103 protein-coding genes are annotated in these 114,591 nt (G+C 59.2%); 36 read left to right on the top strand and 67 right to left on the bottom strand.

What is annotated here, in order from left to right; genetic code table 11:
• The first annotated feature begins 32 nt into the window (after positions 1–32).
• Both BN4575_RS06290 and yciA read left to right on the top strand, forming a co-directional pair.
• A complete protein-coding gene (locus BN4575_RS06290; protein WP_068977557.1) occupies positions 33–866 on the top strand; it encodes an NAD-dependent epimerase/dehydratase family protein in 834 nt (277 codons plus the stop codon).
• A gap of 59 nt (positions 867–925) precedes the next feature.
• Positions 926–1,330: an acyl-CoA thioester hydrolase YciA gene (gene yciA, locus BN4575_RS06285; RefSeq protein WP_068977556.1), complete on the top strand. Its 405-nt coding sequence runs from the start codon at positions 926–928 to the stop codon at positions 1,328–1,330.
• Here the strand turns inward: yciA and BN4575_RS06280 are convergent, their stop codons facing one another.
• On the bottom strand, positions 1,331–1,555 hold the full coding sequence (locus BN4575_RS06280) for a hypothetical protein (RefSeq protein ID WP_033138934.1): 225 nt from the start codon (positions 1,553–1,555) through the stop codon (positions 1,331–1,333).
• Positions 1,556–1,661: 106 nt separating this feature from the next.
• Here BN4575_RS06280 and BN4575_RS06275 point away from each other — a divergent pair, with 106 nt between their 5' ends.
• A complete protein-coding gene (locus BN4575_RS06275; RefSeq protein ID WP_068977555.1) occupies positions 1,662–2,507 on the top strand; it encodes an endonuclease/exonuclease/phosphatase family protein in 846 nt (281 codons plus the stop codon).
• Between the two features lie 105 nt (positions 2,508–2,612).
• Here the strand turns inward: BN4575_RS06275 and BN4575_RS06270 are convergent, their stop codons facing one another.
• From BN4575_RS06270 to BN4575_RS06230, 9 genes are all read right to left on the bottom strand, one after another.
• Complete coding sequence (locus tag BN4575_RS06270; RefSeq protein WP_256028911.1) at positions 2,613–2,909, bottom strand: GrxA family glutaredoxin; 297 nt, start codon at positions 2,907–2,909, stop codon at positions 2,613–2,615.
• A gap of 97 nt (positions 2,910–3,006) precedes the next feature.
• Positions 3,007–4,443, bottom strand: a complete 1,437-nt coding sequence (gene dacB, locus BN4575_RS06265; RefSeq protein ID WP_042018747.1) for a D-alanyl-D-alanine carboxypeptidase/D-alanyl-D-alanine endopeptidase — start codon at positions 4,441–4,443, stop codon at positions 3,007–3,009.
• 123 nt (positions 4,444–4,566) lie between these two features.
• Positions 4,567–6,327 (bottom strand): DEAD/DEAH box helicase, encoded by a 1,761-nt coding sequence (locus tag BN4575_RS06260; RefSeq protein ID WP_068977600.1) that lies wholly within the window; start codon positions 6,325–6,327, stop codon positions 4,567–4,569.
• A 114-nt stretch (positions 6,328–6,441) separates the two neighbouring features.
• Complete coding sequence (locus BN4575_RS06255; protein WP_042018748.1) at positions 6,442–7,479, bottom strand: HlyD family secretion protein; 1,038 nt, start codon at positions 7,477–7,479, stop codon at positions 6,442–6,444.
• Between the two features lie 3 nt (positions 7,480–7,482).
• The gene (locus BN4575_RS06250) at positions 7,483–7,821 is read right to left on the bottom strand and encodes a DUF3302 domain-containing protein (protein WP_042018749.1); all 339 of its coding nucleotides are present in this window, start codon (positions 7,819–7,821) and stop codon (positions 7,483–7,485) included.
• A gap of 214 nt (positions 7,822–8,035) precedes the next feature.
• Positions 8,036–9,457: a carbon starvation CstA family protein gene (locus tag BN4575_RS06245; RefSeq protein ID WP_068977554.1), complete on the bottom strand. Its 1,422-nt coding sequence runs from the start codon at positions 9,455–9,457 to the stop codon at positions 8,036–8,038.
• 140 nt (positions 9,458–9,597) lie between these two features.
• Complete coding sequence (btsR, locus tag BN4575_RS06240; protein WP_042018752.1) at positions 9,598–10,302, bottom strand: two-component system response regulator BtsR; 705 nt, start codon at positions 10,300–10,302, stop codon at positions 9,598–9,600.
• On the bottom strand, positions 10,299–11,969 hold the full coding sequence (locus BN4575_RS06235; RefSeq protein WP_068977553.1) for a sensor histidine kinase: 1,671 nt from the start codon (positions 11,967–11,969) through the stop codon (positions 10,299–10,301). The genes btsR and BN4575_RS06235 overlap by 4 nt, the downstream gene beginning before the upstream one ends.
• Positions 11,970–12,322: 353 nt before the next feature.
• A complete protein-coding gene (locus tag BN4575_RS06230; RefSeq protein WP_068977552.1) occupies positions 12,323–13,558 on the bottom strand; it encodes an HD-GYP domain-containing protein in 1,236 nt (411 codons plus the stop codon).
• A 230-nt stretch (positions 13,559–13,788) separates the two neighbouring features.
• Between BN4575_RS06230 and BN4575_RS06225 the strand changes: the two genes are divergently transcribed.
• Entirely contained in the window at positions 13,789–15,405 is a 1,617-nt protein-coding gene (locus BN4575_RS06225; protein WP_068977551.1) for a phosphoethanolamine transferase, read from the top strand.
• 98 nt (positions 15,406–15,503) lie between these two features.
• Here the strand turns inward: BN4575_RS06225 and BN4575_RS06220 are convergent, their stop codons facing one another.
• Genes BN4575_RS06220 through nagB form a run of 3 tightly spaced genes read right to left on the bottom strand, consistent with a single transcriptional unit; the run spans position 15,504 to position 18,678 of the window.
• Positions 15,504–16,718, bottom strand: coding sequence for a DNA-binding transcriptional regulator NagC (locus BN4575_RS06220; protein ID WP_068977550.1), 1,215 nt, complete (start codon positions 16,716–16,718; stop codon positions 15,504–15,506).
• A 4-nt stretch (positions 16,719–16,722) separates the two neighbouring features.
• Positions 16,723–17,868: an N-acetylglucosamine-6-phosphate deacetylase gene (gene nagA / locus BN4575_RS06215; protein WP_068977549.1), complete on the bottom strand. Its 1,146-nt coding sequence runs from the start codon at positions 17,866–17,868 to the stop codon at positions 16,723–16,725.
• Positions 17,869–17,877: 9 nt separating this feature from the next.
• On the bottom strand, positions 17,878–18,678 hold the full coding sequence (gene nagB / locus BN4575_RS06210) for a glucosamine-6-phosphate deaminase (RefSeq protein ID WP_042018761.1): 801 nt from the start codon (positions 18,676–18,678) through the stop codon (positions 17,878–17,880).
• 273 nt (positions 18,679–18,951) lie between these two features.
• Between nagB and nagE the strand changes: the two genes are divergently transcribed.
• The 3 genes from nagE (at position 18,952) to glnS (ending at position 25,225) form a co-directional block, all read left to right on the top strand.
• Positions 18,952–20,430 carry an N-acetylglucosamine-specific PTS transporter subunit IIBC gene (gene nagE, locus BN4575_RS06205; protein ID WP_042018764.1) on the top strand — a complete coding sequence of 493 codons (1,479 nt, stop codon included), beginning with the start codon at positions 18,952–18,954 and terminating at the stop codon, positions 20,428–20,430.
• Positions 20,431–20,551: 121 nt separating this feature from the next.
• Positions 20,552–23,215, top strand: a complete 2,664-nt coding sequence (locus BN4575_RS06200; RefSeq protein WP_068977548.1) for a beta-N-acetylhexosaminidase — start codon at positions 20,552–20,554, stop codon at positions 23,213–23,215.
• A 348-nt stretch (positions 23,216–23,563) separates the two neighbouring features.
• Positions 23,564–25,225 (top strand): glutamine--tRNA ligase, encoded by a 1,662-nt coding sequence (gene glnS / locus BN4575_RS06195; RefSeq protein WP_068977547.1) that lies wholly within the window; start codon positions 23,564–23,566, stop codon positions 25,223–25,225.
• Between the two features lie 122 nt (positions 25,226–25,347).
• Here glnS and fur read toward each other — a convergent pair whose 3' ends face one another.
• Entirely contained in the window at positions 25,348–25,776 is a 429-nt protein-coding gene (gene fur / locus BN4575_RS06190) for a ferric iron uptake transcriptional regulator (protein ID WP_042018769.1), read from the bottom strand.
• A gap of 242 nt (positions 25,777–26,018) precedes the next feature.
• Between fur and BN4575_RS06185 the strand changes: the two genes are divergently transcribed.
• Positions 26,019–26,492: a DUF4442 domain-containing protein gene (locus BN4575_RS06185; RefSeq protein WP_042018770.1), complete on the top strand. Its 474-nt coding sequence runs from the start codon at positions 26,019–26,021 to the stop codon at positions 26,490–26,492.
• Positions 26,493–26,557: 65 nt separating this feature from the next.
• Here the strand turns inward: BN4575_RS06185 and fldA are convergent, their stop codons facing one another.
• The 4 genes from fldA to BN4575_RS06165 are packed head-to-tail and all read right to left on the bottom strand — an operon-like array spanning position 26,558 to position 28,498.
• Positions 26,558–27,082: a flavodoxin FldA gene (gene fldA / locus BN4575_RS06180; RefSeq protein WP_042018772.1), complete on the bottom strand. Its 525-nt coding sequence runs from the start codon at positions 27,080–27,082 to the stop codon at positions 26,558–26,560.
• 39 nt (positions 27,083–27,121) lie between these two features.
• Positions 27,122–27,418, bottom strand: a complete 297-nt coding sequence (gene ybfE, locus BN4575_RS06175; RefSeq protein WP_042018773.1) for a LexA regulated protein — start codon at positions 27,416–27,418, stop codon at positions 27,122–27,124.
• Positions 27,419–27,438: 20 nt separating this feature from the next.
• On the bottom strand, positions 27,439–27,660 hold the full coding sequence (locus BN4575_RS06170) for a DUF2788 domain-containing protein (protein WP_042018776.1): 222 nt from the start codon (positions 27,658–27,660) through the stop codon (positions 27,439–27,441).
• Positions 27,661–27,715: 55 nt separating this feature from the next.
• The gene (locus BN4575_RS06165) at positions 27,716–28,498 is read right to left on the bottom strand and encodes an alpha/beta fold hydrolase (RefSeq protein ID WP_083221004.1); all 783 of its coding nucleotides are present in this window, start codon (positions 28,496–28,498) and stop codon (positions 27,716–27,718) included.
• Positions 28,499–28,772: 274 nt separating this feature from the next.
• Between BN4575_RS06165 and seqA the strand changes: the two genes are divergently transcribed.
• A complete protein-coding gene (seqA, locus tag BN4575_RS06160; protein WP_068977546.1) occupies positions 28,773–29,282 on the top strand; it encodes a replication initiation negative regulator SeqA in 510 nt (169 codons plus the stop codon).
• A gap of 58 nt (positions 29,283–29,340) precedes the next feature.
• A complete protein-coding gene (gene pgm / locus BN4575_RS06155) occupies positions 29,341–31,005 on the top strand; it encodes a phosphoglucomutase (alpha-D-glucose-1,6-bisphosphate-dependent) (RefSeq protein ID WP_068977545.1) in 1,665 nt (554 codons plus the stop codon).
• Between the two features lie 145 nt (positions 31,006–31,150).
• Here the strand turns inward: pgm and BN4575_RS06150 are convergent, their stop codons facing one another.
• The gene (locus tag BN4575_RS06150; RefSeq protein ID WP_042018784.1) at positions 31,151–32,668 is read right to left on the bottom strand and encodes an HD domain-containing phosphohydrolase; all 1,518 of its coding nucleotides are present in this window, start codon (positions 32,666–32,668) and stop codon (positions 31,151–31,153) included.
• Between the two features lie 323 nt (positions 32,669–32,991).
• Here BN4575_RS06150 and BN4575_RS06145 point away from each other — a divergent pair, with 323 nt between their 5' ends.
• From BN4575_RS06145 to BN4575_RS06120, 6 genes are all read left to right on the top strand, one after another.
• Positions 32,992–33,795: a siderophore-interacting protein gene (locus BN4575_RS06145; RefSeq protein ID WP_068977544.1), complete on the top strand. Its 804-nt coding sequence runs from the start codon at positions 32,992–32,994 to the stop codon at positions 33,793–33,795.
• 278 nt (positions 33,796–34,073) lie between these two features.
• Positions 34,074–36,041 carry a TonB-dependent receptor domain-containing protein gene (locus tag BN4575_RS06140; protein ID WP_068977598.1) on the top strand — a complete coding sequence of 656 codons (1,968 nt, stop codon included), beginning with the start codon at positions 34,074–34,076 and terminating at the stop codon, positions 36,039–36,041.
• A 108-nt stretch (positions 36,042–36,149) separates the two neighbouring features.
• A complete protein-coding gene (locus tag BN4575_RS06135; RefSeq protein ID WP_064339787.1) occupies positions 36,150–37,166 on the top strand; it encodes a FecCD family ABC transporter permease in 1,017 nt (338 codons plus the stop codon).
• A gap of 7 nt (positions 37,167–37,173) precedes the next feature.
• Entirely contained in the window at positions 37,174–38,211 is a 1,038-nt protein-coding gene (locus BN4575_RS06130; RefSeq protein ID WP_068977543.1) for a FecCD family ABC transporter permease, read from the top strand.
• A complete protein-coding gene (locus BN4575_RS06125) occupies positions 38,211–39,014 on the top strand; it encodes an ABC transporter ATP-binding protein (protein WP_068977542.1) in 804 nt (267 codons plus the stop codon). Before BN4575_RS06130 ends, BN4575_RS06125 begins: the two co-directional genes overlap by 1 nt.
• 83 nt (positions 39,015–39,097) lie before the next feature.
• A complete protein-coding gene (locus BN4575_RS06120; protein WP_068977541.1) occupies positions 39,098–40,015 on the top strand; it encodes an ABC transporter substrate-binding protein in 918 nt (305 codons plus the stop codon).
• Positions 40,016–40,133: 118 nt separating this feature from the next.
• Here the strand turns inward: BN4575_RS06120 and BN4575_RS06115 are convergent, their stop codons facing one another.
• The 4 genes from BN4575_RS06115 to BN4575_RS06100 form a co-directional block, all read right to left on the bottom strand.
• Positions 40,134–40,493: a copper-binding protein gene (locus tag BN4575_RS06115; protein WP_068977540.1), complete on the bottom strand. Its 360-nt coding sequence runs from the start codon at positions 40,491–40,493 to the stop codon at positions 40,134–40,136.
• A 44-nt stretch (positions 40,494–40,537) separates the two neighbouring features.
• Positions 40,538–43,666 (bottom strand): efflux RND transporter permease subunit, encoded by a 3,129-nt coding sequence (locus tag BN4575_RS06110; RefSeq protein WP_068977539.1) that lies wholly within the window; start codon positions 43,664–43,666, stop codon positions 40,538–40,540.
• A 73-nt stretch (positions 43,667–43,739) separates the two neighbouring features.
• Positions 43,740–45,272 (bottom strand): efflux RND transporter periplasmic adaptor subunit, encoded by a 1,533-nt coding sequence (locus BN4575_RS06105; protein ID WP_068977538.1) that lies wholly within the window; start codon positions 45,270–45,272, stop codon positions 43,740–43,742.
• Positions 45,273–45,574: 302 nt separating this feature from the next.
• Positions 45,575–46,081, bottom strand: a complete 507-nt coding sequence (locus BN4575_RS06100) for a hypothetical protein (protein WP_068977537.1) — start codon at positions 46,079–46,081, stop codon at positions 45,575–45,577.
• A gap of 399 nt (positions 46,082–46,480) precedes the next feature.
• Here BN4575_RS06100 and BN4575_RS06095 point away from each other — a divergent pair, with 399 nt between their 5' ends.
• From BN4575_RS06095 to BN4575_RS06085, 3 genes are all read left to right on the top strand, one after another.
• Positions 46,481–47,680 carry an OmpP1/FadL family transporter gene (locus tag BN4575_RS06095; RefSeq protein WP_068977536.1) on the top strand — a complete coding sequence of 400 codons (1,200 nt, stop codon included), beginning with the start codon at positions 46,481–46,483 and terminating at the stop codon, positions 47,678–47,680.
• 186 nt (positions 47,681–47,866) lie between these two features.
• A complete protein-coding gene (locus BN4575_RS06090; protein ID WP_068977535.1) occupies positions 47,867–48,322 on the top strand; it encodes a hypothetical protein in 456 nt (151 codons plus the stop codon).
• Positions 48,319–49,404, top strand: coding sequence for an HlyD family secretion protein (locus tag BN4575_RS06085; RefSeq protein ID WP_068977534.1), 1,086 nt, complete (start codon positions 48,319–48,321; stop codon positions 49,402–49,404). Before BN4575_RS06090 ends, BN4575_RS06085 begins: the two co-directional genes overlap by 4 nt.
• A gap of 57 nt (positions 49,405–49,461) precedes the next feature.
• On the opposite strand, the gene BN4575_RS06080 is transcribed toward BN4575_RS06085, so the two are convergent.
• The 11 genes from BN4575_RS06080 to BN4575_RS06030 all read right to left on the bottom strand — a co-directional run bounded on the left by BN4575_RS06080 (position 49,462) and on the right by BN4575_RS06030 (position 62,246).
• Entirely contained in the window at positions 49,462–52,566 is a 3,105-nt protein-coding gene (locus BN4575_RS06080; RefSeq protein WP_068977533.1) for an efflux RND transporter permease subunit, read from the bottom strand.
• A 9-nt stretch (positions 52,567–52,575) separates the two neighbouring features.
• The gene (locus BN4575_RS06075; protein ID WP_068977532.1) at positions 52,576–53,775 is read right to left on the bottom strand and encodes an efflux RND transporter periplasmic adaptor subunit; all 1,200 of its coding nucleotides are present in this window, start codon (positions 53,773–53,775) and stop codon (positions 52,576–52,578) included.
• Positions 53,776–53,979: 204 nt separating this feature from the next.
• Complete coding sequence (locus BN4575_RS06070; RefSeq protein ID WP_083221007.1) at positions 53,980–54,732, bottom strand: energy-coupling factor ABC transporter ATP-binding protein; 753 nt, start codon at positions 54,730–54,732, stop codon at positions 53,980–53,982.
• Entirely contained in the window at positions 54,719–55,537 is an 819-nt protein-coding gene (locus BN4575_RS06065; RefSeq protein WP_068977530.1) for an energy-coupling factor ABC transporter ATP-binding protein, read from the bottom strand. Before BN4575_RS06065 ends, BN4575_RS06070 begins: the two co-directional genes overlap by 14 nt.
• Entirely contained in the window at positions 55,534–56,235 is a 702-nt protein-coding gene (locus tag BN4575_RS06060) for an energy-coupling factor transporter transmembrane component T (protein WP_068977529.1), read from the bottom strand. The genes BN4575_RS06065 and BN4575_RS06060 overlap by 4 nt, the downstream gene beginning before the upstream one ends.
• Complete coding sequence (locus BN4575_RS06055) at positions 56,235–56,813, bottom strand: ECF transporter S component (RefSeq protein ID WP_042018813.1); 579 nt, start codon at positions 56,811–56,813, stop codon at positions 56,235–56,237. The genes BN4575_RS06060 and BN4575_RS06055 overlap by 1 nt, the downstream gene beginning before the upstream one ends.
• Positions 56,814–56,821: 8 nt before the next feature.
• Positions 56,822–57,253, bottom strand: a complete 432-nt coding sequence (locus BN4575_RS06050; protein ID WP_068977528.1) for a PPC domain-containing DNA-binding protein — start codon at positions 57,251–57,253, stop codon at positions 56,822–56,824.
• Positions 57,254–57,396: 143 nt separating this feature from the next.
• Positions 57,397–58,203 (bottom strand): exodeoxyribonuclease III, encoded by an 807-nt coding sequence (gene xthA, locus BN4575_RS06045; RefSeq protein WP_068977527.1) that lies wholly within the window; start codon positions 58,201–58,203, stop codon positions 57,397–57,399.
• A gap of 138 nt (positions 58,204–58,341) precedes the next feature.
• Complete coding sequence (locus BN4575_RS06040; protein WP_068977526.1) at positions 58,342–59,304, bottom strand: ion channel; 963 nt, start codon at positions 59,302–59,304, stop codon at positions 58,342–58,344.
• Between the two features lie 67 nt (positions 59,305–59,371).
• The gene (locus tag BN4575_RS06035; protein WP_068977525.1) at positions 59,372–61,018 is read right to left on the bottom strand and encodes a tetratricopeptide repeat-containing response regulator; all 1,647 of its coding nucleotides are present in this window, start codon (positions 61,016–61,018) and stop codon (positions 59,372–59,374) included.
• Positions 61,019–61,193: 175 nt separating this feature from the next.
• Positions 61,194–62,246: an FAD:protein FMN transferase gene (locus BN4575_RS06030; protein WP_068977524.1), complete on the bottom strand. Its 1,053-nt coding sequence runs from the start codon at positions 62,244–62,246 to the stop codon at positions 61,194–61,196.
• A 335-nt stretch (positions 62,247–62,581) separates the two neighbouring features.
• Between BN4575_RS06030 and azu the strand changes: the two genes are divergently transcribed.
• Positions 62,582–63,022 (top strand): azurin, encoded by a 441-nt coding sequence (gene azu, locus BN4575_RS06025; protein WP_042018827.1) that lies wholly within the window; start codon positions 62,582–62,584, stop codon positions 63,020–63,022.
• Positions 63,023–63,139: 117 nt separating this feature from the next.
• On the opposite strand, the gene BN4575_RS06020 is transcribed toward azu, so the two are convergent.
• The 6 genes from BN4575_RS06020 to alr form a co-directional block, all read right to left on the bottom strand.
• Positions 63,140–63,697, bottom strand: coding sequence for a HutD family protein (locus BN4575_RS06020; RefSeq protein ID WP_068977597.1), 558 nt, complete (start codon positions 63,695–63,697; stop codon positions 63,140–63,142).
• An 84-nt stretch (positions 63,698–63,781) separates the two neighbouring features.
• Entirely contained in the window at positions 63,782–64,441 is a 660-nt protein-coding gene (locus BN4575_RS06015) for a YceH family protein (protein WP_068977523.1), read from the bottom strand.
• Between the two features lie 138 nt (positions 64,442–64,579).
• A complete protein-coding gene (locus BN4575_RS06010) occupies positions 64,580–66,718 on the bottom strand; it encodes a GGDEF domain-containing protein (RefSeq protein WP_068977522.1) in 2,139 nt (712 codons plus the stop codon).
• Entirely contained in the window at positions 66,715–67,902 is a 1,188-nt protein-coding gene (locus tag BN4575_RS06005) for a sugar ABC transporter substrate-binding protein (RefSeq protein ID WP_068977521.1), read from the bottom strand. The genes BN4575_RS06010 and BN4575_RS06005 overlap by 4 nt, the downstream gene beginning before the upstream one ends.
• A gap of 162 nt (positions 67,903–68,064) precedes the next feature.
• Positions 68,065–68,280, bottom strand: a complete 216-nt coding sequence (locus BN4575_RS06000; protein ID WP_068977520.1) for a YdcH family protein — start codon at positions 68,278–68,280, stop codon at positions 68,065–68,067.
• A gap of 522 nt (positions 68,281–68,802) precedes the next feature.
• On the bottom strand, positions 68,803–70,029 hold the full coding sequence (gene alr / locus BN4575_RS05995) for an alanine racemase (protein ID WP_042018836.1): 1,227 nt from the start codon (positions 70,027–70,029) through the stop codon (positions 68,803–68,805).
• 173 nt (positions 70,030–70,202) lie between these two features.
• Between alr and BN4575_RS05990 the strand changes: the two genes are divergently transcribed.
• Positions 70,203–70,652: a methyltransferase family protein gene (locus BN4575_RS05990; RefSeq protein WP_068977519.1), complete on the top strand. Its 450-nt coding sequence runs from the start codon at positions 70,203–70,205 to the stop codon at positions 70,650–70,652.
• Between the two features lie 125 nt (positions 70,653–70,777).
• Here BN4575_RS05990 and tapW read toward each other — a convergent pair whose 3' ends face one another.
• Positions 70,778–71,917, bottom strand: a complete 1,140-nt coding sequence (tapW, locus tag BN4575_RS05985; protein ID WP_068977518.1) for a type IVa pilus ATPase TapW — start codon at positions 71,915–71,917, stop codon at positions 70,778–70,780.
• Positions 71,918–71,977: 60 nt separating this feature from the next.
• Positions 71,978–72,334, bottom strand: a complete 357-nt coding sequence (locus BN4575_RS05980) for a DMT family protein (RefSeq protein WP_033137992.1) — start codon at positions 72,332–72,334, stop codon at positions 71,978–71,980.
• Positions 72,335–72,447: 113 nt separating this feature from the next.
• On the opposite strand from BN4575_RS05980, the gene BN4575_RS05975 reads away from it, so the two are divergent.
• The 3 genes from BN4575_RS05975 (at position 72,448) to BN4575_RS05965 (ending at position 75,137) form a co-directional block, all read left to right on the top strand.
• Entirely contained in the window at positions 72,448–73,179 is a 732-nt protein-coding gene (locus BN4575_RS05975; RefSeq protein WP_068977517.1) for a substrate-binding periplasmic protein, read from the top strand.
• 102 nt (positions 73,180–73,281) lie between these two features.
• A complete protein-coding gene (gene btuC / locus BN4575_RS05970) occupies positions 73,282–74,289 on the top strand; it encodes a vitamin B12 ABC transporter permease BtuC (RefSeq protein ID WP_068977516.1) in 1,008 nt (335 codons plus the stop codon).
• Positions 74,290–74,342: 53 nt separating this feature from the next.
• Positions 74,343–75,137: an ATP-binding cassette domain-containing protein gene (locus BN4575_RS05965; protein ID WP_068977515.1), complete on the top strand. Its 795-nt coding sequence runs from the start codon at positions 74,343–74,345 to the stop codon at positions 75,135–75,137.
• Positions 75,138–75,159: 22 nt separating this feature from the next.
• Here the strand turns inward: BN4575_RS05965 and aac(6') are convergent, their stop codons facing one another.
• Positions 75,160–75,624, bottom strand: coding sequence for an aminoglycoside 6'-N-acetyltransferase (gene aac(6') / locus BN4575_RS05960; RefSeq protein WP_256028903.1), 465 nt, complete (start codon positions 75,622–75,624; stop codon positions 75,160–75,162).
• A complete protein-coding gene (locus BN4575_RS05955) occupies positions 75,625–76,689 on the bottom strand; it encodes a 3-deoxy-7-phosphoheptulonate synthase (protein ID WP_068977514.1) in 1,065 nt (354 codons plus the stop codon). It abuts the gene before it with no gap.
• Between the two features lie 144 nt (positions 76,690–76,833).
• Here BN4575_RS05955 and BN4575_RS05950 point away from each other — a divergent pair, with 144 nt between their 5' ends.
• On the top strand, positions 76,834–77,214 hold the full coding sequence (locus BN4575_RS05950; protein WP_068977513.1) for a diacylglycerol kinase: 381 nt from the start codon (positions 76,834–76,836) through the stop codon (positions 77,212–77,214).
• Between the two features lie 215 nt (positions 77,215–77,429).
• Here the strand turns inward: BN4575_RS05950 and serA are convergent, their stop codons facing one another.
• From serA to BN4575_RS05930, 4 genes are all read right to left on the bottom strand, one after another.
• Complete coding sequence (gene serA, locus BN4575_RS05945; protein WP_042018849.1) at positions 77,430–78,662, bottom strand: phosphoglycerate dehydrogenase; 1,233 nt, start codon at positions 78,660–78,662, stop codon at positions 77,430–77,432.
• A gap of 207 nt (positions 78,663–78,869) precedes the next feature.
• Positions 78,870–79,523 carry a ribose-5-phosphate isomerase RpiA gene (gene rpiA, locus BN4575_RS05940; protein WP_068977512.1) on the bottom strand — a complete coding sequence of 218 codons (654 nt, stop codon included), beginning with the start codon at positions 79,521–79,523 and terminating at the stop codon, positions 78,870–78,872.
• A gap of 161 nt (positions 79,524–79,684) precedes the next feature.
• A complete protein-coding gene (locus BN4575_RS05935) occupies positions 79,685–80,281 on the bottom strand; it encodes a 5-formyltetrahydrofolate cyclo-ligase (protein WP_005337635.1) in 597 nt (198 codons plus the stop codon).
• Between the two features lie 135 nt (positions 80,282–80,416).
• Positions 80,417–81,751, bottom strand: coding sequence for a Na+/H+ antiporter NhaC family protein (locus BN4575_RS05930; protein WP_068977511.1), 1,335 nt, complete (start codon positions 81,749–81,751; stop codon positions 80,417–80,419).
• Positions 81,752–82,082: 331 nt separating this feature from the next.
• Between BN4575_RS05930 and dapB the strand changes: the two genes are divergently transcribed.
• Positions 82,083–82,895: a 4-hydroxy-tetrahydrodipicolinate reductase gene (dapB, locus tag BN4575_RS05925; protein ID WP_068977510.1), complete on the top strand. Its 813-nt coding sequence runs from the start codon at positions 82,083–82,085 to the stop codon at positions 82,893–82,895.
• Positions 82,896–83,229: 334 nt separating this feature from the next.
• Here the strand turns inward: dapB and BN4575_RS21655 are convergent, their stop codons facing one another.
• The gene (locus BN4575_RS21655) at positions 83,230–83,556 is read right to left on the bottom strand and encodes a hypothetical protein (RefSeq protein ID WP_141689727.1); all 327 of its coding nucleotides are present in this window, start codon (positions 83,554–83,556) and stop codon (positions 83,230–83,232) included.
• On the opposite strand from BN4575_RS21655, the gene carA reads away from it, so the two are divergent.
• The 3 genes from carA (at position 83,548) to BN4575_RS05910 (ending at position 89,380) form a co-directional block, all read left to right on the top strand.
• Positions 83,548–84,684, top strand: a complete 1,137-nt coding sequence (gene carA, locus BN4575_RS05920; protein ID WP_068977509.1) for a glutamine-hydrolyzing carbamoyl-phosphate synthase small subunit — start codon at positions 83,548–83,550, stop codon at positions 84,682–84,684. The two genes, BN4575_RS21655 and carA, sit on opposite strands and share 9 nt — an antisense overlap.
• A 16-nt stretch (positions 84,685–84,700) precedes the next feature.
• Positions 84,701–87,925 carry a carbamoyl-phosphate synthase large subunit gene (gene carB / locus BN4575_RS05915; RefSeq protein WP_042018859.1) on the top strand — a complete coding sequence of 1,075 codons (3,225 nt, stop codon included), beginning with the start codon at positions 84,701–84,703 and terminating at the stop codon, positions 87,923–87,925.
• A 303-nt stretch (positions 87,926–88,228) separates the two neighbouring features.
• Positions 88,229–89,380 carry a DUF1615 domain-containing protein gene (locus BN4575_RS05910; protein WP_068977508.1) on the top strand — a complete coding sequence of 384 codons (1,152 nt, stop codon included), beginning with the start codon at positions 88,229–88,231 and terminating at the stop codon, positions 89,378–89,380.
• A gap of 57 nt (positions 89,381–89,437) precedes the next feature.
• On the opposite strand, the gene BN4575_RS05905 is transcribed toward BN4575_RS05910, so the two are convergent.
• The 3 genes from BN4575_RS05905 to BN4575_RS05895 all read right to left on the bottom strand — a co-directional run bounded on the left by BN4575_RS05905 (position 89,438) and on the right by BN4575_RS05895 (position 92,166).
• Positions 89,438–90,295: a nuclease-related domain-containing protein gene (locus tag BN4575_RS05905; RefSeq protein ID WP_068977507.1), complete on the bottom strand. Its 858-nt coding sequence runs from the start codon at positions 90,293–90,295 to the stop codon at positions 89,438–89,440.
• Between the two features lie 27 nt (positions 90,296–90,322).
• Complete coding sequence (locus BN4575_RS05900) at positions 90,323–90,784, bottom strand: hypothetical protein (RefSeq protein WP_083221003.1); 462 nt, start codon at positions 90,782–90,784, stop codon at positions 90,323–90,325.
• A 419-nt stretch (positions 90,785–91,203) separates the two neighbouring features.
• Positions 91,204–92,166 carry an autotransporter domain-containing protein gene (locus BN4575_RS05895; RefSeq protein ID WP_068977506.1) on the bottom strand — a complete coding sequence of 321 codons (963 nt, stop codon included), beginning with the start codon at positions 92,164–92,166 and terminating at the stop codon, positions 91,204–91,206.
• A 223-nt stretch (positions 92,167–92,389) separates the two neighbouring features.
• Here BN4575_RS05895 and BN4575_RS05890 point away from each other — a divergent pair, with 223 nt between their 5' ends.
• The gene (locus BN4575_RS05890) at positions 92,390–93,265 is read left to right on the top strand and encodes a flagellar protein MotY (protein WP_176716420.1); all 876 of its coding nucleotides are present in this window, start codon (positions 92,390–92,392) and stop codon (positions 93,263–93,265) included.
• Between the two features lie 84 nt (positions 93,266–93,349).
• On the opposite strand, the gene gloA is transcribed toward BN4575_RS05890, so the two are convergent.
• The 11 genes from gloA to BN4575_RS05835 all read right to left on the bottom strand — a co-directional run bounded on the left by gloA (position 93,350) and on the right by BN4575_RS05835 (position 106,451).
• Positions 93,350–93,763 carry a lactoylglutathione lyase gene (gene gloA, locus BN4575_RS05885; protein WP_068977505.1) on the bottom strand — a complete coding sequence of 138 codons (414 nt, stop codon included), beginning with the start codon at positions 93,761–93,763 and terminating at the stop codon, positions 93,350–93,352.
• A gap of 170 nt (positions 93,764–93,933) precedes the next feature.
• Positions 93,934–94,575, bottom strand: coding sequence for an endonuclease III (nth, locus tag BN4575_RS05880; protein ID WP_068977504.1), 642 nt, complete (start codon positions 94,573–94,575; stop codon positions 93,934–93,936).
• Between the two features lie 13 nt (positions 94,576–94,588).
• The gene (locus BN4575_RS05875) at positions 94,589–95,341 is read right to left on the bottom strand and encodes an electron transport complex subunit E (protein WP_068977593.1); all 753 of its coding nucleotides are present in this window, start codon (positions 95,339–95,341) and stop codon (positions 94,589–94,591) included.
• Positions 95,342–95,365: 24 nt separating this feature from the next.
• On the bottom strand, positions 95,366–95,998 hold the full coding sequence (gene rsxG, locus BN4575_RS05870) for an electron transport complex subunit RsxG (RefSeq protein WP_021230643.1): 633 nt from the start codon (positions 95,996–95,998) through the stop codon (positions 95,366–95,368).
• Positions 95,999–96,041: 43 nt separating this feature from the next.
• Complete coding sequence (gene rsxD, locus BN4575_RS05865; protein WP_005337606.1) at positions 96,042–97,094, bottom strand: electron transport complex subunit RsxD; 1,053 nt, start codon at positions 97,092–97,094, stop codon at positions 96,042–96,044.
• An 11-nt stretch (positions 97,095–97,105) separates the two neighbouring features.
• Positions 97,106–99,847 carry an electron transport complex subunit RsxC gene (rsxC, locus tag BN4575_RS05860; RefSeq protein ID WP_068977503.1) on the bottom strand — a complete coding sequence of 914 codons (2,742 nt, stop codon included), beginning with the start codon at positions 99,845–99,847 and terminating at the stop codon, positions 97,106–97,108.
• A gap of 14 nt (positions 99,848–99,861) precedes the next feature.
• Positions 99,862–100,440, bottom strand: a complete 579-nt coding sequence (gene rsxB, locus BN4575_RS05855; protein WP_005350799.1) for an electron transport complex subunit RsxB — start codon at positions 100,438–100,440, stop codon at positions 99,862–99,864.
• A gap of 2 nt (positions 100,441–100,442) precedes the next feature.
• Positions 100,443–101,024 (bottom strand): electron transport complex subunit RsxA, encoded by a 582-nt coding sequence (gene rsxA, locus BN4575_RS05850; protein ID WP_005337600.1) that lies wholly within the window; start codon positions 101,022–101,024, stop codon positions 100,443–100,445.
• A 202-nt stretch (positions 101,025–101,226) separates the two neighbouring features.
• On the bottom strand, positions 101,227–103,641 hold the full coding sequence (locus BN4575_RS05845; RefSeq protein ID WP_068977502.1) for a DUF2357 domain-containing protein: 2,415 nt from the start codon (positions 103,639–103,641) through the stop codon (positions 101,227–101,229).
• Positions 103,642–103,651: 10 nt separating this feature from the next.
• Positions 103,652–104,899 (bottom strand): McrB family protein, encoded by a 1,248-nt coding sequence (locus BN4575_RS05840; protein ID WP_218060764.1) that lies wholly within the window; start codon positions 104,897–104,899, stop codon positions 103,652–103,654.
• 478 nt (positions 104,900–105,377) lie between these two features.
• Entirely contained in the window at positions 105,378–106,451 is a 1,074-nt protein-coding gene (locus BN4575_RS05835) for a DNA cytosine methyltransferase (protein WP_068977501.1), read from the bottom strand.
• A gap of 168 nt (positions 106,452–106,619) precedes the next feature.
• On the opposite strand from BN4575_RS05835, the gene BN4575_RS05830 reads away from it, so the two are divergent.
• The 3 genes from BN4575_RS05830 to BN4575_RS05820 all read left to right on the top strand — a co-directional run bounded on the left by BN4575_RS05830 (position 106,620) and on the right by BN4575_RS05820 (position 108,269).
• Entirely contained in the window at positions 106,620–107,114 is a 495-nt protein-coding gene (locus BN4575_RS05830) for a very short patch repair endonuclease (protein ID WP_068977591.1), read from the top strand.
• Between the two features lie 152 nt (positions 107,115–107,266).
• Positions 107,267–107,734 (top strand): hypothetical protein, encoded by a 468-nt coding sequence (locus tag BN4575_RS05825; protein ID WP_068977500.1) that lies wholly within the window; start codon positions 107,267–107,269, stop codon positions 107,732–107,734.
• 166 nt (positions 107,735–107,900) lie between these two features.
• A complete protein-coding gene (locus BN4575_RS05820; RefSeq protein WP_068977499.1) occupies positions 107,901–108,269 on the top strand; it encodes a VOC family protein in 369 nt (122 codons plus the stop codon).
• A gap of 313 nt (positions 108,270–108,582) precedes the next feature.
• Here BN4575_RS05820 and BN4575_RS05815 read toward each other — a convergent pair whose 3' ends face one another.
• On the bottom strand, positions 108,583–110,163 hold the full coding sequence (locus BN4575_RS05815) for an alpha/beta hydrolase (protein WP_068977498.1): 1,581 nt from the start codon (positions 110,161–110,163) through the stop codon (positions 108,583–108,585).
• Between the two features lie 345 nt (positions 110,164–110,508).
• Here BN4575_RS05815 and BN4575_RS22430 point away from each other — a divergent pair, with 345 nt between their 5' ends.
• Complete coding sequence (locus BN4575_RS22430) at positions 110,509–110,631, top strand: hypothetical protein (RefSeq protein ID WP_256028901.1); 123 nt, start codon at positions 110,509–110,511, stop codon at positions 110,629–110,631.
• A complete protein-coding gene (rluF, locus tag BN4575_RS05810) occupies positions 110,621–111,646 on the top strand; it encodes a 23S rRNA pseudouridine(2604) synthase RluF (protein WP_068977497.1) in 1,026 nt (341 codons plus the stop codon). Before BN4575_RS22430 ends, rluF begins: the two co-directional genes overlap by 11 nt.
• A 68-nt stretch (positions 111,647–111,714) precedes the next feature.
• Here the strand turns inward: rluF and BN4575_RS05805 are convergent, their stop codons facing one another.
• Both BN4575_RS05805 and BN4575_RS05800 read right to left on the bottom strand, forming a co-directional pair.
• Positions 111,715–112,821, bottom strand: a complete 1,107-nt coding sequence (locus BN4575_RS05805) for an MFS transporter (RefSeq protein ID WP_068977590.1) — start codon at positions 112,819–112,821, stop codon at positions 111,715–111,717.
• Entirely contained in the window at positions 112,814–113,329 is a 516-nt protein-coding gene (locus tag BN4575_RS05800; protein ID WP_068977496.1) for a nucleoside deaminase, read from the bottom strand. The genes BN4575_RS05805 and BN4575_RS05800 overlap by 8 nt, the downstream gene beginning before the upstream one ends.
• 109 nt (positions 113,330–113,438) lie before the next feature.
• Between BN4575_RS05800 and BN4575_RS05795 the strand changes: the two genes are divergently transcribed.
• Positions 113,439–114,281, top strand: a complete 843-nt coding sequence (locus BN4575_RS05795) for a LysR family transcriptional regulator (RefSeq protein ID WP_068977495.1) — start codon at positions 113,439–113,441, stop codon at positions 114,279–114,281.
• 68 nt (positions 114,282–114,349) lie between these two features.
• Here BN4575_RS05795 and rsmS read toward each other — a convergent pair whose 3' ends face one another.
• Complete coding sequence (gene rsmS, locus BN4575_RS05790; RefSeq protein ID WP_068977494.1) at positions 114,350–114,505, bottom strand: pleiotropic regulatory protein RsmS; 156 nt, start codon at positions 114,503–114,505, stop codon at positions 114,350–114,352.
• Between the last annotated feature and the right edge of the window lie 86 nt (positions 114,506–114,591).

The following is a 114,591-nucleotide window of genomic DNA, read 5'->3' as shown; positions in this document are numbered from 1 at the left end:
GGGGCAAATAGCGTCAAGCAGGAGAAGGGACGATGACAGAGCAAGATGTAGCCGGGACGATCGGCATTCTGGGGGCGGGGTGGCTCGGGCTGCCGCTGGCGCGTGCTCTGCTGGCGGCAGGTAAGCCGGTGGCGGTGACGGTCAGCAGCGCCGAGAAGGCGGCCCGTCTGCAGGGGGAGGGGATCGCTGCCCATCCGCTGATGATTTCTGCCCATATGCCCGCCGCTGATAACAAAGAGCAGTGGCCCATTCCCTGCGAGAGTCTGGTGATCTGCGTGCCGCCCAGCAAGACCGATGACTATCCGCAGGCTGTGGCAAAGGCCTGTCAGCTTGCCAAAGCGAATGGCACCCGGCGGGTATTGTTTGTCAGCGCCACCTCGGTATGGGGCGCGGGGCAGCAGGAGGGGGAAGAACCCCAACCCCGCCATGCCCGTGGCGAGCGGATGCTGGCGGCGGAGCAGGCGGTGCTGGCGGCCGGTTTCAAGGCGGTGATGATAGTGCGCCCCTCCGGCCTTTATGGCCCGGATCGCCATCCCGGTCGTTTCCTGGCAGGCAAGACCCTGGATGGCGGCGCCCAGTCGGTCAATCTGGTTCATCTGGACGATGTGGTGGCGGCTTGCATGCTGCTGCTGGAGCGGGGTAAGGACGGGGATGTCTTCAACCTGAGCGCGCCTGTGCATCCGCGCCGCGAGCAGTTCTACCCCTTTGCAGCCCGCCAGCAGGGGCTGCCTGTGCCGGTCTTTATCGAGCCTGCCGGTGAATTTCAGCCCATCGACGGTCAGCTGATTTGCCAGCAGATGGGATTCAACTATCGCTGGCCCGATCCGGCCCACTGGTTTGCCGAGCTCGCCGCCTCGGGCAATTGAGGTTTGCCAAGGGGGTGATCGCCCCCTATCATGCCGCCATCCATGAGAGAGAGGCGGTAATGATGGTAGATACAAAACGTCACCCCGATGGGGAGTTGTTGCTGAGAACCCTGGCAATGCCAGCCGATACCAACCCCAATGGCGACATCTTTGGTGGCTGGATCATGTCCCAGATGGATATAGGTGGGGGCATCATGGCCAAGGAGCTGGCAAAAGGACGTATTTGTACCGTATCCGTCGAAGGCATGACGTTTCACAGTCCGGTCAAGGTGGGCGATGTGGTCTGCTGCTACGGCCGCTGCATCAAGATTGGCCGCAGCTCCATGAAGCTCAAGCTGGAGGTGTGGGTCAAGCCGGTACTGCGGGAAAACGATGCCCAGCGTTACTGCGTGACCGAGGGGGTCTTTACCTATGTCGCCATCGACGACTGCGGTAAATCCCGCCCGGTTCCGGTCAGCGTCTGATCAAATCAGCCGGGCATTGATAATGGATATTTCCTGCTCAAGCCCGGTTTTTTGCCGTATCATGCGTTCCAGTATCTCTTCCGACCCCACGTATTGCAGGGTGTCAAACAGGCAGAGATCGCATTGAGAGTCCCGTCTTATCTGATAGACGGTGGCAAGCTCCACTTGATGACAATTTCCTTGTTGATCATAAAACGTCACGCAATACCGAAGTTCTCTCGCCATTGCCAGGTTCCTTCTGGTTGGGTGGAATAGGGACTATCAGCGTAGTCGGCGCGGATGACGTTTGTGATGGTCGCAACAAAAAGCAAAGGCGGGCGGTTGTTAGCCAATGAAAAATAGTTATCGCATTCTTGGCACCTCCCTGCTGACCCTGGGGTTGGTAGGCTGTTTTGAGGTGCCGGATCAGAATCATCTGGTCACTGCTCAAGGGATTGTGCCGGGAATCGACTGCCAGCGTCCGCCACTGGTAGCGCTGGCGACCACGGCGCTGCCCCGGGAGTTCGGGGTGACGGTGTGGAATCTCTACAAGGGTCAGCGCAAGAACTGGCGTGAAGGGATGGACAGTTATGCCAAGGGGCAGGATCTGGTGCTGCTGCAAGAGTCGGCCACCCGTCCCGAGATGCTCGACTGGCTGCGCGCCGGTGATTTCCAGTGGCAACAGCTGCAAGCCTTCACCCAGGGCGGCGTCTCGTTCGGGGTGATGACGGTGGCCAAGACCCCGCAGGCGTTCGTCTGTGGCGTGCGCTCTCCAGAGCCCTTGCTGCGCATCCCCAAATCCGGGCTGGTGAGCCTCTATCCGTTGCAGGGCGACCCTGACGGCGTGCTGGTGATCAACCTCCATGCGGTCAACTTCGAACTGGGGATGGCCACCTTCCGCGAGCAGCTCAACGATTTGACTGCCTTGGTGCGCCGCCATCAGGGGCCGGTGATCCTGGCCGGTGATTTCAACACCTGGAGCGACAAGCGCCAGTTCTGGTTAAGCAAATTGGTGGACGAGCTGGGCCTGCAAGAGGCCGTGCCGGTGCCAGATCTACGGCGCACAGCTTTCGGCCGTCCGCTCGATCACCTCTACTACCGCAATCTGGATTTGGTCGAGGTGAGCTCACCGGCCACCGACAGTTCGGATCACAACCCCATCATTGCGCGCTTTGCTGCCCAGTCGGTGACCCCCTGATCGGGATGATGTGCGCGTGTTGCCCATAAAAAATCCGGCGCCTGATGGCGCCGGATTTTTTTATACGCTGCTGGCGGTTAACCAGCTCGGGATGACCCGCAGGCATTACTGGTAGAGACCCAGATTCGCTTTGGCGTAGGCTTCGAAATCGGTGCAGCCACCGATGTGCTGCTCGTCCAGGAAGATCTGCGGCACGGTATTGACCGGCTTGCCGGCGCTCTTGGCCAGATCTTCTTTGGTGATGCCTTCGGCATGGATATCCACGTAGCGGAATTTGAAGTCATCGCGCTGCTCGGTCAGCTGCTCGGCGACCTGTACGGCACGGACACAGTAGGGGCAACCCGGGCGACCAAAAATCACTGCAAACATATTTTCTCTCCGTTCTTTAAGCCGTTTTTGTATGGCCGTTGATATGAGGCAGGCAACAGCATAGCCCTGCCTCGTGGCGACTTGAAGCCGAAATTATCGATACCCTGATCCGAGTGGGCCAATTGCGGCATCACTGCGGCTCGGCAATCTGGATCGGTTGCTGCTGATAGATGCCCTCCAGCACCCCCTTCTCGAATACAGTCCAGGGCCACGGTGCCTTGCTGGCACGGTAGCGCTCATGAGTGGCAGGGTCTTGGGACAGGCCACGCTGGAACATCACGAACGCCTTGCGCTGGCCGCCCGCGGTATCGATAAAGCCGGCCAGATTGGAGGTTCCGGTGATGGTCCCCGTCTTGGCGTGGACCTTGTTCTTCATCATCGGGGCGGTGACGCTGCGGCGCCACGCCAGGGTGCCATCCACCTGAGAGCTTGGCAGCAGCTTGATCAGGCCAAGCTCTGCGTCATTTTTCTGGATAAAGTTCAGCACCGACAGCATCTGACGGGCACTGATGAGATTGTGAGCGGAGAGGCCGGAGCCGTCGGCCAGGGTGGCGTTGCCCAGATCGATTCCGTTCTTGGTCAGGATGGCGCGCACCGCCATGGTGCCGCTGCGATAGCTGCCCGGCTTGTTGTAGTAGTGACGGCCCACGGTTTTGAGGAAGGTGTCGGCGTAGAGGTTGTCCGATTTCTTCAGCATCTTGGCCAGCATCACCGGCAGGGAGACCGAGTAGTGGGTGCCCAGGGTCTCGGCACCGATCGGTGCCTTGTGGGTGACCCGCAGCAGGCCATCATGCTTGATGCCCGCCCGGTTCATCGCCCAGCGGATGTTGTCCCAGCCCCAGGCTTCCACGTCGTGGATGGCAAACCGCAGCCCCTGCGGCTCCTTGTTGGGGGTGATGCAGCCCTTGAGCTCGTAGAAGTTGCCCTTGGCCATGTCCACTTCCAGCGCACAGAACTGACGCGCCATGTCGCCGTAGCTCATCACTTCCACATTGTCAGCGCCGATGCCGATGGCCACGCCAGTAGCCACGTTGCCGGTGGCAGGTTTGCCAATCTGGGTGGCGGTGACGGTGCCGTAGGCGCAGTTTTTGTCGATGATCACCGACGAGACAGGGGCGGCGAAGCAGAGGGTCTGATCCCCCCACGACCAGCCGTTGCCGCGTTCGTAGCCATTGTAGGCGCCGGTATTGACGTAGACATTGCCCTTGATGCTGGTGACGCCGAGCTGTTTGAACAGGGCCAGCAGGTCCATGCGGGAGAGGGTGGGGTCGCCGACGAAGTTGATCCAGATATCGCCGTTGATGGTGTCACCCTGTTTGGCGCCGGGCTGGGCCTGAATATCGGTGGCGAAGCGGAAGTCGGCACCCAGCTCAAGGCGGGCTGCCAGTGCGGTGAGCACCTTCATGGTGGAGGCGGGAGCGATCATCTGATCGGCATGGCGGGCGAACTCCACGCCGTTATTGCCCTGCACTATGATGGCGTACTGGCCACCCTGAGGGGGCGTCAGCGGGGCGGCCTGAGCCGCCAGAGAAAAGAGAGCACAAAAACCAATCAACAGCCGCTGCATAACATCCTCTAACGTGACGAAGGGGTCTGGCAGTGGTGCCAGTCCTGATAAATCAACCTTGTTTCACCTGTCGATGGAGCATCGACAGTCGTAAAGCAATCCATTCTGTGATGCCGGTCGCCATCACGCCATCGAGTTGGCGGTGCGATAGCGGCCGTCATAATCAAAAATCTTCTCTTTTATCTGCCAAAAACGGCCCGATTTGCGGGCGATGACAAAATCCGGATGACGGAACTGGCTTTGCGCGGCCAGCACGCTCGCCAGGGTGGTGAATTCGGGCTCCAGCCCTGGGGCGGGCCAATGATGACGCACAAAGCGCTGTTGAAACAAGCGTTGTGCGCCCGCGGAGTGAAAACCGAAGTATTCGCTGAGGGTCAGCCCATCCTCATCGTGGTAGGTCACCTCCAGCCGCTCCCCCTGTTTGCCGCGCCCGGCGGTGAGGGTCAGTCCCGCGCAGCGAATGACCATGCAATCCTTGAGATTGAGCGCCTCCTTGAGCTTGTCGTCAGGGTCTACCAGCAGCTGATCGCAGCTCTGGCAGCGGCGGGCGGCGATGTCGTTCTCCGCGCCGCAGGCGGGGCAGATCTTGGCGCGAAAGCGGTAATCGCACTCCTCGCGGTTGCCTTCGTCATCTTCAAACAGCCCCTGACAGCGGCGACCGTAGTGCTCGATCACCTTGCCATCCTCGTCGGTCTTGCCCCAGAAGGTGTTGGCAAAACCGCAGGCGGGGCAGGGCACCTGCACCGGCTCGGTGCCCGCGTGGGGCCGTGGTTCCCCCACCTCGGGGGCAAACAGGTTGAAGTTGTTGCCCGCATAATCGAGCACCAGACAATCCTCTTTGCCCGGCGAGAGGCGCAGGCCTCGCCCCACAATCTGCTGATAGAGCGACACCGACTCGGTGGGGCGCAGCATCACGATAAGATCGACATGGGGGGCATCGAAGCCAGTGGTGAGCACCGCCACGTTGACCAGAAACTTGATCTCGCGGGCCTTGAAGGCGCTGATAAGGGCATCGCGCTCCGGCCCCGGGGTTTCGCCGGTGATCAGGGTTGCACTTTGGGATTGGGCCTGCAGCAGTCCCTGAATTTCCCGGGCGTGCTCGACGGTGGCGGCGAAGATCATCACCCCTTGCCGGTCGGCGGCATACTCCAGCACCTGGCTCAAGATATGGGGGGTAACCCGCTGCTGGCGCTTGAGCTCGCCGTTGAGATCCGCCTCGCTGAACAGGCCGTTCTCCCGCGCTACCAGCTTGCTGAAGTCGTAGTGGACTATGGGGGCATCCACCATGCGCGGCGGCGTCAGATAGCCGTTTTTGACCATGAAACGCAGGGGCAGTTCGAACACGCAGTCGCCAAACAGCCGCTCGCCGTGACTCTTGACCATGCCGTGGTAGTGGCGCCGGTAGATCCAGCCCAGCCCGAGCCGATAGGGAGTGGCGGTGAGACCGAGGATCTTGAGGGCCGGATTGGTTGCTTTGAGGTGGTCTAACACCTGATGGTACTGGCTATCGTCATCGAGCGAGACCCGGTGGCACTCGTCGATGATCAGCAGCGAGAAGGCGCTGTCGAAGGCCGCCAGATTGCGGGCGACCGATTGCACCGAGCCGAACACCACCTGGGCACTCGCCTCCTTGCGGGCAAGGCCGGCGGCGAAGATGTCGGCCTTGAGGCCCCAGGCTTCGTACTTGCCGTGGTTTTGCTCCACCAGCTCCTTGACGTGGGCCAGCACCAGCACCCGACCGCGCGCTTTGCGGGCCAGTTCGGCGATCACCAGACTCTTGCCTGCGCCGGTGGGCAGCACCACCACGGCGGGATCCGGGTGTTTGCGAAAGTGGCTGATCACGGCGTTGACGGCGTCGGTTTGATAGGGTCTGAGAACGAACATGAGGGTGTGGCGTTTGGGCATGGTGCGGCGCAGGATGGCGCCATTATAGGGATCTTGCTGCCACAAAAACAGCGGGCCGGCATGATGCCGGCCCGCTGGGAGGGATTGTGCTGATTAATGGAACGGGAAGATGTAGTTCATCCAGCTTGCCATGCGCAGCAGGATCTTGCGCATGATGGATACGTGATGGAAATGTTCGGTATAGATGGCGGCCTGGCCACTGGCACCGGCAATCACCTGATACTTGGCCCACTCGGGGTCGGTGATGGAGATCAGCACCGGCAGACGGCCAGGGCGAACGGCAGTGGTTTGATCCAGCAGACCGACGTTGGCTTGCACGTTACCGGCGGCAATGGCCGGGATCACCGAGGTCACTGTTGCTTTGAAGATCTTGCCGGGCACACCGTCGATCACTACTTCGGCTTCATCACCGACAGCGAGGCGCTGCATGCTGTTCTGCCAGAACCAACCGACGTAGGCGGTGTCATCCTTGTGAACAAAGGTCATCACCGGACGGAACATGAAAGGGGTCGCAATCATGCCCGGGCGCAGGGCCAGCTGCACCACATGACCATCTGTCGGGGCATAAACCACGGTTTGGGCCTGCTGATATTTGGCTTCCTGCAGTTGGGATTGCAGATCGTTCAGGTTGGCTTTCTGCTGGTCAATCTGGGCTACGATGTCGTCCACATTGGCCTGGCTCACGTCCAGATCACGCTGTTTACCGACACCGCGCTGCATCAGTTCTCTGGCGCGATCCCGATCCAGCTTGGCGGAGCGCAGTCTCGCCTCGATCGATTTGAGGTGTTCGCGATTGGACTCGAGTCGTGCGGTGAGGCTGTCCGCTTTCAGGCGGAACGGTTCATCATCGATACGAAACAGCACATCCCCTTTCTTCACCGGCTGGTTTGGCTGCACCGGGACTTCGGTAACCCGGCCCTTGACCAGCGGTACTATCGGGGTGGAGACGTAGTAATTACGCGCCATCTCTGAGTAGGGGTGGTTGTAGTTCATCAGCATGATCAGGGTGCCGATGAGGATGATGCCACCCAGTGCTGCGGTCGGCACTGTCCACTTGTTGAGCGGGATACGGAAGATTTTAAATACGGCTACGCACAGTGCCGTATAGGTCAGGATCAATAGCAGGTCCATGGTTTACCCCTGTTGCTCACTCTGTTCGATAGTGTTGATACGGCTCTTCAAATCGGCCAGTTCTTGCTTGAGGGCTGCCAAATCCTCTTCATCTTTTTGCAGCCGCTGGCTAAAGCCCCAGCCACGATCGGGACGGTAGAGAGTGGCCCAGATCCAGAGGAATGGCCACAGCACATGCAGGGTAAACAGGCTGACCCAACCGGCGACGTGAATGGCATCCTGATGAGGATGGTCGCGATGTTTGGCAATCTCGTAAGGAATATCGTGGATCACGATAACCCCATAAAAAATGACCAGCCCGACAAAGACGAGCAGGCCAAGAGCAAAATATTCAAGGGCCATATATAACCTCCACTGGCTTGTTGCGCAGCTTGTTCATGGGTATTAGCAAGGTCTAAAGTGACTAATAATCACATGTTTATCGTCAATTCGCACCAAATCTTAAGGCTTTTGGCTGTATCAGGGCTGAAGGGAGTAAATGGTTATTTTGTTTGTGGTTTTATTATTAAAGAAAAGGCGCCATAAGGCGCCTTTTCTTTTATTTTTGCATGCAATATCACCCTTCACTGGTACTGCTGACCAGCGGCTGGCGGAATTTCACCAGGAAGGCCACGGTAATCGCTGCTGTTACAGTCAGACCTATGATGGTGGAGATCCCCATCTCCAGCCCGAACCCGATGGGGGCGTTGGCCAGATAGGTGAATACCACGGCGGTCATGAACATGGCGGGGATGGTGCAGACCCAGTGCAGCTTGCCCTCTTTGATGAGGAAGGCGGCTGCGGCCCACAGCATGATGACGGCTGTGGTCTGGTTGGCCCAGCCGAAGTAGCGCCAGATCACCCCGAACTCGGCCTTGGAGATGATGAAACCAAGGATGAACATGGGGATTGCGATCAGCAGACGCTTCATCAGCGGCTTCTGGGTCATCTTCAGGAAGTCCGCCACGATCAGGCGGGCACTGCGAAACGCGGTATCGCCAGAGGTGATGGGCAGGATCACCACGCCGAGGATGGCCAGAATGCCGCCCACTGTGCCGAGCAGGCTGGTGGAGACTTCGTGTACCACAGCCGCCGGGCCGCCGTTGGCCATGGTGGCGTTGAGCGCTTCGGTGCTGTCGTAGAAGGAGAGACCCAGGGTGCACCAGATAAGCGCAATAACACCTTCACCGATCATTGCGCCGTAGAAGATGAAACGGCCGGATTTCTCGTTTTGCATGCAACGCGCCATCAGCGGTGACTGGGTGGCGTGGAAGCCCGATACCGCGCCACAGGCGATGGTGATAAACAGCAGCGGCCAGAGCGGCAGCTCGGTCGGGTGCAGGTTGGAGAAATCCATCCCGGTGTTGTAGAAGCCTTTACCGGAGACGATCAGGCCAATGATGAGGCCAACTGACATGAACACCAGTAGGGCGCCGAAAATGGGATAGAAGCGGCCGATGATCTTGTCGATGGGGACAATGGTCGCGAGGATGTAGTAGGCAAAAATCGCCATGATCCAGTAGACCAGATCGGTAGAGGTGAGGTTGGCCAGCAGGCCTGCCGGGCTCAGTACGAACACCACGCCCACCAGCATCAGCAGCACCACGGCGAACAGGTTCATAAAGTGCTTGGCGACCGTGCCAAGATGCTCACCGACCACGGTCGGTACCGAGGCACCTTTGGCGCGTACCGACAGCATGCCGGAGAAGTAGTCGTGCACCGCGCCAGCGAAGATACAGCCGAAGACGATCCACAGCATGGCGACCGGGCCGTAGAGGGCTCCCAGAATGGGGCCGAAGATGGGGCCGACGCCAGCGATGTTGAGCAGTTGCACCAGATAGACTTTCTTGTCCGACATGGGGACATAGTCCACCCCGTCAGCCATGGTGATGGCGGGGGTTTTCAGCTCAGGTTTCGGGCCGAATATCCGTTCGATGAACTTGCCATAGATGAAATAGCCGGCGACAAGTAAGCCGACACAGAGGAAGAACCAGATCATTGCTACGCTCCTGCATTGTTATTTTTTGATTTGCGCAACGAGTCTAAAACTATTGCTCTGCTCTGGCAGGTGAAACGGCCCGAGCGGCGGCATGGCGCGCCGAGTGGTCGGCGGCTGTGATCCGGCGCACACTCCACGGCTCAGTCCAGCCCCAGTTGATCCTTGAGCTCCTTGAGATAACGACGGCTGACCGGCACCCGGGCACCGCTTGGGGTGACGATCTCCGCCAGCTGGTTATCCAGCAGCTGGATCTCGAAGATGGCGTTGGGGGAGACCAGATACTGGCGATGGCAGCGCAGCAGCGGGCTCTTCTCTTCCAGGGATTTGAGGGTGAGCTGGGTGTGGAACAGCTCCCCCTGACAGGCCACATGGACGCCGCCAAGATCGGAGAAGGCATACTCCACCTGTGCGATGGGCAGCAGCCTGACTCGGTTGTGCAGATAGCCCGGAATGTGTTCGATGGTGGGGGCCAGCCGCTCGACCGGCTGCGGGGAGATATCCTGCTTGAGGCGGGCGAGGGTTTTGGCCAGCCGGGCGGGCTCCACCGGCTTGAGCAGGTAGTCGAAGGCATTCTCCTCGAAGGCCTGAATGGCGTACTCGTCAAAGGCGGTGACAAAGACGATGCGGGGCAGGGGGTCGAGCATGGCCACCAGCGCCATCCCGCTCAGCTTGGGCATCTGGATATCGAGGAACACCACGTCGGGCCTGAGCCGCTGGATCAGCGGCAGCGCTTCGATGGCGTTGGCCGCTTCCCCCACGATCTCGATGGCGGGATCGCAGGCCAGGTGCAGCTTCAGCTCTTCGCGGGCGTAATGTTCGTCATCGACAATCAGGGTGCGGATCATGGTTGCTCCTTGGGGATGGTGAACGACACCCGGGTCCACTGCTCCGGTTCGCACGTAATGGTCACGCCGTAGCGTTCGCCAAAGGCGCTCTTCAGTCGCCGGTCGACGATGGTCATGCCAAGACCGTCACCGGCAGGGCGCGCTTGCCAGGTGCCGGCATTATCCTCCACATGGATAGTGACGCTGGCGGGCTGCTCCTCGGTATAGAGGCGAATACGCCCCTGCTCCAGCAGGGTTGAGGTGCCGTGCTTGATGGCATTCTCGATCAGCGGCTGCAGGGTGAAGCTCGGCAGGCGCAAACTGGCCAGATGGGGCGGGATCTCGTTGATCACCGTCAATCGGTCGCCAAAACGGGCCAGTTCGATCTCCAGATAGGATTGGCAGTGCTCCTGCTCCTCCTGCAGGGTGGCAAGGCCGCTCTGGCGCTTGAGGTTCTTGCGAAAGAACAGCGACAGATGCAGCAGCAGATCCCGCGCCTTGTCCGGATCGCGCCGGGTGATGGCACTGATGGTATTGAGGGTGTTGAACAGGAAGTGGGGGTTGATCTGCGCCTGGATCAGCTTTAGCTCGGATTGCACCAGCAGCCGCTGATGCTGCTCCAGTCGACCGGCCAGCAACTGCTGTGACAGCAGGTTGGCAATCCCTTCTCCCAGGGTGTGGTTGATCTTGAGAAACAGCCGCTTCTTCGGTTCGTAGAGCTTGATGGTGCCGATCACCCCCTTGTCTCCCTGCAGCGGGATCACCAGCACCGAGCCCAGCTGGCAAGCGGGCGAAAGGCTGCAGCGATAGGGCTGGCTGTTGCCATCGGCAAACAGCACCTTGTTGCGGGCGATGGCCTTCATGGTGATGGCCGACGCAATGGGGGTGCCCGGCAGGTGGTGATCTTCCCCGGTGCCGATAAAGGCGAGGATCTTCTCGGTGTCCGTGATGGCAACGGCCCCTACGCCGGTCTCTTCCTGAATGATGCGGGCAATCTTGCTGCTCGCCTCCGGCGTAAAGCCCTGACTCATGATCCCCACGGTGCGGTTGGCAATGTTGAGCGCCTTGGCGGAGAAGACCCGGGAGAACTTCTCATACATCTGCTGCTGGTCGCGGATCATGCTGATAAAGAGCGCGGCGCCGCAGGAGTTGGCCAAAATCATCGGGGTGGCGATGGTGCGCACCAGCAGCAGGGATTTGTCGAACGGGGTGGCCACCAGCAGGATGATCAGCATCTGCATGATCTCGGCATAGAGGGTGGTAAAGAAGGCGATGCGGGGTTGAAACAGGGCATCCGTTCGCCCCGCGCGCATCAGCCGCCAGTGCACCACTCCTCCGAGCAACCCCTCGCAGGTGGTGGAGATGGCGCAGGCGAGATCGGTAAATCCTCCCAGCGTGTAGCGGTGCAGGCCACCGGTCAATCCCACCAGAAATCCCACCAGCGGGCCCCCCAACAGCCCTCCGAGCACGGCGCCGACCGCTCGGGTGTTGGCGATGGCATCGTCGATATCGAGGCCGACATAGGTGCCGAGGATGCAAAAGCTTGAAAAGATGATGTATATCAGTATCTTGTGAGGTAGTCTCACCGAATAGTTGGCAAGCGGGCGCAGCAGCGGACTTTTCGAGAAGAGATAGGCGATCACCAGGCTGACGCTCATCTGTTGCAGCAAGGAGAGGACCAACTGCATAAAAAACGTTCCTCATAAGGCGGGTGGAAAAATAACCAGCCCGTGAATAAGTGTGATCAAGATCTTGTTCTGTTGGCCAAAAGGGCTGCAACGGGCCGTCAGTTTGCCAGAACAGGTGGATAAAACCATATTAAATCAGCATGTTAAATTGATATTTGTGTAAGCTGCCGCGGGTTGATATTGATGGGTAGAGCATGGAAGTATCCGCTGGATACGCCACACGGAGGTGGCATGCTCCGCCCAGCCCCATGGCTGGGCGTTTTTTATACATGGTCAGATGGCAACCTTGGGATAGGGATTCGAGCAATTATTCCGGTTTGTCCAATGAGTTATCCCCAGCTTCTGGGGATAACTCAGAATGCAAAGTAGTAGCAGAAGCGGCGGGTCAGATTGAAGAACTGCCGTTGTCCCTCATCCAGCTCTTCCTGTTTGATAAAGGCAGTGATGGTGCGCTCGTCTTCCCGCAGGTCGATCATCGGTACCGCTTCCGGGCGCTGGGCCTTGATATAGGGCAGGATCTTCGGCTTGAGGGGCATGGTGGGCTCGGTGGAGAGCACCAGCGCGATGCTCTCATCGGAGAGTTTCACCAGAGATCCCGGCGGATAGACCCCCAGCACCTTGATCAGCAATTTGACCAGATTCTGGTCGAATTTTTTCTGGGATAGCTTGTAGAGCTGGCTGATGGCCTGGCTCGGTGCTGCCGGGTTGCCGCTGCTGCGGGGGTGCAGTAGCTCATCGTAGTAATCCACCAGTCCGATGATCCGTGCCAGCGGCGGGATCTCTCCCCCCTTGATCCCCAGTGGATAACCGCTGCCATCGAGCCGCTCGTGGTGCTGATGGGCGACCTGACGGATTTTCGGTTCAAAGGCGTTGAGATGGGTCAGCATCTCCAGCCCGTACTGGGGGTGCATATTGAGGAAGTTCTGCTCTGCCTTGCTGAGATCTCCGCGCTTTTGGGTGATCTGGCTCGGGATTTTAAGCTCGCCGATGTCGTGGATAAGTCCCGCAAGCCCGGTCTCCTCCAGTTCGATGGGGTTCATGCCCAGTTCGCGCGCCATCAGCATAGAGATAAAGGCGACGTTGAGGCTGTGCTGCAGCAGGATATCGGTGTGAGGGCTGCGAATAAGGTGCAGCCCGAGGGGGCCTTCGTGTTGACTGAGGGCGGCAGCGGCGTTTCGGACAATTTGCGCCGTATTGGCCAGCCCCTCATCCGGTTTGAGGTTCAGGGCTCCAAGCGCATCGCGCAGCTCGCTCATGGACTGGCCAAAGGCCTTGTCGGCAGCGCGCATGGATCGGCGAAAGGCTTTCTCGTCAAAAGGGGGCGGGCCCGAGGCAATCAGCTCTTCCAACTCGTCAAGATCGGGCCCTGCATCGGGAATATCGCCACGCAGCAGCGGCTCGATCGGCAGATCGCTCTTGTCGGGGTCAACCATTAACAGGGTGAGATCAAGATGACGGATAATGTCGAGTTGCTGCTGATCCTTGATTTTGAACGTATTGAACATGAACGGATGGTTGGTCCAGCCGGTCGGAAGGTGGATAAAGTGGCCTACTCTCAACTGCTCTATCGAGGCTTGGATCAGTGCCATCAGTGAACCTGCATTTCGTGAATGCCTACTCAACAAGCTAGCAAAATCCAAGGGATAGACAACTAAAAATCCATTGTGAGTGAGGTGATTACCCCACGCTGTGATGGCGCGCACTAGCACCGTGCTTCCCTTCTTAATTCGCTCTTAAGTTTGACTTCCTACGCTGGCCCCGTCGTTTCTGTTGGCTTGACCGCGCCCTCTCTCTGTAGGCCGGTATGTAGGAGTTGTTTATGCGAGTGACCCTCGGTGTACTGCAGACCAATCTGTTGCTGGTGCTCTTTTTCGCTCTGGTACTGAACTGGCCAATCTTTTTGCATTTCTATACGGTGCTCAGTGGCTTGTCCCATGTCAAAGCCGGGTTTGCCATCTCGATCCCGTTGGTATTGATCGCGGCACTTAATGCCGTGTTTATCCCTTTTACGTTCCGTTTTTTGCTCAAGCCATTTTTCACCGTGCTGATCCTGAGCGGCTCCATCGTCAGCTACGCCATGCTCAAATACGGCGTCATCTTCGATGCCGGCATGATGCAGAACATAATCGAAACTAACAGCGGTGAGGCTGGGGCCTATTTGAATGGCTCGGTTGCGCTCTGGTTTCTGCTGACCGGGCTGCTGCCCGTGCTGGTGCTTTGGTCACTGCGGATCCGCTATCCCGCTCGCTGGTATCAGGGGCTGGCGTTGCGGGCCGGTGCACTGGCCATCTCCCTGCTGTTTATCGGGGGAGTTGCCGCACTTTACTATCAGGATTACGCCTCGGTCGGGCGTAACAACAAGTCGCTGGCCAAAGAGATTGTGCCCGCCAACTATGTCCACGGCCTCTACAAATATGGGCGGGATGTGCTGTTTGCCACCCCGATCCCCTATCAGCATCTGGGGACCGATGCCAAGGTGGTGGCCCGGGGAGGCAAGCCGACCCTGATGTTTTTGGTGGTGGGGGAGACGGCGCGCAGCCAGAACTACTCCCTCAATGGTTATGGCAAGGCAACCAACAGTTTCACGGAAAAAGAGCAGGGGGTGGTGTCGTTCAAGGATGTACGCTCCTGCGGCACGGCCACCGCAGTCTCGGTGCCCTGCATGTTCTCCAACCTCACCCGCCGCGGCTACGATGATCAGCTCGCCAGCTCCCGTGATGGCCTGCTCGATGTGCTGCAGCATGCCGGGGTCTCGGTGCTGTGGAAAGAGAACGATGGCGGTTGCAAAGGGGTGTGCCGCAATGTGCCGACCATCGAGATCCTCCCCAAATCCTACCCGGCGCTCTGTCAGGGGGAGTCTTGCTATGACGAGGTGCTGCTGGAGGGGCTGGATCAGCAGATTGCCGGGATGAAGGGCAACAAGCTGGTGGCCTTTCATCTGATGGGCAGCCATGGCCCGACCTATTTCCGTCGTTATCCCGCCAGCGAGCGTGCCTTTATGCCGGATTGCCCGCGTAGCGACATCGAAAACTGCAGCAATGAAGAGCTGGTCAACACCTATGACAACACCATTCGCTACACCGACAAGGTGGTGGGGCAGCTGATCGACAAGCTCAAGTCGCTGGAGAGCCAGTACGATGTGGGACTGGTCTATCTCTCCGATCACGGCGAATCCCTCGGTGCTATGGGGCTCTATCTGCACGGCACCCCCTACAAGTTTGCGCCGGATGACCAAACCCGGGTGCCGCTGCTGACCTGGTTCTCGCCCCAGTTGCAGGCCGATCGCCAGCTGGATATGGGCTGTCTGGCAGCGGAGGCGGGCAGCAAGCGTTTCTCCCACGACAACCTGTTCCACTCCATGTTAGGGATCATGGACGTGCAGACCCGCGTCTACGACGGTGCGCTGGATCTGTTCAAGCCGTGCCGTGCGGGGTGAATGGGCAAGAGACGCACCATGCAGACTAAGCCTCCAGCGAATACACAATAGAAAACGGCAGCCACTGGCTGCCGTTTTGTTATTCGCAAGGGGTAGTCTTACCGCTGTTCCATGATGATCTGCAGCAGATCCCCTTCCAGCAGGGCTCGCTTGACCAGCGCAAAACCGCCGTAGGTCGGCTGGTTCTGGAAGCGAGCCTTCACGATGGGCAGGCCACGGTGGAAACTTGGCAGAGATTGATGCTCGACGCAGCGGCGGATGGCCGGGAACAGGATCTCTTCTGCTGCGGTGATTTCGCCAGCGATCAGCACCTTCTGCGGGTTGAACAGGTTAACCGTGATGGCCACCGCTCGTCCCAGATGCTCACCTACGTTCTCGATCACGCTGCGAGCCAGTTCGTCCCCAGCCATGGCGGCCTTGCACACCTCCTGGATGGTGATGTGCTTCTCCTGTAACGCGCTCTGGTGGCCGCGGCTGATGAGCTCCTTCACCTTGTCAACGATGGCTTCGTTGGAGGCGATGGTCTCGAGGCAGCCGAAGTTGCCGCAGTGGCAGCGTTTGCCGAGTGGTTCGACCTGAATGTGACCGATCTCGCCGACGTTGCGGTTCTGACCGAGGAACACTTGCCCCTTGGTGATGATCCCCGAGCCAGTGCCCTGATGGACGCTGACCAGAATGGAGTCCATACAGTCGCGGGATTCGCCGAAGAAGTGTTCGGCCAGCGCCAGCGAACGTATGTCGTTGCCCACGTAGCAGGGGAGGTTGAAGTGATTTTCCAACAGCTTCGCCAGCCCCAGATTGCGGATCTGGTATTTGGGGGTGTAGATAACCATGCCGGATTCCGGGTTGACCAGACCCGGCATGGTCAGTGCGATGCTGATCAGGTTGCGGCTACGCTCACGGTTGGCATCGATAAAGGCGCCAATTTCACGCAGCAGCATGTCGACCACCGGTTGCTGGTCGATTTCACTCACCTGAATGACGTGCTGGTCGAGCTCCTTGCCATCGAGATCATAAAGACTCAGTTGCAGGTAGCCGCGGCCCAGCTTGGCGGAGACAAACTGAAAGCGCTGTTTGATGGTGGTCAACGAGATGGCGCGCCGCCCGCCGGTGGAGGCTTGCGGAGAGGTCTCCTTGATCAGGCCATGCTCGATCAGTTGCCGGGTTATTTTGGTCACGCTGGCCGGGGCCAGCTGACTCAACTCGGCAATTTTGACCCGAGAGATGGGGCCCTGCAGGTCGATGAGCCGATATACGGCTGCACAATTGACCTGCTTGATAAGATCTACGTTTGCTATTTGTCCGCCAGTCATGATGTCACTGTTGTGTGTAGTGTCCGTTAACCACGGTCCCTTGGACCGTGAAGTCCTGATCGAAGACAGTGAGGTTGGCTAGTTTACCGACCTGGATACTACCGAGACGTGAGTCCCATCCAATGGCGCGGGCAGGGTAGAGGCTGGCCATTCTCAGTGCTTCATCGAGCGGTAATCCGACCTGCTTGACCAGATTCTCTACCCCCTCAATCATGGTGAGGGAAGAGCCGCCGAGTGTACCATTCTCGTCGATACACTGACCATCGCGTAAAAACACGGTGGTGCCACAAAAATCAAATTTCTCAAAGCCTTCTGGCGCACCAGCCGCTGCGGTGGCATCGGTGACCAGCACCAGTCGTTCCCCCAGCATCTTGTGAGCCAGCCGCACATTGGCCCAGTGCACATGGTGGCCATCGACGATGATGCCCGCATAGACATCTTTGCGGTCATAGATGGCGCCCACCACGCCCGGCTCGCGACCGTTGAGGGTCGGAGTCATGGCGTTGTAGAGGTGGGTGGCAAAGCGGATGCCATTGTCAAAGCCCGTCATCGCCTGATCGTAACTGGCGGCGGTGTGACCGGCCGAGACCAGAATGCCCGCGTCCACCAGACGGCGGATATGGACCGGGTCGTTGCGCTCCGGTGCCAGGGTGATCTTGGTGATGGCATCCGCGTTGGCGCAGAAGAAGTCGATCATCTCGTCCGCTGGCTGGCGAATTTGCGCAGCAGGGTGGATCCCCTTGCGTTTGAGATTGGTGTAAGGCCCTTCCAGATGGACGCCCAGCACCTCGTTGGGATTGGCCGCCATATAATCGCGCGTCACCGCGACTGCCTGCTTCATGTCGGCATCCGGACTGGTGATCAGGGTCGGCAGGAAGCTGGTAGTACCGGATTTGAGGTTGGCTGCCTGCATGGTGGCCAGGGTCTCGGTGGTGATGTCGGTGTTGAACATCACCCCGCCACAGCCGTTGAGCTGCACGTCGATAAAACCGGCGGTCAGGTTGGCGCCCTTGAGGTCAATCAGCTCAATGCCCGCTGGCAGCTCGGCCAGATGAGAGATGGCGACAATCTGGTCGCCCTCGATCAGCACCCCGTAGCCGGTCAGCACGCAGCTGCCGGTGTAGAGGGTGCAGTTGGTCAATGCGTACATGACGACTCCTTACAGACGGCCGATGTTGGCGGCTTCCAACTGCTGGAAGTAGCGAACGGTCTTGACCTTGAGCTCCATGGTGGAGGGCTCGTCGCACACCATCATTCCCTTCGGATGCAGTTGCAGGGTGGAGATGGTCCACATGTGGTTGACGCTGCCTTCCACTGCGGCTTGCAGGGCGAGTGCCTTGCCGTGCCCGGTGACCAGGATCATGATCTCTTCGGCATCCATCAGGGTACCGACACCCACGGTCAGGGCCAGCTTGGGCACCTGCTCCATGTCGCCGCCAAAGAAGCGGGAGTTGGCGATGCGGGTATCTTCGGTCAGGGTCTTGATCCGGGTGCGGGAAGCAAGCGAAGAGGCCGGTTCGTTGAACGCGATGTGGCCATCATTGCCCACGCCGCCCATGAACAGCTGGATCTTGCCATAGGACTTGATTTTGTCTTCGTAACGCTTGCATTCGGCCAGCAGATCCTCGGCGTTGCCGTTGAGGATATTGATATTTTCCGGACGAATGTCGATGTGAGAGAAGAAGTTGTTGTGCATGAAGCTGTGGTAGCTCTCCGGGTGATCTTCCGGCAGGCCGACGTACTCGTCCATGTTGAAGGTAACCACGTTCTGGAAGCTCACTTCACCGGCTTTGTGCAACTCGATCAGGCGCTTGTAGGTATTGAGCGGGGTACCACCGGTGGGCAGGCCCAGCACGAAAGGGCGATCGCTAGTCGGCTTGAACGCGTTGATGCGGTCAACGATGTAACGGGCAGACCACAGGCCTACTTGGCTGGCAGATTTCAACGGGATCAGGCGCATGAAGGATACCTCTGTTTCGGGTTGCTACCGGTTTGGCGGTGGCAATGGGCTAAGACGGATTCAAGTTGTTTTATAGCGTAAATAAAGATTGCGAACTAAGCCACATCTATCCACCACCTTTATCTTGTTTGGGTGATAACGATCACGATTATTGGTTTATTAATTTGCGCAGCGAAATAAAAGCCCTAGACTGCCAATCAAGCCTTGATGGCTTATGCGTCAAACGTGATAAGCACTTAATTTCTAGAAAAACATTAACTAAGGAGAGGAACCGTGAACATTCTCGGTTATTTGCAAAAGATCGGCCGTGCCCTGATGGTGCCGGTAGCGGTATTGCCTGCCGCAGCGATCCTGATGGGGGTTGGCTACTGGATTGACCCGAATGGTTGGGGTGGTGACAGCGCGCTGGCTGCCTTCCTGATTAAAGCGGGTGCAGCCATTATCGATAACATGTCCGTACTGTTCGCAGTCGGTGTTGCTTACGGTATGTCCAAGGATAAAGACGGTTCTGCTGCGCTGGCAGGTCTGGTCGGCTTCCTGGTCGTTACCACCCTGCTGAGCCCGGGTGCAGTTGCCCAGATCAAGAGCATCCCGCTGGAAGAAGTTCCTGCCGCGTTTGCCAAGATCAGCAACCAGTTCGTGGGTATCCTGTGTGGTGTTATCGCCGCTGAGCTGTACAACCGCTTCAGCAGCGTCGAGCTGCACAAGGCACTCTCCTTCTTCTCCGGTCGCCGTCTGGTACCGATCGTAACCTCCGTCGTGATGATCGTCGTCTCCTTCATCCTGATGGCGGTATGGCCAGCCATTTACGGTGGTCTGGTCTCCTTCGGTGAATCCATCGTGAGCCTGGGCTCCACTGGCGCCGGTATCTACGCCTTCTTCAACCGTCTGCTGATCCCGATTGGTCTGCACCACGCCCTGAACTCCGTGTTCTGGTTCAACGTGGCCGGTATCAACGACATCCCGAACTTCCTGGGTGGTCAGGCTACCATCGATGCCGCTCTGGCTGCTGGCAAGAGCCTGGATCAGGTGAAAGGCGTAGTCGGTATGTACCAGGCTGGCTTCTTCCCAATCATGATGTTCGGTCTGCCGGGTGCAGCGCTGGCCATCTACCACTCCGCCAAGAAAGAGAACAAAGAGAAAGTTGCTTCCATCATGATCGCAGCTGCCTTTGCCTCCTTCTTCACCGGGGTAACCGAGCCGCTTGAATTCTCCTTCATGTTCGTAGCGCCGGTACTGTATGTCATCCACGCTGTGCTGACCGGTATCTCTGTGTTCATCGCTTCCTCCATGCACTGGATGGCTGGTTTCGGCTTCAGTGCTGGCTTGGTGGATATGGTGCTCTCCAGCCGTAACCCGCTGGCGACCAACTGGTACATGCTGATTGCTCAGGGTCTGGTGTTCTTCGGTATCTACTACTCAGTGTTCCGTGTAGTGATTGCCAAGCTGAACCTGAAAACCCCGGGTCGTGAAGATGACGAAGACACAGCTCCGGCAGTGGCTCAATCTACCAACCGTACCGAGCTGGCCAAGCAATACCTGGACGTGCTGGGTGGTCAAGAGAACCTGGTCTCCATCGATGCCTGCATCACCCGTCTGCGTCTGACTCTGAAAGATCGCAGCATCGTCGATGAGCGCAAGCTGAAAGCCCTAGGTGCGGCCGGTGTGGTCAAACTCGGTGAGCAGAACCTGCAGGTGATTCTGGGCCCATTGGCCGAAATCATCGCCGGTGAGATGAAAGCCCTGCGTTAATCGAGCGACTCGCTCACCTCAAGTCTAAGTCCATTGTTGACATAATTAAGGGCCCCGCTCAGGGGCCCAATATAAAAAAGCCAAGAAAATCCAACCTTTACTTCAAATGAGAGCAGCAGTTATGAACTTGAAACATTCTCTGTTAGCCATTGCCATGTCTACCGTTTTTGCAGGCCCCGCCCTGGCAGCTGATGCCGCCAAGCAAGCCGTGGTTGACTCCCTCGCCAGCAATCTGGTGGTCAAGTATGAAGTGGTCACCAACGACGGTGCCGGCGCAGGCCTCGATTGCCAAGCGCTCGGTTCCGAGTGGGCAAGCTGTGGCGTTGCCAAGCTGCATCTGACCAATACCGGTGCGGATGTGGATTCCAAAGACTGGAGCATCTACATCTCCTCCATTCGTCGTATCCAGCGTGTGGATAATGACCAGTTCACCATCACCCCCATGACTGGCGACCTATATCGTTTGACGCCAACCGATAAGTTCCAGGGTTTTGCCAAGGATGCCACCGTCGAAGTGCCGCTGGTGGTGGAGTACTGGGTATTGTTCGAATCTGACATCATGCCGAACTGGTATGTTGCCAGCGAAGGTGCCGAGCCGAAAGTACTGGCCAGCATGAGCAATATCAATGATGCCAGCACCTATGAGAAGCCGATGCCGGCCGATGGCTGGAAGCGCACCAAGGATGACAAGAACATCCTGATGAACAGCGAAACCCGTTTCGCTGCCAACCAGACCAGCACCCTGCTGCCCGCTGGCAAGATTGACAACCAGATCCTGCCGACCCCGCTCAAGCAAGTGGTCAAAGCTGGCCCGCAGGTTGACTTCTCTACCATCAAACTCAATGCTCTGGACTTGCCGAGCGATCGCGCCGAGGTTTTGAAGGCTGAACTGACCAAGCTGGGTGTTACCCTCTCCGACACCGGCTATCCAGTCACCATCAAACTTGGTAGCAAGCTCAAGCAGGCCGAAGGGTATGACATGACCATCGGCAAAAAAGGGACTGTGATCCAGGGTCATGATATCGACGGGGCTTACTGGGGTGCGCAATCCCTGATCTCCCTGCTGGGTGTTGATGACAAGCTGGTGAGCCAGATGACCGTCGAGGATGCGCCGCGCTTTGAATACCGTGGCATGCAGACCGACGTGGCCCGTCACTTCCGCAGCCTGGATACCATGAAGAAGCTGGTTGATCAGATGTCTGCCACCAAGCTCAACGTGCTGCATCTGGGGCTGACCAACGATGAAGGCTGGCGTCTGGAGATCCCGGGTCTGCCGGAGCTGACTCAAGTCGGTAGCCAGCGTTGCCACGACGAGTCCGAAACCAAGTGCCTGATGCCGCAACTGGGTTCCGGCCCGACCAGCGACAACCAGGGTTCCGGTTTCTACAGCAAGTCTGACTACGTGGATCTGGTGCGTTATGCCAAGGCCCGCGGTGTGACCGTGGTGCCCGAGATCAACATGCCGGCTCACGCCCGTGCTGCCGTGGTCTCCATGGAAGCGCGCTACAAGCGTCTGATGGCGGAAGGCAAAGAAGCCGAAGCCAACCAGTTCCGTCTGACTGACCCGGCTGACACCTCCAACGTTACCTCGGTCCAGTTCTACGACAAGATGTCCTTCATCAACCCTTGCCAGCCGGGTGCTGCCACCTTCGTTGCCAAGGTGATGGATGAAGTGGCCCAGATGCACCAGGCCGCCGGTCAGCCGCTGACCGCATGGCATTACGGTGGTGATGAGGCGAAGAACATCATGCAGGGTGGTGGCTATCAGGATCCGGCCGTCACCAAGAAAGAAGAGCTGGTCGCCTGGAAAGGCAACGTCGACTCCAGCAAGCAGGATAAGCCGTTTGGCAAGTCCCCGATGTGCCAGAAGATGATCGACGATGGCAAGATCAAGGAAGTGGGCGAGCTGCCGGTTTACTTCGCCAAGGAAGTGGGCCAGATGGTCAAGGACCGCGGCCTGTCAACCCTGCAGGCATGGGAAGATGGTCTGAAGTACGCAGCCAACTCCAAAGATTTTGCGACCGACAATACTCGTGTCAACTTCTGGGAGACCCTCTATTGGGGTGGCTTCAACGAAGCGATGAAGTGGGCGCACAAGGGTTACGAAGTGGTCCTGTCCAACCCGGATTACCTCTACTTCGACTTCCCGAACGAAGTACACCCGGCTGAGCGTGGCTACTACTGGGCAACCCGTTTCAACGACACGCGCAAGGTGTTCGCCTTCGCCCCGGAAAACCTGCCGCAGAACGCCGAGACCTCGGTTGATCGCGACGGCAACGCCTTCGTGGCCAAGGGTGACCAGGATCCGGTCAAGTTCAAGGGGATCTCCGGTCAGCAGTGGAGTGAAACCGTGCGTACCGATGCTCAGTACGAGTATATGGTCTACCCGCGTATCTTCTCCGTGGCCGAGCGTGCCTGGCACAAAGGTGGCTTCGAGCTGAACTATGTGAAGGGTCGTGAGTTCTCCGGCGAGACCAAGCATGTCAACAAGGCCACCCTCAACAAAGAGTGGAACCAGTTTGCCAACCTGCTGGGTCAGCGCGTGCTGCCGAAGCTGGATCAGAGCGGCGTTGAATACCGTCTCTCTGTACCGGGTGCCAAGGTAGTCAACGGTGTGCTGGAAGCTAACGTGGATCTGCCTGGTCTGCCTATCCAGTACAGCATGGATGGCACCACCTGGACTACCTACGATGCTGCGGCCAAGCCGAGCGTAAATGGCAAGGTCTACCTGCGTACCACCAGCTTCGATGGCAAGCGCACCAGCCGCGTCACCGAACTGAACTGATAGCCGTCAACCGTTAACATGAGGTGGGTCGCAAGACCCGCCTTTCCCAAGGGCGATGGATGATGTATCGGGTTTGGGAAAGGTTGACTGTGCGTGTGAGCCTTTGTTGTGTGTGTGTATTGTCTGTTTGTTTTTCATCACTTTCTGCCCCGCCTTGTGCGGGGCTTTTTTATGATGCCTGCTTAAAATTGGGCAAACCTCGGTTTTTTTAGCTGCTCAATGGCTGGTAACGGCCAAATTCAGGTTGAGGCAGGACGCGTAATGAGGGATCATATCCGGCTTGACGGCGGGGGTATGAGGGTGCCAACCGGCACGACTTCCGCCAGTGACGCATTTTTGAGGTGAGCCATGACTCAGGCGAACAGCCCAACTAACTTTATTCGTCAGATCATTGATGAAGATCTGGCCAGTGGTAAGCACAGCAGCGTGCATACCCGTTTCCCGCCCGAGCCGAACGGTTATCTCCATATCGGCCATGCCAAGTCCATCTGCCTGAACTTCGGCATTGCCCGTGACTATCAGGGCCAGTGCAACCTGCGTTTCGATGACACTAATCCGGTGAAAGAAGACATCGAATACGTCGAGTCCATCAAACAGGACGTACAGTGGCTTGGCTTCGAGTGGAGCGGCGAGATCTGCTACTCCTCTGACTATTTCGACAAGCTGCACGGTTATGCCATCGAGCTGATCGAAAAAGGTCTGGCCTATGTGGACGAGCTGACCGCCGAGCAGATGCGCGAGTATCGCGGTACCCTGACTGCGCCGGGCAAAAATAGCCCGTTCCGCGATCGCAGCGTGGCCGAGAACCTGGCGCTGTTTGCCAAGATGAAGAACGGCGAGTGTGCCGAAGGCACCGCTTGCCTGCGTGCCAAGATCGACATGGCGTCCCCTTTCATGGTGATGCGTGATCCGGTTATCTACCGCATCAAGTTTGCTCACCACCACCAGACCGGTGACAAGTGGTGCATCTACCCGATGTATGACTTCACCCACTGCATCTCGGACGCCCTGGAAGGGATCACCCACTCCATCTGTACCCTGGAGTTCCAGGACAACCGCCGTCTGTACGACTGGGTGCTGGACAACATCAGCATCGACTGCCACCCCCGTCAGTACGAGTTCTCTCGTCTGAACCTCGAATACACCGTCATGTCCAAGCGCAAGCTGAATCTGCTGGTGACCGAGCAGCATGTTAATGGCTGGGATGACCCGCGCATGCTGACCGTCTCCGGTCTGCGCCGCCGTGGCTACACCCCGGCCGCCATCCGCGAGTTCTGCAAGCGCATCGGCGTGACCAAGCAGGACAACATCGTTGAGATGAGCATGCTGGAAGCCTGCATTCGCGAAGATCTCAACGAGCATGCCCCGCGCGCCATGGCCGTGCTGCATCCGGTGAAAGTGGTGATCGAGAACCTGGCCACCGATGAAGTACTGACTGCCCCGGCCCACCCGAGCAATGCCGAGATGGGAACCCGCGAGCTGAACTTTACCCGCGAAATCTTCATCGACGAAGCGGACTTCAAAGAAGAAGCCAACAAGCAGTTCAAGCGTCTGGTGCTGGGCAAGGAAGTGCGTCTGCGCAATGCCTATGTGGTCAAGGCTGAGCGCATCGAGAAAGATGCCGATGGCAAGGTCACCTGCATCTACTGCTCTTACGATCCCGAGACCCTGGGCAAGGATCCGGCCGATGGCCGCAAGGTGAAAGGGGTGATCCACTGGGTCAGCGCCACTCACTCCCTGCCAGCCGAAGTGCGTCTCTACGATCGTCTGTTCAAGGTGCCGAACCCGGGCGCCGAGGATGACTTCGAAGCCGCGCTGAACCCGGATTCACTGGTGATCATCGAGGGTGCCCGTGTCGAGGCCTCTCTGAAGAGCGCCAAGCCGGAACAGGCTTACCAGTTCGAGCGTGAAGGCTACTTCTGCGCCGACAACAAGCTCTCCAGCCCGCAGCATCTGGTGTTCAACCGCACCGTTGCCCTGCGCGATGTTTGGGGTAAGGCCGAAGGCTAAGTGGCGACAAGGGCAGGGGAGACCCTGCTCTTCTCTGCTGCCAATCGGACAACAAAAAAGCCAGCTGATGCTGGCTTTTTTGTTGTCCGTCTATTGTCCGTTATCGAGTGTGATAGCCCGATTTAATGGTCGTGCTTGCAATCACCTGCCGCGCAATGACCGTAGAGGTAGAGGCTGTGGTTGGTGAGACGGATATTGAATCTCTTGGCGATCTCACGCTGGCGCTGCTCGATCACTTCGTCGGAAAACTCGATCACCTTGCCGCAGTCGAGGCAAACCAGATGGTCGTGGTGCTCCTGAGTCGCCAGTTCGAATACCGACTTGCCACCTTCGAAGTGGTGACGGGTCACGATACCAGCATCATCAAACTGGTTCAGAACGCGATAGACGGTGGCGAGACCAATCTCTTCACCCAGGTCGATCAGTCGTTTATAGAGATCTTCGGCGCTGGTGTGCTGGCAGTCCGGCTGTTGCAGGATTTCCAGGATTTTGACCCGGGGCAAGGTGATCTTGAGCCCGGCCTTTTTTAACGCTTGGTTGTTGTCTGCCATATTCTACTTATTCGCATTCTCGAAGGTGAGGTTATTCTGATGGACTGCCACTGGAATGGCAACCTTGAACTCGCTTGGCCTGTCATTATAGGTCGCCCTATCCCTAAAAATAAACCCAGTAATTCAAAGGCTTTAGCCATGAATGGGGGGCTGGATTGAAATAATCTATCGTGTGATCCGACTTGCTGGTATTGGAGATGTTGATAGTATGTAACTTTCACACATCTGGTCGGATGAGAACCATGGATTGGCTTTTTGGCAATGCGGCCTGGGTGCGCCGCGCACTCAATGCCTGGCCCCCCTTCTGGGGCGCCGGTATCAAGATAGAGACCCTGAGCGATGACTTTCGCTACTGCCGGGTGACCCTGAAATCCCGTTGGTGGAACAAGAATGCCAACCGCACCCAGTTTGGCGGCAGCATGTTTGCCATGACGGACCCCATCTATCCGCTGATGTTGATGGGCTACTTCAAGAATCGCTATTACGTTTGGGACAAGGCGGGCAGCATCAACTACATCAAACCGGGCAAGGGCAAGCTGGTGGCTGAGTTCAATCTGACCGAGGGCAAGCTGGCCGAGATAGTGGCGGCGACCGAGGGGGGTAACAAGCACTTCCCCGAGTTCGAGGTGACGGTACAGGACAAGAGTGGTGAGTTGGTAGCGCAGGTGAAACGGACGCTGTATGTCAGATCCAAACCGGAGCACAGGGGGGGATAAGCGGCCACATCACAGATACAACAAGGGCCCCATCGGGGCCCTTAAGAGAGGTAAGGGTGAGCGGATTACTCCAGCTCGCCCAGGCACATCTCTTCGTGTAACAGCTTGCACCAGCCTTTGACGCGTTCGGCGGTCAGCTCGGGTTGACGATCTTCATCGATACCCAGACCGACAAAGTGCTTGTCATCGACCAGCGCTTTGGAAGCTTCAAACTCGTAACCGGCAGTAGGCCAGTGACCGATGATGATGGCGCCTTTGGCTTCGACGATGTCACGCAGAGTGCCCATCGCGTCGAGGAAGTACTCGGAGTAATCTTCCTGATCACCGCAACCAAAGATGGCAACCAGCTTGTTGGTGAAGTCGATTTCACCCATATCAGGGAAGAAGTCGTCCCAGTCGGCCTGAGCTTCACCGTAGTACCATGTCGGGATACCGAACATCAGCAGGTCAAAGCTCTCGATATCGGCCTTGCTACTCTTGGCAATATCTCGGACTTCAATCAGTTGCTTGCCCAGCTCTTTCTGGATCATCTTGGCGACAGCTTCGGTGTTACCGGTATCGCTGCCAAAAAACAGACCTACACTTGCCATAGTGTTTAGTTACCCGTATTTGGTGTTAATGCTTAACGCTCAGACTGAGGTCTCCACCGCAAAGGCGGATTCAGTCTGTTGTTTCAGAATAGATTGGATCAGCTCGGCTCGGCTGATGTTCTGTTGTAACGCAAGTTGGTTCAGGCGCTCCAGCAACTCGGCCTCCACCTTTAACTCTACCCTTTTGAGCCCATTGTCTCGATCGCGCTTAAGCTGATTGCGCTTGTTGATCTTGAGCTGGGTCTCGCGGGGGAGTGGATTGGTTTTTGGCCTGCCGGGGCGCTTCTCAGTTGCGAACAGATCCAGTGTTGTTCGATCAGTTTGCTGTTTGGCCATACATCACAGATGAAAATAAGTTAGCCGAGTCCTGAGCCTTCCCAGCCCAGTTCGATCAGCCCCTTGGCGACAAAACCCGCACAACCCAGAAACAGTACCAACCAGACGACAAAACGGCCAAAACGGGGCACATTGCCGCGCTTGAGTACGTCATGAATGGCAAGACCAATCAAGATGAAGATGGCCAGAAAAAATAATTTCAGGCCTACACTTTCGATCAGGTCGATATGTTCACTTAGCATGGATTGCGCACACTCCTTATGACCGGCGCACTATATCACAAAGGATTTGAAACTGTTAACCGCCTATCGACAGGAAATCCACAACCAATTTGTTGAACAAGGCCGGTTTTTCCGCATGTAGCCAGTGGCCCGCACCCGCGATGATTCGCACCTTTGCCGCCGGGAATTGAGCCAGCGCTGTTGCGCTGTATTGCGGCTGCATATAGTCAGAATCCCCCCCTTTGATAAAGAGCACCGGGCCCTCGAAGCGGTGTTCATCCGCTGGCCAACCCATGATGTTGGCGTAGTTTTGTTCAAGGGCGGGGACGTTGAAGCGCCAGCCCCAGCCATGCTCGCCTTTGGCGAAGGATTTGAGCAGGAACTGGCGTACCCCAGGGATCTCGATGTGCTGCGCCAGCATGGCTTCCGCTTCGCTGCGGCTTTGCGGCGGCGTGTTCAGGGTGGCATTCAGCCCGGCAAAGACATTCTGGTGGCGGGAGTGGGGATAGGCGACCGGCGCCATGTCAGCCACCACCAGCCTGGTCACCCGCTCTGGCGCCAGCTTGGCGACCTGCATCGCGACTTTGCCCCCCATCGAGTGGCCAATCAGGGTGGCCTCGGCAATCGCCAGCCGATCCATCAGGGTCAGGATATCGGCCGCCTGGGCCGGATAGCTCATCTCGCTGCTGTGAAAGGAGGCGCCGTGGTTGCGCAGATCGACGCTGATGACCCGGTACTGCTCGCAGAGGGGGCGGGCCAGCAGGCCGAGGTTGTCGAGGCTGCCAAACAGGCCGTGGATCAGAATGACCGCCGGGCCCTGACCCTGCTCCTTGAAGTTCAATATGCTGTTTTGTTGCAAAATGACACCTTGTCGGTCGTGGGGGCGTATCGCGATTTTATTTAACGCACTGGAAAGAAAAGGATTTCGTCCAACGGATGAGAAATAAATGTGGTTTTTTTTCTAAAAAATCCCGTCCAGATCGGCTATCAGTGCGGCTGATCACACACTTGGCCCGCTATTATGCCGTATTCTCGATGAGATTCATGTACATCTGCCAGCCCCTTGCTTGGGCTGTCGGGTTTGCCTATGTATAATCGCCGCATCCGAATTTCGACGAGTCCAGCGCATCCCTATGAAAACCATCGAGCTTGATGACGATCTCTACTTCTATATCGCCAGCCAGACCCGGCACATTGGTGAGAGTGCCTCCGATATCCTGCGTCGCCTGCTGGAACAGCCTGCTCACGCACGTGTGCCCGCTGCCGAGCCAGTGGCTGTGGCACAGCCCAAGGTGGTAACCGCGCAGCAGGGGCTGCAACTCCTGCTTGATTCTGGTGAGCTGCAAAAAGAAGAGAAGTCTATCAACCGCTTTATGCGGGTGCTCAGCACCCTCTATGGGGATGACCCCGCCGGGTTTACCCAAGCGACCGAAATCAAGGGCCGTACTCGGGTCTATTTCTCGCGGGATCCTGAGGCTCTGCGCGCCAGTGGCAGTACCACCAAGCCCAAGCCGGTACCGGAAACCCCATTCTGGGTGATCACCAATACCAACACTCGTCGCAAGCAAAACATGGTGGCTCAGATGATGGCCAGCATGAGCTATGGCGAAGAGGTGATCGCGCAGGTGTGTGGCGCTATTTAACGACTTATCAAGACTCAGGCCTTGCCCGCCAAGGCCGCCATTACGCAAGGAACACGCTATGGCTCAGCATTCCCACGCCGGTCAACCGGCCCGCTTAAGCGACCTGACCAATATCCCCCGTCTGGTCAGCGCCTACTACCTCAACAAGCCGGACATGAGCCGCCCCGAACAGCGGGTTGCTTTTGGCACCTCCGGTCACCGTGGCAGCGCCCTGCACAACGCCTTTACCGAATCCCACATTCTGGCGGTGACCCAGGCACTGGTGGAGTATCGCCAACAGGCCGGTATCACTGGCCCGCTGTTTGTCGGCATGGATACCCACGCCCTGTCTGAATCCGCCTTTGCCAGCGCGGTGGAAGTGCTGGCGGCCAATGGTGTCGAAACTCGCATTCAGGCTGGCCTCGGTTTTACCCCGACCCCGGTCATCTCTCACGCCATCCTGCGCTACAACTCTGGCAAAGAAGGGGCCAGCAAGCCTGCTGCCCGTGCTGACGGTGTGGTGATCACTCCGTCTCACAACCCGCCGGAAGATGGTGGCTTCAAGTACAACCCGCCCCACGGTGGCCCCGCTGAAGGGGAGATCACCAAGTGGGTGGAAGACCGTGCCAACGCCATTCTGGAAGCGGGCCTGGCTGGCGTGAAACGCATGCCGTTCGCCGAAGCCCTCAAGAGCCCGTTCGTGGTGGAGCACGACTATGTCACCCCTTACGTGGATGACCTGAAGAACGTGCTGGACATGGATGCCATCAAGAACGCGGGCATCAAGATCGGTGTCGACCCGCTGGGCGGCTCCGGCGTCGCCTACTGGGACGTTATCGCCAAGACCTATGGCCTGAATATCGAGGTGGTGAACTACAAGGTCGATCCGACCTTCTCCTTCATGACCCTGGATAAAGACGGCAAGATCCGGATGGACTGTTCCAGCCCGTTCGCCATGGCGAGCCTGATTGCGCTTAAAGACAAGTTCGACATCGCCCTTGGCAACGACCCTGACTACGACCGTCACGGCATCGTCACCAAGTCCGGCCTGATGAACCCGAACCACTATCTGGCGGTGGCAATCCAGTATCTGTTTACCCATCGCACCGGCTGGTCTGCCGATTCTGCAGTCGGCAAGACGCTGGTCTCTTCCTCGATGATCGACCGGGTTGCTGGCGAGATTGGCCGTACCCTCAAAGAGGTGCCGGTTGGCTTCAAGTGGTTCGTGGATGGTCTCTACAGCGGCGAGTTCGGCTTTGGTGGCGAAGAGAGCGCTGGCGCCTCCTTCCTGCGCAAAGACGGCACAGTCTGGACCACCGACAAGGATGGTTTCATTCTGGCGCTGCTGGCGGCCGAAATTCTGGCGGTGACCGGCAAGGATCCCCAGGCCCACTACGATGCACTGGAAGCCAAGTTTGGCCGCTCCAGCTACCGTCGTATCGACGCCCCAGCCAATAGCGCCCAGAAAGCGGTGCTCTCCAAACTGGATCCGGCACTGGTGGAAGCCTCAACGCTCGCCGGTGAGCCCATCATCGCCAAGCTGACCAAGGCACCGGGCAACGATGCCGCCATCGGCGGTCTCAAGGTGGTGACCGAGAACGGCTGGTTTGCGGCTCGTCCCTCTGGCACTGAGTCCATCTACAAGATCTACATGGAGAGTTTCAAGGGCGAGGCACACCTGGATCTGATCCAGCAAGAGGCCCAGCAGATCGTCTCTGCGGCACTGGCCAAGGCTGGCGTCTAATTAGTAGCCTTGCCTCCAGAACGAGGCAGGGCTCAATATGTTAGCTATGGGCAGACATTAGCTCATCTTTGTTAGATAAAAAAAACCGAAACCCATCAATGGGTTTCGGTTTTTTTATTGAGCTATCGCTGGCAACGATCCAGCTTTAGTGTTCGCCAATATAGACGTCTTTGTGCTGTTCACGGATCTCTAAAAACTTGTCCAAATTGCTCATCATCAGCTCGACCAGCTGTGGATCGAAGTGTTGCCCTTTCTCTTCTTCTATCAGGGCCAGCACCTTGTCCAGCGGCCAGGCTTTTTTGTAGCAGCGATCCGAGCCCAAGGCATCGAACACATCTGCTAGCGCCACAACCCTTCCCTCCAGCGGTATATCATCCCCTTTCAGACCACGAGGGTAGCCGCCACCATTCCACTTTTCATGGTGGTTGCCTGCGATGGTGGCACCAATTTGGAACAGCGCCAGATCACTGCCGGAGAGCATATCCTGCCCGAGCTGGGCATGAGTTTTCATTACCTCCCACTCTTCAGGTGTTAATTTACCCGGCTTGTGCAAGATGGCATCAGGAATGCCAACTTTGCCAATATCGTGCAAAGGGGACGCCCGTTTAATCAATTCGCTTTGTTCTTCACTCATACCAAGCAGCTGACAAAAGAGCTCGGTATAGAGCGCCACACGTTTGACGTGCAGGCCCGATTCCTTGGATCGGGTTTCAACCAACTCACCGATGCGGTAGATAATTTCCCGCTGGTTATCGGCGATCACCTCGTTAAGACGGATGTTCTCAAGCGCCACAATGATGTTTTCGGTGAACAGGGTCAGCAGCCCGGTATCCATCTGGCTGAGTTGCCGAGTGGTCTCGATATGGAACAACAGATGGTGGCGTGGGTTCTGGCAATAGAGCACCATCTGGTTGATGCCATAGATATTGCATTGCATGTGCATGGCTTGACGGAGGATCTCGGGCGCTTCCGTCAGCAATATGGCTGCATGGCCCGGCAGCAGTGGCTCCAGCAGTTGATCCCTGACCTCATAGGCGTACTGCTTGACATCGTATATCTGGGTCTCGCCAAGGTGGAGCAGGGCGCTAAGCTGTTCTTGTGCCCCCTCGACAAACTGGCGTAACGCCCGTTTCTCAAATATCCCCTTGGAGGCTTCGATGACTTTTTCCAGCCCCTGACGGTTGCTCTCCAGGGTGCGGATATCACGATAGGAGCGCAGACTGGCTCGCAGCAGAGTGCGCAGCTTCTGGGAAGTTAGTTCGGTTTTATCCTTGTAATCGTTGATGTCGTAGTTGGTGACCACATCATCTTCCGGCGCCTGGCCGGGCTGGCCAGTACGCAACACGATGCGTACCATCTTGTTTTGCAGCTCTTCACGGACATACTTCACGACATCGAGACCCGCGTGGTCGACCTCCATCACTACATCCAGCAGCAACAATGCCACGTCCGGTGTTACGGCAAGTAACTCTTTGGCCTGGGCCGCAGAATAAGCATGCAGAAAATCGATGGGACGATTGTCAAACTCGAATTTGTTCAATGTGATTTTGGTGATGCGATGCACTTCGGGCTCATCGTCAACAATCATCACCTTCCAGCCTGCTTGCTGCGTGCTTGGAAGCGCGAGATCATCATCATCAATAATCAGGATTTGGTCATCCATCATACAATCCTGTTTGGCATCCTGTGCTTACATTAACTGCTTAACTAAGGATAGGAAACTTATTGAGAAATTATATTTGATCTCGAAAATCTATGGTCGAAATAAGCAAATGGAACCCTTTGTGACAGTTGCGTTGTCCGGCAGCTTTCTTTGCCCAATCATGGGGCTAGCGTGCATAAAGCCTATTTCTGGATTGGGGTGTTAGCGGTAGTGGTTGGTGATGTTTGAATCCTAACACCCCTATTAGACGAGAAATAATCTTATTTGATAGTAATTCCTATTTGCGTGTAGCATGGGTGACACACTCAACGAGGAGCCCCATCGTGTCCCCATCTCTGCCTCCCAATCGCCCCCGTCTGCTGACAGTCAAGGCCGTTACCCGGATTACCCCCCATTTGCGTCGCATCACTTTTGGTGGCAGCGAGCTGGCTGACTATCCCTTTACCTGCGGCGGGGCCCATATCAAGGTGATGCTGGCCCAGCCCCATCAGGTGGAGCCGGTGCTGCCTGCCATGACCCCGAGCGGCCCGCGCTGGAGTGACCCGGCTGACAAGCCGGTGATCCGCACCTACACCATCCGCGCGTTTCGCCGCGACGCGCAGGAGCTCGACATCGACTTCGTGCTGCACGGTGACGGCGGGCCAGCCAGCGCCTTTGCCACTCATGCCAAGCCGGGAGATAAGGTGATCCTCTCCGGGCCGGGTGGCCCCAACCCCATGCTGCAACCGGCCGATCACTACTGTCTGGTAGGGGATCTCACCGCCTTGCCCGCCATCATGGCGATGTGCGAGGTGATGCCTGCCGATGCTAGAGGGGAGATCGCCATACTGGTGCCGGATCAGGCGGATGCTCAGCCGTTGACGCTGCCGGTCGGGGTGCGCTGTCACTGGTTTGTCGGCGAGCCCGAGCCTAGCGGCCTGCTGGAGCATGTGGTTGCTCTGCCGCTGGTGCGCGATGGCGGCTTCTTCTGGCTGGGTGGGGAAGAGGCGCTGGTGTTGCCGCTGCGCCGCCATTTTCGGTCCGTGCTCGAGGTGGATCGCCAGTCGCTCTACGCCGTGCCGTACTGGCGGCGGGGCAAGAGTGAAGAGGCCTATCACCAGACTCGTCACGATGTGATGGATAATTAAGCGGATGCGAAAGAATACCTGATTTACGTTTGCAAATAAAAATGATTTGCATTTAGTATTGCGCCGTCCCGATGTCAGTCGGCACGGCGTTTTTGTTATTGATGGCTGCGAGTGGCATAGCACAACGCAGGCCCTGCCGTAATGCACTGATGTTCGGGGTGATGGGGCATGGACAACAGTTCATGCCAATGAACTCCATCACTTTGCACCGGGTCTGGCGAGGTCAGACAGGGATGTCGGTGGTGTTGGCCTTGGTTGTTTTATGTGGAGTGTTGATGATGCGTACATCATCCCGACGATTTGCAGTGCATCCGCTGGTGTTGTCCCTTTTTGCCCTGCCAGTTCTGGCCCAAGGGACAGCGCCTGCCGCCGCTCATGAAACCATGGTGGTGACGGCGACCAAAACCCGGCACAGCGAGCTGACCGCCCCGGCCAGTGTCTCGGTGGTGACCCGGGCCGAGCTCGACAAGCTCAATGTCAATGATCTCACCGGTGCCCTGAAACAGCTGCCGGGGGTTAATATCAGCCCCGCCACCAGCTACGGCCGCAGCGAGATCAAGTTGCGCGGGCTGGAGGGGGATTACACCCTGTTGCTGGTCAATGGCCGGCGCATCAGCTCCCGCGACGCCCTTACCTCCGGTTATGGCAATGATTTCGATCTCTCCGCCATCCCGATGGCGGCCATCGAGCGTATCGAAGTGATCCGTGGCCCTATCTCCTCCCTCTACGGTGCCGATGCGCTGGGTGGGGTGGTCAATGTCATCTTGCGCCAACCCGGGGAGAAGACCGAAGCGGCGGCCACCTATACCTTCAGCGATCCCACCGATGGTCACGGCGGGACTATCAACAAGGCGAGCGCCTATGTGGGCGGGGCGCTGATCGACAACAAGCTGCTGGCCAACCTGGTGGTAGAAGGGAATCACCGGGATGCCTGGCAGAGCGAGCAGAGCATCAACCCCAAGGCCGATGCCATCGAGCAGCGTGAAAAGCTGGGGATCCTCTCCAACGTCAAATGGTTGATCGATGATCGTCAGGATCTGGATGTAGGGATGAACTACGCCAAAGACGATCGGGAGGCCCACTGGAACAACTACGGCCAGACGCCGCGCAATATCCAGCAGATGGAGCGACTGGGGCTCAATGCCACTCACGTCGGCCGTTGGGATCAGTTCGACAGCCGGGTCGGCTATGCCTTCGAGCAGGTTGACCTGTTTGACGACTCCGAACTGATGACGGCGCTGAGCAAGACCAGCGGCGATGTGAGCCAGACCAACCACACCTTCGATGGCCAGCTGAGCGGTAATCTGGGCAGCCACCTGCTGACCAGTGGTGCCGAGTACCGCATCACCGAACTCAAGCATAACGTCAACCTCAAGGGGGGCGATGTCAGCGTCAACCAGAGCGCGCTCTATCTGCAGGATGAGTTTGGCTTTGGCGATCTGGCGTTGACCCTGAGTGGCCGGGTCGATCACCACGAGACCTATGGCACCGAGTTCAGCCCCCGCGGTTATGCCCTCTACAGCCTGACGGACAACTGGGTGGTCAAGGGCGGGATTGGCAAGGCGTTCAAGGCGCCGACCATTGCCCAGTCCAACCCGGATTATGCGGTAGCCGCCTGTCGCGGTCGCTGCGCCGTAGTGGGCAACCCGGATCTGAAACCGGAAACCGCCGTCAGCTACGAGCTGGGCACCGCCTATGATGGTTCGTTCTGGGGCGCCGGGGTTACCGCCTTCCACAACGATATCAAGGACAAGATCCAGAGCGAGGCATGGACCTCCACCTGGCGTCCGGCGGTGATGACCTATCAGAACGTCAGCAAGGCCCGCATCAAGGGGGTGGAGCTGAGCGGCTGGTTTGATATCACCGATACACTGACCCTTTCCAGCAACGTCACCCTGATCGACGGAGAGGACAAGACCAGCGGCAAGGATCTCTATCGGACGCCGGAGCATACCGCCAACGCCAAGCTGGAGTGGCAGGTCATCGAGAGCCTGAGTACCCAGCTCGGCTGGAACTACACCGGCAGCCAGATCCTGCCGGTTCCGCGCATGAGCGGCACCACCTATGAGACCACCGCCGGATTCCACACCCTGGATATCGGGGCAGTCTGGAACGCCACCCGGGCACTGGATCTGAAGTTCGGGCTCAACAACCTGACCAATACCAAGCGTGACTGGGTTGCCACCGAGGCCGATCAGATCCTCGACGGGCGCACTGTCTATGCCGGTGTGGCCTACAAGCTGTAATGGCTGAGCGGAGCCCGCACTGGCGGGCTTCCGTTGTTGCCACGGTATCACCTCGGATGACGGCTTTTGTGTCAACAAGATGGCATTGCAATCATAAGGAGTTAAAGGGTGTTTAGAGACCAGACCTCGCTGTTCTGGCTGGGATTATTCCTCCTGTTCATACTGCTTTCTCTCTCGCTCGCCACCGGTGCGGGCGTCTATGGTGCCCGCGAGGTGCTCGGCTACCTGATGGGGGATGCCCGCTGGGCTGGTGACGAGAAGCTCGCCATGGTGCTCAATACCTTGCGACTGCCGCGCACCCTCTGCGCCATGGTGGTCGGCGCCTCTTTATCTCTGGCGGCCTCCTTGTTGCAGAGCGCGACCCGCAATCCGCTGGCGGAGCCCGGCCTGCTCGGGGTCAACGCCGGGGCCGTCTTTGCGCTGGTGGTGGGGCTCACCTGGTTTGGTGTGGAGTCTGCCTATGGCTATCTGCTCTGGGCCGGCCTCGGCGCGCTGCTCGGCAACGTGATTGTGTTGGGACTCGGCATGATGATTGGTCGCTCCAATCCACTGAAGCTCATTCTGGTCGGGGTGGCGCTCTCGGCCACCTTCGGCGGTCTTTCCAGCTTTCTGCTGCTCTCCAACAAGATGGTGCTGGAGCAGTACCGCTTCTGGAACCTCGGCTCCCTGTCGGCGGCCAATCTCGATGCCATCATCGCCGTGCTGCCCTTCGTGCTGGCGGCGTTTGTCATCACCTTGCTGCTTTGTCGCCAGCTGACCCTGATGCAGATGGGGGACAGTCAGGCCCAAGCGCTGGGGATCCGCCCAAACCGGGTGCGAATTGGCGTGCTGTTGGCCGCTACCCTGTTTACCGCCAGTGCCATCGCCATCGCCGGCCCCATCGGCTTTGTCGGCTTTCTGGCCGCCTACTGTGGCCGACTGGTAGAGCCGGTAAAGCTGTCGGTGCAGGTCTGTTTCTCCGCCCTGTTCGGCATGCTGTTTCTGCTGTTGGCCGACATTCTGGCGCGCTGGCTGATCCAGCCGTTCGAGTTGCCCAACGGGGTTATTCTGGCCCTGATTGGCGCGCCTGTACTGATCGCCATTGTCCACCGCGGGGGCTTTCGTACCCTGCTGACCGTCAAGTGAGGGGCTGATGCGTACACCTACCGATATGCTCTGCCTGCGGGCCGGCAACCGCTCTTTGCTGATCCATCTGCCGAGCTGGCGCTGGCTTGCTCTGCTGGCCATGGCGCTGCTAGCGCTGGCTCTGCTGGCCCTGAGCGTTGGCAGCGGCAAGCTCGGCTTTGCCGGGGTGGTCAACACCCTGCTGGGGGAGGGGACGCGGCTTGAGCAGCTCACTCTGTTCAAGATCCGGTTGCCGCGCATCCTTGGGGTGGTGGTGGCGGGAGCGGCCATGGGGCTCTCGGGCTGTCTGGTGCAGACTCTGGTTCGCAATCGGCTGGCCACACCCGACATGGTGGGGGTCAACAACGGGGCCTCTCTGGCCATCATCGTCTTCTCCCTCTATCTGACCGTGGGCAGCTGGCCCTGGTGGGCGGCACCTATCGGAGCCATCTTCGCGGCGCTGGTGCTCTATGCCCTCTGCCGCAAACCGGGTGAGCAGGGCTATCTGTTCGTGGTGATCGGCATCGGCCTCTCCGAGTTGTTCGAGGCGCTCGGCCAGTTTGTGATGTCCACCCAGGCCCTGCTACACCTGAGCTCCCTCTATCTGTGGAATATGGGCAGCTTTATCGCCGTGGGTTACAGCACCATCACCCCCATCGCCATCCTGTTGCTGCTGCTCTGCCCCTGGATCGTCTACCTCTCCCGCTCGCTGGCGGTGCTGCGCTTTGGCCCAGAGATGGCCCGAGGGCTTGGCGTCAACGGCGATCGGGTGCAACTGGGCATTCTGGCGCAGGCTATTCTGGTGGCGGCGCTCGGCACCGCCATCGGCGGCCCCGTGGTCTTTATCGCCATGGCGGCCCCCATTCTTGCCTCCTGGCTGGTGAAAGACCGAGTGGTGCCGCTCTGGCTGGCGGCACTCAGCGGCGCCTTGCTGCTGCTTGCCAGCGATACCTTGGTCCGGGTGCTGGCCAGCCCTCACGAGGTGGCGACCGGCATCATGACCCGCATTCTCGGCGGCCTGTTGCTGCTGTTTCTTCTCGTTAACGATCGCCAGAGGGCTGACTGATGACGCTCACCGTAAATCGCCTCCACTTCGCCTATCAGCAGACCCCCATTTTGCGGGACATCTCTTTCAGCGTGCCGAGAGGCAAGCTGGTGGGGATCGTCGGCCCCAACGGCTGCGGCAAATCGACCCTGCTCAAGCTGCTATCCGGCCAGATGAAAGCCCAACGCGGCGAGATCCTGCTCAAGGGCAAGCCGCTTGCCAGCTACCCCATGAAGGGGTTGGCGCGGGAGCTCGCCTACCTGCCCCAGCGGCCAACCCTGCCTGCCGGCATTCTGGTGGAGCAGCTGGTGCAGTATGGCCGCCACCCCCATCAGGGCTGGTTCAATCAGTGGGGCGAGGAGGATGCCCGCATGGTGCGCAGCGCCTGCGAGCGGATGCAGCTTGAAAGCATCTGGCAGCAGAGCGCCGCGTCCCTCTCCGGCGGGCAGGCGCAGCGGGCCTGGCTTGCGATGATCCTGGCGCAGGACAGCGACATGGTGCTGCTCGACGAGCCCACCAGCGCCCTCGATATCGGCCACCAGACCGAGGTGATGGAGGCGATTCACCGCATCACCGCCGAGGGTAAAACCGTGCTGCTGGTGATCCACGATCTGGCGATGGCGGCCCGCTATTGTGACGAGCTGATCGCCATCGGCGAGGGGACCATTGCCGCCATGGGCCCGGCCCGGGAGGTGGTGACCAAATCCCTGATCGACCAGCTCTACCAGACCAGTGTCGACATTCTGCATGCCCCCGGCGACGGGGCGCCCATTATCGTGCCTCGTCGCCACGAACATGGCCGCGCCCTGCGTTCGGCGAGTTGAGTCATATGGGCCTGCTCTGTGGGCCCGCCGAGTATATTCACGCGGCCGATTATCCGGGCCGTGCAACGAGAAGGAGTGAGATGATGAAGCGTTTTGCCGCCCTGGCTGCAGCCATCCTTATGCTGGCCGCGCCGCTGGTTCAGGCGCAGGATATGCGTGAAGTGACCGATGCGTTTGGCCAGAAGGTGCAGGTGCCAGCCCAGCCAACGCGGGTGGTGGTGCTGAGCGAGCTCGAACTCGACAGCACCCTGACTCTGGGGCTGACCCCCATCGGCGCCGTCAATGGCCGTGGTCAACCCACCTTGCCCCGCTATTTGCTGAACAAGGCGGGCATGGGTATCCAGGTGATCGGCGATCTCGACAGCCCCAATCTGGAGTCGCTGATTGCGCTGGAGCCCGACCTTATCCTGACAGGCCAGACCCGTCCCGAGCTGCTGACCTTGCTGGGGGAGATCGCGCCGACCGTGGTGACCAGCAAGTGGGGTGAGCCGTGGCAGGATAGCTTCCGCCGCACCGCCCACACCCTCAACCGCGACCAGCAAGCGGATACTTTCTTGCTGCAGTATGCCGAGCGGTTGACTCAGGCCCGCAGCAAGCTGGCCAAACATCAGGGGGAGAGCATCAGCATAGTGCGCTGGAACCCCAAGGGGCCGAGCTTCATGTATCAGGGCACCTTTGCCAGCAGCGTAGTGGAGTCGATGGGGCTGGTACGCCCAAGCAAGCAGCAGGGTACTGGCGCACCCCACTCACCGGCGCTGAGTCTGGAGTCCCTCAACCTGCTGGATGCTGACTGGCTGGTGGTCGGTACCCTGAGCGCCAGCGGTGATGCGGTGGATGCCATGCGTCAGGCGGAGCAGACTCCAGCGTTCCAGCAACTGCCGGTGATCAAGGCCAAGCGCTTTGGCGCCGTGGACGGGTCGCTCTGGACCTCCAGCGGCGGCCCGCAGGCGGCCCTCAAGGTGATCGAGGATGTGGAGCAGTTGCTGGAAACCCGCAGCTGAGTGCTATCGCGCGCCAGAGGTTGACCACATGAACAGGTTGACCAAAGAAGAGGGAGGCTGATGCCTCCCTCTTGCGTTGTCACTGTCTATCGTGACCTCTTCGGCGAGCCAGAGCCGTTTATTGCGGTTGGATGGTGGTGACGGTGAGCTTGCCGCTCAGGCTTTCTGCGTGGAAGTGGATGGCATCCCCCACCTTGAGCCCCTTGAGCTGGGCCGGATCGGCTGCCACAAACACCATGGTCATGGGGGGCATTTTGAGGTTGTCGATCGCCTCATGCTTGATGCCAACCTTGCCGCTCCCCTCATCGAGGCGGGTAATGACCCCTTTGGTCATCACCTGCTCTCGAGCCATCTGCATATCCATCCCTTCCATCTGGGACATATCGTGCCCTTCATGGTGCATCATCTCTTCGGCTTGCAGGCTGGTGTGGGTGGCAAGTCCAAGCAGCAATGTCAGGGTCAGCGTCTTGTAGTTCATGATGGTTTCCTCATCGTTCAGTCAATATGGATCGTGAAATCGGGTTATTCGGATTGCGGGTTCGCGCTCTTGCCAAGGCTGCGACTGCGCCACAGGTAGTAGGCGGCGGGCAGCACCAGCAGGGTCAGCACCAGCGCGCTCACCATGCCGCCGATCATGGGGGCGGCGATGCGCTGCATCACTTCGGATCCGGTACCGTGGCTCCACATGATGGGCAACAGGCCGGCGATGATGGTGACCACCGTCATCATCTTGGGGCGCAGGCGCAGGGCGGCGCCGTGGATCACCGCCCGGTGCAGGCCCGCCTTGTCCGGCTTACCGCTGGCCACGAGGTCATCCCAGGCATGGTTGAGGTAGACCAGCATCAAGACGCCGGTCTCCACCGCCACCCCGGCCAGGGCGATAAAGCCCACCCCGACCGCCACCGAGAGGTTGAAGTCGAGCAGCCAGAGGGTCCAGATTCCCCCCACCACCGCCAGCGGCAAGGTGGTGAGAATGAGCAGCATCTCCTGAACGCGGCGAAACGCCAGATAGAGCAGCAGCACGATAATTGCGACGGTGAGCGGTACCACGTAGGCAAGGCGCGCCTTGGCCCGCTCCATGTACTCGTATTGACCCGACCAGGTGAGGGCGTAGCCCGCCGGCAGCACCAGCTGCTTGCCTACCTCTGTTTTGGCCTCATCGACGAAGGAGCCGATATCGCGGCCGCGAATATCGACGTAGACCCAGCCGTTGAGCCGTGCGTTCTCGCTTCTGAGCATGGGGGCCTCGTCGCTGATGTAGACCTTGGCAACGTCCGCCAGGGCGATACGCGCACCGCTCGGGGTCACCACCGGCAGCAGCTCCAGACTGGCCACCGAATCGCGATAGCTCTGGGGGTAGCGCAGGTTGATGGGGTAGCGCTCGCGCCCCTCGATGGTCTGCCCCACCTCCATGCCGCCCACTGCGGTGGCGAGCACCGCCTGCACATCGGCGATGTTGAGGCCGTAGCGGGCTGCTTTGAGCCGGTCGATATCCACCTTGACGTAGCGGCCGCCTGCCACCCGCTCGGCGTAGACTGAGGCCGCCCCCTCCACCTTCCCGACAATCTGCTCAAGCTGCTGGCCAAGTTGTTGAATCACCTTGATATCAGGCCCCGCAATCTTGATGCCGACCGGGGTCTTGATGCCGGTCGCCAGCATGTCGATGCGGGTCTTGATGGGGGGCACCCAGGCGTTGGTGAGACCGGGGAAGCGGATAAGGGAATCCAGCTCCTCTTTCAGCTTCTCCGGGGTCATGCCGGGGCGCCACTGATCGCGGGGCTTGAGCTGGATGCTGGTCTCCATCATCACCAGATCGGCGGGGTCGGTGGCCGATTCGGCGCGCCCCGCCTTGCCGAACACGTTCTGTACTTCGGGCACGGTGCGAATGAGCTTGTCGGTTTGCTGCAAAATTTCCCGCGCCTTGCCCACCGAGATATTGGCTGCGGTGGTGGGCATATACATGATGTCCCCCTCATCGAGCGGCGGAATGAACTCGGAGCCGAGGTACTTGAGCGGCCAGAAGCCCGCCACCGTCACCACGGCGGCGATGGCCAGAGTGGTTTTCGGACGGGCCAGCACGGCCTTGAGCAGCGGCACATAGCCCTGGCTCAACCAGCGGTTGAGCGGGTTGGCCTGCTCCGCCAGCACCTTGCCACGGATGAAGTAGCCCATGATCACCGGCACCAGCGTGATGGCGAGCGCCGCAGCGGCAGCCATGGCGTAGGTCTTGGTGAAGGCGAGCGGGTGGAACATCCGCCCCTCCTGCGCCTCCAGCGCGAACACCGGCAGGAAGCTGATGGTGATGATCAGCAGGGAGAAGAAGATGGCGGGCCCCACCTCGATGCTCGCCTCGGTGATGATGCGCCAGCGGTTCTTGTCGGTGAGCGTCTCCCGCTCCATATGTTTGTGGACGTTCTCGATCATCACGATGGCGCCATCCACCATGGCGCCGATGGCGATGGCGATGCCACCAAGGGACATGATGTTGGCGTTGATCCCCTGCAGGTGCATCACGATAAAGGCCACCAGAATAGCGATGGGCAAGGTGATGACCACTACCAGTGACGAGCGCAGATGGAATAGGAAGGCGAGGCAGACCAGCACCACCACGGCGAACTCCTCCAGCAGCTTGCCGGAGAGGTTGTCGATGGCGCGCTGGATAAGGTCAGAGCGATCGTAGACGGTGACGATCTCCACCCCCTCCGGCAGGCTGCTTTTCAGCTCCGCCAGCCGCGCCTTGACCCCGTCGATGGTGTGCTGGGCATTCTCGCCGTAGCGCATCACAATGATGCCACCCACCACTTCCCCTTCGCCGTTGAGTTCGGCGATGCCGCGCCGCATCTGGGGGCCGGTGACCACATCTGCCACGTCACCCAACAGCAGCGGGGCGCCGCGCACAGTGGTGCCGAGCGGGATCTGCTTCAGATCCTTGACGCTCTTGAGATAGCCGTTGGAGCGCACCATGTACTCCGCTTCCGCCATCTCGATGACGGAAGCGCCTGTCTCCTGATTGCCCTGTTTGATGGCGGTCTCGATAAGGGAGAGCGGGATGCCGTAGGCGCGCAGCTTGTCCGGATCGACCCGCACCTGATACTGGCGCACCATGCCACCCACGGTGGCGACCTCGGAGACCCCCTCCACCGTCTGCAACTCGTACTTGAGGAACCAGTTTTGCAGCGAGGTGAGCTGGCTGAGGTCATGCTTGCCGGTTTTGTCTACCAGCGCGTACTGGTAGACCCAACCCACCCCGGTGGCATCGGGGCCGAGCTGGGGGCGGGCGGAGGCGGGCAGATTGGGGGCCACCTGGCTCAAATACTCCAGTACCCGGGCGCGGGCCCAGTAGAGGTCGGTGTTGTCGTCAAACAGCACATAGACGAAGGAGTCGCCGAAGAAGGAGTAGCCGCGTACCGTGGTCGCCCCCGGCACCGCCAGCATGGCGGTGGTGAGCGGGTAGGTCACCTGATCTTCCACCACCTGGGGCGCCTGGCCCGGATAGGCCGTCTTGATGATCACCTGCACATCGGAGAGATCCGGCAGGGCATCCACCGGGGTTTGCTTGACCGACCAGAGCCCCCAGGCGGTGAGCATGAGGGTCAATAACAGCACCAGAAAGCGGTTGCCCACCGACCAGCGAATGATGGAAGGGATCATGATTGAACTCCTTTCTCACCAAGTACAGAGAGCGGAGAGCGGTTGTCTGCTAGGCAGCGAATGATGGCAGGGATCATGACTTCTTCTCCACCTCGGGCATCGTCATCTGATGCTGGCTATGGTCCATGCCTTCCATCTTCTCCATCTCATCCGTTGCAGGCTTGGCGTCGCCGTCAGTAGCGGGCGCCTTCTCCTGATGGATGTTGGTGATGCGGTACTCATCCCCCTCCTGTATCACCTGCAGATGAAGGGTCTGCCCCTCGACCAGCTTGCTGATATCGACCCCGTCGGCGACGGTGAACTCCATCTCCATGGCGGGCCACTGCCACTCAGGGATGGGCTGGTGGGAGACCATCAGGGTACGGTTGGCCAGATCGATGCTTTCAACCTCGCCCTGGGTCCACACCTGTGCAGGGCGCACTGCCGTCATACGCTGGAAGTCCGAATCGATGGCCGACTCGGAGTCGAGCAGGAACTGCGCCGAGCTGACGATGTTATCCCCAGCCTCTACCCCTGCCTTGATGGCAACCTTGTCGCCAAACTGGGGGCCGAGAGTGACGGCGACCGACTTGAAGTTGCCATCCCCCAACGCCAGCACCAGCCGATCCTGACTGCCGGTGCGGATCACCGCTTCGCTCGGCACCACCAATTGCGGCTCTCCCTGCCCGGTGCGAATGCTCACCTTGGCAAACATATTGGGTTTCAAAAACTCGTCCGGGTTGTCAAAGCGCAGCCGCACCTTGAGGGTGCGGGTGGCAGCATCCAGGGTCGGGTAGAGGTAATCCACCCGACCCTGCCAGCTGCGGCCGGGGGCATAGTCGAGAGTCATGGTGACCGGATCCCCCACTTTCAGCTGGTCGGCCTGGCGCTCGAACACCTCGGCACTGACCCACACCTGCTGGAGGGTGCTGATGTTAAAGAGCGCCGCAGCGGGCTCCACATACTGGCCCTCGCGCACCTTGAGCTCGGAGACATAACCGCTGCTGGGGGCGTAAATGCTGATGGTTTCGCGCACCTGACGGCTGCGTTTGAGGGCGGCGATTTGATCCGCCGGCACCTGCAGGGACTTGAGCTTGCCCTCGGCAGCGCGCAGCAGCAGTGGGTTGGCCGTGTTGAGCGCCAGCAGGTATTCGTGCTGGGCGTTGACCAGATCCGGCGCGTAGAGCTCATAGATGAGGCTTCCCTTGGTGACCCTCTGCCCTTCGCTCTTGATGGCGAGGGTGCGGATCCAGCCCGCCATGCGGGCGTTGATCGCCTCCAGCCGATCCTCGTCATAACCGACATAGCCCACCGTCTCGATCTGCTGGTGGATAGGCAGTCGCTCGACCTTGGCCAGTCTTACCCCCAGGTTCTGCTGGATCTCGGGGCTGATGGTGACGGTGCCTGGCGAGCCGCTTTTCTGCTCCTCATAGACGGGGATAAAGTCCATCCCCATGTTGTCTTTGGCAGGGCCGTCGCGCCTGTCGCGGGGATCCATGGGGTTGACCCAGTAAAGGGGCGTCTTCTCTTTGACGCTGGCGCCATCGGAGGTCTGTTTGGCGGCCCAGTAGCCGCCACCGGCGCCAAGGGCAAGTAGCAGGGCCGACATCAGGACGGTCTTGTTCATGACTGGCCTCCGGCGCGGATCTGCATGCAGAAAGTGCAGGAGGGTAATGCGCCCGCGAAGGCCGCAACTTTGGACGGTGAACAGTTGGCTGGTGACATGATACGTCTTCTCTTGTGCAGGCCGCGGGGTGGTTGAGGTGCAAGGCATCACCAAAGGGGCTGGCGGCAAACGGGGCGTTGCTGACGAGTCAGCGGACGCACGGCTCCCTGTTGCTGGCTGCGCCAGTGGTCACAGGGTCAAGCGATAAAGGTGTGCAGATAGTGGCAAGGTGAGACTTGCCCTATGCACGGGAGAAGATCGTTCTAGTGGCGTAGCACCGACAGCATCAGATGTCGGCGCGGCCAGGAGGGAGGGTGAGTACCGCGGGAGCGCAGGAAGGGATCCCGCAGCCAGAGATCGAGCCTATGGCTGGCAGCCCCCAGAGAGGGGAGCAGCAACAGTGGCAAGATAAACAGGGAGAGCAGCATGCCAAACAGCGGCAGGGCGCTGGCGGCTGCCGAGATGCCGGTCTGCATCTGGCACTCACCGCTCATGGCGGCATCGTCTCCCATCCCCTGATGGCAGGAGAGGGGGACGCTACTGTTTTGGTGATCCATGATTGCCATCGGCTCGCCCATCTCGCTACCACTCGTCACCATCTTGTGTGACTGAGAGGCCATTTGTCGGGGCGAGGTGTCGAGCGCTGGTTGCGCCCCATGCCAGCTGATGCAGAGGGTCAGATTGCAGATAAGCAGCAGCGCCAGCAATAGCCGGGCCAACGCAACTGAGGGCAATCTTGCAGCGAGCTGGGTGAGTGACAATCCGGGCATCCTTCGGGATCAGATAGTTGGACTGTAAACCTTACTTTGAGGTGAAGGTCAATGTCGCAAAATGTACAAGAAGGGCGGGCTATTACGGTCTTATCGTTAAGTAATGCTTAATCATTACGTATCCCCAACTCTAATGACGTTACTGCATCCTGCCTTTAGGATGCGGGCCTGTCAGTTTTCGCTATTGAGTGATGTCCCGTCATCTCCTTGTTTGGCGTTTATCGCAGCAGGACGGGTCAACACAACATGCTTGCCAAGCCTTGCAATGGCGGGGAGCCAGGAACGAGCCGCATAACGCCGTCAGGTTTCCGGATGCTGATAGCCAAATACGTTAGATGTGATTGTTGATACGCACTCCCTGTCGGGTGCCCCTTTTGTTCATTATTCAGGAGTATCGAAATGCAGCAACGACTGCTGTCGCTGATGCTTGCTGCCTTGCTGAGCCCATCAGCAATGGCTGGCGGCCTTGCCCTCTACGAAACCAGCACCTCCAACAGTGCACTGGCCAACGCAGGGGCGGCTGCCCGTGCCCAGGGAGCAGAGACCATCGCAAGCAACCCGGCCGGTATGACCAAGCTGGAAGGCACCCAGCTGCAGGTCAATGGCGGTGTGGTATACGGCGATCTCGAGCTGGATCTGGACAATGGTGGCAATAACGGTGGCAATGCGCTGCAGACTGCCCCGCTGGGCAGCGTCTATATGACCCATGCCCTCAATGATCAGTGGGTTGTCGGTTTCGGTATGTTTGGTAGCCACGGTCTGGGTATCGATTATGGTGATGGCTGGGATGGTCGTGGTTATGCCCAGTCCGCCAAGCTGACCGGTATCGCCTTGGCACCGAGCCTGGCGTATCGCATTGACTCCAACTGGTCGGTGGGTGCCAGCCTGATCGCTATGCATGGTGCGCTGGAGTCTTCTCTGGATCTAACGCCGGGCATGGGCGATGGTCGCGAGTTTTCCGATAGCGACTGGGCCTATGGCGCCTCCTTCGGGGTGCTTTACGAGCTGGATCAGCACTCCCGCATCGGCCTGAGCTACTTCTCCGAACTGAAGTGGGAGCTGGAAGATCAGCTGTTCAGTCGCGTCAATCTCGCAGGTCTTGGTGTGGATATGATGATCCCGCAGACCGTCACCCTGAGCGGCTATCACCAGCTCAACGACCAGTGGGCCTTGCTGGCCAGCGCCAACTGGCAGCAGTGGTCCCGTTTTGGCGATATCGATGTTGCATCAGTGCTTGGTAGCCAGACCATTGATATGCACTACAAGGACACCTGGCATGTCAGCTTGGGTACCCAGTTCGATGTGACCCCAGCCCTGCGTCTGAGCAGCGGTATTGCCTATGACAGCAGCGCCGTGGACGATGCTCATCGTACCGTCACCCTGCCGATGGGAGAGGGGTGGCGCTGGGGTCTGGGTGCCAGCTATCAGCTGAGCCCGGCCACCAAGCTTGAAGCCAGTTATACCCTGGCCTGGCTGGGGGATATGGCGGTTGACCAACAGGGTTTTGGCAACAACGTAATAGGCCGTCCTGACATCTCTGGCACCTATAACAACAGCTACCTCAATTTCTTCAATATCGGTGTGCAACACCAGTTCTAAATCGTCCGTTAAGCAAGCCCCCACTGGTTGGGGGCTTGCGCATGATACTCAGGTGTCAGCCCGCAACGTGTGAACATTGGCACTGTGCAGATTGCTGACCCGCTTGTGAGCGGCTATCTGCCGATTTAAATCTGCCGTCATCAAGACGTGCTTGCTGGATACCCTGTTTACGAGGAGCAACAGATAATGTCATCCCCTCACTCATCCCTGTTCGTTCGCTGGCTCTGGCGTCTGGCGTTCATCCTGGTCACGGTCGCACTGGTGCTGTTCTTCTCAAAAGGGGCTCAGATCTATCCGGTGGATGCGGCTCAGTTCAATCACGGCGTGCCAGCCATCATGGTGTTACTTGATTCCGAGCTGTTTATGGGGGTGATCACCGTCATTACTCTCTATGTGGTGCTCTATCTGGTCCATCTGTTGTGGCAACTGCATGAAATTGCGGTACATCGCGCCAAATTGTCCGAGTCGGTGCATATCACTCTGGTGTTTGCCTTGTCCCTGTGCGGCCTGTTTATCGACAAGACCTGGTGGGTGCTGGCCATCATCATCGCCTTTGCCCGTTGGGATGTGCTGGCCGAGCGGGTGAGCCAGATCATTGGTCATGGTATTCGTCGTGGCCGTCAGCAGGGGGAGACATCATGAAAGAGATACTGCTGCCCTATATCCTGATTGTCTGGCTGCTGGTGAAGTTGAATGTGCTGCCCTGGAACCTCAAGACCGGCTTCTGGAGCACTGCCATCGGTGCCTTGTTGGCGCTTGGCTTGCTGACGACCTCCCGCCATTTGGCGCCGGTAGATTTTACCGATTCGGCGACGGTCAAGGCACCCCATGCCGTACTGGGCCCTTTGTTGGGTACCAATCAGTTTCATCAGATAGATCAAATCCATGTTGTTCATAACCAGCAGGTAAAGCGGGGACAGCCCATCTATACCCTCGCCAACTGGGAGAGTGACGGCAAGGCGCAGGCCCTGAGCCACCAGATTACCGCCCAGCAGGCCCAGAGCGTTGCCGAGCTCAGTCAGCAACAGGCGATCCAGTCGCGGCTGACCCTCAATCGCAAGGAGTTAGCGCGGCTGACCCAGCTGGGTAACTACTCCAGCATCCAGAGTCGCGACCAGTTACAGGCCCAGATCGATGGTGATGTGGCGCAGTTGAGTGCCAGTGATGCCAAGCTGAAAATCATCGGCTCCCAGGTGTTGAACCTTGAAACCGAGCTGGCGTTGCAGGAGCGCCGCAACGAAGAGAAGGTGATCCGCGCGCCGTTCGACGGCCAGGTGTCGGTGGTCAATCTGGCCAACGGTTCACGCACCGGCAACATGCACCTCTACGATACCTCGCGCAAGTTCCTCGAGTTCCGGATACCGGATCAGAGCTACCGCGCCATTGAGCCGGGCCAGTTTGCCGAGTTCTATGTGGATGCCTATCCGGGGCGCATCTTCCGGGCGCGAGTGCATTCAGTGCGTACCGGTACCGGTGAAGCCCAGCTGACGGCGATGCAAGGGGATCAGCATGTACGCCAGCATGTGGGCAACAACATGTCCAGCCATGGTCGCACCGTGATCCTCGATATGCTGGAGCCTGATGGTGTGGTGCTGCCCATCGGGGCCACGGGTTCGGCCTGGATCTCGGCACACAAGCCGCATCCATTACTCGGTTTTATTGACATCATCGGCGGGGCGACTGTGCGGCTCAAGGCGATGAAGGCCTATCTGTTTGCCATGTAATTTGCAAAAAAAAAGCCCCTCCGTGAAGGAGGGGCCTGGTCAGGGTAAGCGGGCAGGTCAGGTCTGTTTTTCCGAGCGGCCCATGATAAGCCGGAAGAACAGCGGGATAAAGAAGATGGCGATAAAGGTGGCCGCCAGCATGCCGCCGATGACCGGCCAGCCGAGGGCGTGACGGCTTGCCGCACCGGCCCCGCTGGAGGTGACCAGCGGCACACAGCCGAGGATGAAGGCGAGCGAGGTCATCACGATGGGGCGAAAACGCAGGCGCGCCGCCTCCAGTGCCGACTCGATGAGGCTCATCCCCTCTTCGTGTTTCATCACCGCGAACTCCACGATCAGGATGGCGTTCTTGGCCGCCAGCCCGACGAGCGTCACCAGCCCGATCTGGAAGTAGACATTGTTGGTGAGGCCCACCGCCCAGGTGGCGAGCAGGGCGCCGAACAGGGCGAACGGCACCGCGGTGATCACCGCAAACGGCAGGCTCCAGCGTTCGTACTGGGCAGCCAGGATGAGGAAGATCATCACGATACCAAAGCCGAATGCAGTGCCGGCGCTGCCTGCGGCCGCTTTCTCCTGATAGGCGGCACCGGTCCACTCCAGCTTGGCGTCGTTGCCCAGGGTGTCGTTGGCTACCTCTTCCAGCGCGGCGATAGCCTGACCCGAGCTGTAGCCGGGGGCGGGCTGGGCCATGATCTTGGCGGCCTGGAAGATGTTGAAGCGCTCCACCAGTTCGGGGCCGGTGGCATCACGCACCGTGACCAGACTGCTGAGCGGGATCATCTCCCCCTTGTCGGAGCGGACATAGACGTTGCGGATGTCGCTCTTCTTGGCGCGGTAGTCTGCCTCGGACTGCAACTGCACCCGGTAGGTGCGGCCGAACTGGTTGAAGTCGTTGACATAGACCTGACCGAAGGTGGCCTGCATGGTGTCAAACACCGCATTGATCGGCAGCCCCAATGCCTTGGCCTTTTCGCGATCCAGGTCGAGATAGACCTGAGGGACATTGGCGCGGTAGGTGGTGGTGACGCTGGCAAACTCCGGTCGTTGTTTGGCTGCCTCCAGGAAGCGCTCCACTTCGCCGGAGAAGGCCTGGGCGTTGCCGGTGCCACGGTTTTGCAGATAGGCTTCGAGGCCACCGGTGGTGGACATTCCCTGAATGGGTGGCGGGTTGAATGAGGCGACAAAGCCATCAGCCAGCCCCATCAGGCTCATGCCCTGGAAGGTCTTGGCCAGCGAGAAGGAGTCCTGCCCGGCACCCTGACGCTCGCTCCAGTCCTTCAGGGTAATGAAGGTCATACCACTGTTGCTGATGATGGCGTTGGAGAGAATGTCAAAGCCCGAGAAGGTGATCACATCCTTCACATTCGGGTTGGCCATGGCAATTTGGTCGAATTTTTCAGCCACTGCCTGGGTACGACTCATGGAGGCGGCATCCGGCAGCATGACGGCGGAGATGAGATAGCCCTGATCTTCATTCGGTACCAGCTCGCCCGGCACTTTCAGGAAGAGCGCGTAGATGGAGATCAGCAGTACGGCAATGATGCTGAATGCTACGCCCACCCGGCGGTTGAGGAACGCTACCCCGCGTACGTAGCGGTTGGTCAGCTTGTCAAAACTGTTGTTGAACCAGACGAAGAAGCGGGCCGGTTTGTGATGCCCCTCTTTGAGGAGTACGGCACACAGGGCTGGGGAGAGGGTCAGTGCCACCAGACCGGAGATAGCCACCGAGACCGCGACTGTGATGGCGAACTGCTTGTACATCACCCCCGTCATGCCACCCATAAAGGCGACCGGCAAGAACACGGCACAGAGCACCAGCACGATGGCGATCACCGGGCCGGAGACCTCCTGCATGGCGAGGATGGCAGCCTCTTTGGGCGAGCACTTCTTCTCGCTCATGATCCGTTCGACGTTTTCGAGCACCACGATGGCGTCATCCACCACGATACCGATGGCGAGTACCATGCCAAACAGGGTCAGCAGGTTGATGGAGAAGCCGAGCACCAGCATGCCGGCGAAGGTCCCGATCAGCGACACCGGCACCGCGATACAGGGGATCAGGGTGGCGCGGAAGTTCTGCAGGAACAGGTAGACCACCACGAACACCAGCACGATCGCCTCGAACAGGGTGTGGACTACCTCTTCGATGGAGATCTTCACGAATTCGGTGGTGTCGTAGGGGATCTGGTACTCGATATCCTGCGGGAAGCGCTCCTTGAGTCGCTCCATGGTGGCATGCACCGCATCGGCAACGGCAACGGCGTTGGCGCCCGGTTGCAGATAGGTAGCGATACCGATGGCCGGTTTGCCATTGGCGCGGGCCACCAGATCATAATCCTTGCCACCCAGTTCGACCCGAGCGACATCGCGAACCCGGATCTTGGAACCATCGGGCATGGAGCGGACGATGATGTTCTGGAACTCGGTGACATCCTCAAGGCGCCCTTTGGTCTGCACCGTGTAGGTGAAGTCGATGGGGGCAGTGGTGGGTTGGGCGCCGATCTTGCCTGCCGCGAACTGGGTGTTCTGCTCACGGATGGCGCCGATCACATCGCTCGGGGTGAGCTCGAGCTGGGCCAGTCGATCCGGCCGCAGCCAGATCCGCATCGCATAGTCGGTACCGCCAAACAGGGTGGTATCACCGATGCCGGGAATCCGCTTGAGCTCGTCGATGATGTTGAGTAGGGCGTAGTTTGACAGATAGGTGGTATCAAATGCCCCGTCTGGGGATTGCAGCGTCACCACCTGCAGGATGGAGGTCGATTTCTTCTTTACCGTCACCCCCTGCTTCTTCACCTCTTCCGGCAATTGGGCCATGGCGGCCGAGACCCGGTTGTTGACGTTGATGGTGGCCTGATCCGGATCGGTGCCGATCTCGAAGTAGACGTTGAGGTTCATCTGGCCATTGGAGGCTGAACCGGACTGCATATAGATCATCCGCTCCACACCGTTGATCTGCTGCTCCAGCGGCGCCGCCACTGTCTGGGAGATCACCTCGGGGGTTGCGCCGGGATAAAACGCTGTGACCGAGACCACCGGCGGGGTGATCTGGGGATATTGCTCGATGGGGAGCGCGCGCATCGCCGCCAACCCGCCCAGCACGATAATGATCGAAATCACGCTGGCGAAGATGGGGCGATCAATGAAGAACTTGGAAAACATACGCGCTCCTTATTTGGCCGCAGACTGGCTGATCACCTTGGTGGTGATGGCCTTCATTTCGTCGGCAGAGACAGGTTTGACCACGGCACCGGGTCGTGCCTTCATCAAGCCTTCGACGATATAGCGGTCACCGGCATTGAGGCCGCTGTCGATCAGTACGCCCTCGCTGACCACCTGACCCAGCTTGACTGGTCGGGGGATCACTTTGTTGTCGGCATCCAGCACCATCATCATGCGATCTGCCTGAGACTGAACGATGGCACGTTGGGGGACCACGATGGCATTTTTGCGCAAACCGAGATCAATGGTCATACGAACAAACTGGCCGGGCAGCAGCGCCCCCTCTTTATTGTCGAAGATGGCGCGGGCACGGATGGTGCCGGTCTGGGGATCGACCCGGTTGTCGGAGAAGTTGAGCTTGCCCGCCTCCGGGTAGAGGGAGCCATCGGCCAGACGAATATGGGTGCGCCAGGTGGTGGCATCCATCGCCTCAATCACCCCTTTCTTCACCGAGTTCTCGAACTTGAGGCGATCCTGCTCCGAGTAGGAGAAGTTGACGTAGAGGGGATCGAACTGGGTGATGGTGGTGAGCAGGCCGTTGTCGCCGCTGGTGGAGATGAGGCTCCCTTCGGACTGGGAACTCTTGCTCGCCATACCGTTGATGGGGGCGGTCACCTGGGTGTAGCTGAGGTTTAGCTCTGCCTCTTTCACTTTGGCCTGCACCGCTTGCAGGCTGGCGATAGCACCTTCGTAATTGGCGATGGTGTCATCATAATCTTTGCGGCTCACCACCTGACGTTTGAACAACGGAATGATGCGATCCCGATCGGCGCGGGCCTTGTTGAGACGCGCCTGCTCCTGTGCCAGAGAACCTTTGGCCTGCTCCAGCGCCACCTTGTAGGGCTCGGGGTCGATCAGAAACAGCTCCTGACCAGCGGTGACCGGCTGACCTTCCACATAGGTGCGCTTAAGCAGGATGCCACTGACCCGGGAGCGCACATCAATTTCGCGAAAACCGGCGGTCTCTCCCACCATCTCGGTGGTGAGCGGCACATCGGTCAGCGTGGCTTCGGCGACCACCACCGGCACGGCAGGCATGGACTGGGCTGTCTGGGTTGCGTCATCGCCGCAGGCGCTCAGTCCGCCAATCAGCGCCAGGGTCAGCAAGCTGCGTTTGTAATTATTTCGTCCTGCATTAGGCACTTGCATCATCAAACTCCTGTTGGGTCTATCCCGGTGGCTGCGTTCAGCGCGTTGTTCCATACACATCATTAACTTCATGATAAAAAAAACAACTTATTTATTAAGGGAATCAAGGATGATAGGGGGGTAACCTGAACCCAAGCTGCTCGGCATGGCAATTGGGGTTGACGATTGGCGAACGATTCATGTCTTTTCCGCGCCCGGAGTAAGTCAGCGGGGATGTTCGGCCTGGGCGAGGGCTGCCAGCAGCAGGGCGCTGCTCTTCTCGTGTTGGTTATAGCCATTAAGGGCTGAGAGTCGTTCGGCTGCGGGGCCGTGGGCTACCAGACGGCCAGCTTTTAGCTCAATTAGAGTGGTGAAGTTGCGTCTGACAAATTCGGCATCGTGACTGATGGCCACTATGGTGGTGCCCTTCGCCCGTTCACTGGCCAGCCAGCGTTCCAGAATGGCCAGCCAGCGGGGATCGAAATCCCGGCTCGGCTCGTCGAGCAGCAGCAAGGCGGGCTGCATGGCATGGAGGCAGGCCACCGCCACCATCCGCCGCTGACCTGCATCGAGATCGAGCGGATGGGATGCCGCCCACTGTGTCAGCTCGCACTGCGCCAGCGCTGCCGCCACCCGCTGGCTGATCTCCTCTCGCGGCCGCTTTTGCAGGCGCAGGCCAAAGGCTATCTCATCGTCGACCCGGCTGTGGAACAGCTGGCGCTCCGACTCCTGAAACAGAAAGCCTATCTGACTGGCGCGTGCCAGTGCCCGCTGCTCGCAGAGCGCCTGTTGTTGCCAGTTCACCGTGCCGGAGGTGGGGGCCAGCAGGCCCGCCGCCAGGCGCAGCAGGGTCGACTTGCCTGCGCCGTTATCCCCGACGATGGCTACCTGTTCCTCGCTGGCAATCTGCAACGTGATGTCGTGCAGACAGGGATTGTCCGGCGCCCATGAGAAGCAGAGGCGGTCAAAGCTCAGCATAAAACTCCCGCAAAATGGCCAAAGGGTAGGGATGGTGGTGCGGGTCGCGCGCCTGCAACGCCTCGCGCAGGGAGTCCGGCAGGATCACCCGCCCGGGTAAATGGGGCAGTACCTCGCCCAGCTCGCCGCTGGTCAGCTGGCGGCCATGGTCGAGCAGCACGAACTGTTCGCAATAGTGCGCGGCCGGAAAGAGCCGTTGTTCCAGCAAGATGACGCTGCAGCCGCTCTGCTGGCTGTAGCGGCGGATCTGCCGCAGCAGGGTGTGGCTCGCCTCCGGGGTCAGGCGGCTGAAGGCTTGATCCAGGATCAGCAGCTTGGGCGCCATCGCCAGGGCACTGGCCAGCACTACTCGCTGGGCCTGCCCTCCTGACAGGGAGAGGGGATGTTGCGTCGCCAGCTCCTCGCAGTGACAGCAAGCCATGGCGTCAGCTACCTGCCGGGTGATCTCCGCCACCGGCAGCGCCAGATTGGCGGGGCCGAAGGCCACCTCATCCGCCACCGAAAAGCAGCAGCCGGAAAATTGCAGATAGGGGGATTGCTGCACCCATTGGCGTTGGGCCGCCTGTTTATTGAGCTGCCCCCCGTCGTGGGGAGTACCGAGGATTATGCCTGTCCCGGCCAGGGTGTTGAGGTGCAGTTGGGACCAACCTCCTGCCAGCAGCTGGGCCAGCAGGGATTTTCCGGCCCCGTTGCCGCCGAGGATGGTGAGCCACTCGCCAGCGCCCAATTCAATGTCGAGAGGCCCCAGCTGAAAGTGGTCAGGGTGGGCCGCATGGCCGATGGTCAACCCTTGCAGCGAGATCATGGCCACCACCTCCAGACGATCTCCAGCAGCACCAGCATCAGTAACAGGTAGCGCAGCAGCGGCTCATGGTGCTGCTGCGGGATCTCGACCACGCGGGTGCGGGTCGGCTGGCTGCGAAAGCCGCGCAGATCCAGCGCCATGCTGCGGGTCGCCAGCTCGCTCAGCGCCTGCCCGACCAGTGGCGAGAGCAGCGGGATGGTGGCGCGCAACCGGGCTAGCGGATGGCCGTCAAAGGGGACGCCACGGGCCAGCTGGGCCTCCTTGATGGCCTGCAGCTGGTGGCCAAGCTGCTCCTTGAGCAGCAGCGGGCCACAGCAGAGGTAGGAGAGGGCGATGGGCAGCCGGCTGGCAAACAGCGCATGGACAAACCGCTCGGTCGAGACCGCCCACAGCCAGAGCTGGGCACTGGCCAGACAGGCGAGCAGGCGACACCAGAGGGGCAGAATGGGGAACGCTTCGCTGGCAGGCGTTTCTGGCATACCGAGCAGGATCCGCAACCAGGGGCCGTGCACCAGATAGAGCCCCAGTCCCAGCGGCAGCATTACCGCCAGCACCAGCTTGACTCGGGAGCGGGCCCCCGGCAGCAGCACCAGGGCGAGCAGCGGCAGCAGGCTCCAGCCCCAGAGCCAGGGGGGCGGCAGCACGCTGGCCGTGACCGAAAACCAGAGCCAGAGTGCGAGGGAGGTAAACGGGTGCATCAGCGCACGGCGGCCATCTGCGGGAAGTGGCGCAGGGTGCGCTGCGGCAGGCGGCGTACCAGCCCCCAGGCGATCAGCACGGTCAGCAGCTTGTCCAGCAGGTTGGTGCCGAGCACAGTGACGGCGACCGACTCTTGCAGATCGCTGCCCATGGCATGCAGGTAGGCAACCATAAAGTCAGCACCGCTGCCGGTGGCGCCACCAAACAGGTAGGAGCGGATGGGAATGGCCACCAGGGTGAGTGCCAGGGTGATCACCACGCTGCTCACCACTACCTTGGGCAGATTGTTGAACCAGCCTGCGCGCGCCATCAGTCCGGCGCTGAGGCCAATCATCATGGCGACCGGGGCAAAGGCCGCGGCGATGGGGCCGGTGAGCAGGCCCCACAGCAGGTTGGTGAGCAGACCGGTGGCGACCGCCATCCAGGGGCCTGCCAGAATGGCGCAGAGCACAGTCCCGATGGAGTCGAGGAAGATGGGCAGCTTGAGCATGGAGACCGCCTGTCCCGCCACCATGTTGATGGCGATGCAGATGACCATAAAGGCCAGGTTGTAGCTGGAGAGTTTACTGACGGACATAGTGATCCTCACAAGGTTCTGGGGGTAATGAGCAGCTCTTCATAGCCGGATTGGGGGCAGGGGGCACGGTCAAAACGGTACTCTTGCAGCTCCCCTATAACAAGCTCTAGGGTTGTGCGCACCCGGCAACCGGGCAGCACATGGCCGCCGCGCATCAATCCCTGCTCGTCAGAGATGGAGAGGTGCAGGTGTTCGCACTCCGGGTCCAGGGTGCCGCCGAGGGCGATCACCTCGAAGGCCCCCTCCAGCAGGGTGCCATCGGGCTGGGCGGCATAGCGCAGGTTGGCGTGGGTCAGGCTACCGACCGCCCCGGCGATCCAGGCCGCCTGCAGGCCATGCCGGGCCATATGGGCGCGCAATCCGGCGATCAGATCTTCACTCGGCAACAGGCGCAGTGCCAGAAAGCGGGCGGTAGAGAGGGGAAGTTGCGTGGTGGTCACGTCAGGCACTCCTTGCTGCAAAAAGAAGGTGCCATGAGGCACCTTGTCTGGATAGGCTGTTTACGCCCTTTTATCGCTGGCAACCGCGAGCCGCTTCACAGTTTGCAAACTCGCAGCGGCTCATTGGTTAACCTTGCGCCGCATCAGGCGAAGCAGGCCCAGATGGGGGCGTGGTCGGAGGGTTTCTCGATGCCGCGCAGCTCATAGTCGATACCGGTCTCGGTGACGGTGTCCTTGAGGGCATCAGAGGCCATGATGAGGTCGATGCGCAGGCCGCGGTTCTCGTCAAAGCCCTTGGAGCGGTAGTCAAACCAGGAGAAGCGCTCGCACTCGGTGGGATTGGCTGCGCGGAAGGTGTCGGTGAGGCCGAACCCTTTCAGGCGCTCCATCCATTCGCGCTCGATGGGCAGGAAAGAGCACTTGCCATCCCGCAGCCAGCGCTTGCGATTTGCCTCGCCGATGCCGATGTCGAGATCGGTGGGGGAGATATTCACATCTCCGATCAACACCAGGGGGTCATCCGGGGTGTGGTTGGTCTCCAGATAGTGCTGCAAATCTTCATAGAATTTCTGCTTGGCCGGAAACTTGGTCTCGTGATCCTGGCTTTCTCCCTGCGGGAAGTAGCCATTCATCACCTTGATGAGGGAGCCATCTTCTCGCTCGAAGGTGGCAATGATCATCCGGCGCTGGGCATCGTCGTCATCGGTGGGAAAGCCCTTTTCCACCTTGACCGGCTTCTTCTTGCTCATGATTGCCACCCCGTAGTGGGCTTTCTGGCCGTGAAACTCGACGTGATAACCCATGGCCTCCACATCGGCGAGCGGGAAGGCTTCATCGTGTACTTTTATCTCTTGCAGGCCGATCACATCGGGCTGGTGCTTGTCGATGATGGCTTGCAATTGATGAAGGCGTGCGCGCAGGCCGTTGATATTGAAAGAGATGATCTTCATGTTCGGGATGCTCATGTCATTTTTATAAGCCGCTATTGGACTCGGAATCAGCGTTGGATGCAAGTCTCGGGGCACAAGGGCCAGCGCTGAAATAGCGCCGACCCAACCGGCATGTGTATCGGCAATGCACCCTTTGACTTAGCGGGTCATCTTCTTGACGAAAACTACCACAAACAGCGCCAGCGTGAAGCTGCCGGTGAAGGCTTCGAAGGCGGCGAAGATCCTGGAGAGGCCGACCGGAGTGAAGTCGCCGTACCCCAATGTGGTGAAGGTGACCACGCTGTAGTAGAGGCATTCGAGCAGGAAGATGGCATTTTGCTCGAGCGGGGCACCGGGTTGGTAGATGAGGTGCTCGCCCTGAAAATGCAGTCCGCAGAAGAAGTAAAAAATGCTGCAGATAAAGATGAGCAGCAACGAGAAGAGCACCACCCGCATCGGGGCCTCGCCATAGCCGCAGAAGAGATCGACCACCCAGGAGGTAAAACGCTGGGTCGACCAGAACGGCAGTTGCAGGCGGCGCATGGTGAGCTCCTGCTGGATATAGTTGCCGGACATGGTGAAGATCCCCTGTGCCTCGGAGGCTTTGCGCAGATCCCGGTAGGTCTCTTCCGCCTCCTTGAACCAGATGCGCGCCTGTTTGGGATCCCGTTCGCGGCGCCCCTTGCGATCCTGCATCACCCGTTTGCCGGTCTGCATGTTGTCGAGCCGGGTGTTGTGCCAGCGGATGCCGAGCAGGTTGACGTCATCGAGGGTGGCGCACTGGAGGTTGGCATCACTGAGATCGGCCTTCATCAGGCTGCCGCCCTTCATGCGCAGGCCGTAGAGGTGACCACCACGCAGGTTGGCGCGATAGAGGTTGCACTGCTCCAGCAAAAATCCCTGATCGGACTCCTTGTTGACCAGATTGAGACCCGCCAGATTGGCCCGTGACAGCTGCAGGCCGTGGCAGAGTCCGCCTGCGCGAACGTACTGTTCAAGCGCCTCGGCGGTGTGAGCTTCCTGATGGGGTCTGTGGGGATCATGCCAGTGGCAGAGATCGTGCTCACCGGCTTCTTCACTGCAGTGGCGGCCATCGGCCACCAGATAACGACACATCGCCATCTTCGTTTCCCTCGGATTGCCGAACTGGTTTCAGCATAGGCGGGGATAAAGAGGGCGTGGTGGCGACTTAGCTGAGCTGGGTAAACTCCTGCCGCAGCTTGCGAAAACGCTCTTGCTGGGCCGGGTTGAGGGGGATGCCGTCGAGCACGTCCAGGGTGTCTTTGCACTCGGCGCCAAACTCCGGGCTCTTGCGGTTTTTCTGCATCAGTTGCAGTAACACCTGGATCTTGTTGAGGGCCGCGCCGGTATTGGCGGGGGCGCGGCGCAGGGCCTCGCGGAAGTGGCCGAGGGCCTGTTCCAGCTCGCCGGCCTGATAGGCCTTGATCCCCAGCTCGTTGAGCTGTTGATAGCGCTGGCGGCGCTCCAGCACCGTCTTGTCATCCCGGGTCGCCTGAATGCAGGTAGTGAGCAACCGATCTTCATCCTCCGCCAGCAGGCTCTGCAGGCTTTCGGCATATTCGAACTCGCCGAGTTGATAGAGGGCGAGGATGGTTTCGCCGAGCAGGGCGGGGGGCATGGTGGCCGGTTCATCGAGCCAGTTCTGGTTGGCGCGATAGAGCATCTTCTTGCCCTTGAGCAGCTCTCCCAGTGCAATCTGTACCCGTGCCTGACAGATCTGTTCGAACACCGGGTAGTTGAACTCCGACATCATCAGCGAATCGCGGATCCGTGACAGGGCCGAGTTGACCTGTTTTTGCAGGTTGGCAATGTGATAGCTGTCGTTGCTGTTGAGGGCATAGAGGGTCAGGGTCTGGATATAGGCCCCCAGATAGTGGGGGGTGCGGTGGATGGAGTTGCGCGACAAATCGATCAGCGAAAGCAGTACATCTTTAGCCTGGGCGTAGTCGTGGCGCTGAAGGCACACTTCCGCCAGACGGCGGGAAAGTTGTACCGACTGGGGGGAGATATCCACTGCCCGCCTGAGCTCCTGCTGCGCCTGCTCGTCATTGCCAAGGGCCAGCAGAGATTCCGCCAGCCAGCGGTGAGCTTCCACCATCAGCGGGGTATTTTTGAGGGTTGCCTGCAGGTGGCTGACCGCCTCTTCATGGAGCCCCAGAGTGTTGCACGCCTTGCCCAGTGTCAGGCGGGCCCAGCTGTTCTCCTGCCCGGCCAGCAACTGGCGCATCAAAGAGCGCGCCTCCTGCGCCTGATCCAGCTTGAGGTGGGTATCGGCCTGCACGCAGCGGCAGTAGTTTGCAAAACGGGGCACTGCATCGGCCCGCTCGGCGCAGGCGGCGATCAGGGCAGGCAGATTGTTCTCGGCCAGTGCAGTAAAAACCGTGGCCAGGGCGTTGTGCCGGGCGAGGGCGCGTTTGAGGCGAAACGAGAACTGCTCTTGAGAAAAGGGCTTCATCAGGTATTCGTCGGGTTCGGCCTCCAGCGCGCTCAGCACCATGGCGCGAGAGCTGTCGCCGCTCACCATGATCACCACGCTCTGGGGCGGGATCAGGCTCTTGTCGCGCAGGCTTTCCAGCAGTTGGCGGCCATTTTCGCCGATCCCCAGATCGTAATCGATGAGATAGATGTCGAAACTGCCCTTCTGGCAGCGGCGTCGCGCGTCCTCGGCAGTATTGGAGTAGGTGATGTTGCTGATACCCAGATTGATCAGCATCGCCTTCATCATCACCTGAAACGAGCGCTGCTCATTGACCATCAGAATGCGTTGGGGCTTGGCTGGGCTCTTTTTTTCTGGCTCTTGTTCAGGTGTCTGCATCTGTCTGGGTCGAGGCGCTGCGGGCGGATGGGAGAAAGTGTGCCACCAAAGCGCCCGCAGAGGCAATTAGCCAAGTAGCTGATTGCATACGACACCTCATGTTCCGGCGCATCCAAAGAGAAGGCTCCGCTGACGGAGCCCTCTGTTCACGCGCTTTTTTCTGCCCGCCTCTCTGTCAGTTTTTCGCCAAATAGGGGGCGAATTGGGGCGTGTACTCGGCTTTGAATCCCTGTTCGGTTTTGATGATGAGATAGACCGCCAGCTTGTGCTGTTTGGCAAATGCCATCCCCGCTTCGGGCCCCATCACCATCAGGGCGGTATCGAGGGCGTCGGCCTCCAGCGCGGTCGGGGTGATGACGCTCGCCGAGACCAGCTTGTGGGTGACCGGCTGGCCGGTGGCGGGGTCGATGATATGGGAGTAGCGCTGGCCATCCATCTCGTAGTAGTTGCGATAGCTGCCCGCGGTGCTGAGCGCCATGCCGTTGGGGATGACGATATCGGAAAACGCCCCCGGCTGATCGGAGGGTTCGACGATGGCTACTTTCCACGGCGAGCCCTTGCTGTTGTTGCCCTTGCTGCGCACCGCACCGGCCACTTCGATCAGGTAGTTGTGTACCCCCTTGTGCTCGAGCAGGGCGGCAATCTCGTCGGAGGCAGCCCCTTCACCTAGGGTAGAGAGGTCGAGATAGAGATCCGGGATCGCTTTCTCTAGCAGGAAGTGATCCCCCTGCGGGGTAAGGGTCAGCTTGTCGATGCCCACCTTGTGGCGGGCGGCAGCGATGGCCGCCTCATCGGGCCGCTTGACCGGGCGTTTGTCCGGGCCAAAGCCCCACAGATTGACCAGTGGCCCCACGGTCACATCCAGCTTGCCGTCGGTTAGCCGACCGGCATCAATGCCCTGCTGGACTATGATGGCCATGGCGGGCGGGATGACAAACGGGGTGTTGGCTGGCCCCTGATTGAAACGGGAGATGAGCGAGCCCGGATCGTAGGTGGAGATCTCCTTGTTCATCCGGGCCAGCAGGCTCTCTACGTCGCTTTTGAGGGAGGGCTCCCCACCGGGGTAGCTATCGCTCAGGGTCACCACATAGTAGGTGCCCATGGTCTTGCCCTGAATACGGGTCTGGGCAGGCGGGGTGGGTTGGCAGCCAGCCAGCGCCAACAGCAGGGTCAGCAGCAGGGTCAGCAGCAGGCCACGCAGGGCCGCCACGGTGGGCATCGCAATCATCCGGCACTCTCATCTGGAGAAGGTTCATATCGGGTTGCCAGCTTAGCCAAGGGGCGCCCGCCGGGCGAGCCCTGATGGAAGCAATCGGAGGGAAAAGGGCAGAAAAAATTAAACAGTTTTGAACCTGTGGCTGTAGTGGGTCGTATGGTCCATCCGTGAGGGAGACATTGGCGAGTACAGCACCGTCTGGTGACCTAGCCCGCAGCTTTGGCCAAAAGCCATAGCCGATTGAAGACAATTGAGTAAAATGAAGGTCGATTTAGACGGCATCTTTGCGAAGCGCTAACCGCATCCGCCAAGTCGTTGCCATCCATTGCCAATCAAAGGAGAAGATGATGAAAAAGGCGATTACCCTGCTGTTTCTGAGTACCCTGGCTGCCCCCGTGCTGGCGGATGAGTGTGCACTGGTCATCGAAGGCAATGATGCCATGCAGTACAACCTCAAAGAGATGAGCGTTCCTGCTACCTGTAAAGAGGTGACGGTCACCCTGAACCACACCGGCAAGTTGCCGGCTGCTGCCATGGGCCACAACTGGGTGCTGGCCAGCACTGCCGACTATCAGACAGTGGCGACTGCGGGGATGAGCGCCGGTGCCGAGAACGGCTATCTGCCCAAGGATGATCCCCGTGTGCTGGCTCACACCAAGCTGATCGGCGGCGGCGAGAGCAGCAGCGTTACCTTCAAGACCGACGGTCTGGCGGGCAAGGATCTCACCTTCTTCTGCTCCTTCCCCGGCCACTTCGCCATGATGAAGGGCTCCTTCAAGGTCAACTAAGGCGGTTACCGGCATCGAGCCGGTTGCCTGAATAGCAAAAGCCGGGATTGCCCGGCTTTTTCATCTCTGTTGCTTGCGTTTGGCGTGGGGTGGTATGGCTGCGAGCCGACGCCAGCGCTATTTGGCCTGCAGGGTAAAGAAGGCGATGGCAGTCTTCTTCTGGCATTCGAAGTGAATGCTCTCCTCCCCGGTCACCACCAGCGTCTCGTTGATGGCCACCTCTTTGCCCTGCACGGTCAACTGGCCGCTCAGCAGGTGGCAGAGGTAGGTTTTGTCTGGCTCGAGGGTAAGGGTCAGCGGGAAGGGGAGGTTCAGCACCCGCACGTTGGCACTGATGCGATCCGGATGGTAGATAAGCCCCAGATCGGTCACCTCTTTTTTCAGCAACTCGCAGTGGGTCTCCTCATCGCCGCTAAAGTGCGCCGCCTCGAAGGTGGCGTAAGGGTGGCCGTTGAGCACAAATCCCGCCCCGCTCACCGGCAGCAGAATGCGCTGATAACCGGGAAAGGGGGAGAAGGGGCCCGCACTCTTGATGGGGGCCGAGCTCAGTCGATAGTCAAAGTCGAGTTTGGCAAGGCTCGTCCCCTTGGGGGAGATGAGGATCTGGCTGGTGGTGCCCTGCTGGTTTTTCCAGGGCATCTTCTGGTGGTCAGCCTCTTTAATCAGGGTGATCACGGGCACTTCCTCACGATGAAAAACGCAGGGAGCCGGGGACATCAGCCCCGGCTCCCTGATAGAGATTGGCGATGGTAAAGGCGATCAGCCCTGACCATCCAGTGCAGCCAGCCGCGCTTCCATGGCGGCGAGGCGGCTCTTGAGCTCGCTCACCTCCTGCTCCAGCTCGCTCAGGCGGTCGGCGGCAGGGGAGGCATATGCCGCCGCGGGTGCCGCATCCATCATCGCCTGAATATCCACTTCGCCGCTAAACAGGTGGGCGTAGCGGGATTCCCGCTTGCCCGGCTCGCGCGGTAGCTTGACCACGAAGGGGCCCTGTTCAATGAGCTGGGCAAGTGTGGCATCCACCTCGGTGACATCATCGAAGCTGCAGAGGCGGTTGGTGCGCGAGCGCAGTTCACCCGGGGTCTGCGGGCCGCGCAGCAGCAGCTCGCAGACGATGCCGAGTTCCTGAGTGCTGAACTTGAGCTCGCCAAATTCGGTGTTGCAGAATCTGTGCTGGTAGCGGGGCACCCGGGCGTTGAAACCGGCGGTGTTGACCACCAGTCGCTTGCGGATCAGCTCGTCTATGACGGCGCGGATATCGAGTTCGGAGAGCTCCAGCACCGGCTCGCGGTTGCTCTTCTGGTTGCAGGCGTTCACCAGCGCATTGAGGGAGAGGGGATATTGATCCGGGGTGCAGATCTCTTTTTCAATCAGGCAGCCGATGACACGGGCCTCCAGCGGGCCAAGTACTAACTCCATTTCCTACTCCCTATCACATCGCGATTTCAAGAGCCCCTATCTTAGCCATGGTCCGCGCTACGTCTAGCGTTGCGCGCCATTTTTGCGAGGTAATCAGGGCGTTGGCGAAAGGCTCGCCACCCACTGTGCCGGTGCACGTCACGGCTGGCCGTGGTAGAAGCGTGCTTTATCGGCATACATGGCTTCGTCTGCCACCCTGCTGAGTTCGGTCAACGGGGTCTGGTCGCTGCTGCTCCAGCCGATGGCAAAGCGCAGCGGAAAGCTGTGCTCCCCATGCTGTACAGTGGTGCTCTGCTGGCTCGCCTCCAGTCGGGCTGCCAACTGCTGACAGGCGAGATGATCTGCCTCCGCCAGCAACACGAACTCATCGCCGCCGATCCGGAAGATCTGCTCATCCTGACGGCAGAGGGTACGCAGCTGTTGAGCCATATGATTCAACAGGGCATCGCCGGCTTCGTGACCATATTGATCATTGGTACGCTTGAGGCCGTTGAGATCGAGCATAAAGAGGGCAAGATGGCGCTCGGGATGGCGTGCCAGCACCGCCTGATAGTGCTGAAATGTCTCTTCGAATGCTTGCCGGTTGGGCAGCCCGGTGAGGTTGTCGGTGCGAGCGACCCGCGCCAGTTCATCGGTGAAGAGGCGTCCCTCTATGCCCACCGCCAGCTGTTTGACAAATAGCCGCAGGATAGCTCTGTCTTCGGTTTCCAGTCCCTCTGCACTGACCATCAGATAGCCAAATCTGACACCACTCTGACTGCCTGGCAGGGTCATGATCTTCCAACGCTCCTGCTGCCACAAACATTCGGAATATTTGGCATCCTCATCCATCAGCTGGGCCAGTTTTTCCTGAAATATTCCGCGCATGGCGATATCAACCCCCTGGGTCAGGGCGTAGCACTCTTGCCCGTCTTGGCGGATCACCAGTCCCCAGCTGTGCCCGGGATAGAGTTCGGAGATCTGCAGCAGGGCTGAGCTGGCCAGCTCGGCGATATCCAAATCCAGCTGCTGGTGCAGACCAAACTGCAGCCAGGATTGCAGGATATGGCGACTACGCGCTTCCCGGCTCAGGGCCAAGCGCAGCGCTGTGGTCTGCGCGGCGACCTCTTGCTCCAGCTCGTCGTTGAATCCGACCAGTCGCTGGTTGAAGGTCTCCTTCTCGCTATTGGCGAGCTGCAGTTGTTGATTCTGCTGATAGAGTGCTCGCACCTGAGCCGAGATGGTGTAGGCCATCTCCTGCAGCAGTTGTCGCACCTCGTCATACTCGACAAAGCGCAGCGGCGCCTGCCGTTGCTGATAGTTGCCCTTGCCATAACTGCGTACCAGCTCAGCCAGCGAGCGCAGTGGTCTGGTCAACCAGCGAGTGAGCCAGACACAGCTGATGACCACCAGTAACAACATGACGGCGATGCTGCCGGTCAGCAGTTGTTGGGATTTGTTGAGTTCGCTGACCCTGTCGGCGTTATAGCTGTAAAGGGTGATGGTGGGGGTGAGATCCTTCTCCAGCTGGGGCCAGCTGATGACCAGGGGCTGCGCCATCTGGCTCGGTGCCCGGTCATCCAACGCCTTGTCACCATGGTGGATGCCTTGGTAGAGACGAGACGCTCCCTGCGAAATCACCAGATACTCGCTTCCTTTGAGATAGGGCTCCAGCAGGTGGGCCATCTGTCGCCAGGGGAGGATAGCCATCACGAAGCCAGAGGGTGTCTGCATTACGCCAGCGCGCTGGTGGTTGCGATAGATGGGGGCCACCAGCGCCAGCCCACCGCTGTGCTCCTGCTCCATGTTGCCGACCAGCACGGGATCATCAACGGGCAGCAGCAGATGCTTGCCCTGTTTGGCCTCGCGGGTCTTGCTCCAGGCCATCAGCTGCGGCATCAGGTTGCTCGCTTCGAGGTGAGATGCCTGACCATGGATGTACTCCACCACCTGTCCCTGGTCATTGATCAGATAGGCCGAGGTCAGCAGGCTGTTGGACTTGATGAAGGTGGCCAAAGCCAGCCGGGCATGGCTGGAGAAGAGGAAGTTGTCGAGGGCCTGATGGAGCACCCGATCCTGGCTGAGCTGGTTGATCTGGGTGCCGGTCAGCTCGCTGCGAAAGCGCGCCTCGCGGGTCATGCTGGTGAGGGCGCGCTCCAGTTGTGACTGTTCACTCTGGGCAATGATCTGGTGCTGGCGGATTAGCAGTACCGTGCTGGCCAGCAGGGCGGGTAGCAACGCAACGGTAAACAGGATGATGATGAGGGCTGGGCCCAGACGAAAGGTGCGGCGATTCATGGTGACGTGACCTGCCGGTATTGTTGATCTGCCAGTTGTTGCATATAGCGGGCAGTTTCGGGGGCGCCGAGCCCCTCCTTGAAACGCTCGAATCCCTTGTCCATCGCCTGCCAGGCAATCGACATGGCGCTGTCAGAGGGCATGGGAATGGTGACAGTGAACTGTTCCAGCAGCACTTTTGTCAGCGGGGTAGGGTGGCGGCTAATGGTGGTAAAGGCCTGCTGATTGACCGGTAGCAATGACCCCTGTTGATAGATGAACTGCTGGATATCCTGGCGTTGGATAAAGGCCAACAGTGCCTGGATGGCATCCCGTCGATCCTTCTCCTCCATCGCTTTGCGGGAGGCGGTTATCACATAAGCACCACTCATGGAGTGCATGGGACGGGTTTGCCAGTTGGGCAGCAGGGCAACTCCCAGCTGATCCCCCATGTTTTTCACCAGATCATTGAAGGCCCAGTCCCCGTTGATGAGGTAGGCGCTCTTACCTTCATTAAAACGGGTGAGGGCGGTGTCATAGTCGCAGTCGGGGTCGATCCATTGCTCGCTGGAAACCGTGCGGTAGGCCTCCAGCGCTTGCACCATGGCCGGGGTATCGAGGGTGATGCGCCCCTTGCTGACCGGTGTACCACCAAAGGTGTGCAAAAATGCGGCGAAATAGTACATGTCGTTATATGGCCAACTGACGGGGTAGACCCCTTTGGCCTTGAGAGCCGGTGTGATGGCGGCCAGTTGCTGCCACCGGGTCACTGGGGCTGATACCAGCGCCTTGTTGTAAAACAGCATCAGATGGTTGCCCTGCATCATGGGCATACCCCAGCGCCGGGCATCGAGAGTGACATAGTGCAGAGCATTGTTCATCAGTTCGGATGAGAACCACTCATCAGGGATGGGCGATAGCCGCATCTGCTGATAGAGGCCGATAAAATCGGAAGGGACCAGCATCAGATCGGGCAACCCTTTGGCCTGGGCCGCCAGCAGAATATCTGCCTTGATCTTGTCTGGCTCGAACTGGAGTGCCCGGACCCGGTGGCCGCTCTCCTGATTGAAGCGGGCTATCACCTGATCAATGACATAACCGGCTTGCTGGGAATGCCATAACTCCAGCTCCTGCGCTCGCAGAGAGTGGCAGCAAGAGAGCAGGCAAAGCAGCAACAGATGATAAAATGGCTGTTTTTTACGCATATTATCATCGCCCTTATTGATTGCATCCCAAGGCAAAAATGTAACAAACAACGGACGCTGTCGATAGCGCTGTGGGTCAACTAATTGACAGGAATAACAAAAAGCCCGGCTCTTGAGCCGGGCTGGGGGATAAATTGCTTATCCGGGTAATCTTCGAGGCATCTAGTGTGGATGTTGTTTGAGGATGTCGTATATCTCCTCTTTCAGTTTAAGTTTCTGTTTTTTCAGATCCTTCACCTCAGAGCTAAAGTCGCTGGCGTGGTGCTTTTCCAGTTTCTTAATCTCCTCATCCAGGTCGTTATGCAAGTCAAACTTTTTCTGGAAATGGACATCACTGCTCTTCAGTTTAGAGATGAGATCTCTGTACTCCGGGAACATGTAATGGAACCTCCTTGGTTACGCTTGTCTGTGCCTGTAACACCAAGCTACCCCTTAGTGACCGGGATAAATGTGATCACGATCGGATTTAGGGGTAATCATTTGAAGTATTTGGGGGGATTTTTTTAACCTTTTGAATCAAAACAAGATAATTGATTTATCAATCTGAAAGACGAGCCAAAGTGTGCGGAAAGTGTGCGGCAAGTCACCACAAGGGATGCTCCGGCGTGAGGGCGCATGATCAACAAAAGGGCCCGTCGGCTGTCTCTTGATCACATCTATGGATGCCCAAGATAGTGCGCTAGCAGGGCGTGACTGCGGCTCTGGTTGGTGAGCAAGGGTGGGGTCGAACAGGGCCTGAGGCCATTGAGCAGGTTGAGTGAGGGGCATGTTAGAGCCTTGATGGGGCGCTGACAGGTTCAGATCACGGAAGGGAACACAGTTCAAAAAAATCCCCAAGCGATGCTCGGGGATTTTTGTATAAGAGACAGGCCCGTGGGAGCCCTTGCTCATATCGCGTTATCAGCGTTTGATCTTCTTGGGGTTGGTGTAGCCCCAGATGGTGTACATGTCCGCCAGCAGGGCGCCGTTGTACTCCTCCAGATCGGCCTGTTTCACCTCGGCCTCACCCTGACGGCCAAACAGCACCACCTCGTCGCCGGGTTTCACCCCTTTGAGATCAGTTACATCAACCATGATGGTGTTCATGGAGGTCTTGCCGACCACCGGCATCTTCTGACCCTGGATCAGTACATAGGCCTTGTTGCTCAGGGCTCGGCGATAGCCGTCGGAGTAGCCCAGCGGCAGGTTGGCGAGCCAGGAATCACGCTTGAGGGTAAAGGTGCGGTCATAACCGACGGTGTTGCCCGCCGCATAGTGGTTGACCGAGGCGACCTGGGTCTTGAATGCCATCACCCGTTTGTATTCGGTGTAGGAGGGGATGGAGTCGCCGTAGAGCAGGCCGCCCGGGCGGACCATGTCGAAGTAGGCGTCCGGTACTGCCAGGGTGGCGAAGGAGTTGGCGGCGTGGATGGTGATCTTGCTGCGATCCAGCTTGCCCGCTTCCAGCAACCACTGGGAGTCCAGTTTGAACTGGGCCAGCCCCATCTTGACGTCCTCTTTCTCCTCCACCGGGAAGTGGGTCATGATACCGACCGGGGTGATCCCCTTGAGCTTGAGCATGGCCAGCGCATCCTGTTTGGCATCGGCCAGCCGCAGGTCGATGCCGTTACGGCTCATACCGGCGGAGTTGAGGGCGACATGCACCGGAATGGTGGTGTGGTGGCGCAGGGCTATGTCGGCGATGCCCTGGGCACTCACCAGACTGCCGATCAACTCTTCCATCTTGTATGGCAGGGCCTGCTCCACCTCATCCGGCGTGGCGGCACGCACCCGCATCAGACGACCGGTAAAGCCCTTCTCGCGGGCGACGCGCGCCTCTTCGTTGCTGGCGATGCCGATGCAGGGGATATTGGCTTTGACCACGGAGGGGACCAGCAGGTCGATGCCATGACCATAGGCGTCGGCCTTCATGATGGCGCAGATCTGCGGGCCCTTGTCGCCGAGGCGATCCTTGAGGGTCTGGATATTGTGTTCAAAGGCACCCAGATCCACTTCCAACCAGGCGTTGCTGGCGGTCTGCTCCTGACCGTTGCGATGATCCGTCGCAAGGGGCAGGTAGGGAGCCGCAATGGCTTGGCCCGCGAGCAGGCCGAAGATCAGGGTAGCCAATAGCGTTTTCTTATGCATGGTGATTCCTTTTTGTTGTTCGCGTTGGATAGTGTGGATGAGAGCGTCAATATTGGCTGTGGTTTCACCACAACCTGTTGTTATTATTATGATCTTTGTCACTTTAAACAGGCGCTGACCGATTGCGAGTCTACCGCAACAAGGCATCAGCCGACACTCGTCAGGGGAAGAAAATGGTCAATCTTGAGTTACGTTTGCCTCCACCACTGATCTTCCTGCTCTGTGCAGGAACCATGTGGTGGTTAAGGGGAGAGGGGCAACCCGGAGTATGGGTCATGGCACTGATGGCCGTGCTTTTTGTGGCAGGAGCCATCATGGGATTTGGTGCCCTGCAACGGTTTCGCCACCACCAGACCACGGTCAGCCCCACCAAGCCCCAGCACACCAGCCATCTGGTGACCTGTGGCGTCTATCGTCTCAGCCGTAATCCCATGTATCTGGGGCTGCTCTGCTGGTTGCTGGCCTGGGGTTGTTATCTGGGAGGCATCTGGGTTGGGCTTGGGCCTATCATGCTGGTGGCCTGGCTGACCCGTTTTCAGATCATGCCGGAGGAGCGGTTGCTGCGCGCCCGCTTTGGCGACGAGTATGCTCGCTACTGCCTGCGCGTTCGCCGCTGGTGTTGAGGGGTAGTTGGTCGGTAGTTGAGCTGTGGTTGATCGGTAGTTGATAGGGAGTTGAGCGGTAGGAATGTGTCTCGAGAAAAGCGATAGCCCCCCGATCCGATTAAGGTTCGGGGAGCCGGCTGGCACTAGAAGTGATCGTTTTTCTCGTCCTTGGTGGGTTCGAGGCTCCAGCCGGTGGCATCGCTGCTGCTGGCGATCTGGCCCTTCTCCTTCCACAGCTTGATCTTGAGGCGCAGGTTGTTGGCCGAGTCTGCGTTCTTTACTGCCTCCTCCTCGTCGATCACACCTTCTACCACCAGATCGAACAGGGCGCTGTCGAAGGTGACCATGCCGAGGGCCTTGGATTTCTCCATCACCTCCTTGAGGCCGCCAAACTCGCCACGTTTGATCATGTCGCGAATGGTGTGGGTGCCCAGCATGATCTCCACTGCCGCCCGGCGACCGCCATCAGTAGTCTTAACCAGCCGCTGGGAGACGAACGCCTTGAGGTTGTTGCCAAGGTCGTTGAGCAGTTGGGGCCGGCGCTCTTCCGGGAAGAAGTTGATGATGCGGTCCAGCGCCTGGTTGGCGTTGTTGGCGTGCAGGGTGGAGATCGCCAGGTGGCCGGTCTCGGAGAAGGCCAGCGCATGTTCCATGGTCTCGCGGTCGCGAATTTCACCGATGAGGATGACGTCGGGTGCCTGACGCAGAGTGTTTTTCAGGGCGGCGTGGAAGCTGCGGGTATCCACCCCCACCTCGCGCTGGTTGATGATGCTCTTGCGGTGGCGATGCACGAACTCCACCGGATCTTCGATGGTGATGATGTGGCCGCCGCTGTTGCGGTTGCGATGGTCGATGAGGGCCGCGAGCGAGGTGGATTTGCCCGAGCCGGTACCGCCAACGAACAGCACCAGGCCGCGCTTCTCCATGATGGTGTCGAGCAGCACGGGGGGCAGTTTCAGATCCTCGAAGCGGGGGATTTCGGTCTTGATGTTGCGCGCCACCAGCGACACTTCGTTGCGCTGCTTGAAGATATTGATCCGGAAACGGCCGATCTGGGGCAGGGAGATGGCAAGGTTCATCTCCAGATCTTTCTCGAACTGTTGTTTCTGCTCGCCATCCATGATCTCGGCGGCGATCCTGGCCACGTCGCCGGGCGCCAGTGGCGTGTCGTTCAGAGGCCGCATGCCGCCGTGGAATTTGGCGCAGGGAGGGGCTCCGGTTGAGAGATAAAGGTCCGAGCCATCTTGCTGGGCCAGGATCTGTAGCATGTCTCGCAATTCCATTGGTTTTGCCTCGTCTATCAAGCAGATGCAATTACATCGAATGTCATTGAGTGTACAGCGTCAGGCGCCGGTGAGTTTCTCGCGAAAGACAAAAAAGACCGCACCGAGAATGCAGAGCCCTGCCCAGAGATAGTCCCATTTCAGATCTTCCTTGAGATAGAAGATAGAGAAGGGGACGAACACGGTGAGGGTGATCACCTCCTGCAGGATCTTGAGCTGGCCAACGGAGAGCACGGTGTGGCCGATGCGGTTGGCAGGCACCTGCAACAGGTATTCGAACAGCGCTATGCCCCAGCTCACCAGGGCGGCGATGATCCAGGGTTTGTGATTCATGCTCTTGAGGTGAGCGTACCAGGCGAAGGTCATAAAAACGTTGCTGCACAGCAGCAGACCGATACTGGCGAAAATCGGGTTCATAGGGTTCTCCTTGAAAATCCGGCGCATTTTATCCCTGAACCACGGGTTTTCATACGTGGTGCGGAAGGGTATTTTTAACCAACAGGATCAGGCCGTGCGAGGTATGCGACGGGATGGGCAAGTTAAGCGGGATAGTGTTGTTACTGTTATTTGCCATGCCGGTGCGTGCGACCCCGACGCTGACGGTGGCCACCGATCTGTGGCCGCCATTTCGCATCCTGCAAGCGGATGGCCGGTTGCAGGGGCTCGATATGGACATCTTGCGCCGGTTGCAACAGGTGAGCGGCATTGAGCTGCAGGTGCGGCGGATGCCGTGGGGCAGGGCGCTCAAGCAGATGCAGACCGGTCAGGTCGATTTGATGATTGGGCTGGCCTATACCGCCGAGCGGGCGCAGTTCATCGACTATCTGCAGCCTGCCTACTACCAGTGCTGGCCGGCGTTTTATGGTCAGCCGGTCAATGTGGCCCGGATCCACCAATACCGCGATCTGCAGGGGGTGAAGGTGGGCTATGTGCTTAACTCCGTCTACTTTGAGCCCTTCAACTCTGATGGTCGTCTAGACAAACACGGGGTACCCACCGAAGATCAGCTGCTGCGCATGGTGCAGCGCGGTCACTTGCCGCTGATGATCGGCACCGACTGTCAGGTGGACTATGCCCTGAGTCAGGGAAATACCAACCGAATAGGCAAGGCGGACTATCGCCCCGCCACGCCGGTGACCCTCTATCTGGGGATGAGCAAGCACTCACCTCACCAGTCTATGCGCCAGCCCTTGCTGGTGGCGCTGCAAAATCTGGTGGCCAGCGGCGAGATAACCGTGATGGCCAAGCGTTACCAACCTTGACCTCGGGTGGCAAGCCACTGTTATCATGCCCTTTTCCTGCTTCCCCCTCTTTGCCCCGCGATCGGGCCGGGGATGGAGCCTAGTTATTGTCGGGGATCATCCTTGTACCTCTCCCTTATCGCCCGCCAGCAGCGCTGGCAGCGGCGCTGGCTCTGTGGCCTGACGTTGCTGACTCTGCTGCTGTTTCTCTTCTCCCTCGTCTGGGGGGAGTTTGTGCTGCTGCCCTGGCAGCCCCTTGGCGATCTCGAACAACGCATCCTGCTGGAGCTGCGCCTGCCGCGGGCCCTGCTGGCCCTTTTGGCTGGCGCGGCACTGGCCTGTGGCGGCGCTGTGTTGCAGGTGATGCTGCACAACCCGGTGGCGGAGCCCGGGCTGCTTGGCGCCTCGAGCGGAGCAGGACTGGCCGCCATGGTGGCGATGGCGGTGGCCAAATCCCTCGGCCTCTATCTGCCTGGCTGGGGGCTGTCGCTGGCGGCCTTCGGTGGCGCGCTGCTGGTAACCATGCTGCTCATTCGGTTGGCTCGCCGCGCACGCCTCGGCCATGCCCGCTTGCTGCTGTTTGGCGTGGCCATCGGTATTCTCACCAATGCCGCCATGACCTGGCTGATGTACTTTGCCGATGACGGTTCCTTGCGTGAATTCATGTTCTGGATGATGGGCAGCCTCTCTTACGGCAGCCAGCAGTTCGGCTGGTGGTGGCTGGTGCTGCCGCTCACTCTGGGCTGGCTCTGCTGGCAGGGCAAGGCGCTGCAACAGTTGCTGCTGGGGGAGACCCAGGCCCGCCTGATGGGAATGGATGTAGACAGGATGCGGGTGCGGTTGGTGCTGGCGGTCTGCCTGCTGACTGGTGTGGCGGTGTCGTTGTGCGGCGTCATCGGTTTTGTCGGGTTGGTGGTGCCCCATCTGCTGCGGCTATGCGGTGGCAGCGATCAGCGCTTCCTGCTGCCTGCCTCGGCGCTCGGCGGCGGTGCCCTGCTGCTGGCCGCTGATCTGCTAGCGCGCTCGGCACTCAGCGCCGGTGAGTTGCCTATCGGTGTCATCACCGCCTCGGTGGGGGCGCCGCTCTTTATCTACCTGCTATTGAGGCAAACTGCTGATGGTTCTGCATGATTTGGTCGGGGCGCGCAGTCTCCTTATTTACCCGTTGTTGAGGCAAGATGCCGATGTCGCCCGCTGATCCCATCTCTGTTGCTCGTGCAACTGCGCCGCTGCTGGAGGCGCGCGCGCTCGCCATTGCAGGGCGGCTCTCCCCCCTCGATATCCGCTGGCATGGCGGCCAGCTGGTGGCGCTGCTCGGCCCCAATGGCAGTGGCAAGTCGAGCCTGCTCGGTGCGTTGGCGGGGATTTTGCCCGCCGAGGGCAACGTGCTGCTGGGGGGGGAAGTGCTCACTGACCTGAGTTGGCCAGAGCTTGCCAAACGGCGCGCCATGCTGCCCCAGCGCCAGCCCCAGCTGTTTCATATTCCGGTGTTTCAGGTACTGAGCCTGGGTCTTGATCAAGGGGTTGCGCCTGCCAGACAGAACGAGGCGATCAGGGCGCTGTGCGAGGCACTGGAGCTGGAGGCTTTGTTGGCTCGGGATTTCAGCCGATTGTCGGGGGGCGAGCAGCAGCGGGTGCTGATTGCTCGCACCCTGTTGCAGGTGTGGCCGAGCCTCAATCCGACCGGCAAGGTGCTGCTGCTGGATGAGCCGCTGGCGGGGCTCGACCTGCATCATCAGCTGGCGCTGCTGCGGTTGCTGAAAAAACTGGCCGGTCAGGGCTTGCTGGTGGTGCTCGCCATCCACGATATCAATCTGGCCATCGACTGGGCCGACCGCATCCTCTGCCTGCAACAGGGGGCGGTGGTGCGCGAAGGGGGCGTCGAGCTGGTGGATGAGGCGCTGCTGGAGCAGGTGTTCCAGATCCGCACCGACCGCATCGAAGCAGCGGGTCGGGTCTGGTTTATGCCGAGCCTGTGAGAAACAAGAAAGGCCCTTGGCGTCAGCCGAGGGCCTTTTTGAAGAATACGACTCGCTCCGTTTCGGCAAAGCCGAGTCGCTGGTGCATCTGCTGCGAGGCAAGATTGTCGATGGCGGCATCGGAGGCCAGTTCGCGGCAACCCAGCTCGCGGCCCCACTGCGCCACCTGAGTGATCAAGGCTTGGGCCAACCCGCGCTGGCGCGAGGCCGGTTGCACATAGACTCCTTCCAGATAGACCACAGGGCTGCTGTTGCAGCCATTCACGTAATCGTGGCGCAGGGCTGCATCGGCAAAGCCCACCGCCTTGCTCTGCTCATCCAGCGCCAGAAAGGCGTTGAGATGTGCATCGGCCAACATATCGGCCCCTTCCTGCAGATGGGCCGAGAGTGCGTGGTGCGGCCATAGCTGCTGGCGCAGGGTTGCCCACTGCGCCAGCAGTGTCTCGTCGAGAGGTACTATTCGCCAGCCGACGTTCGTCATAAGCATTCAGGCCTGCAGCTTGTGAAGGCGCACCTGTGCTGCTTCGGCCAGCATCGCCAGCAGGGTTTCGGTGTCGTTCCACGACAGGCAGGCATCGGTGATGCTCTGGCCAAAGGTGGCGGCGCAGCCGTTCTCCACATCCTGACGCCCTTCCACCAGGAAGCTCTCGGCCATGATGCCAGCGATACCGGTGCGGCCGCGACGCAGCTGATCGCAGATATCTTGCGCCACCAGCAGCTGACGGCGGTGATCCTTCATGCTGTTGCCATGGCTGAAATCGACCACCAGACGCTCCGGCAGGCCCACATCGGCCAGTGTTTCGCACGCTTCGTCGACGCTGGCGGTGTCGTAGTTGGGGCGGTGGCCGCCACGCAGGATCACATGACCAAAGGGGTTACCGGCGGTGCGGTAGATGGTCATCTTGCCGTCTTTGTCCGGCGAATAGAAGATGTGGCTGTGGCGGGCGGCGCGCACCGCATCGATGGCGATGCGGGTGTTGCCGTCGGTGCCGTTCTTGAAGCCGACTGGGCAGGAGAGAGCCGAAGCCATCTCGCGGTGCACCTGGGATTCGGTGGTGCGCGCGCCGATGGCGCCCCAGGTGATGAGATCGCTAATGTACTGGCCGGTCACCATATCGAGGAACTCGGTGGCGGTGGGCATGCCGATCTCGTTGATGTCGACCAGCAGTTTGCGCGCCAGTTTCAGCCCTTCGTTGACGTCGAAGCTGCCATCGAGGCGGGGATCGTTGATCAGCCCCTTCCAGCCGACGATGGTGCGCGGCTTCTCGAAGTAGGTGCGCATCACGATGCAGAGGCTCTCTTTATACTGCTCGCGCAGGACATTGAGGCGACGGGCATATTCGTGGGCGGCGACGGGATCATGGATGGAGCAGGGGCCGACGATGACCAGCAGGCGCTGATCGTCTCCGGCCAGAATGGCTTCCACTTCGCGACGGGCATCCAGCAGATTCTGGGCAGTGGTATCGGTGATCGGAAACGCGTGTGCGAGCTCGCTCGGAGTGATCAGTGACTCCAGGCGACGGGTGCGCAATTCATCTGTGTGAATGGACATACAACTCAAGTCTCGAGTGGGTGGTGTCAGCCGCAAGGGGCGAAAAAGCAAAGAGATAAAATAAAGCAAAAGTCCCCTGATTGAAACCTTGGGGGGCTCTGATAGGATGTGAGGCCAAAATCGATTCCAAATGAGGTAGATAGCGTGGCAAAGCCAGGGGCAACCGGGGTCACCCGCATCATCAACGCAACCGGTTACAGCATGAAGGGGCTCAAGTCAGCCTGGATCAACGAGGCGGCGTTTCGCCAGGAGCTGATGCTGATCCTGTTGCTGATGCCGTTGGCCTTCTGGGTTGGCGACTCTCTCAACCAGATCCTGCTGCTGGTTGTGATCAGCTGGCTGGTGGTGATCGTCGAGATCCTCAACTCTGCCATCGAGGCGGTGGTCGACCGCATCGGCGCCGAGCATCACGAGCTCTCCGGCCGCGCCAAGGATCTCGGCTCTGCCGCGGTGTTTATCGCACTGGCCATCAATGGGCTGGTATGGGGGGCACTGGTTGGCCGCAATCTGTTGGGCTGGTGGTAAGTCAGATATGGTTTTCTCTCGCGTATTTGCCCTCTCCCTTTGGGAGAGGGCAGGGTGAGGGAGATATCTTCCCCCCCTCATCCCCAGCCCTTCTCCCGCAAGGGGAGAAGGGGGCAAAGGGGCAAAGGAGCAAAGACGCGGAGGTGCGTTGAGCTCAGTACCATAAAAAGCCCGTCATCACGACGGGCTTTTTGCTGCATAGATAAACGGGTTTATCAGTGGAGGATGCGGGCACGGATGGTGCCGTTGATCTCCTTGAGCTTGGCGAGCGCCTTCTCGCTGTGCTCGGTCTCCACGTCGATCACCACATAACCGATATGGCTGCTGGTCTGCAGGTATTGACCGGCGATGTTGATCCCCTCTTCGGCGAAGATCTGGTTGATCTGGTTCATTACCCCCGGCTGGTTGCGGTGAATGTGCAGCAGGCGGCTGGAGCCCTTGTGGCCCGGCAGCGACACTTCCGGGAAGTTGACGGCGGAGAGGGTGGAGCCGTTGTCGGAGTATTTGATCAGCTTGTTGGCCACTTCCAGCCCGATGTTCTCCTGCGCTTCATGGGTGGTACCACCAATGTGTGGGGTCAGGATCACGTTCTCCAACCCACGCAGCGGGCTTTGGAACTCCTCGTCGTTGGACTTGGGCTCGATGGGGAAGACGTCGATGGCGGCACCGGAAATATGACCACTCTTGATCATGTCAGCCAGCGCATCGATATCCACCACGGTACCGCGGGCGGCGTTGATCAAGATGGCGCCCGGTTTCATCATCCGCAATTGTTCAGCGCCGATCATATCTTTGGTGGAGGCGGTCTCCGGTACGTGCAGACTGATGACGTCGGACATATTGAGCAGCTCGACCATGCTCGGCACCTGGATGGCGTTACCCAGCGAGAGCTTGTTCTCGATGTCGTAGTAATAAACCTTCATGCCGATGCTCTCGGCGATGATGCCAAGCTGGGTACCGATGTGGCCGTAGCCGATGATGCCGAGCTTCTTGCCACGGGCTTCCACCGAGCGGTTGGCCAGTTTTTCCCACACGCCGCGATGGCACTTGGCGTTCTTCTCGGGGATGCCGCGCAGCAGCAGCAGGATCTCACCCAGTACCAGCTCGGCCACCGAACGGGTGTTGGAGAAGGGGGCGTTGAAGACCGGAATTCCGCGGATCTGGGCCGCTTCCAGCTCAACCTGATTGGTGCCGATGCAGAAGCAGCCGATGGCGACCAGCTTGTTGGCGGCATCCAGCACCTTTTCGGTGATCTGGGTGCGGGAGCGCAGCCCGATGAAATGGACGTCGCGAACCTGCTCGATCAGCTCCTCCTCAGAGAGTGAGGTCTTGAGATACTCCACACTGGTGTAACCTGCGCCGCGGAGGGTCTCTACGGTATTGGGATGAACCCCCTCCAGCAGCAGCACCTTGATTTTATCCTTGTCCAACGAAAACGTGGCAGTCATGACGATCCCTCTATGTGTGAAGCGTAAGTGCAGATTTGGTGTGCGAAGAAAACCGTAAAGTAGCAAAAACGTTCGGGAGAGGGAATATTTGTGACGAAAGTCAAATTCTTTGAAGTTATCAACGATTGTTGTAAACATTCGTTTGCAACTTGTTGAGGGGTAAATAAAAACGGCGCCATCAGGCGCCGTGTTTCAGTCGGAGGGTAATTACTGGATAACCACGCCATCCGGGGTGCCGATCACCACCACGTCTGCGCCGCGATCAGCGAACAGGCCGTTGGTGACCACACCAACGATGGCATTGAGCTGTACTTCCAGCCCTTTGGCATCGGTAATGGCCATATCCTTCACATCCAGGATGATGTTGCCGTTGTCGGTGACCACACCTTCACGCCAGACCGGGTTGCCGCCCAGTTTGCGGATCTCGCGGGTCACGTATTCGCGGGCCATCGGGATCACTTCTACCGGCAGTGGGAACTGGCCCATCACCTCAACGGTTTTGGTGTTGTCGATGATGCAGATGAACTTGTCGGCCACGGCGGCGACAATCTTCTCGCGGGTCAGGGCAGCGCCGCCGCCCTTGATCATGTCGCGGGTGCCGTTGATCTCGTCGGCGCCATCCACATAGACGGAGAGGGCGTCGATGTCGTTGAGATCATACACTGTGATGCCGAAGCCCTTGAGGCGCTCGGTGGAGGCTACGGAGCTTGATACCGCCCCCTTGATCTCGTCCTTCATGGTCGCCAGCGCGTCGATAAAGTGGTTGACGGTAGAGCCGGTGCCCACCCCGACGATGGTGCCGGGAACCACATACTTGAGCGCAGCCCAACCGGCCGCCTTCTTCATTTCATCTTGAGTCATGATCGTTCCTTAAGAAAAAAGCGGGCGCATTATATCCAACCCGGTACCCCGTCGCGACCTTGTTGCTCACGTTCCGGGGCAAAAAGAGGGACTTTGTAAATCGTTTGCCTGTTTATTCTGCGTTTGCGCGCACAAAGCAGGGGCTGCCTGCCAAAAACAGCCTATTCAAAGCGCCAGCAGTGGCTCGGGGTGATGATCTGGGGCAGCGGCACATCCCACTCCTCTTGCGGGACCGCATCCACCTGCTGGCAGTCGTGGGCAATGCCGAGCGGCTTGGGCCCCAGCTTGTGCTCATGCCAGATGGCGAGAGTGCGATCATAGTAGCCGCCCCCCATGCCAAGACGATTGCCCTGGGCATCGAAGGCGACCAGCGGGGTGCAGATAAGATCGAGCGTGCTGTGGGGCACCACCTGCAGGATATCCAGCTCCGGCTCTTCGATGCCGTAGCGGTTGCGTACCATGGGGCTGGTGGCGGTATAGCGCAAAAAGAGCAGGTGACCCGGGGTAAAGGGGTGGAGCACCGGCAGGTAGACCTCTTTGTGCTGGGCCCACAGCCAATGGATGGTGGGCAAGGGGTTGATCTCCCCGTCATTGGCCAGATAGAGGGCAATGCGTTTGGCGGCGAGGATCTCGGGGTGTTGCTTGAACTGGGCCAGCAGCTGTTGGGCCGCCGCTTGCTGCTCGGCCGGACTCAGATTTTTGCGGCGTTGACGAACTAGTTGGCGCAGGGATTGACGTTCGGGTTGGGACTCATGCATGGGGAACCTCTGGTATAGCTGCGCATCGATGACTTGAACGCGCTCTACCTTAGCACATTCACTCTGGACGTTAAGGGGGGGGGTGACAGGGGCTGCGGTGCAGCCCCTGTTGATGGCATGCCAGCGTCGGATCGGTTACTTGTCAGCCTTGCTGCGCATCTGGTGCTTCACGAACACTGCAATTAGCGCAGCCACAGCCAGCGCCATCGGATAGAAGCTCATGCTCACCACTGCCAGCGGCGACATCGCGAAGATGGAGCCCAGCAGCAGTGCCTGCGCGCCCCAGGGGATCAGACCCTGTACCACGCAGGAGAAGATATCCAGCATGGAAGCTGCGCGGCGCGGGGTGACCCCGTGGTGTTCGGCCAGATCCCGGGCCACCTTGCTGGCGACGATAATGGCCACCGTGTTGTTGGCGGTGCAGAGGTTGGTGAGGCTCACTACCCCGGCGATGCCGAGCTCAGCCGCTTTCTCGTTCTGTTCGCCGTTGTGCTCGCGAGTGAAGCGGGCAATCAGGGCGCTGATGCGCTCGCTGATCCAGGCCAGCCCACCCTGACGTTCCATCAGGGCGCCGAGGCCACCGATCAGCATGGAGAGCAGGAAGATCTCCTGCATGCCGGTAAAGCCCTGATAGATATCCTTGCTGAACTGACCGATGGCGTAGCCGTTGACCATGCCCACAGTACCAGCGGCCAGAATGCCGATCCCCAGCACCACGAATACATTCACCCCGGCGAGAGCCAGCCCCAGAATGAGCAGATAGGGCATTACCTTGACCAGCTCGATGGCGTTGTCGTTGGCAGGGGCTTCACCCACTGATCCCAGGGTCAGATAGAGCAGGATCACCGCGATGGCGGCAGGAGCGGCAATCTTGAAGTTCTCGCGAAACTTGTCCTTCATCTCGCAGCCCTGACTGCGGGTGGCCGCGATGGTGGTGTCGGAGATGATGGAGAGGTTATCGCCAAACATGGCGCCGGAGAGAATGGTGCCCGCCATCAGCACCGGATCGATACCGGCCGCCTGCGCCACGCCAAGGGCAACAGGCGCCACGGCACCTATGGTGCCCATGGAGGTACCCATGGCGGTGGCAATAAAGGCAGAGATCAGGAACAACCCGGGCAGCAGTGCCCAGCCGGGGATGAGCGAGAGACCGAGCGCCACGGTGGCATCAACGCCGCCGGTGGCCTTGGCCACGCTGGCAAAGGCACCCGCCAGCAGATAGATAAGGCACATCGCCATGATGTTGCTGTGGCCGACCCCCTTGAAGAAGGTCTCCAGATTGCTGTTGAAGCCCTCCTTGCCAAGCAGCAGGGCGAGCATCACGGCAGGCAGGGCCGCCACGGGAGCGGGCAGCTGATAGAAGGCGAACTCGACCCCTTGCAGGGTCAGCCAGGTACCGGTACCGATAAAGAGTGCGAGAAAAACCAGGAGTGGCAGCAAGGCCCTGGCACTGGGTTGGATCTGGATCATGTGTTCCTCTGAAATTGAACAATGACCTCCTGTCATGCGCTGCTTTATGCCGTTATCGAAGATAAAAAGGGGAAAACAGGGCGGGCATCCTGCCGCATTGGGAGGCCACAGTAGTGACTCACCCCTTTCCGGTCAAGGTAGACGTCCAGACGGATGGGGGTTTTTGTCTGGTGATTTTGTCACTTTGATTAAATCCGTTAAATGTTCGGATTAAATGAAATATATCGTTGATTTGTCGGAACGCTTGGTTGACTCACTGTGGGCTTTTCAAAGCCGGCGCAGGCTGGTAAAACGGTCTCTTTCCATAATTAAAAGTGATGAGAGGGTGGAGATGGACAATCCGATCCGTGTGGCCGTGATGGGCTGTAATGGTCGTATGGGCAAGGTGCTGCTGGAGGCCATCACCAATACCGATGGCGTGGTGGTCGGCGCGGCGCTGGAGCGCCCCGGTTCTGTGGTGATCGGGCTTGATGCCGGTGAGCTCAACGGGCTGGGTCATCTGGGCGTGGCCATCAGCGACAGTCTCGATAAGGTACGTGACGCATTTGATCTGATCATCGACTTCACCCGCCCCGAGGTGACCTTGGCCAATCTGGCCTTTGCGCTGGCCCACCACAAGCAGATGGTGATCGGCACCACCGGCTTTGACGAGGCAGGCAAGGCGGCGCTCAAAGAGGCGGGCCAGCAGATCGGCATCGTGTTTGCCTCCAACTATTCGGTCGGTGTCAATCTGGTGTTCAAGCTGCTGGAGCAGGCCGCCAAGGTGATGGGGGATTACACCGACATCGAGATCATCGAAGGGCACCATCGCCACAAGGTGGATGCACCATCCGGTACTGCGCTCTCCATGGGGGAAGTGGTGGCCAAGACCCTGGGGCGCGATCTCAAGGAGTGCGCCGTCTATGGCCGCGAGGGGATCACCGGCGAGCGGGATCGCAACACCATCGGCTTTGCCACCATCCGCGCTGGCGATCTGGTGGGGGAGCACACCGTCATGTTTGCCGATATCGGCGAGCGGGTGGAGATCAGCCACAAGGCATCCAGCCGTCTGACCTTCGCCAATGGTGCGGTGCGGGCGGGCAAGTGGCTTGGCCAACAGGGTGCCGGTCTTTATGACATGCAGGACGTGCTCAATCTGAAGTGATCGACCTGATACATCTGTTGTGAACCACCCCGGCTTGCCGGGGTTTTTACTGTCCAGCGATAGCATTAATGTAAAAATGGCAGTTTTGGTGCTCATTTTGTCTGAGTCGCAGTAAAGGCACTGTTTTGCTTGTTCTGCCAGATCGGCCCTCCCAAAATGTCATTGTCAGGTAACGAAGTTGAGTGGCATTTTGGCTCTCCCTGCGATTTTTTTACACATCACCAAAAAGACTAAAAATTCAAACGAAGAAAAACGTTTTCTATTTTTTTGGTGCAATATCTTGCCATTCAAATGGCATTATTCGCATATTTATATTTTTTGATGCAATCATAACTCATTGTTTCCAGCTTGAAATTATTCTAACTTTGTTGTTATTGAGGGTTTGGCAGTCTCTTTTGATGGTGGTTTTTTCTTTTCTTTCATCAATGGGGGTTGCAAAGGCGGTTAGTGCATAGATAATGGGTAAAGTTGCTTTTTTATTGAATTTAGATGCATTCAATCTGAGAAAAGACGTTGAATTGCCACTTTTTTTAAGTAAAATGCGCCCAATTTGCCAGAAATCTGCCGGTTTTGAGTCCTGTTTGAGACAGGGGTTGAGCCCGCAACACCCAGGTAAGTTGCTGAATTTAAAGCTAAATAACTGGAGGTTGTCTTGAATCACACTGCATTGCTAGTGCTGGAAGATGGAACTGTGTTCAAAGGCGTGTCGATAGGCGCCGAGGGATGTTCCGTTGGTGAAGTGGTTTTCAATACGTCGATGACGGGCTATCAGGAAATCCTCACCGATCCCTCTTATTCCCGTCAGATAGTCACCCTCACTTACCCCCATATAGGCAACACCGGCACCAACAGCGAAGATGAAGAGTCCAGTCAAATCCACGCTCAGGGATTGATCATCCGGGACCTTCCGATACTTGCCTCCAATTTCCGCAATCAGCAATCCCTCTCCGATTACCTCAAGTCTCACAACATCGTTGGCATCGCCGACATCGACACCCGCAAACTGACCCGCATCCTGCGCGAGAAAGGCGCCCTGGCTGGCTGCATTTTGGCTGGGAAACAGGTTGATGAAGCCTATGCACTCGAACAGGCCCGCGCCTTCCCCGGTTTGAAGGGGATGGATCTCGCCAAAGAGGTAACGGTTGGTGAAGCGTACAACTGGACCGAAGGGAGCTGGCAGCTTGGCAAGGGGCACATCACCCCGGATGCCGACCAGCTCAAATACCACGTGGTGGCCTATGACTTCGGCGTCAAGCGCAACATCCTGCGGATGCTGGTTGACCGTGGCTGCCGCCTGACCGTAGTACCGGCCAAGACCCCGGCCGCCGAGGTGCTGGCGATGAACCCGGATGGTATCTTCCTCTCCAACGGCCCGGGCGACCCCGCGCCGTGCGACTACGCCATTGAGGCCATCAAGACCTTCCTCGGCACCAATACCCCGGTGTTTGGCATCTGTCTGGGTCACCAGCTGCTGGGTCTGGCCTCCGGTGCCAAGACCGTCAAGATGAAGTTCGGCCACCACGGTGCCAACCACCCGGTGAAGAGCCTCGATGACAACACAGTGATGATCACCGCCCAGAACCACGGTTTTGCGGTGGACGAGCAGACCCTGCCGGATTGCCTGCGCGCCACTCACGTCTCCCTGTTCGACGGCTCCCTGCAAGGCATTCACCGCACCGACCGTCCGGCCTTCAGCTTCCAGGGTCACCCCGAAGCGAGCCCGGGCCCGCACGACTGTGCCGGTCTGTTCGACCACTTTATTGAATTGATCAAGCAGTATCGCGCTTAAGAGGAAAAGAGAAGCCATGCCAAAACGTAACGACCTACAGAGCATCCTGATCCTCGGCGCTGGCCCCATTGTTATCGGCCAGGCCTGCGAATTTGACTACTCCGGCGCTCAGGCCTGCAAAGCCCTGCGCGAGGAGGGCTACCGCGTCATTCTGGTGAACTCCAACCCAGCCACCATCATGACCGACCCGGAGATGGCAGACGCCACCTACATCGAGCCCATCACTTGGGAAGTGGTGCGCGAGATCATCAAGAAAGAGCGCCCGGATGCCGTACTGCCCACCATGGGCGGCCAGACAGCACTGAACTGCGCGCTGGATCTTGAAAAACACGGCGTACTGGCCGAGTTCGGGGTCGAGATGATCGGTGCCACTGCCGATGCCATCGACAAGGCCGAAGATCGCCGTCGTTTCGACATCGCCATGAAGAGCATTGGTCTGGAGTGTCCGCGCGCCGGTATCGCCCACAACATGGAAGAGGCGTGGGGCGTGCAGCAGATGGTCGGCTTCCCCTGCATCATCCGTCCCTCCTTTACCATGGGTGGCTCCGGCGGCGGCATCGCCTACAACACCGAAGAGTTTGTCGAGATCTGCGAGCGCGGTCTGGACTTGTCGCCGACCAAAGAGCTGCTGATCGATGAGTCACTCATCGGCTGGAAAGAGTACGAGATGGAAGTGGTGCGGGATCGCAACGACAACTGCATCATCGTCTGCACCATCGAAAACTTCGACCCCATGGGTATCCACACCGGTGACTCCATCACGGTCGCGCCAGCCCAGACGCTGACCGACAAGGAGTTCCAGATCATGCGCAATGCCTCCATGGCGATACTGCGCGAGATCGGCGTCGAGACCGGCGGCTCCAACGTCCAGTTCGGCATCAACCCGAAAGATGGCCGCATGGTCATCATCGAGATGAACCCGCGGGTGTCACGCTCCTCCGCGCTGGCCTCCAAGGCGACCGGTTTCCCCATCGCCAAGATTGCTGCCAAGCTGGCCATCGGTTACACCCTCGACGAGTTGATGAACGACATCACTGGCGGTCGTACTCCGGCCTCCTTCGAGCCGGCCATCGACTACGTGGTCACCAAGGTGCCGCGCTTCAACTTCGAAAAGTTCGCCGGTGCCAACGATCGCCTGACTACCCAGATGAAATCGGTCGGCGAAGTGATGGCCATTGGCCGCAACTTCCAGGAGTCCCTGCACAAGGCGCTGCGCAGCCTCGAGACCGGCAAGACCGGCTTTGACCCCATGGTTGACCTCAATGCTCCGGACTCCCTGACTCGCATCCGTCACGAGCTGCAGGATGCTGGTTGCGACCGCATCTGGTACATCGCCGATGCGTTTCGCGCCGGTCTCTCCATGGATGGCATCTTCAAGCTGACCAAGATTGACCCCTGGTTCCTGGTGCAGATTGAGGATCTGGTGAAGCTGGAAGAAGAGGTGAAAGAGCGCGGCATGGCCGGTCTCGATGCCGACTTCCTGCGCGCCCTCAAGCGCAAAGGCTTTGCTGATGCCCGTCTGGCCAAGATCCTCGGCGTAGCCGAAGGCGAAGTGCGCAAACTGCGTGCCCGCCACAATATCTTCCCGGTCTACAAGCGGGTCGATACCTGCGCCGCCGAGTTCGCCACCAACACCGCCTACATGTACTCCAGCTACGACGAGGAGTGCGAAGCGGCTCCGAGCAACCGCGACAAGATCATGATTATCGGCGGCGGCCCGAACCGTATCGGTCAGGGTATCGAGTTTGACTACTGCTGCGTACACGCAGCGCTGGCCCTGCGCGAAGACGGTTACGAGACCATCATGGTCAACTGCAACCCGGAGACCGTCTCCACCGATTACGACACCTCCGACCGCCTCTACTTCGAGCCGGTGACCCTGGAAGATGTGCTGGAAATCGTCCGCATCGAAAAACCCAAGGGCGTTATCGTCCAGTACGGTGGCCAGACCCCGCTGAAACTGGCCCGTGCGCTGGAAGCCAACGGCGTGCCGATCATCGGTACCAGCCCGGATGCCATCGACCGCGCCGAAGACCGCGAGCGCTTCCAGTCTGCCGTTGAGCGCCTCGGCCTCAAGCAGCCGGAAAATGGCACCGTCACCGCGTTGGAGCAGGCAGTGCTGACCGCCGAGCGGATCACCTACCCGCTGGTGGTGCGCCCTTCCTACGTATTGGGTGGCCGCGCCATGGAGATCGTCTATGACGAGACCGACCTGCGTCGCTACTTCGCCGAGGCGGTGAGCGTCTCCAACGAATCACCGGTGCTGCTGGACCGCTTCCTGGACGATGCCACCGAGCTGGACGTGGATGCCATCTGCGACGGCGTTGACGTGGTCATCGGCGGCATCATGGAGCATATCGAGCAGGCCGGTATCCACTCCGGTGACTCCGGCTGCTCCCTGCCACCTTATACCTTGTCCAAGAAAATTCAGGACGAGATCCGCGAGCAGGTGCGCAAGCTGGCGCTGGAGCTCGGTGTGGTCGGCCTGATGAACGTGCAGTTTGCGGTCAAGGGCGATGACATCTACCTCATCGAAGTGAACCCGCGCGCCGCCCGTACCGTGCCGTTCGTCTCCAAGGCGACCGGTGCGCCGCTGGCCAAGATTGCCGCCCGCGTCATGGCCGGTCAGTCGCTGCAACAACAGGGCTTCACCAAAGAGATCATCCCGCCCTACTACTCGGTGAAAGAGGTGGTACTGCCGTTCGCCAAGTTCCCGGGTGTTGACCCGCTACTGGGGCCAGAGATGCGCTCTACCGGTGAAGTGATGGGTGTGGGCAACAGCTTTGCCGAGGCCTATGCCAAGGCCCAGCTGGGTGCCAGCCATGCGGTGCCGAAAGAGGGCCGTGCCCTCTTGTCAGTGCGTCACAGCGACAAAGCGCTGGTGGTGGATTTGGCCGCCAAGCTGCTGGAGCTGGGCTACGAGCTGGATGCCACTCACGGCACCGCAGTGGCGCTGGGGGAAGCGAGCATCAACCCGCGCCTGGTCAACAAGGTGCACGAGGGTCGCCCGCACATTCTGGATCGCATCAAGAATGGCGAGTACACCTACATCGTCAACACCGCCGAAGGGCGAGTGGCGATCCAGGACTCCAAGCAGCTGCGCCGCGCCGCCTTGCAGCACAAAGTGGCTTATACCACCACCATGAATGAGGCGTTTGCCACCTGCATGGCCATCAGCATGGATGCCACCGCCAACGTCAACTCGGTGCAGGAGCTGCATCAGCGCGTGAAAAACCGCTAAGGAGTTTGCAGCGGGCATCAGCCCGACTTGCCAGACGACCAACCCCCGCCAGCAATGGCGGGGGTTTCTTTTTATCCGCCGCTAACAGTGCGGCTCGGGACGAGTGAGTCATTGAGGAAGGTTATGACTGCTGTATCACAGACAGTGGATGGTGCGTGGGGCGGCAAAAGTGGGCAAGGGGGGGCGCAGAGGCGAGCGCGGGTTTCAACTGCCGCAGGCAATCCTCTACAATGGCCTCACTTTGCTTGTCAGTGCAGTGCCACAGGCGCTGCCTGAAGTGGTCAACCCAAAATGGAAATGCTTATGACCGCAGTGCCTTCATGTCGTCTTATTACCCTCTGTGCTGCCTTGCTGCTGGCCGGTTGTGCCAGTGATCCCGCCTCCGCCCCGACCAAAGAGGCGAGCGTGAGCGCCCCCAAAACACCGCCTGCCATGCAACCGCGCAAACCGGCTGATATGAAGAGCCGCATCGTGACGTTTTTGCCCCGCAATGTGGTCGATAAACAGGGGTGGGCCAGCGACGTGGTGACGGCGCTCACCACCCAAGGGGTGACGGTCAATGATCACAACGTCTGCTCCGTGCTGGCGGTGGCGGAGCAGGAGGCCACCTATCAGGCCGACCCTGTGGTGCCGGGTCTTGGCAAGATCGCCTGGAAGGAGATCAACTCACGGGCGGCCAAGTTGCTGATCCCCGAGTTTATGGTGCGGGCCGCGCTCTCCATCAACTCGCCGACCGGCAAGAGCTACGCCGAGCGCATCGACAAGCTGCGCACCGAGCGGGAGATGAGCGAGATCTTCGAGGACATGATCAGCATGCTGCCGATGGGCAAGACCCTGTTTGGCAACCTCAACCCGGTGCATACCGGCGGCCCGATGCAGGTGAGCATCGCCTTTGCCGAGGCCAACGCCCGTGGCTACCCCTATCCCGTCAAGGATTCCATTCGCCACGAAGTCTTTACCCGCCGTGGCGGCATCTGGTTTGGCACCAAGCACATCTTCGGCTATCCCGCCGACTACCTGGATACTCTCTACCGCTTTGCCGACTTCAACGCCGGTTGGTACGCCAGCCGCAACGCCGCCTTTCAGGCCGCAGTCAGCCGTTTGAGTGGCAAAACTCTGGCGCTGGATGGGGATCTGATCCGCTATGACTCGGATCTGCCGGGTAACACCGAGCTGGCGGTATACACCCTCGCCAGCCGAGTCAATATGAGCAAACAGGCGATCCACCAGAGCCTGCGCAAAGGGGACACCGCCGAGTTTGCCGAGACCGACCTCTACCATCGAGTCTTTACTCTGGCCGACCAGCAAGCGGGCAAGCGGCAACCCCGCGCCATCCTGCCCGGCATTCAGCTAAAGAGCCCCAAGATCACCCGCAATCTCACCACCGCCTGGTTTGCCAAGCGGGTGGATGACAGGGAGCAACGCTGCGTACGGCAGATGGCGACCATTCGCTAGGAAACAACAAGGGCGGCCAATTGGCCGCCTTTGTTGTTTCCACAGGTGTAAGGAGGTTTATCTCTCCTCTGCTCGTAGCGTGATGATCTGCCGACATGTCGGATAACCGCTGCATCCCCAGAACTGCTCACCCTTGTTGCTGCCGCGGCGTGCTGTTCGTAGCACCATAGCATTGCCACATTTCGGGGAGTGTTGCTGAGCGTGGCTCGCTTCAGCAGGCACGGGGATCATTTCTCTTGCCACACGTGCGGGGTTGCTCTGGGAAGAGGGAACGGCAGGTTGGCTGTGACGAGCCTTTAACTGCGCCACATGCTGTTTATGGGTCTGCCAATTGGCTGCCAGTCGTCCCCGCTGGATGGTGTCGATCACCCGAGTGACTTCGGCTGGGGTCAACACCTGTGTGGTTTTGCCCTTGATATAGCGAATAAGCCCGTGGTTCATCACGTTCTCCGGCATCTGAGTTTTAAAGGTGCAGTCGCCAATAAAATAGATGACAGAGTGCAGCTGATGATCCGCCAGCCCCAGCAGGGATTTGAGCGTCATCAGATGCAGATAGTTCTGGCGCAGAGGATTTTGAAAACTGTGCCTGCGGCGATAGAGCTGCTGGGTCCAGCTCTTATGGGCCGGATTGCCAAATATCCACCCCTTGATGTTTTTGGTCTCAATGACAAACACCCCGAAGCGCGAGACGAGCACATGGTCGATCTGGGTGCTGCCTTGCGGGGTTGGCAGGGTGACATCCTTGAGCAAGTGGTACTCCCGCTTGTCGAGAAAGAGCCGGATACCGAGATTGATAAAGGCCTCCCCGATCATCCCCTTGAACCAGGGCGTTTTGATCAGGGCTGCAAGCAACAGCAGGGGCAGCAGATACCAGAGCTGGTTCAGCAGAACCGTAATAACGGGTGTGAAGTCCATTTCAACTCGCTTCTTTCAGATGCGCTATTACATCCCAGAGTAGCGATAGGTGCAGCCGCTCAAGTCACCCAGCACGGTTTTTGTGCTCTGTGGGGTAGGGGCAAAACTGGCCATTTTCTTATCGTCGACATAAACATCGAAGGCGCTTGCTTTGGTGATGACCTCAAGAAAGCTTGCCCAAGCATTGTCGCCGTTTCGCCAACCCAATTTCTCCGGTAGCCAGTAGCCGTTGCCATCGATCAGTAGCTCTACTTTGTGGTTGTCTGCAGGTGAGAGATCCTGTCCGTTTGCGAGAACAAAACTAACGCCAGTCAGATCGCCATTATCCGAATAACCGACGTCACAGCTGAGAGTGAAGGTGTCTCCTTGCTCATTCTTGATGACATGTTCCGCAATCCCCTGACCGAAACCGCTACTCCAGATATTAGGGATCGCCATTGCTGTTGGGGTTAGCAGGCTGGCGCTTAGCAACAAGACAATGGAACGCATGATATCTCCTGTACACATGGCAATAGGGCTTCGAACCGAACCATCTTACCAAGCCTATCGGCGTGAATATGTGACTGATTGCACTAACTGTGTGACGACGCAGGATTTTTGCGGGGGGGAGGTGATAACTGCCAGGGCGGCGAGCTGTTTAACAGGAGAGTGATAACCAACCAGCATCCAGACAGGTCAGGGGCACGTTATCGAGTATGGCGTCCAACTAAAAAAGCTCGTGATAGGGCTTTGAGTCTGGTAATGGGGGCGTGGCGAGCAGAAGCATACTCGAACCAGCGGTTAGCCTGCTCTCTACTATGCGCCATGGGCGTTGCACTCATTATCTGAATTTACGACGTAGTGGCGATTTGGTTTGCTGTTGCGATATAGCCGGATATTTTTTGCCAGATAAGGCGTGAAATAACGGCTTAGAAACTCATGGCCAGTCCGATGGAATAACCGCTGGTGTTGTGGCTGAACATATAGCGGGCGACCAGACGGGTGCGACTGACGATGATGTCGTATTTGCTGCTGTCGAGCTCCAGCCCGAGACCAAGGGAGTTGAGGGAGTTGAACCCGAGCAGGCCGCGCTGCTCGCCGAGGTATTCGGTGCGCGCCCCCTCCATCACATAGCGCAGCGGGCGATCGAGCAGCGTCCAGTCAAACACCGGGGCCCGGCGGCGCAGGTAGATACCGAGGTTCTCCGCTTCGGCGCTGCCGCGCACACTCTCCGAGGTGTTGCCAAAGCTCTGCAGGTGCTGGTAGGAGTAACGCACCTCGGCGTCGATATCCTGCGTGTTGGAAAAGAGCTCGTAGTCGAGCATTAGCGAGCCCCCCACTCCGTACATATTGAGCTGGCCATTTTCGAGAAAATCGAGGGAGTAACCCTTGGTGCGCTCCAGCAGCCAGTTGCCGATCCGCAGATCGCTGGCCATGGTGCCCAGCGAGACGTTGGCGATGGGGCGCAGCACCCAGTGGCCGCCACGCTGGTCTTCATGGAGGGCGATATCCCAGCCGACCCCGCCCGAGGCGGTCACGCTGTTCCATTTGGTCGGGAGGGTGCGGCTCTCGGTGCCGTTGCTCACCACGAACTGGGGATCGTAGCGGCTAAAGCCGATCGCCCCTTCCAGATAGATGGGCACGGCTTCGCTCATGGTGGCGCCGCCACCGATCTGGGTCATGTTGAGGGCGGCAGATTGATTGGTGCCGCTGCCGATATCGAGGTTGCTGGCGGTGATGTCGGGTACCACGGTGAAGGTCATCAGCGAGAGCACCGCATTGGCGCGATCTTGCGCCCACTCCTGATCCGGGGTCGCGCCATGGACGGCGCTGCCGGATAGCGCCAGCATCAGCAACAACATCTGCAATAAAGAGGAAAAAGGTCGGAGCATGAGCGTGATTCCCGATAAGCGGCGTCTGGTTGCCCTGGCTTTACTGTAGCGAGCTTCCCGCCGGTTGGCACGAGGTAAAGAGGGGGGAGTGAGCGTCGCTTGCGGTCGGTTGCCGCTAGGGGGCAAGCCTTTGCCACACTGACGGCAGCGCTTTGCAGTTTGTCGCTAAAGCTTGCCGTCTTGCCGCCGATATCTCTGGTGAGATCGTGTGGAGGGCAGGCAATTGAACGCTTGGATGTTGGGGTTGGTCAGCATATCCGTGAGTATGCAGTTACAGGCTGGGGTCACCGAATTCGGTGCCGGTCTGGATCAATCCGTCTGGCGTTTGACCTCAGATACCCAGATTGAGTGTCGCCTTGAGCACCCCATTCCCAACTGGGGTACGGGGGCCTTTGTCAGCCGCGCCGGGCGCAAGATCAACCTCGACTTCGAGCTCAAGGGCAAGCGGCCGCAGGCCCGCACCGAGACGGTGAGTCTTGGCATCATGCCACCGATCTGGCGCCCCGGTATCGCGGGGCGAGAAGTGAGCCAGCTGCGCTTCTATCAGCAGTTTGACGGATTAGTTGAAGGGCAAACCGCCTGGACCATGCTCGACGAGCTGGAAGGGGGGCGGATGCCGACCTTCCAGTATCGGGACTGGTATCGTCAGAACCGGCCGGTGCGGGTGTCCCTCTCGTCAGTCAACTTTCGGGTGAAATATCAGGCTTTTATCGATTGCCTGAGCGGACTGTTGCCCTACAGCTTCAACGACATCGCCTTTAGCGTGCTCACCTATGACAAGAACAGCGATCAGCTCTCCATCGCCTCCAAGCGGCGGTTGGCGATGATCAGCGAGTTTATCAAGGCGGACAAGAGCATCGACGTGGTGGTGATCGACGCCTACAGCGACAGCTACGGCGGCCGCTGGCCGAACCAGAAGCTTTCGGAAAAGCGGGCCGATGCCATCAAGAAGGTGTTTGTCGATCTGGGGCTGGAGCCCGGCAAGGTCTCGGTGGAGGGGCACGGCGAGAAGCAGCATGTCTCCTCCAACGAAACCGAACAGGGGCGCGCCAAGAACCGGCGGGTGGTGATCAGCATGGGGCGCAATGGCGAGATCTAGCGCCGCCATCGGCAGCTGGGCATAAAAAAGAGCGCATCTGCGCTCTTTTTTGATCCTGCCATCCGGCAGCGGGAGTCGGGCAGCTTAGACGCTGTCGCCGAGGCCAGTACCGGCATCTTTCTTGGCGATCAGTTCAATCTTGTAACCGTCCGGATCTTCGACGAAGGCGATCACGGTAGTGCCACCCTTGACCGGGCCCGGCTCGCGGGTGATCTTGGCGCCGGCGGCGCGCAGGGCGTCGCAGGTGGCATAGATGTCGTCCGCTTCCAGCGCGATATGGCCGTAGGCAGAGCCCAGTTCGTACTCGCTCACCCCCCAGTTGTAGGTCAGCTCGATCACCGCATCATCTTTCTCGTCACCGTAGCCCACGAAGGCCAGGGTGTACTTGTACTCGCTGTTCTCGCTCTTGCGCAGCAGCGTCATGCCGAGTACGCGGGTGTAGAAGTCGATGGAGCGTTGCAGATCGCCGACACGCAGCATGGTATGCAGAATTCTCATTGCTCAGTTCTCCGGGTTGGTGATGTGTACTGCTTTCAATCTCGGTTGCGAGGCTATCTATCTCGGGATAGACCTTCTCTTTGTATTCGCACAGATCTTCGATGATACAGGAACCGCAGCCGCAGATGTTTGCGAGCGAGACAGGTATGACGGTGGTGGCGCCCAATCATTCAGCTCTCGGGATAGACCTTCTCTTTGTATTCGCACAAGTCTTCGATGATACAGGAACCGCAACGGGGCTTGCGAGCGAGACAGGTGTAACGCCCGTGCAGGATCAGCCAGTGGTGGACATCCAGCTTGAACTCGGCGGGTACTACTTTGAGCAGCTTCTCCTCCACCTGATCCACATTCTTGCCTACCGCAAAGCCGGTGCGGTTCGAGACCCGGAAGATATGGGTATCGACGGCGATGGTGGGCCAGCCAAAGGCGGTGTTGAGCACCACGTTGGCGGTCTTGCGGCCGACGCCGGGCAGGGCTTCCAGCGCTTCGCGGTTCTCCGGCACCTCGCCGCCATGGCGCTCCAGCAGGATGGCGCAGGTCTTGATGACGTTCTCGGCCTTGGTGTTGAAGAGGCCGATGGTCTTGATATAGCTTTTGAGCCCGTCCACCCCGAGATCCAGCATTGCTTGCGGGGTGTTGGCCACCGGATAGAGCTTGTCGGTCGCCTTGTTGACGCTGACATCGGTCGCCTGCGCCGAGAGCAGCACGGCGATCAAGAGCTCGAACGGCGAGTTGAAATTGAGCTCTGTAGTGGGGTGGGGGTTGTTTTCCCGCAGTCGCTCGAGGATCTCTCTGCGTTTCTGGTTGTTCATGCCTTGCGTCCGATCATAGTTCGGTCGCCCGGACGCGAGCCGGGGCAACGTTGCAGTGGGCCACTGTGGCTGCCTGTTTGCGGTCCCGCCAGTCGTTGATGGCATTCTTGGCAGCGATCAGCAGCCCCAGCCCGATAAAGCCGCCCGGCGGCAAAATCGCCAGCAGCAGGCTGGCATCGGCGTGGAATAGCTCGATGCGCAGGGATTTGGCCCACTCGCCCAGCAGCAGCTCGGCGCCATCAAACAGGGTGCCCATGCCGATGATCTCGCGCATGCCGCCCAGTACCAGCAGCACCAGGGTAAAACCAAGGCCCATCATCAGGCCGTCGAGGGCCGCCAGCAGCGGCGGATTCTTGGAGGCATACGCCTCGGCGCGGCCGATGATGACGCAGTTGGTGACGATGAGGGCGATAAAGATGCCGAGTGCCTGATAGAGGCCATAGGTGTAGGCGTTCATCAGCAGCTGTACGCTGGTCACCAGCGAGGCGATGATCATCACATAGACCGGGATGCGAATATCCTTCGGCACCCAGTTGCGCACCAGCGAGACGGCGAGGTTTGAGCAGACCAGCACTGCCATGGTGGCAAGGCCCAGCCCCAGCGCATTGGTAAAGGTGGAGGAGACGGCGAGGGTCGGGCAGAGCCCCAGCACCTGCACCAGCGAGGGGTTGTTCTTCCACAGCCCCTGACTCATCAGCTCCTTGAGCTCGCCCTTGCGGCTTTCCAGCTCGGCAATCGGGGTTGTGCCCGTTTCAATCTGTTCCATCTGGTTCATGATGGCTCGACTCCGTTAGTTCGCCGCCGGACAAGCCGGGGCGTTGCTGAGCAGTTCGGGTTGCTCCTGCTGCAGTTTAAGCAGGTTCTTCACCGCCTTGACCACAGCTCGCGGGGTGATGGTGGCGCCGGTAAAGGCATCGAACTCGCCGCCATCCTTCTTCACCGCCCATTGGGGCTCGTTGTCATGGGTCAGGAATTTTCCGGCAAAGCGGTTGATCCAGTCCGATTTCTTCAGTTCGATCTTGTCACCAAGGCCCGGGGTCTCGTTGTGAGCGAGCACACGCACGGCGGTGATGGTGCCCTTGGCATCAAAGCCCGCCACGATGCGGATCGCCCCGCTGTAGCCATCCGGCGCGATCGCCTCCAGCGCATAGCCGGTCACCACGCCATTTTTGCTGGCGGTATAGAGAGCCTGCGGCTGATCGCTGCCCAGATACTTCCTGCTGGTCACCTGCTTACAGCTGGCCACCAGATCGTTGTCATAGCTCCCCTCCGGCAGCAATACCGAGAGGGTCTGCTGCTTCTCCAGCTGCTGCTGGTGGGCGATTTTATCCTTGGTCAGCTCGTTGGTCAGTACCACCAGCGCGGTACAGCCCAGCGCGAACATCGCCAGAATAAGACCGTTCTTGCGCATGCTCTTTAACATGTACGGGCTCCGTCAGCTGTGATGGGGGAAAAGGGCAGAAACATCATTGGCGACGAGCTCCATACACTTTCGGGCGAGTCAGGCTGTCAATAAAGGGTACGCAGAGGTTGGCCAGCAGCACGGCGAAGGCAAACGCATCGGGATAGCCGCCAAAGCGGCGAATGATGTAGACCAGCACCCCGATCAGCACGCCATAGACCAGTCGGCCGCGCGGCGTGGTGCAGGCACTGACTGGATCGGTGGCGATAAAGAAGGCCCCCAGCATGGTAGCGCCGCTAAAGAGATGGAACATGGGCGTGGCAGTCGCATCCGGGCTTACCAGATAGCCGATGGTGGAGGCAGCCAGCAGGGCACCGAGAATCGCGGTGGGAATGCGCCAGTTGATCACCTTCTGTTGCAGTAGGAACAGGCCGCCCAGCAGATAGCCGAGGTTGACCCAGCTCCAGCCGATACCGCCCCAACCCTCGAACAGCGGGCCGCTCAGGATCTCGCCGGTGGTGAGCCCCTGAGTCAGGCCGGTTTTCAGGGTATCGAGGGGGGTCGCCATGGTGAGACCATCCACCCCCTGCTTGAGCTGCGCCATGCTGTAGCCGTCGAGGCTAAAGCCGGTGAAGATCACCGATGCGGCATCGCCAAAGCCGAGGCTGTAGGCGCGCACGCTCTCCGGCGGCAGCCAGCTGGTCATCTGCACCGGGAAGGAGACCAGCAGCAGCACATAGGCGACCATGGCCGGGTTGAACAGGTTCTGGCCCAGTCCGCCGTAAAGGTGTTTGGCGACAATGATGGCAAAGGCCGTGCCCACCACCAGCATCCACCACGGCAGCAGCGGCGGCAGGGAGAGACCGATCAGCACGGCGGTGAGCGCCGCACTGCCATCCATCAGGGCAGGCTTGATAGCGCGGCCCCGCAGCTTGAGCACCAGCGCCTCGCACAGCAGCGCAGTGACCAGCGCCAGCAGGATCTGGATAAAGGAGCCCCAGCCGAAGAACCAGGTCTGGGCCAGCAAGCCCGGCACGCAGGCCAGGATCACCAGCAGCATCAGGGTTCGGGTCTGTTTGCGGTTATGGGCAAACGGTGCAGTCGCAATATTGAACATGAGTCTGTCGATTACCTTGTGGTTGTTCGGTCGGCTGACGGGGCATCTTCCGCTGCGGTCCCGGCGGCTCTGGCCGCCTCGGCCGCCAGCTTCTTCGCCTTGGCGCGGGCCACGGCAGCTGCAATGGCCGCTTTTTTCGGATCAACCGGGGCATCAGCTGCAGGGGCGTTCGCTTCAGGCACGGCAGTGACGGCAAGTGGTTGCTCACTGCTGGCTGCATCGCTTTGCATCGGCTCGGCCGGTGCGCGCTCACTCTCAGTTCCGGCACTCTCTACCTCAGCACTGGTACTTGCGCTCTGCTGGGCCAGCTTTTTGGCCTTGGCACGGGCGATGGCTGCGGCGATAGCGGCTTTCTTGGGATCGACCGCTTCGCTTGCAGCCGTATCGCTGTGGCTGGTGTTTACTTCGCTCTTGGCTAGCGCCACATCGCGGGTCTCCGCGCTTGCTGATAGCTCACCTTGCGTACCCTCAGCACCGGCACTTTCGCCCTGCTGGGCCAGCTTTTTGGCCTTGGCACGGGCGATGGCCGCGGCGATAGCGGCTTTCTTGGGATCGACCGCTTCACTTGCAGCCGTATCGCTTTGGCTGGTGGTTACTTCGCTCTTGGCTACCGCCACGTCGCGGGTCTCCGCGCTGGCAGTAGGCTCACTCTGCGCGCCTTCAGCACCGGCACTTTCGCCCTGCTGGGCCAGCTTTTTGGCCTTGGCGCGGGCAATGGCAGCGGCGATAGCGGCTTTCTTGGGATCGACCGCTTCGCTGGCAGCAGATGGCGCATCGCCTTGCGAGCCTGCGTCTGCTACCGCGCTGTTGGCTGCGCTTACCGGCTCGCCACTGGCTTCGGCCTTTTTAGCTTTGGCACGGGCGATGGCGGCGGCAATCGCCGCTTTTTTCGGATCAACCGCTGCCTTTTGTTGATCAGCATCTACCGCAGGCGCAGCAGTAGTTTCGGCAGTCGCAGGCTCGGCGCTATCGCCAGCCTGAGCGGCTTTCTTGGCCTTGGCGCGGGCCAGTGCGGCGGCGATGGCTGCTTTCTTGGGATCGCTGGCGGGGTCAACCGCCTCGGCGGATTGGGGCGCTGCGGCGGCAGTGTCGCTGTTTGCGCTCTCCGCCAGTTTGGCGGCGCGGCGCGCCTCCGCTTCCCGTTTGCGGGCTTCGCGGGCGGCAATCACCGCGCTATTGTCAGGCAATCCCTCGGCGGTGGCTGTAATGGCAGTGATGGGGGCATCCTGCTTGGCCTTGATGCGGGCCAGTGCCGCTGCCACCGGATCTTCCCCGCCTGCGGCCGTCATGGTCTGACGGCGCTGGGCGGCGGCTTCGGCATGGCGCGCTTCGCGGGCCGCTTTCTCCCGCTCGAAACGGGCCTGCTTGGCCTCGAAACGCTGCTTGGCGCGCTCGGCTTTATCGGCCTCGGCACGGGCTTCGCGAATGTCGTCCTTGGCGATCTTGTAGTACTGCACCAGCGGGATCTCGCTCGGGCAGACCCAGGCGCAGGCGCCGCACTCGATGCAGTCCATCAGGTTGAGCTTCTCGGCCTTGTCATACTCCTTGGCCCGGCTGTACCAGTAGAGCTCTTGCGGCAGCAGGGTGGCCGGGCAGGCATCGGCGCAGGCGCTGCAACGGATGCAGGGCTGCTCCGGGCCGGGGGCGGGCAGCTCGGCCTGCGTCGGCGCCAGCAGGCAGTTGGTGGCCTTGACCACAGGCACCATGGCGTGGGGCAGGGTAAAGCCCATCATGGGGCCCCCCATGATCACCCGCTGCTCCGCTTCCGGTTGCAGCTCGAAACGCTGCAACAGCCAGCGCACCGGCGTACCCAGGCGCACCCAGGCGTTGCCGGGTTTTTTGAAGCTGTCGCCGGTAAGGGTGACGATCCGCTCGATCAGCGGCTCGCCGTCGATAATGGCGCGCTTGATGGCAAACACGGTGGCGACGTTGAGCACCATGATGCCGATATCGACCGCGCGGCCGCCTTTGGGCACCTGACGGCCGGTTAGCAGCTCGATAGTCTGCTTGGCACCGCCTGAGGGGTACTTGGTCGGCACCGTCTTGACCAGCACATCTTCATCGGTGGCGTGGCGGGTCAGCTGCTCGATCGCTTCGGGCTTGTTGTCTTCCACCCCGATCAGGGTGAGTTTCGGTTTGAGCAGGTGCTTGAGCACCCGGATGCCATCCATGATCTCGTCGGCGTACTGCTGCATCAGCCGATCGTCGGTGGTGATATAGGGTTCGCACTCCAGCCCGTTGACGATCAGGATCTCGGTGAGCTGGCCGCGGCCGTCGAGCTTGCTGTGGGTGGGGAACACGGCGCCGCCAAGGCCCGCTACCCCTGCCTGCTGGATGCGCTCGAGCAGCTCGCCCCGCTCCAGATTCCAGTAATCGGGTTTGCCATTGCGCTCGCCCCACTCATCCTCTCCATCCGGGGTGAGAATGACGCAGAGATCGCCGAGCCCGGAGGGGTGGGCAACCGTGTGGTTGCCAATCTCGGTGATGGTGCCGGAGGTGGAGGCATGGACAGGGACGACCCGTCCCTTGGCATAACGGGTCAGCGGCTGCCCTTTTTTGACCTTGTCGCCCACCTGCACCAGCAGATCGCCGGCGGGGCCTGCGTGCTGGCGCAGCGGAATGATGAGGCGCGGTGGCAGACCGGCGTCTACCACCGGGCTCTGGCTTGATTGCAGCTTGTTGTCGGCGGGGTGAATGCCACCGTGAAAGTCCCAGAGCGTGCCGGCTTTGATACGTTCGAGTAAGGAATGCATGGTTGCTCCGCTGTTTATTCCACTATCTTGACCGGAATCTTGCCCGGAACATGCACGTTATTGAGATCCCACTTCCAGTTATCGACCGTGGTGGGCACCGGGATCATCTCGATGCAGTCGGTCGGGCAGGGATCGACACAGAGATCGCAACCGGTGCACTCGTTGGCAATCACGGTATGCATCGCCTTGGTGGCGCCGACGATGGCATCTACCGGGCAGGCCTGAATGCACTTGGTGCAGCCGATGCACTGATCTTCGTGGATAAAGGCGACCTTTTTGACTGGCACGGCGGCCTCGTCACTGCCCCCCAGTGGCTGGGGCTCGACCCCCATCAGATCGGCAATTTTGCGCATGGTGGCCTCGCCACCGGGTACGCACTTGTTGATCTGATCGCCGTTGGCGAGCGCCTCGGCGTAGGGTTTGCAGCCGGGATAGCCGCACTGGCCACACTGGGTCTGGGGCAGCAGGGCATCGAGCTGATCGACGATGGGGTCTGCTTCCACATGAAACTTGACGGCGGCAAAGCCCAGGATAATCCCGAACGCCAGCGCCAGCAGGGTGAGCACCAGAATGGCAAAGAGAATATGGATCATGGTTATATCTTGATAAGGCCGGTAAAGCCCATAAAGGCCAGCGACATCAGACCGGCGGTGATCATGGCAATCGACACCCCGCGAAACGGCGCGGGTACATCGGCGGCGACCAGACGCTCGCGCATGGCGGCAAACAGGATCAACACCAGCGAGAAGCCGGTGGCGGCGCCAAAGCCGTAGATCACGCTCTGGATAAAGTCGTGTCGCTCATTGATGCTCAGCAGCGCCACCCCGAGCACCGCGCAGTTGGTGGTGATGAGGGGCAGGAAGATCCCCAGCAGACGATAGAGGGTCGGGCTGCTCTTGCGCACCACCATCTCGGTAAACTGCACCACCACGGCGATCACCAGAATAAAGGCGAGGGTGCGCAGATAGGCGATATCCAGCGGCAGCAGGATATAGTGCTCCACCAGATAGGAGCTGGCACTGGCGAGGGTCATCACGAAGGTGGTCGCCAGCCCCATGCCGATGGCGGTTTCCAGCTTGCCGGAGACCCCCATAAAGGGGCAGAGGCCGAGGAATTTCACCAGCACGAAGTTGTTAACCAGCACGGTGCCGATCAATAAAAGCAGGTACTCAGTCATCAATTACCGTCACTGAAAGTCGGGTTATCGGGGGTTGAAGGCGGGCGGTATTATCTGACGTTAGGGCCAGTTAAACAACCGCAAGGCCGCATGGTTATTATGCAACTGGATAATTTAGCCGGGGTTTTGGGCAGATTTCGGAAGGTTGCTTATCGGCTTTGCCAGCACTTTTGCTGACAAAGCCGGGATAGCAGTAAGGTGTTCAGGCTGGATGCGTGCGCAATAACTCTCCGTAATAATCTGGCAGTGCTGAAAATCCGGTCAATTCTCCTTGCAGCTCAGACAGTCTGGTCAGTTTCATTGCGGCTCTGAAACTGTGTGCATCAAGCGTAGCGAGAGGGTGAGCCAGCTCGATAGATGGTCCCAGCTCCAGCAACCAGTAAGGATTGACATTCCCCTCGGCCTGCGGTGTACCTGTCTGCTCTTCGGTCAGTTGTTCCCGGCGCAGCTTCTGGCATGTCAGCACAGGCCAGACCCGAGCTACCTCCCGTGTCAGACCATCGGCCGCAAGGGTGGCAACGGCCAGATAGCTGATCTCGTGCATCAACTGATCATCGTAACGAGTGGCAATAGTTTCGGCAGGGGTGTGATACCAGCGGGCAGAACCATCACGAAATGCATCGAAGTAGCTCGCCGGGCGGCTGTTTTCCAGTGCGGTCGGAATGATCAGGGTGAGATCATGGTGGCGGACTTGCTGCATCCCCAGGGTGGCAATCCGGCTGGGCTCTTCCAGATAGAAGTGGCCCGAGTGGATGGCAGGATAGCGGAACTCTTCCCCCGATTTACCCAGCTTTTGCTCAAGGAAGGTTTGCAGCCAGCAAGAGCCGCTGTGATCCTCTGCTGGCAACAGGGCAAAGGCTCCGATACCAATCCGGTCGATCGCCTCCTGATAGGGATTTTTCTCTTCGGGTTGCTGGCTCATAAAGCCCGGATAGAGCGCAAAAGCGCCAAAGGTGGGGCGGCTTGGTATTGCGTCCCCCTGTTGCTGATAGAGCAGGGCGTCCCGATAACGGTGCATCTGGTTGATAGCATCATCGGGCACCCTGTCTCTCGGATCATCTTGAGTGCCGTTATCGACCCGGTACTTGGCATCAAACAGCCAGATAAAGGTGTCGCCACTGCCAGTGGTGGCCTCGATCAGAATGTCCGGCTTCTGGGGAACCAGCAGGGAGTGAACCGGCTTGTTGGTCTTGTGAAATCTGGGTTCATGGGCCAGCTTGAGCCTTACACCGTCTGCTGTACGAAGGTACTCCCAGCAGTACTTCATCCCCTCGGCCAGCCGGGTATCCCAGCCATCGCGGGTGAAGTTAAATGCAGGTGTTTTCACCTCGGTAAATCCCAGCGTCAGGATAATCCGGCGCACCTCTATCACGCACCAGAGCTCGTAGAGCTGATCCATGCTGCGCACGCCGGCCACGGCATCATTTCCCAACGCATCGAGATAGAGGCGCAGTTGCTGCCAGACCCGGTAAACCGTGCTATAGCCGCTCTTTTGCTGCAGTACCAGAGACTCGCGTTGTAACACCGCCGCCGGACCTATCTCCTGCATCAGGGGGTGAGCCAGCGCCTGATCCAGCGGTTTGCTCCACGCCTTCAGACGGTCAAAAAAGGCCCTGGACAGCAGGGTGCGATCGCCCTGTTGTGTCAGCTGTTGCAGCATCCTTCCGGTGCGCTCCAGCACAAACTTGATAAAGCGGTTTTCCGGGGTATCCGTGGTCAGTTGTTTACGTTCCACCCGGTATCTGCGCTCGATACCGTTATCCAGATCCTGGCGGATCTGTTCGGCCTGCTTCGGGCGTGGCGGGCGCTTCATTCTGGCGGCCAGCAGATATTCGGTCTTGCTTTGCAGCCTGCTGTGGGGCGCATTGATGATCTGGCGGATCCCCCGCTCAAGGTCCTTGTGCAGGGCTTCGAAATGGGCAAGCCAGAGCAGGGGGAACGGTTCGGCCTTGCGCTGGCTGCGTCCTCCTTGCTGACTGGTTGCGCTGTTCAGGGTAAAACGCCAGTAGGGGTACTGCTCATCCAGCACCTGATGGATCAGCGGCACATCCCGGCGGATATCCAGCTTGACCGGATAGACCTCGAACCAGAGCGTCAGCTGAACGCGAGCAGCTTTTCCTGTCGCCGATTTCGGTTGATAAGAGAAGGGGAGTGCAAGTGTGCCTACTTCGTTGCCGGTATTGAATCCCCCCAGCAGCTCCTGCGATCCATGCCTGCTTTTGAAGCGAAACGACTCGCAGATCCGCTGCAGATGATGCTCCAGCCGCGGCGTATCACTCCCCTCGCTAACGCCGTGAAGAAACTCCCATTCGAATTCGTAAAAGCAGTTCTCATACAACAGAGGGGTTGGCAGTACCAGAGCGGAGAGCGCCTGATCATCAGGCAGCTCCAGCGGGCAGCCATCAACCTCAGCCAGAGTGATGGAAAGGGGCTGCGAGAAGCGCACAACTGGCGGTTCGTATCTGCCAGCACTCGCTGGCAGGCCCGCTTTGTCGATCTCCTGTTGATGATGGGCGCGGGTAGCTTGTAACTGCCGATAACGATCCCCGACCGTCTTCTCATTGGCATAGATCCGCAAAATCCAGTCACGGCTCTGCAGGGTAAACAGGCACTCCATCACAACCCCCTTACGGCCAGAAGCTGGTAAAGCACTGCCGTGCCAGCCGCTCTTTCATCCAGGCCAGTTTCTTCTTGCTGCGGCAGGGGACGTGCGGAGTTTCAGCGGGGGCGGAATCTTCACCGGCGGCAGCCACCTTGCAGTTAAACAGGTCAGGGCGTGTCCCCTCCCAGTGCTCGGTAAATTGTTCTGCAAGCACTTTTTCCAGGTCTGTCAGCAGGTCGCTATCAGCCGTCTGATGGCTGCGCAACTTGTCGCTATCCCCCTCAATGCGCGGCAATACCTTGCACATCATAAAGTCATCCCAGATGGCGACCAGTTCTGCGGGATTGGCGGGGCGATGGGCCAGCAGGGCCAGCATCAGCTCGTTCAGGGCGCGATAGGCCAGTTCGAACGGACTCTGTTGCAGCACCTCGTTGACTGCCTTCAGGAAGGTGACGCTCTCTTTACTGTATTGCTCCAGCTCGGGGACTTCAGTGATGGCACGCCCGTCTGACCAGGTCGGATAACCCAGCCGTTTTGGCTGCAATGCCGATGCAAAGTAGGCATCGAAATCGTTGGGGAAGAACTCGTTAAAGTCGAAGGTGAGGGCCCTGTCGATCACCTTGCGGGAAAAGCCGTGGGTGGTCTCGTCCATATTGACGGTACCGGCCACCATCAGGTTGAAGGGGATAGCGATACCGTGCTGGCAGAAGCTGGCCCAGATCTGCTGATGTAGGGCAATATTCAGGTCCAGTCCCAGTTTTTCCGCCAGTTCGGTATGCGCGTTCTGATCCAGTTGCTGGCTAAGCGTATCTGCTTTGAGCAGGGGATCGCACTGGTAGACATAGCCGTAGTCCACCCCTTCATTGTCGTTAAATTCAGTCAGTTCGGGTGAGGTATACCAGTGGCGGGTCTCCAGTACCGATAGATAGTCGGCGAAATATTGTTCAACCGGAGCCAGGTTCATCTCGTCGAGGCAGAGCCAGAAGGGGGGGATATGGTCCAGTTGTTCCTGGCTCAGACCAATCTTGCCATCGGCTCTGACTTCGCCAATACGCTCGAAAATATGAATCCAGGCTTGAGTAATAAAATGTAGTATCGGCGTTGATACATACTCTTTTTTACCACTGATCCTGGAGATATAGCCCAGCAGATCAGAGGGTTCGTGCCAGTCTGGCCGTACAGGTACCAGGCAGTAATTCTTCTGGCCTGGATAGTCCTTGACCTGCTCACGAATAAAGCGGGTTTTCCCTGTGCCAGAAATACCTGCTAACAAGAGAAATGGTTTATATGAACTCAGGTTTAAAGCCTCGTTAGTGGCAAAATCATCATTATCTGATTTGAATTCTTCGCCACTAACATCGCATATTTTTCCAGTGTCATGAATCCATTTGTTAAAATATTGTATGACTTTATTTTTTCCTTTGTTTCTTCCCGTCTTTGCTTTCATGTAACCAATGTGTGATGTATGGCAAAGTATAGTTTCTATAATTGTCCTGTCATTTCCACTACTATTGAAAACAGTATCGATATGGATGGGCTTATTCTGTATTAGCGCATCTATAGCAAGTTTGAATCTATCGAACGAGATATTTACAACATCAGGGCCGCGAGTAGCAGAAATTATTTTATCATTCTGGTTGATATCAATAATTTTTGTCGTTTTCTCGCTCGAAATATATTTCAGATTATTGCCTCTTAAGGCAATAATCTCATCTAAAATTTCGTCAAAGATGATGTCACTACTCATTAATTCACTCCATGAAATCAGCGATAGTTTTTGCTATACCATATGAGAATTTATATGGAACCCCATTACCAATTGTTTTGAACATTGCCGAAAGAGTCATTGTTGGAGGCAATTCAAACTCTTTTGGCAGTGACTGAATAGCCAGAGCCTCTGCTGCAGAAATCCGCCGAGGTAACCATGGGTGTAAATGCACTTCGTTATTGCCATAGGCCGCAGTAGGTGAATATCTCCAGCGATGTAGTCTTTTGTATGACTTTTTGGTGGTATCACCCTCTTCTATCACCATGAACTTGGCCAGACCTGCTCTGGGAGTAAAATAATGCTGACTATTAGGATGTTCATCCACATTATTCTCTTTAAACCACCAGCTTACGGTTAATTCCTCTGGTACTTCAGCTTTGCTGGGGGTTGAGTTGAATGGGGTTTGGGTTGGCCAGGGATAATTAAATGCCATCTTGTTAGGGTATGGCATATATCTCTCCCAAGAAAAGCTACTCATTGCTTCATCTACATGGTTTAAGGAACCAAACATGATGATGCGGTCTCTATCTTGGGGGGCGCCAAACTCAATTGAGTTTATTAGCCTCTCAGTAATAGCGTAACCAGTATCTTGAAGCTGTTTTTTTATTGATTCATAAAACTCACGGTGTTTTTTTGTACGCCACAAGCCTTTGACATTTTCGAAAACAAACCAATCTGGCTTGTTTTTAATAATCAAATCTACATATGACTTGGAAAGACGGCCATTCTCACCATCGTGACCTTTATTCTTTCCTGCAACCGAAAAGTCTGGGCATGGTGGACCACCAATAAAGCCAACACTCTCTGACTTGCTTCTTGCACTACTTACCATTGTCTTAAGCTCTGAGCTTAAAGGACCATCGAGAAAGTCATCTATGGAGTTCAAAAAATGACCAAACTCAGGTTCCGGGATACCCATTTTCTTTCTGCTGTATTTGTATGCATTGAGAAAATCTTTGTTCAGTTCATTAACGAAAACGACATTAAATCCTGCTTTTTCAAAGCCGAGATCCAGAAAACCGGAGCCTGAAAAAAAAGAAAAAACAGAGTGGTTCATTGATTGATTCTCTTGGTAATGAATTTTTGAGCTGGATAGTCAGTAGTTATGAAGCTCTTTGAATGCATCGAAACTGTGTGATGTATATCCAATGACAGTACTAAAATCTCGTTGATTAACTGTGCGTTTATACAGTAAATGGTGCTGATTCACAAGCGAGGCGACATTGTGACAGATATCGTGAAGCCCCAAAAGCGTAGCGAGATGATGGCCGGTATTCGTAACCGGGATACCCGTCCCGAGAAGCGGGTGCGCGCCATGTTGCATCATGCCGGGTTTCGCTATCGCTTGCACAATACCGCCTTGCCGGGCACGCCGGATCTCTGGCTGGCGCGCTATCGTGCGGTGATCGAGGTGAATGGCTGCTTCTGGCATGGTCATGATTGTCATCTCTTCAAGCTGCCATCGAGCAGAACCGACTTCTGGCAGACCAAGATTGCCAGCAATCGTGCGCGTGATGCCCGTCACCTGGCCGAGCTGGACCAGCTGGGTATCCGCCGTCTGATCATCTGGGAGTGTGCCCTGAAAGGGCGTCTGCGCCATGATCCGGAGCGACTGCTCCTGGTTATCAGCTGGTGGCTGACCAGCGGCATCAGTCATGGCGAGATTGCCGGTGGCCGTGAACTGCAGATCGCCATGGATCATTCCCGTCCATATAGCTGACCGGATAGCACTCTTGGCCCAGCTTCCACCGCTTGTGAAAAGTGATTATTTTTTGTTGCCAAATCAGTAAGCTGTTGTCGTCTGTTACTCGTTTGAAAATCGCTCCGGTTTTAGTGATACAGCCCGACAGTGACAACCACAGGGAGGTGGTGATGGATCCGGTTTCCTATCTTTTTTCGGCTTATCTCAATCTGGTACAGCAGCAGGTTGCGGATATCTATGGCACCGAGGCCAAGACGCTGGTGGTGCAGTATGAGGGGGAGTCGGTCCCGTTCTCTTTCCAGCTGTGGCAGATCCAGCAGCCGAGCGTCTGTCGTCCTTATGAGCAGGATGTGCGGCGCTTTAGCCAGTGCACGGTCAAGGCGTCCGCCCTGTTTCACAAGCTGTGCGACGACCTGACCCGGCAGGATGACAGCAGTTGGCAACTGCCCAAATTTCGCACCATGTACTGCTCGGCGGCCGTCAGTTATCGGCCGATGATTGCTGAAATCGGTGATGCCAAACAGAGTCCGGCCAAGCTGGCGGAGCGCGCCTGTAATCAGGCGATTCTGGCGGCGATGGACAGTGACGATGAGACCCTGCTGGCCCAGCGAGAGAAAGCGTGTGCTGCGGTGCAGTGAAGCGGATTTTTCTGACTACATCATCACTCGCGCTCTCTTTGCGCGCCATGGCACACATGGGTTATTCCTTGCCGGGTATGATGGGGTTGCCCGCAGTGGCGGCGACAGTCGGACGCTCGTAGGCATATGCCGGTCACATCAGCCAGATCACCACCAGGAGGTAACCATGATCAGCCATATCGACCATCTGGTATTGACGGTCAGCGATATCGAACGGGCCGTGGCGTTTTACAGTTCGGTGCTCAATATGGAGGCCATCACCTTCGGTGCGGGGCGCCGGGCGGTAGGGTTTGGCAACCAGAAGATCAATCTGCAACTGCTTGGGCAGGAGCCGCGCAATCGGGCGCAGGTGGGGTCGGGGGATGTCTGCCTTATCACCCGCTGGCCGCTGGAGCAGGTGATGGCCCAGCTGGCCTGCCACGGGGTGGAGATTGTCGAGGGGCCGGTGACCAAAAGTGGCGCCTGCGGGCCGATAGAGTCACTCTATTTCCTCGACCCGGACCAGAACCTGATAGAAGTGAGCCGTTATCCCTGAAAGCGCTGGTGCTGCGCCTGACGGTGCAACACCTATCAGAGTCGGTCTACTTCCTCGACCCAGACCAAAACTTGATAGAAGTGAGCATCTATCCCTGACAGGGCTGGCGCGGCGCCTGACGGTGCAACACCTATCAGAGTCGGTCTATTTCCTCGACCCGGATCAGAACCTGATTGAGGTCAGCATCTATCCCTGATCCCCCCTGAGCCATCACCCGCATCGCCATCTACAACAGAGAGGGGCCGTCAATTGACGGCCCCTCTCTCGTATCGCTATCGCGCCAGTGGCGCTTTGCCGATGTGGCAGAGACGCCCTAGAAAGGCGCGCTGCTCTCGTCGGCATCCTGTAAAAACTGCTCCAGCTCGGCCTGATAGGCCTCGTCATTGTGACTGCTGCTGGCAGCGGGGACGGCTGCAGGCCGGGCGATGGGAGGGGCGGTGAGGGTCTCCATCACCCGCTGCTGCAGATAGGGGTAGAAGGGGTTGGAGGAGGTGCGGGTGAGGGCGCCGGGGTTGACGATCAGTACCCCGCGCTCGCCGCGCAGGGCCAGACCGCCGAGATTGATGCCGTATTGCTCACGCTGCTCCGGGCGCGCCGCCATGCCATAGAGAGGGTCGTCCATCGGGAAGGGGAGCGCCACGTGGGAGAGGGAGTAGATCTCCTTGGGGTAATCGATACCCAGCGGGCGGACTTGCTCAGGCTGGTCGGCGGTGGCCAGCGTCCTGGCTTGCGTCGCGGGGGAAGCGGGTTCGACGTTGCCCACCACGGTGAGGCAGTAGTGCTGGGGGGCGTTTGGCAGCAAACGGTGCAGCGCCAGCTCGGAGGCCGAGCTCATCAGCGGGCCAAACAGGGTGCTGCGGTTGATATCAAACAGCACCAGTTCGCTGCCGTTGGCCGGCAGGTAGTGGTAGAGATCGGCAATGATGGAGCGGGTGCTGACGGTGTAGTCCATCACCGACTGGAAGGTGAGGGCGGGGGGAAACGCCGCCAGCTCGCCACTGGCAGCCAGTTGCCGCACCTGCTGCTGGATGGCGTGGGTCAGGCGATAGGACTGGCGCGCCCCGTTGACCGGAAACGAGTTGTACTTGAACGGGTTGAACTCCGGCATGGTGTCGAGCCAGGCGGCGTTGGCAAAGGCGGGCAGCAGGGCAGGCACGGCCTTGAGCCCGGCGAAGCGGGCAAAGCGGGTCACCCCGATCATCGGGGAGATCAGCACCAGCCGATCCGGTTTTGCCAGCGCACCGCTCTGGTCGGTCAGCGCATCGAGCGCATATTTCACCGCCAGCGCGCCGCCGTTGGAAAAGCCCACCAGATGCAGCGGCCGCTTGCCCGGCGCCAGCAATCTGGCCTCCCGAACCGCCAGTCGGGTGGCGGCCAGCCAGGTCTCCCAATCCACATCCACGAGGCCAGCGGGCACAGTGCCGTGGCCGGGGATCCGTAGCCCCAGCGCGATAAAACCCTGCTGCTGATAGCGTCTGGCCAGATGGCGCAGGCTATAGGGGGAGTCGGTCAAGCCGTGCAGCAGCACCGCCACCCCTTTGACTTCCCCCTCGGGGCGCAGCAGGTAGGAGCGGTTCCAGTTCTCCTGAAAACGGGTGGGGTTGATGGGGGAGTCCTGATAGTAGCGATTGCTGGCCAGTTGCTGCTCAGGCGGCGTTTTGGCAACCACCTCGGTGGCCACCAGCTCGAACAGCTGATCTTCGCGGGTCAGATAGGCTTGCCAGTCGCTGCTATCGAGCTCATCGGCACTGAGTTCGGGGGGCACCACTGTGTGCCACAGCTGCAGCGGCGCTGCCTGCCAGGCGAAGTAGGCGATCACCGCCCATGCAGTCAGCAACAGCAGCAACAGGGTCAGCAGAGCACGGCGGATGAGGCGGCGAGTGTGAGCCAGCATGGCGCAATCCTTGGCGATAGGGGTGGGGCCGCGTCTGAGCGGGCGAGTTCGGCGCAGCACCCAAGGCGCTCACAACCGGCTTAAAGCCTAATGGAAACAAGGTGATATGTATAGTTGATGGCGACTGGCTGCGCCGGAGTCGGGCGTCTGCTCCCGCCAGCAACGTCAGGCTGGCAGCGCCGGGGTTGTGTCGTGTGCTTTGTGTCGGCTTGAGCTTATCACCGGATGCCTACCCGATAGCCGTTGCCCTGCAACTATCTGCCCCTGAAAGGGGCCAATTATGCTACTGTAGCGGCGTTTTTTGCGGGTTAGGCTGGCATTGGCCTTTTTTGAAGATGGAATGGTATGCAGAACTTTGATGCAGTGAATTGGCTGATCCAGCAGACAGCCTTCCCAGCGTGGCTGACGCTGGCAAATGGACAACAGAATGGGGCCAAGGCCCTGTGGCAGGTGACCCATGCTGGCTAATGAATCCATGCGTCTGAACAAGTACATCAGCGAGAGCGGCATCTGCTCGCGCCGTGAAGCCGACCGCTTTATCGAGCAGGGTCAGGTGTTTATCAATGGCAAGCGGGCCGGGATCGGCGATCAGGTGCAGGCTGGCGATCTGGTCAAGGTCAATGGTCAGGTGATCGAGGCCCGTGAGGCTGACAGTCTGGTGTTTATCGTGCTCAACAAGCCGGTGGGCATCGTCAGTACCACAGAGGCGGGCGAGAAGGACAACATCGTCGATTTCGTCAACCACAGCACCCGCGTCTTCCCCATCGGGCGACTGGACAAGGATTCGCAGGGTCTGATCTTCCTCACCAACCACGGCGATCTGGTCAACAAGATCCTGCGGGCGGGCAACGATCACGAGAAAGAGTATCTGGTGACCGTCGACAAGCCGGTGACCGACGAGTTTGTGCGCGGCATGGCGGCCGGGGTGCCGATCCTCGGTGCCGTCACCAAGAAGTGCAAGGTGAAGAAAGAGGCGCCGTTTGTCTTTCGCATCACGCTAGTGCAGGGGCTGAACCGCCAGATCCGCCGCATGTGCGAGTACTTCGGCTTTGAGGTAACCAAGCTGGAGCGTATTCGCATCATGAACGTCAGCCTCAAGGGCGTGCCGGTGGGTGAGTGGCGCGATCTGACCGACGACGAGCTGATCGAGCTGTTCAAGCTGATTGAGGACTCCTCCTCCGAGGTGAAACCGGCTAAAGGCGACAAGCCCAAGGCGGCCAAGGCCCCAGCTGGCAAAGTGGCGCCCGGCAAGAAGCCCCGCCGCGATGACGATCACGAGATCGGTGGTCGCCCCAATGTGCCGGGCCCGGATGCTTTCGAGAATAAGAGCCCGGTAGGCAAGGGTGGCGCGGGTAAAGGGGCTGCCAATAAAGGTGGTGCCGGAAAAGCGGCCGCAGGTAAAGGGGCCCCTAACAAGGGTGGCAAACCGGCGGCAGGCAAGCCGCGCACCGCTAACGCCGGACGGCAGAAGAAGGGGCGCTGAGTTGCAACCCTGAGTGGCGTCAGCCTCACCTTGTTATCCCCAACACGGTTATCCCCAACACACCGGCCTCAGGCCGGTGTGTTGCTTTGGGCCGTACTGCTGCCCATGGCCGCAGGCGCGGGCAACCTCATCACCTTGGCATAGCCGCGCGGAGCCAGGCGCAGCACCAGCAGGCTCATCAGCAGCAAGCCCCCCAGTTGCCACTGCCAGGCTGCCGCAAAGTCGCCGAAATGGTGATAAAGCCGCGCTGCCACCCAGGGGCCGGTGGCCGCCTGTGGCGCCAGCCAGAGACCGGCAAATCCCGCCAGCTGCATGACGATGGCCAGCGCCATCCAGGGGCGTCGGTCCATCTTGCGGGCAGCTAGCAGCGGCAGGCCGAGGCCGCTGGCGGTCTGGGCCAGCGCTAGCCAGGCGACCAGCTCGCCCGCCTGTGCGGCGCTCCACCCTTGCGCCATATAGGCGGGGGCCAACCAGGCGACCACTATGCCGTAGCCGCTGTTGATGATGCCAAAGCAGATGATCAGCAACCAGCTGCGGGGAAGGGTGATCAGCCGCTGCTCGCCGTCGGGAATCGCGACCGCCGCGGCCCGTGGCAGACGCACTTGCCACCCTAGCCAGACGAGGGCCAGCAACACCGGCAGGCTCCAGAGCGCCAGTGCCCGTGACCAGTCGAGGCTGGCCGCCAGCCGCGGGGTGAGGCTGGCGCCGAGCGCCCCGCCTCCCATCATGCAGGCAGAGAAGATCCCCATCACCAGCGGCACCTTGTGGGCGAACGCTTGCTTGATCAGCGCCGGTAGCACCCCCTGTACCAGTGCCGACCCCAATCCACAGAGCGCCGCACTGGCGATCAGCAAGGTGCCGCTTTGGGCATCGAAGCGCATGGCGCTGCCAATGCCGAGCAGCAGCAGGGCCGCCCCCAGCAGTTGGCGCGCACTGGCGCACCTACGCAGGCTGGGGGTTAGCAGCACGCCAATCCCGATCAGCCACAGCGGCAGCAGGGTGAGCCAGGCGAGAGTGTCCATCCCCAGTGCCAGCCGCTGGTCAATGGCTTGGGCCAGCGGGCCGATGGCGGTGAGAAAGGGGCGCAGATTCAGGCCAATCAGGATCACCAGCACCAGCAGGGCGAACCGTTGGCGGTGCGCCTCTGCCGGTTCGGTGGCAGCGTTCTTACTCATGGTCATGGCTCTGCGGCTCGGAGCCATAGAGCTCCGCAGCCGTCATGGAGACGGACAATTTGATCAGGGGCAGCGGTTGCGGCGCAAGGGGCAGCCCCAGCTTTTGGTAGGCGGCGGTGCTGTCAAAGCCGAACGGGGCCGCATCGGCGTTATCAAAGGCGTAATAGACGGCGGCGATGCCGTTCATCACCAGCGCACCGAGGCACATGGGGCAGGGGTGGCCACTGGCATAGACGATGGCGCCTACGAGCGGCCCGCACTGGCTCGCCTGGCGCAGCGCCTCCAGCTCGGCGTGACGGGTGGGATCCCCATCCAGATGGATGCCGTTGACCGCGCTCGCCACCAACTGGCCATCTCGCACCAGCAGCGCCGCGAAGGGGCGACCGCCCTGCTGACGATTTTCTCTGGCCAGTTGCACCGCCTGTTCCAGCCACTGTCGGTGAGTCTGGAGTGAGGTTGATGGAGTGAGCGAGCTAAGAGGGGTAGACGCTACAAGAGGCTGTGACATGGTGACAAACCCTGATTTGACGGAAGAGACGCCAGCCTAGCGGGGTCTAAAGTCATTTGGAAATTAAATGATAGAATGGGTTTCAGTGGTTTTGTAAATGGAGTGCCCCATGCTGGATCCCCTGTTACTGCGCAGTTTTGTCGCCATTATCGATACCGGCAGCTTTACCCGCGCCGGTGAGCGGGTCCATCTGACCCAATCCACCATCAGCCAGCAGATCCGCCGCCTTGAGCAGCAGCTTGGCTGCCCGCTGCTGGATCGCGCTGGCCGTCAGGTGGTCGCAACGGCGGAGGGGGAAAAATTGTTGGGGCTGGCCCGCCGCATTCTGGCGCTGCTGGCACAGGCCGAAGAACAAGTGATGGAAGGAAGCGTGGCGCTTAGCCTCGGGGTGCCGGAGGATTTCGCCGCAGGGGCCATCACCCCGGTGCTGGCCGCCTTTGCCCGCGACTACCCCGAGGTGCGGCTGGAGGTGCAGAGCGGCCTGAGCCACGAGATCTGGCAGCGTTTCGCGGCGGGGGAGCTGGATCTGGCGCTGGTCAAGCAGACGCGTGGGCAGGGTTCGCCACTCGCCAGCTGGCGCGAACCGCTGGTGTGGGTCGATAGCCGCGACTGGCCCGCCCGGGAACGGGATCCGCTGCCGCTGGTGGTGTTCCCGAGCGAGGGGCTCTATCGGCGGCAGATGACCGAGGCGCTCGATGGCCTTGGCCGGCGTTGGCGTATTGCCTATGTCAGCGCCAGCCTTGCCAGTTTGCAGGGGGCGGTGAGCGCGGGGATCGGGGTTAGCTTGCTGCCCAAACGGCTGATGCCCGCCGATCAGGTGGCCCTGACCCAGTGGCCCAAGGTGGCATCGGTGGAGTTGGCGCTGCATGCCGGGGTAAGCGGGGGCGAGCCGCTCAGCCGCTTGAGCGCGGCCCTGATCGCCCTGTGCGACGAGGTGATGGGGCCGCAGTAACCTGTGGTGTGGGAAAAGCTGAAGCCTAAAAGAGAAGCAGGAAAAAGAGCGACAAGGTGCGGGAGAGATCAGTGATCCTTCCCCTCCGTCAGCTTGCGCTCGTAGTCACTTTTCACGATGGCCAGTGCCGCCAACACCAGCTCGGGGGCAAGCCCGTTGGTTTCCAGCAGTTCAATCAGATCCACCGCGAGTTTCACCTCGGGCGGGGCAGTTTCCAGTGACATTCGGTATGGCCTCGGTTGGTTCTGGTTGCGGAAATAAGGGGGGAGTATACAGGGGCGCCGCCGTTGGCCGAAAGCGCCCCGCTGTG

Origin of the sequence: Aeromonas sp. EERV15 (assembly GCF_900079845.1) — a bacterium.
GTDB lineage: Bacteria > Pseudomonadota > Gammaproteobacteria > Enterobacterales > Aeromonadaceae > Aeromonas > Aeromonas sobria.
Note: the sequence above shows the minus strand (reverse complement) of the source record. Positions and strands in the feature narration are given on the sequence as shown.

Excerpts from the sequence above, each read along its gene's own strand:
- BN4575_RS06290 (WP_068977557.1), top strand. The coding sequence starts at position 33 with ATGACAGAGCAAGATGTAGCCGGGACGATCGGCATTCTGGGGGCGGGG.
- yciA (WP_068977556.1), top strand. The coding sequence starts at position 926 with ATGATGGTAGATACAAAACGTCACCCCGATGGGGAGTTGTTGCTGAGA.
- BN4575_RS06280 (WP_033138934.1), bottom strand. The coding sequence starts at position 1,555 with ATGGCGAGAGAACTTCGGTATTGCGTGACGTTTTATGATCAACAAGGA.
- BN4575_RS06275 (WP_068977555.1), top strand. The coding sequence starts at position 1,662 with ATGAAAAATAGTTATCGCATTCTTGGCACCTCCCTGCTGACCCTGGGG.
- dacB (WP_042018747.1), bottom strand. The coding sequence starts at position 4,443 with ATGCAGCGGCTGTTGATTGGTTTTTGTGCTCTCTTTTCTCTGGCGGCT.
- BN4575_RS06260 (WP_068977600.1), bottom strand. The coding sequence starts at position 6,327 with ATGTTCGTTCTCAGACCCTATCAAACCGACGCCGTCAACGCCGTGATC.
- BN4575_RS06255 (WP_042018748.1), bottom strand. The coding sequence starts at position 7,479 with ATGGACCTGCTATTGATCCTGACCTATACGGCACTGTGCGTAGCCGTA.
- BN4575_RS06250 (WP_042018749.1), bottom strand. The coding sequence starts at position 7,821 with ATGGCCCTTGAATATTTTGCTCTTGGCCTGCTCGTCTTTGTCGGGCTG.
- BN4575_RS06245 (WP_068977554.1), bottom strand. The coding sequence starts at position 9,457 with ATGATCTGGTTCTTCCTCTGTGTCGGCTTACTTGTCGCCGGCTATTTC.
- btsR (WP_042018752.1), bottom strand. The coding sequence starts at position 10,302 with ATGATCCGCACCCTGATTGTCGATGACGAACATTACGCCCGCGAAGAG.
- BN4575_RS06235 (WP_068977553.1), bottom strand. The coding sequence starts at position 11,969 with ATGCAGTTGGTCCTCTCCTTGCTGCAACAGATGAGCGTCAGCCTGGTG.
- BN4575_RS06230 (WP_068977552.1), bottom strand. The coding sequence starts at position 13,558 with ATGGCACTGATCCAAGCCTCGATAGAGCAGTTGAGAGTAGGCCACTTT.
- BN4575_RS06225 (WP_068977551.1), top strand. The coding sequence starts at position 13,789 with ATGCGAGTGACCCTCGGTGTACTGCAGACCAATCTGTTGCTGGTGCTC.
- BN4575_RS06220 (WP_068977550.1), bottom strand. The coding sequence starts at position 16,718 with ATGACTGGCGGACAAATAGCAAACGTAGATCTTATCAAGCAGGTCAAT.
- nagA (WP_068977549.1), bottom strand. The coding sequence starts at position 17,868 with ATGTACGCATTGACCAACTGCACCCTCTACACCGGCAGCTGCGTGCTG.
- nagB (WP_042018761.1), bottom strand. The coding sequence starts at position 18,678 with ATGCGCCTGATCCCGTTGAAATCTGCCAGCCAAGTAGGCCTGTGGTCT.
- BN4575_RS06200 (WP_068977548.1), top strand. The coding sequence starts at position 20,552 with ATGAACTTGAAACATTCTCTGTTAGCCATTGCCATGTCTACCGTTTTT.
- glnS (WP_068977547.1), top strand. The coding sequence starts at position 23,564 with ATGACTCAGGCGAACAGCCCAACTAACTTTATTCGTCAGATCATTGAT.
- fur (WP_042018769.1), bottom strand. The coding sequence starts at position 25,776 with ATGGCAGACAACAACCAAGCGTTAAAAAAGGCCGGGCTCAAGATCACC.
- BN4575_RS06185 (WP_042018770.1), top strand. The coding sequence starts at position 26,019 with ATGGATTGGCTTTTTGGCAATGCGGCCTGGGTGCGCCGCGCACTCAAT.
- fldA (WP_042018772.1), bottom strand. The coding sequence starts at position 27,082 with ATGGCAAGTGTAGGTCTGTTTTTTGGCAGCGATACCGGTAACACCGAA.
- ybfE (WP_042018773.1), bottom strand. The coding sequence starts at position 27,418 with ATGGCCAAACAGCAAACTGATCGAACAACACTGGATCTGTTCGCAACT.
- BN4575_RS06170 (WP_042018776.1), bottom strand. The coding sequence starts at position 27,660 with ATGCTAAGTGAACATATCGACCTGATCGAAAGTGTAGGCCTGAAATTA.
- seqA (WP_068977546.1), top strand. The coding sequence starts at position 28,773 with ATGAAAACCATCGAGCTTGATGACGATCTCTACTTCTATATCGCCAGC.
- pgm (WP_068977545.1), top strand. The coding sequence starts at position 29,341 with ATGGCTCAGCATTCCCACGCCGGTCAACCGGCCCGCTTAAGCGACCTG.
- BN4575_RS06150 (WP_042018784.1), bottom strand. The coding sequence starts at position 32,668 with ATGGATGACCAAATCCTGATTATTGATGATGATGATCTCGCGCTTCCA.
- BN4575_RS06140 (WP_068977598.1), top strand. The coding sequence starts at position 34,074 with ATGCGTACATCATCCCGACGATTTGCAGTGCATCCGCTGGTGTTGTCC.
- BN4575_RS06130 (WP_068977543.1), top strand. The coding sequence starts at position 37,174 with ATGCGTACACCTACCGATATGCTCTGCCTGCGGGCCGGCAACCGCTCT.
- BN4575_RS06125 (WP_068977542.1), top strand. The coding sequence starts at position 38,211 with ATGACGCTCACCGTAAATCGCCTCCACTTCGCCTATCAGCAGACCCCC.
- BN4575_RS06120 (WP_068977541.1), top strand. The coding sequence starts at position 39,098 with ATGAAGCGTTTTGCCGCCCTGGCTGCAGCCATCCTTATGCTGGCCGCG.
- BN4575_RS06115 (WP_068977540.1), bottom strand. The coding sequence starts at position 40,493 with ATGAACTACAAGACGCTGACCCTGACATTGCTGCTTGGACTTGCCACC.
- BN4575_RS06110 (WP_068977539.1), bottom strand. The coding sequence starts at position 43,666 with ATGATCCCTTCCATCATTCGCTGGTCGGTGGGCAACCGCTTTCTGGTG.
- BN4575_RS06105 (WP_068977538.1), bottom strand. The coding sequence starts at position 45,272 with ATGAACAAGACCGTCCTGATGTCGGCCCTGCTACTTGCCCTTGGCGCC.
- BN4575_RS06100 (WP_068977537.1), bottom strand. The coding sequence starts at position 46,081 with ATGCCCGGATTGTCACTCACCCAGCTCGCTGCAAGATTGCCCTCAGTT.
- BN4575_RS06095 (WP_068977536.1), top strand. The coding sequence starts at position 46,481 with ATGCAGCAACGACTGCTGTCGCTGATGCTTGCTGCCTTGCTGAGCCCA.
- BN4575_RS06090 (WP_068977535.1), top strand. The coding sequence starts at position 47,867 with ATGTCATCCCCTCACTCATCCCTGTTCGTTCGCTGGCTCTGGCGTCTG.
- BN4575_RS06085 (WP_068977534.1), top strand. The coding sequence starts at position 48,319 with ATGAAAGAGATACTGCTGCCCTATATCCTGATTGTCTGGCTGCTGGTG.
- BN4575_RS06080 (WP_068977533.1), bottom strand. The coding sequence starts at position 52,566 with ATGTTTTCCAAGTTCTTCATTGATCGCCCCATCTTCGCCAGCGTGATT.
- BN4575_RS06075 (WP_068977532.1), bottom strand. The coding sequence starts at position 53,775 with ATGCAAGTGCCTAATGCAGGACGAAATAATTACAAACGCAGCTTGCTG.
- BN4575_RS06070 (WP_083221007.1), bottom strand. The coding sequence starts at position 54,732 with ATGCTGAGCTTTGACCGCCTCTGCTTCTCATGGGCGCCGGACAATCCC.
- BN4575_RS06065 (WP_068977530.1), bottom strand. The coding sequence starts at position 55,537 with ATGATCTCGCTGCAAGGGTTGACCATCGGCCATGCGGCCCACCCTGAC.
- BN4575_RS06060 (WP_068977529.1), bottom strand. The coding sequence starts at position 56,235 with ATGCACCCGTTTACCTCCCTCGCACTCTGGCTCTGGTTTTCGGTCACG.
- BN4575_RS06055 (WP_042018813.1), bottom strand. The coding sequence starts at position 56,813 with ATGTCCGTCAGTAAACTCTCCAGCTACAACCTGGCCTTTATGGTCATC.
- xthA (WP_068977527.1), bottom strand. The coding sequence starts at position 58,203 with ATGAAGATCATCTCTTTCAATATCAACGGCCTGCGCGCACGCCTTCAT.
- BN4575_RS06040 (WP_068977526.1), bottom strand. The coding sequence starts at position 59,304 with ATGGCGATGTGTCGTTATCTGGTGGCCGATGGCCGCCACTGCAGTGAA.
- BN4575_RS06035 (WP_068977525.1), bottom strand. The coding sequence starts at position 61,018 with ATGCAGACACCTGAACAAGAGCCAGAAAAAAAGAGCCCAGCCAAGCCC.
- BN4575_RS06030 (WP_068977524.1), bottom strand. The coding sequence starts at position 62,246 with ATGATTGCGATGCCCACCGTGGCGGCCCTGCGTGGCCTGCTGCTGACC.
- azu (WP_042018827.1), top strand. The coding sequence starts at position 62,582 with ATGAAAAAGGCGATTACCCTGCTGTTTCTGAGTACCCTGGCTGCCCCC.
- BN4575_RS06015 (WP_068977523.1), bottom strand. The coding sequence starts at position 64,441 with ATGGAGTTAGTACTTGGCCCGCTGGAGGCCCGTGTCATCGGCTGCCTG.
- BN4575_RS06010 (WP_068977522.1), bottom strand. The coding sequence starts at position 66,718 with ATGAATCGCCGCACCTTTCGTCTGGGCCCAGCCCTCATCATCATCCTG.
- BN4575_RS06005 (WP_068977521.1), bottom strand. The coding sequence starts at position 67,902 with ATGCGTAAAAAACAGCCATTTTATCATCTGTTGCTGCTTTGCCTGCTC.
- BN4575_RS06000 (WP_068977520.1), bottom strand. The coding sequence starts at position 68,280 with ATGTTCCCGGAGTACAGAGATCTCATCTCTAAACTGAAGAGCAGTGAT.
- alr (WP_042018836.1), bottom strand. The coding sequence starts at position 70,029 with ATGCATAAGAAAACGCTATTGGCTACCCTGATCTTCGGCCTGCTCGCG.
- BN4575_RS05990 (WP_068977519.1), top strand. The coding sequence starts at position 70,203 with ATGGTCAATCTTGAGTTACGTTTGCCTCCACCACTGATCTTCCTGCTC.
- tapW (WP_068977518.1), bottom strand. The coding sequence starts at position 71,917 with ATGGAATTGCGAGACATGCTACAGATCCTGGCCCAGCAAGATGGCTCG.
- BN4575_RS05980 (WP_033137992.1), bottom strand. The coding sequence starts at position 72,334 with ATGAACCCGATTTTCGCCAGTATCGGTCTGCTGCTGTGCAGCAACGTT.
- BN4575_RS05975 (WP_068977517.1), top strand. The coding sequence starts at position 72,448 with ATGGGCAAGTTAAGCGGGATAGTGTTGTTACTGTTATTTGCCATGCCG.
- BN4575_RS05965 (WP_068977515.1), top strand. The coding sequence starts at position 74,343 with ATGTCGCCCGCTGATCCCATCTCTGTTGCTCGTGCAACTGCGCCGCTG.
- BN4575_RS05955 (WP_068977514.1), bottom strand. The coding sequence starts at position 76,689 with ATGTCCATTCACACAGATGAATTGCGCACCCGTCGCCTGGAGTCACTG.
- serA (WP_042018849.1), bottom strand. The coding sequence starts at position 78,662 with ATGACTGCCACGTTTTCGTTGGACAAGGATAAAATCAAGGTGCTGCTG.
- rpiA (WP_068977512.1), bottom strand. The coding sequence starts at position 79,523 with ATGACTCAAGATGAAATGAAGAAGGCGGCCGGTTGGGCTGCGCTCAAG.
- BN4575_RS05935 (WP_005337635.1), bottom strand. The coding sequence starts at position 80,281 with ATGCATGAGTCCCAACCCGAACGTCAATCCCTGCGCCAACTAGTTCGT.
- BN4575_RS05930 (WP_068977511.1), bottom strand. The coding sequence starts at position 81,751 with ATGATCCAGATCCAACCCAGTGCCAGGGCCTTGCTGCCACTCCTGGTT.
- dapB (WP_068977510.1), top strand. The coding sequence starts at position 82,083 with ATGGACAATCCGATCCGTGTGGCCGTGATGGGCTGTAATGGTCGTATG.
- carB (WP_042018859.1), top strand. The coding sequence starts at position 84,701 with ATGCCAAAACGTAACGACCTACAGAGCATCCTGATCCTCGGCGCTGGC.
- BN4575_RS05910 (WP_068977508.1), top strand. The coding sequence starts at position 88,229 with ATGACCGCAGTGCCTTCATGTCGTCTTATTACCCTCTGTGCTGCCTTG.
- BN4575_RS05905 (WP_068977507.1), bottom strand. The coding sequence starts at position 90,295 with ATGGACTTCACACCCGTTATTACGGTTCTGCTGAACCAGCTCTGGTAT.
- BN4575_RS05900 (WP_083221003.1), bottom strand. The coding sequence starts at position 90,784 with ATGCGTTCCATTGTCTTGTTGCTAAGCGCCAGCCTGCTAACCCCAACA.
- BN4575_RS05895 (WP_068977506.1), bottom strand. The coding sequence starts at position 92,166 with ATGCTCCGACCTTTTTCCTCTTTATTGCAGATGTTGTTGCTGATGCTG.
- gloA (WP_068977505.1), bottom strand. The coding sequence starts at position 93,763 with ATGAGAATTCTGCATACCATGCTGCGTGTCGGCGATCTGCAACGCTCC.
- nth (WP_068977504.1), bottom strand. The coding sequence starts at position 94,575 with ATGAACAACCAGAAACGCAGAGAGATCCTCGAGCGACTGCGGGAAAAC.
- BN4575_RS05875 (WP_068977593.1), bottom strand. The coding sequence starts at position 95,341 with ATGGAACAGATTGAAACGGGCACAACCCCGATTGCCGAGCTGGAAAGC.
- rsxG (WP_021230643.1), bottom strand. The coding sequence starts at position 95,998 with ATGTTAAAGAGCATGCGCAAGAACGGTCTTATTCTGGCGATGTTCGCG.
- rsxD (WP_005337606.1), bottom strand. The coding sequence starts at position 97,094 with ATGTTCAATATTGCGACTGCACCGTTTGCCCATAACCGCAAACAGACC.
- rsxC (WP_068977503.1), bottom strand. The coding sequence starts at position 99,847 with ATGCATTCCTTACTCGAACGTATCAAAGCCGGCACGCTCTGGGACTTT.
- rsxB (WP_005350799.1), bottom strand. The coding sequence starts at position 100,440 with ATGATCCATATTCTCTTTGCCATTCTGGTGCTCACCCTGCTGGCGCTG.
- rsxA (WP_005337600.1), bottom strand. The coding sequence starts at position 101,024 with ATGACTGAGTACCTGCTTTTATTGATCGGCACCGTGCTGGTTAACAAC.
- BN4575_RS05845 (WP_068977502.1), bottom strand. The coding sequence starts at position 103,641 with ATGGAGTGCCTGTTTACCCTGCAGAGCCGTGACTGGATTTTGCGGATC.
- BN4575_RS05835 (WP_068977501.1), bottom strand. The coding sequence starts at position 106,451 with ATGAACCACTCTGTTTTTTCTTTTTTTTCAGGCTCCGGTTTTCTGGAT.
- BN4575_RS05825 (WP_068977500.1), top strand. The coding sequence starts at position 107,267 with ATGGATCCGGTTTCCTATCTTTTTTCGGCTTATCTCAATCTGGTACAG.
- BN4575_RS05820 (WP_068977499.1), top strand. The coding sequence starts at position 107,901 with ATGATCAGCCATATCGACCATCTGGTATTGACGGTCAGCGATATCGAA.
- BN4575_RS05815 (WP_068977498.1), bottom strand. The coding sequence starts at position 110,163 with ATGCTGGCTCACACTCGCCGCCTCATCCGCCGTGCTCTGCTGACCCTG.
- BN4575_RS22430 (WP_256028901.1), top strand. The coding sequence starts at position 110,509 with ATGCAGAACTTTGATGCAGTGAATTGGCTGATCCAGCAGACAGCCTTC.
- rluF (WP_068977497.1), top strand. The coding sequence starts at position 110,621 with ATGCTGGCTAATGAATCCATGCGTCTGAACAAGTACATCAGCGAGAGC.
- BN4575_RS05805 (WP_068977590.1), bottom strand. The coding sequence starts at position 112,821 with ATGAGTAAGAACGCTGCCACCGAACCGGCAGAGGCGCACCGCCAACGG.
- BN4575_RS05800 (WP_068977496.1), bottom strand. The coding sequence starts at position 113,329 with ATGTCACAGCCTCTTGTAGCGTCTACCCCTCTTAGCTCGCTCACTCCA.
- BN4575_RS05795 (WP_068977495.1), top strand. The coding sequence starts at position 113,439 with ATGCTGGATCCCCTGTTACTGCGCAGTTTTGTCGCCATTATCGATACC.
- rsmS (WP_068977494.1), bottom strand. The coding sequence starts at position 114,505 with ATGTCACTGGAAACTGCCCCGCCCGAGGTGAAACTCGCGGTGGATCTG.